The organism is Agromyces litoreus (assembly GCF_040496015.1).
In the GTDB taxonomy this organism is placed as follows: Bacteria; Actinomycetota; Actinomycetes; order Actinomycetales; family Microbacteriaceae; genus Agromyces; species Agromyces litoreus.
This window is the reverse complement of the sequence record NZ_JBEPKA010000010.1, coordinates 1-112353: the sequence shown is the minus strand read 5'-3', so window position 1 is coordinate 112353 and position 112353 is coordinate 1. Positions and strand designations below refer to the sequence as shown.

General features: G+C 72.2%; 108 protein-coding genes and 1 pseudogene (1 of these 109 only partly in view). 54 read left to right on the top strand and 55 right to left on the bottom strand.

Annotation, left to right across the window (positions count from 1 at the left end; translation table 11 throughout):
• Positions 1–512 carry the 5' end (the start) of a hypothetical protein gene (locus tag ABME01_RS09535; RefSeq protein WP_353828163.1) on the bottom strand. The gene continues 2362 nt to the left of window position 1, outside the view, so the window shows 512 of its 2874 coding nt (coding positions 1–512); the start codon lies at positions 510–512; its stop codon lies beyond the left edge, outside the window.
• Positions 513–842: 330 nt separating this feature from the next.
• Here ABME01_RS09535 and ABME01_RS09530 point away from each other — a divergent pair, with 330 nt between their 5' ends.
• Together ABME01_RS09530 and ABME01_RS09525 are read left to right on the top strand one after the other, a co-directional pair.
• Entirely contained in the window at positions 843–1442 is a 600-nt protein-coding gene (locus ABME01_RS09530) for a TetR/AcrR family transcriptional regulator (RefSeq protein WP_353828162.1), read from the top strand.
• Entirely contained in the window at positions 1442–3559 is a 2118-nt protein-coding gene (locus tag ABME01_RS09525) for an alpha/beta hydrolase (protein ID WP_353828161.1), read from the top strand. The genes ABME01_RS09530 and ABME01_RS09525 overlap by 1 nt, the downstream gene beginning before the upstream one ends.
• A gap of 7 nt (positions 3560–3566) precedes the next feature.
• Here the strand turns inward: ABME01_RS09525 and ABME01_RS09520 are convergent, their stop codons facing one another.
• Positions 3567–5528 carry an acyl-CoA dehydrogenase family protein gene (locus tag ABME01_RS09520; RefSeq protein ID WP_353828160.1) on the bottom strand — a complete coding sequence of 654 codons (1962 nt, stop codon included), beginning with the start codon at positions 5526–5528 and terminating at the stop codon, positions 3567–3569.
• 285 nt (positions 5529–5813) lie between these two features.
• On the opposite strand from ABME01_RS09520, the pseudogene ABME01_RS09515 reads away from it, so the two are divergent.
• The 3 genes and pseudogenes from ABME01_RS09515 to ABME01_RS09505 form a co-directional block, all read left to right on the top strand.
• Positions 5814–6164: pseudogene (locus ABME01_RS09515) on the top strand (carboxymuconolactone decarboxylase family protein); the annotation flags it as partial.
• 10 nt (positions 6165–6174) lie between these two features.
• Positions 6175–6933 (top strand): sigma-70 family RNA polymerase sigma factor, encoded by a 759-nt coding sequence (locus tag ABME01_RS09510; protein ID WP_353828159.1) that lies wholly within the window; start codon positions 6175–6177, stop codon positions 6931–6933.
• On the top strand, positions 6930–7559 hold the full coding sequence (locus ABME01_RS09505) for a GyrI-like domain-containing protein (protein ID WP_353828158.1): 630 nt from the start codon (positions 6930–6932) through the stop codon (positions 7557–7559). Before ABME01_RS09510 ends, ABME01_RS09505 begins: the two co-directional genes overlap by 4 nt.
• Here the strand turns inward: ABME01_RS09505 and ABME01_RS09500 are convergent.
• Complete coding sequence (locus ABME01_RS09500) at positions 7546–8310, bottom strand: TetR/AcrR family transcriptional regulator (protein WP_353828157.1); 765 nt, start codon at positions 8308–8310, stop codon at positions 7546–7548. The genes ABME01_RS09505 and ABME01_RS09500 overlap by 14 nt on opposite strands.
• Before the next feature lie 100 nt (positions 8311–8410).
• Between ABME01_RS09500 and ABME01_RS09495 the strand changes: the two genes are divergently transcribed.
• A complete protein-coding gene (locus tag ABME01_RS09495) occupies positions 8411–9418 on the top strand; it encodes an NAD(P)-dependent alcohol dehydrogenase (RefSeq protein WP_353828156.1) in 1008 nt (335 codons plus the stop codon).
• Between the two features lie 89 nt (positions 9419–9507).
• On the opposite strand, the gene ABME01_RS09490 is transcribed toward ABME01_RS09495, so the two are convergent.
• The 3 genes from ABME01_RS09490 to ABME01_RS09480 form a co-directional block, all read right to left on the bottom strand.
• Positions 9508–11115, bottom strand: coding sequence for a M28 family peptidase (locus ABME01_RS09490; RefSeq protein WP_353828155.1), 1608 nt, complete (start codon positions 11113–11115; stop codon positions 9508–9510).
• A 95-nt stretch (positions 11116–11210) separates the two neighbouring features.
• Positions 11211–12236 carry a CNNM domain-containing protein gene (locus ABME01_RS09485; protein ID WP_353828154.1) on the bottom strand — a complete coding sequence of 342 codons (1026 nt, stop codon included), beginning with the start codon at positions 12234–12236 and terminating at the stop codon, positions 11211–11213.
• The gene (locus ABME01_RS09480; protein ID WP_353828153.1) at positions 12233–13594 is read right to left on the bottom strand and encodes a hemolysin family protein; all 1362 of its coding nucleotides are present in this window, start codon (positions 13592–13594) and stop codon (positions 12233–12235) included. Before ABME01_RS09480 ends, ABME01_RS09485 begins: the two co-directional genes overlap by 4 nt.
• 155 nt (positions 13595–13749) lie before the next feature.
• Between ABME01_RS09480 and ABME01_RS09475 the strand changes: the two genes are divergently transcribed.
• A complete protein-coding gene (locus ABME01_RS09475) occupies positions 13750–14178 on the top strand; it encodes a hypothetical protein (protein ID WP_353828152.1) in 429 nt (142 codons plus the stop codon).
• Between the two features lie 39 nt (positions 14179–14217).
• On the opposite strand, the gene ABME01_RS09470 is transcribed toward ABME01_RS09475, so the two are convergent.
• Positions 14218–15240, bottom strand: coding sequence for an NADPH:quinone reductase (locus ABME01_RS09470; RefSeq protein ID WP_353828151.1), 1023 nt, complete (start codon positions 15238–15240; stop codon positions 14218–14220).
• A 61-nt stretch (positions 15241–15301) separates the two neighbouring features.
• Positions 15302–15730: an SRPBCC family protein gene (locus ABME01_RS09465; protein ID WP_353828150.1), complete on the bottom strand. Its 429-nt coding sequence runs from the start codon at positions 15728–15730 to the stop codon at positions 15302–15304.
• Positions 15731–15842: 112 nt separating this feature from the next.
• Here ABME01_RS09465 and budA point away from each other — a divergent pair, with 112 nt between their 5' ends.
• Positions 15843–16577: an acetolactate decarboxylase gene (budA, locus tag ABME01_RS09460; RefSeq protein WP_353828149.1), complete on the top strand. Its 735-nt coding sequence runs from the start codon at positions 15843–15845 to the stop codon at positions 16575–16577.
• A 22-nt stretch (positions 16578–16599) separates the two neighbouring features.
• Positions 16600–16950, top strand: a complete 351-nt coding sequence (locus ABME01_RS09455; RefSeq protein WP_353828148.1) for a metallopeptidase family protein — start codon at positions 16600–16602, stop codon at positions 16948–16950.
• Between the two features lie 33 nt (positions 16951–16983).
• Here the strand turns inward: ABME01_RS09455 and ABME01_RS09450 are convergent, their stop codons facing one another.
• The 3 genes from ABME01_RS09450 to ABME01_RS09440 are packed head-to-tail and all read right to left on the bottom strand — an operon-like array spanning position 16984 to position 18417.
• Positions 16984–17337, bottom strand: a complete 354-nt coding sequence (locus ABME01_RS09450; protein ID WP_353828147.1) for a Fe-S protein — start codon at positions 17335–17337, stop codon at positions 16984–16986.
• 4 nt (positions 17338–17341) lie between these two features.
• Complete coding sequence (locus ABME01_RS09445) at positions 17342–17824, bottom strand: VOC family protein (protein ID WP_353828146.1); 483 nt, start codon at positions 17822–17824, stop codon at positions 17342–17344.
• Positions 17825–17865: 41 nt separating this feature from the next.
• A complete protein-coding gene (locus tag ABME01_RS09440; RefSeq protein ID WP_353828145.1) occupies positions 17866–18417 on the bottom strand; it encodes a TetR/AcrR family transcriptional regulator in 552 nt (183 codons plus the stop codon).
• 77 nt (positions 18418–18494) lie between these two features.
• Here ABME01_RS09440 and ABME01_RS09435 point away from each other — a divergent pair, with 77 nt between their 5' ends.
• From ABME01_RS09435 to ABME01_RS09425, 3 genes are all read left to right on the top strand, one after another.
• Positions 18495–18839, top strand: coding sequence for an alpha/beta fold hydrolase (locus ABME01_RS09435; RefSeq protein WP_353828144.1), 345 nt, complete (start codon positions 18495–18497; stop codon positions 18837–18839).
• Between the two features lie 157 nt (positions 18840–18996).
• Positions 18997–19365 (top strand): nuclear transport factor 2 family protein, encoded by a 369-nt coding sequence (locus ABME01_RS09430; RefSeq protein WP_353828142.1) that lies wholly within the window; start codon positions 18997–18999, stop codon positions 19363–19365.
• 82 nt (positions 19366–19447) lie between these two features.
• On the top strand, positions 19448–20347 hold the full coding sequence (locus ABME01_RS09425) for an aminoglycoside phosphotransferase family protein (protein WP_353828141.1): 900 nt from the start codon (positions 19448–19450) through the stop codon (positions 20345–20347).
• A 27-nt stretch (positions 20348–20374) separates the two neighbouring features.
• Here the strand turns inward: ABME01_RS09425 and ABME01_RS09420 are convergent, their stop codons facing one another.
• The 6 genes from ABME01_RS09420 to ABME01_RS09395 form a co-directional block, all read right to left on the bottom strand.
• On the bottom strand, positions 20375–22699 hold the full coding sequence (locus ABME01_RS09420; RefSeq protein WP_353828140.1) for an exo-beta-d-1,3/1,6-glucosidase: 2325 nt from the start codon (positions 22697–22699) through the stop codon (positions 20375–20377).
• Positions 22696–23784, bottom strand: a complete 1089-nt coding sequence (locus ABME01_RS09415) for an ABC transporter permease (protein ID WP_353828139.1) — start codon at positions 23782–23784, stop codon at positions 22696–22698. The genes ABME01_RS09420 and ABME01_RS09415 overlap by 4 nt, the downstream gene beginning before the upstream one ends.
• 3 nt (positions 23785–23787) lie before the next feature.
• Positions 23788–24774, bottom strand: a complete 987-nt coding sequence (locus tag ABME01_RS09410; protein ID WP_353828188.1) for an ABC transporter permease — start codon at positions 24772–24774, stop codon at positions 23788–23790.
• Between the two features lie 143 nt (positions 24775–24917).
• Complete coding sequence (locus ABME01_RS09405; protein WP_353828138.1) at positions 24918–25727, bottom strand: ABC transporter ATP-binding protein; 810 nt, start codon at positions 25725–25727, stop codon at positions 24918–24920.
• The gene (locus ABME01_RS09400; protein ID WP_353828137.1) at positions 25724–26548 is read right to left on the bottom strand and encodes an ABC transporter ATP-binding protein; all 825 of its coding nucleotides are present in this window, start codon (positions 26546–26548) and stop codon (positions 25724–25726) included. Before ABME01_RS09400 ends, ABME01_RS09405 begins: the two co-directional genes overlap by 4 nt.
• Before the next feature lie 80 nt (positions 26549–26628).
• Complete coding sequence (locus ABME01_RS09395) at positions 26629–28287, bottom strand: ABC transporter substrate-binding protein (RefSeq protein ID WP_353828136.1); 1659 nt, start codon at positions 28285–28287, stop codon at positions 26629–26631.
• A 217-nt stretch (positions 28288–28504) separates the two neighbouring features.
• On the opposite strand from ABME01_RS09395, the gene ABME01_RS09390 reads away from it, so the two are divergent.
• Together ABME01_RS09390 and ABME01_RS09385 are read left to right on the top strand one after the other, a co-directional pair.
• Positions 28505–29146 carry a TetR/AcrR family transcriptional regulator gene (locus ABME01_RS09390; RefSeq protein WP_353828135.1) on the top strand — a complete coding sequence of 214 codons (642 nt, stop codon included), beginning with the start codon at positions 28505–28507 and terminating at the stop codon, positions 29144–29146.
• A 64-nt stretch (positions 29147–29210) separates the two neighbouring features.
• The gene (locus tag ABME01_RS09385; RefSeq protein ID WP_353828134.1) at positions 29211–29483 is read left to right on the top strand and encodes a DUF1905 domain-containing protein; all 273 of its coding nucleotides are present in this window, start codon (positions 29211–29213) and stop codon (positions 29481–29483) included.
• Between the two features lie 28 nt (positions 29484–29511).
• Here ABME01_RS09385 and ABME01_RS09380 read toward each other — a convergent pair whose 3' ends face one another.
• The 7 genes from ABME01_RS09380 to ABME01_RS09350 all read right to left on the bottom strand — a co-directional run bounded on the left by ABME01_RS09380 (position 29512) and on the right by ABME01_RS09350 (position 38761).
• Positions 29512–31236 carry an HNH endonuclease signature motif containing protein gene (locus ABME01_RS09380; RefSeq protein WP_353828133.1) on the bottom strand — a complete coding sequence of 575 codons (1725 nt, stop codon included), beginning with the start codon at positions 31234–31236 and terminating at the stop codon, positions 29512–29514.
• A gap of 109 nt (positions 31237–31345) precedes the next feature.
• Positions 31346–31711, bottom strand: a complete 366-nt coding sequence (locus tag ABME01_RS09375) for a cupin domain-containing protein (protein ID WP_353828132.1) — start codon at positions 31709–31711, stop codon at positions 31346–31348.
• Positions 31712–31996: 285 nt separating this feature from the next.
• The gene (locus ABME01_RS09370; RefSeq protein ID WP_353828131.1) at positions 31997–33787 is read right to left on the bottom strand and encodes an ABC1 kinase family protein; all 1791 of its coding nucleotides are present in this window, start codon (positions 33785–33787) and stop codon (positions 31997–31999) included.
• Positions 33788–33824: 37 nt separating this feature from the next.
• A complete protein-coding gene (locus tag ABME01_RS09365; RefSeq protein WP_436407424.1) occupies positions 33825–34424 on the bottom strand; it encodes a PadR family transcriptional regulator in 600 nt (199 codons plus the stop codon).
• Between the two features lie 135 nt (positions 34425–34559).
• On the bottom strand, positions 34560–35234 hold the full coding sequence (locus ABME01_RS09360) for a hypothetical protein (RefSeq protein WP_353828130.1): 675 nt from the start codon (positions 35232–35234) through the stop codon (positions 34560–34562).
• A gap of 112 nt (positions 35235–35346) precedes the next feature.
• Positions 35347–35820: an SRPBCC family protein gene (locus ABME01_RS09355; protein ID WP_353828129.1), complete on the bottom strand. Its 474-nt coding sequence runs from the start codon at positions 35818–35820 to the stop codon at positions 35347–35349.
• A 7-nt stretch (positions 35821–35827) separates the two neighbouring features.
• Complete coding sequence (locus tag ABME01_RS09350) at positions 35828–38761, bottom strand: alpha/beta fold hydrolase (RefSeq protein WP_353828128.1); 2934 nt, start codon at positions 38759–38761, stop codon at positions 35828–35830.
• A 218-nt stretch (positions 38762–38979) separates the two neighbouring features.
• Here ABME01_RS09350 and ABME01_RS09345 point away from each other — a divergent pair, with 218 nt between their 5' ends.
• Complete coding sequence (locus ABME01_RS09345) at positions 38980–39333, top strand: SpoIIAA family protein (RefSeq protein ID WP_353828127.1); 354 nt, start codon at positions 38980–38982, stop codon at positions 39331–39333.
• A gap of 52 nt (positions 39334–39385) precedes the next feature.
• On the opposite strand, the gene ABME01_RS09340 is transcribed toward ABME01_RS09345, so the two are convergent.
• Together ABME01_RS09340 and ABME01_RS09335 are read right to left on the bottom strand one after the other, a co-directional pair.
• Positions 39386–40807, bottom strand: coding sequence for an HNH endonuclease signature motif containing protein (locus tag ABME01_RS09340; protein ID WP_353828126.1), 1422 nt, complete (start codon positions 40805–40807; stop codon positions 39386–39388).
• A gap of 149 nt (positions 40808–40956) precedes the next feature.
• Positions 40957–41328 (bottom strand): hypothetical protein, encoded by a 372-nt coding sequence (locus ABME01_RS09335; RefSeq protein WP_353828125.1) that lies wholly within the window; start codon positions 41326–41328, stop codon positions 40957–40959.
• Positions 41329–41555: 227 nt separating this feature from the next.
• On the opposite strand from ABME01_RS09335, the gene ABME01_RS09330 reads away from it, so the two are divergent.
• Positions 41556–43187, top strand: a complete 1632-nt coding sequence (locus ABME01_RS09330; protein ID WP_353828124.1) for a hypothetical protein — start codon at positions 41556–41558, stop codon at positions 43185–43187.
• 13 nt (positions 43188–43200) lie between these two features.
• Positions 43201–44499 carry a hypothetical protein gene (locus ABME01_RS09325; protein ID WP_353828123.1) on the top strand — a complete coding sequence of 433 codons (1299 nt, stop codon included), beginning with the start codon at positions 43201–43203 and terminating at the stop codon, positions 44497–44499.
• A gap of 100 nt (positions 44500–44599) precedes the next feature.
• Here ABME01_RS09325 and ABME01_RS09320 read toward each other — a convergent pair whose 3' ends face one another.
• Together ABME01_RS09320 and ABME01_RS09315 are read right to left on the bottom strand one after the other, a co-directional pair.
• Positions 44600–45172, bottom strand: coding sequence for a DUF6036 family nucleotidyltransferase (locus ABME01_RS09320; RefSeq protein WP_353828122.1), 573 nt, complete (start codon positions 45170–45172; stop codon positions 44600–44602).
• Positions 45169–45744: a helix-turn-helix domain-containing protein gene (locus ABME01_RS09315; RefSeq protein ID WP_353828121.1), complete on the bottom strand. Its 576-nt coding sequence runs from the start codon at positions 45742–45744 to the stop codon at positions 45169–45171. The genes ABME01_RS09320 and ABME01_RS09315 overlap by 4 nt, the downstream gene beginning before the upstream one ends.
• A 1-nt stretch (position 45745) precedes the next feature.
• Here ABME01_RS09315 and ABME01_RS09310 point away from each other — a divergent pair, with 1 nt between their 5' ends.
• The gene (locus ABME01_RS09310; RefSeq protein ID WP_436407423.1) at positions 45746–46807 is read left to right on the top strand and encodes a LacI family DNA-binding transcriptional regulator; all 1062 of its coding nucleotides are present in this window, start codon (positions 45746–45748) and stop codon (positions 46805–46807) included.
• Positions 46808–47250: 443 nt separating this feature from the next.
• Here the strand turns inward: ABME01_RS09310 and ABME01_RS09305 are convergent, their stop codons facing one another.
• Positions 47251–48255, bottom strand: coding sequence for a pentapeptide repeat-containing protein (locus ABME01_RS09305; RefSeq protein WP_353828120.1), 1005 nt, complete (start codon positions 48253–48255; stop codon positions 47251–47253).
• 426 nt (positions 48256–48681) lie between these two features.
• Between ABME01_RS09305 and ABME01_RS09300 the strand changes: the two genes are divergently transcribed.
• On the top strand, positions 48682–49485 hold the full coding sequence (locus ABME01_RS09300; protein WP_353828119.1) for a hypothetical protein: 804 nt from the start codon (positions 48682–48684) through the stop codon (positions 49483–49485).
• Positions 49482–50348, top strand: coding sequence for a DNA-processing protein DprA (locus tag ABME01_RS09295; RefSeq protein ID WP_353828118.1), 867 nt, complete (start codon positions 49482–49484; stop codon positions 50346–50348). The genes ABME01_RS09300 and ABME01_RS09295 overlap by 4 nt, the downstream gene beginning before the upstream one ends.
• Before the next feature lie 128 nt (positions 50349–50476).
• On the opposite strand, the gene ABME01_RS09290 is transcribed toward ABME01_RS09295, so the two are convergent.
• On the bottom strand, positions 50477–51220 hold the full coding sequence (locus ABME01_RS09290; RefSeq protein ID WP_353828117.1) for a hypothetical protein: 744 nt from the start codon (positions 51218–51220) through the stop codon (positions 50477–50479).
• The gene (locus tag ABME01_RS09285; RefSeq protein ID WP_353828116.1) at positions 51201–52886 is read right to left on the bottom strand and encodes an N-6 DNA methylase; all 1686 of its coding nucleotides are present in this window, start codon (positions 52884–52886) and stop codon (positions 51201–51203) included. Before ABME01_RS09285 ends, ABME01_RS09290 begins: the two co-directional genes overlap by 20 nt.
• 235 nt (positions 52887–53121) lie before the next feature.
• Between ABME01_RS09285 and ABME01_RS09280 the strand changes: the two genes are divergently transcribed.
• From ABME01_RS09280 to ABME01_RS09270, 3 genes are all read left to right on the top strand, one after another.
• The gene (locus ABME01_RS09280; RefSeq protein ID WP_353828115.1) at positions 53122–55743 is read left to right on the top strand and encodes an ATP-dependent Clp protease ATP-binding subunit; all 2622 of its coding nucleotides are present in this window, start codon (positions 53122–53124) and stop codon (positions 55741–55743) included.
• Positions 55744–55988: 245 nt separating this feature from the next.
• Positions 55989–56621 (top strand): VOC family protein, encoded by a 633-nt coding sequence (locus ABME01_RS09275; RefSeq protein ID WP_353828114.1) that lies wholly within the window; start codon positions 55989–55991, stop codon positions 56619–56621.
• A gap of 279 nt (positions 56622–56900) precedes the next feature.
• Entirely contained in the window at positions 56901–57866 is a 966-nt protein-coding gene (locus ABME01_RS09270; RefSeq protein WP_353828113.1) for a hypothetical protein, read from the top strand.
• A 157-nt stretch (positions 57867–58023) separates the two neighbouring features.
• On the opposite strand, the gene ABME01_RS09265 is transcribed toward ABME01_RS09270, so the two are convergent.
• Together ABME01_RS09265 and ABME01_RS09260 are read right to left on the bottom strand one after the other, a co-directional pair.
• Entirely contained in the window at positions 58024–58734 is a 711-nt protein-coding gene (locus ABME01_RS09265) for a class I SAM-dependent methyltransferase (RefSeq protein WP_353828112.1), read from the bottom strand.
• 155 nt (positions 58735–58889) lie between these two features.
• The gene (locus tag ABME01_RS09260) at positions 58890–59144 is read right to left on the bottom strand and encodes a DUF4190 domain-containing protein (RefSeq protein WP_353828111.1); all 255 of its coding nucleotides are present in this window, start codon (positions 59142–59144) and stop codon (positions 58890–58892) included.
• Positions 59145–59358: 214 nt separating this feature from the next.
• Between ABME01_RS09260 and ABME01_RS09255 the strand changes: the two genes are divergently transcribed.
• From ABME01_RS09255 to ABME01_RS09240, 4 genes are all read left to right on the top strand, one after another.
• Positions 59359–60087: a hypothetical protein gene (locus ABME01_RS09255; protein ID WP_353828110.1), complete on the top strand. Its 729-nt coding sequence runs from the start codon at positions 59359–59361 to the stop codon at positions 60085–60087.
• Between the two features lie 220 nt (positions 60088–60307).
• A complete protein-coding gene (locus ABME01_RS09250; protein WP_353828109.1) occupies positions 60308–61219 on the top strand; it encodes a DNA-formamidopyrimidine glycosylase family protein in 912 nt (303 codons plus the stop codon).
• 81 nt (positions 61220–61300) lie between these two features.
• Positions 61301–61708, top strand: coding sequence for a hypothetical protein (locus ABME01_RS09245; RefSeq protein ID WP_353828108.1), 408 nt, complete (start codon positions 61301–61303; stop codon positions 61706–61708).
• Positions 61709–61792: 84 nt separating this feature from the next.
• Positions 61793–63133 carry a serine hydrolase domain-containing protein gene (locus ABME01_RS09240; RefSeq protein WP_353828107.1) on the top strand — a complete coding sequence of 447 codons (1341 nt, stop codon included), beginning with the start codon at positions 61793–61795 and terminating at the stop codon, positions 63131–63133.
• 9 nt (positions 63134–63142) lie between these two features.
• On the opposite strand, the gene ABME01_RS09235 is transcribed toward ABME01_RS09240, so the two are convergent.
• From ABME01_RS09235 to ABME01_RS09220, 4 genes are read right to left on the bottom strand one after another with little or no spacing between them, the layout of a single operon-like run.
• Complete coding sequence (locus tag ABME01_RS09235) at positions 63143–63538, bottom strand: nuclear transport factor 2 family protein (RefSeq protein WP_353828106.1); 396 nt, start codon at positions 63536–63538, stop codon at positions 63143–63145.
• A 56-nt stretch (positions 63539–63594) separates the two neighbouring features.
• On the bottom strand, positions 63595–64257 hold the full coding sequence (locus ABME01_RS09230; protein ID WP_353828105.1) for a response regulator: 663 nt from the start codon (positions 64255–64257) through the stop codon (positions 63595–63597).
• On the bottom strand, positions 64254–65384 hold the full coding sequence (locus ABME01_RS09225; protein WP_353828104.1) for a histidine kinase: 1131 nt from the start codon (positions 65382–65384) through the stop codon (positions 64254–64256). The genes ABME01_RS09230 and ABME01_RS09225 overlap by 4 nt, the downstream gene beginning before the upstream one ends.
• A 5-nt stretch (positions 65385–65389) precedes the next feature.
• On the bottom strand, positions 65390–66091 hold the full coding sequence (locus ABME01_RS09220) for a DUF2306 domain-containing protein (protein ID WP_353828103.1): 702 nt from the start codon (positions 66089–66091) through the stop codon (positions 65390–65392).
• A gap of 230 nt (positions 66092–66321) precedes the next feature.
• Here ABME01_RS09220 and ABME01_RS09215 point away from each other — a divergent pair, with 230 nt between their 5' ends.
• The 3 genes from ABME01_RS09215 to ABME01_RS09205 all read left to right on the top strand — a co-directional run bounded on the left by ABME01_RS09215 (position 66322) and on the right by ABME01_RS09205 (position 70107).
• Positions 66322–68601 (top strand): hypothetical protein, encoded by a 2280-nt coding sequence (locus tag ABME01_RS09215; RefSeq protein ID WP_353828102.1) that lies wholly within the window; start codon positions 66322–66324, stop codon positions 68599–68601.
• 110 nt (positions 68602–68711) lie between these two features.
• Entirely contained in the window at positions 68712–69203 is a 492-nt protein-coding gene (locus ABME01_RS09210; RefSeq protein ID WP_353828185.1) for a GNAT family N-acetyltransferase, read from the top strand.
• 109 nt (positions 69204–69312) lie between these two features.
• Complete coding sequence (locus ABME01_RS09205; RefSeq protein WP_353828101.1) at positions 69313–70107, top strand: bestrophin-like domain; 795 nt, start codon at positions 69313–69315, stop codon at positions 70105–70107.
• On the opposite strand, the gene ABME01_RS09200 is transcribed toward ABME01_RS09205, so the two are convergent.
• From ABME01_RS09200 to ABME01_RS09170, 7 genes are all read right to left on the bottom strand, one after another.
• On the bottom strand, positions 70104–70907 hold the full coding sequence (locus ABME01_RS09200) for a DUF2306 domain-containing protein (RefSeq protein ID WP_353828100.1): 804 nt from the start codon (positions 70905–70907) through the stop codon (positions 70104–70106). The two genes, ABME01_RS09205 and ABME01_RS09200, sit on opposite strands and share 4 nt — an antisense overlap.
• A gap of 64 nt (positions 70908–70971) precedes the next feature.
• Positions 70972–71922, bottom strand: coding sequence for an NAD(P)/FAD-dependent oxidoreductase (locus ABME01_RS09195; RefSeq protein ID WP_353828098.1), 951 nt, complete (start codon positions 71920–71922; stop codon positions 70972–70974).
• A 6-nt stretch (positions 71923–71928) separates the two neighbouring features.
• A complete protein-coding gene (locus ABME01_RS09190; RefSeq protein WP_353828096.1) occupies positions 71929–72711 on the bottom strand; it encodes a VOC family protein in 783 nt (260 codons plus the stop codon).
• Positions 72712–72807: 96 nt separating this feature from the next.
• Entirely contained in the window at positions 72808–73728 is a 921-nt protein-coding gene (locus ABME01_RS09185) for a 3-methyladenine DNA glycosylase (protein WP_353828095.1), read from the bottom strand.
• Between the two features lie 83 nt (positions 73729–73811).
• Positions 73812–74129, bottom strand: a complete 318-nt coding sequence (locus ABME01_RS09180; protein WP_353828094.1) for a hypothetical protein — start codon at positions 74127–74129, stop codon at positions 73812–73814.
• Between the two features lie 45 nt (positions 74130–74174).
• Complete coding sequence (locus tag ABME01_RS09175; protein ID WP_353828093.1) at positions 74175–74612, bottom strand: GNAT family N-acetyltransferase; 438 nt, start codon at positions 74610–74612, stop codon at positions 74175–74177.
• Between the two features lie 144 nt (positions 74613–74756).
• Positions 74757–75239: a DUF3806 domain-containing protein gene (locus tag ABME01_RS09170; protein WP_353828092.1), complete on the bottom strand. Its 483-nt coding sequence runs from the start codon at positions 75237–75239 to the stop codon at positions 74757–74759.
• A gap of 196 nt (positions 75240–75435) precedes the next feature.
• Here ABME01_RS09170 and ABME01_RS09165 point away from each other — a divergent pair, with 196 nt between their 5' ends.
• Genes ABME01_RS09165 through ABME01_RS09155 form a run of 3 tightly spaced genes read left to right on the top strand, consistent with a single transcriptional unit; the run spans position 75436 to position 78374 of the window.
• Positions 75436–76356: an intradiol ring-cleavage dioxygenase gene (locus ABME01_RS09165; RefSeq protein ID WP_353828091.1), complete on the top strand. Its 921-nt coding sequence runs from the start codon at positions 75436–75438 to the stop codon at positions 76354–76356.
• A 33-nt stretch (positions 76357–76389) separates the two neighbouring features.
• Positions 76390–77934 (top strand): ATP-dependent DNA ligase, encoded by a 1545-nt coding sequence (locus tag ABME01_RS09160; protein ID WP_353828090.1) that lies wholly within the window; start codon positions 76390–76392, stop codon positions 77932–77934.
• Complete coding sequence (locus ABME01_RS09155; protein WP_353828088.1) at positions 77931–78374, top strand: VOC family protein; 444 nt, start codon at positions 77931–77933, stop codon at positions 78372–78374. Before ABME01_RS09160 ends, ABME01_RS09155 begins: the two co-directional genes overlap by 4 nt.
• Before the next feature lie 42 nt (positions 78375–78416).
• Here the strand turns inward: ABME01_RS09155 and ABME01_RS09150 are convergent, their stop codons facing one another.
• On the bottom strand, positions 78417–79052 hold the full coding sequence (locus ABME01_RS09150) for a dihydrofolate reductase family protein (RefSeq protein ID WP_353828087.1): 636 nt from the start codon (positions 79050–79052) through the stop codon (positions 78417–78419).
• A 161-nt stretch (positions 79053–79213) separates the two neighbouring features.
• On the opposite strand from ABME01_RS09150, the gene ABME01_RS09145 reads away from it, so the two are divergent.
• The 3 genes from ABME01_RS09145 to ABME01_RS09135 all read left to right on the top strand — a co-directional run bounded on the left by ABME01_RS09145 (position 79214) and on the right by ABME01_RS09135 (position 81540).
• Positions 79214–79831 (top strand): histidine phosphatase family protein, encoded by a 618-nt coding sequence (locus ABME01_RS09145; RefSeq protein ID WP_353828086.1) that lies wholly within the window; start codon positions 79214–79216, stop codon positions 79829–79831.
• Positions 79832–79948: 117 nt separating this feature from the next.
• Positions 79949–80500, top strand: coding sequence for a hypothetical protein (locus tag ABME01_RS09140; RefSeq protein ID WP_353828085.1), 552 nt, complete (start codon positions 79949–79951; stop codon positions 80498–80500).
• 41 nt (positions 80501–80541) lie between these two features.
• Complete coding sequence (locus tag ABME01_RS09135; protein ID WP_353828084.1) at positions 80542–81540, top strand: phosphotransferase family protein; 999 nt, start codon at positions 80542–80544, stop codon at positions 81538–81540.
• A gap of 77 nt (positions 81541–81617) precedes the next feature.
• Here the strand turns inward: ABME01_RS09135 and ABME01_RS09130 are convergent, their stop codons facing one another.
• Positions 81618–82910: an endonuclease/exonuclease/phosphatase family protein gene (locus tag ABME01_RS09130; protein WP_353828083.1), complete on the bottom strand. Its 1293-nt coding sequence runs from the start codon at positions 82908–82910 to the stop codon at positions 81618–81620.
• Positions 82911–83012: 102 nt separating this feature from the next.
• Positions 83013–83768, bottom strand: coding sequence for a maleylpyruvate isomerase N-terminal domain-containing protein (locus ABME01_RS09125; RefSeq protein WP_353828082.1), 756 nt, complete (start codon positions 83766–83768; stop codon positions 83013–83015).
• Positions 83769–83834: 66 nt separating this feature from the next.
• Between ABME01_RS09125 and ABME01_RS09120 the strand changes: the two genes are divergently transcribed.
• A complete protein-coding gene (locus tag ABME01_RS09120; protein WP_353828081.1) occupies positions 83835–84440 on the top strand; it encodes a class I SAM-dependent methyltransferase in 606 nt (201 codons plus the stop codon).
• Positions 84437–85138: an NAD-dependent deacylase gene (locus tag ABME01_RS09115; protein WP_353828080.1), complete on the top strand. Its 702-nt coding sequence runs from the start codon at positions 84437–84439 to the stop codon at positions 85136–85138. The genes ABME01_RS09120 and ABME01_RS09115 overlap by 4 nt, the downstream gene beginning before the upstream one ends.
• A gap of 111 nt (positions 85139–85249) precedes the next feature.
• On the opposite strand, the gene ABME01_RS09110 is transcribed toward ABME01_RS09115, so the two are convergent.
• Positions 85250–86020 carry an EI24 domain-containing protein gene (locus ABME01_RS09110; RefSeq protein ID WP_353828184.1) on the bottom strand — a complete coding sequence of 257 codons (771 nt, stop codon included), beginning with the start codon at positions 86018–86020 and terminating at the stop codon, positions 85250–85252.
• 190 nt (positions 86021–86210) lie between these two features.
• Here ABME01_RS09110 and ABME01_RS09105 point away from each other — a divergent pair, with 190 nt between their 5' ends.
• The 4 genes from ABME01_RS09105 to ABME01_RS09090 are packed head-to-tail and all read left to right on the top strand — an operon-like array spanning position 86211 to position 88717.
• Complete coding sequence (locus ABME01_RS09105) at positions 86211–87152, top strand: cytochrome b/b6 domain-containing protein (RefSeq protein WP_353828079.1); 942 nt, start codon at positions 86211–86213, stop codon at positions 87150–87152.
• A gap of 32 nt (positions 87153–87184) precedes the next feature.
• Positions 87185–87601, top strand: coding sequence for a DoxX family protein (locus ABME01_RS09100; protein ID WP_353828078.1), 417 nt, complete (start codon positions 87185–87187; stop codon positions 87599–87601).
• Positions 87602–87641: 40 nt separating this feature from the next.
• On the top strand, positions 87642–87836 hold the full coding sequence (locus ABME01_RS09095) for a hypothetical protein (protein ID WP_353828077.1): 195 nt from the start codon (positions 87642–87644) through the stop codon (positions 87834–87836).
• Between the two features lie 56 nt (positions 87837–87892).
• Complete coding sequence (locus ABME01_RS09090; RefSeq protein WP_353828076.1) at positions 87893–88717, top strand: alpha/beta fold hydrolase; 825 nt, start codon at positions 87893–87895, stop codon at positions 88715–88717.
• Here the strand turns inward: ABME01_RS09090 and ABME01_RS09085 are convergent.
• Positions 88714–89769 (bottom strand): PHP domain-containing protein, encoded by a 1056-nt coding sequence (locus ABME01_RS09085; RefSeq protein ID WP_353828075.1) that lies wholly within the window; start codon positions 89767–89769, stop codon positions 88714–88716. The two genes, ABME01_RS09090 and ABME01_RS09085, sit on opposite strands and share 4 nt — an antisense overlap.
• Before the next feature lie 158 nt (positions 89770–89927).
• Here ABME01_RS09085 and ABME01_RS09080 point away from each other — a divergent pair, with 158 nt between their 5' ends.
• The gene (locus tag ABME01_RS09080; RefSeq protein ID WP_353828074.1) at positions 89928–91475 is read left to right on the top strand and encodes an adenylate/guanylate cyclase domain-containing protein; all 1548 of its coding nucleotides are present in this window, start codon (positions 89928–89930) and stop codon (positions 91473–91475) included.
• Positions 91476–91502: 27 nt separating this feature from the next.
• On the opposite strand, the gene ABME01_RS09075 is transcribed toward ABME01_RS09080, so the two are convergent.
• Entirely contained in the window at positions 91503–92180 is a 678-nt protein-coding gene (locus ABME01_RS09075; RefSeq protein ID WP_353828073.1) for a cyclase family protein, read from the bottom strand.
• Between the two features lie 143 nt (positions 92181–92323).
• Between ABME01_RS09075 and ABME01_RS09070 the strand changes: the two genes are divergently transcribed.
• Positions 92324–93553 (top strand): AI-2E family transporter, encoded by a 1230-nt coding sequence (locus tag ABME01_RS09070; RefSeq protein WP_353828072.1) that lies wholly within the window; start codon positions 92324–92326, stop codon positions 93551–93553.
• Between the two features lie 51 nt (positions 93554–93604).
• Here the strand turns inward: ABME01_RS09070 and ABME01_RS09065 are convergent, their stop codons facing one another.
• Positions 93605–94093, bottom strand: a complete 489-nt coding sequence (locus tag ABME01_RS09065; RefSeq protein WP_353828071.1) for an NUDIX hydrolase — start codon at positions 94091–94093, stop codon at positions 93605–93607.
• A 284-nt stretch (positions 94094–94377) separates the two neighbouring features.
• On the opposite strand from ABME01_RS09065, the gene ABME01_RS09060 reads away from it, so the two are divergent.
• On the top strand, positions 94378–95022 hold the full coding sequence (locus ABME01_RS09060) for an SDR family oxidoreductase (RefSeq protein ID WP_353828070.1): 645 nt from the start codon (positions 94378–94380) through the stop codon (positions 95020–95022).
• Between the two features lie 85 nt (positions 95023–95107).
• On the opposite strand, the gene ABME01_RS09055 is transcribed toward ABME01_RS09060, so the two are convergent.
• Entirely contained in the window at positions 95108–96130 is a 1023-nt protein-coding gene (locus tag ABME01_RS09055) for a LacI family DNA-binding transcriptional regulator (protein WP_353828069.1), read from the bottom strand.
• Between the two features lie 139 nt (positions 96131–96269).
• Here ABME01_RS09055 and ABME01_RS09050 point away from each other — a divergent pair, with 139 nt between their 5' ends.
• From ABME01_RS09050 to ABME01_RS09020, 7 genes are all read left to right on the top strand, one after another.
• The gene (locus ABME01_RS09050; protein WP_436407422.1) at positions 96270–98345 is read left to right on the top strand and encodes a beta-galactosidase; all 2076 of its coding nucleotides are present in this window, start codon (positions 96270–96272) and stop codon (positions 98343–98345) included.
• The gene (locus ABME01_RS09045) at positions 98342–99289 is read left to right on the top strand and encodes a carbohydrate ABC transporter permease (RefSeq protein WP_353828068.1); all 948 of its coding nucleotides are present in this window, start codon (positions 98342–98344) and stop codon (positions 99287–99289) included. The genes ABME01_RS09050 and ABME01_RS09045 overlap by 4 nt, the downstream gene beginning before the upstream one ends.
• Positions 99286–100224: a carbohydrate ABC transporter permease gene (locus tag ABME01_RS09040; protein ID WP_353828067.1), complete on the top strand. Its 939-nt coding sequence runs from the start codon at positions 99286–99288 to the stop codon at positions 100222–100224. The genes ABME01_RS09045 and ABME01_RS09040 overlap by 4 nt, the downstream gene beginning before the upstream one ends.
• Before the next feature lie 49 nt (positions 100225–100273).
• A complete protein-coding gene (locus ABME01_RS09035) occupies positions 100274–101611 on the top strand; it encodes an ABC transporter substrate-binding protein (RefSeq protein WP_353828066.1) in 1338 nt (445 codons plus the stop codon).
• Between the two features lie 10 nt (positions 101612–101621).
• Positions 101622–103763 carry an alpha-galactosidase gene (locus tag ABME01_RS09030; RefSeq protein WP_353828065.1) on the top strand — a complete coding sequence of 714 codons (2142 nt, stop codon included), beginning with the start codon at positions 101622–101624 and terminating at the stop codon, positions 103761–103763.
• A gap of 47 nt (positions 103764–103810) precedes the next feature.
• Positions 103811–104860, top strand: a complete 1050-nt coding sequence (locus ABME01_RS09025) for a GNAT family N-acetyltransferase (RefSeq protein WP_353828064.1) — start codon at positions 103811–103813, stop codon at positions 104858–104860.
• A 92-nt stretch (positions 104861–104952) separates the two neighbouring features.
• Positions 104953–105357, top strand: coding sequence for a helix-turn-helix domain-containing protein (locus tag ABME01_RS09020; RefSeq protein WP_353828063.1), 405 nt, complete (start codon positions 104953–104955; stop codon positions 105355–105357).
• Positions 105358–105382: 25 nt separating this feature from the next.
• On the opposite strand, the gene ABME01_RS09015 is transcribed toward ABME01_RS09020, so the two are convergent.
• Positions 105383–105991, bottom strand: coding sequence for a ClpP family protease (locus ABME01_RS09015; protein ID WP_353828062.1), 609 nt, complete (start codon positions 105989–105991; stop codon positions 105383–105385).
• Positions 105988–106611 (bottom strand): ClpP family protease, encoded by a 624-nt coding sequence (locus ABME01_RS09010; RefSeq protein ID WP_353828061.1) that lies wholly within the window; start codon positions 106609–106611, stop codon positions 105988–105990. Before ABME01_RS09010 ends, ABME01_RS09015 begins: the two co-directional genes overlap by 4 nt.
• Positions 106612–106764: 153 nt before the next feature.
• On the opposite strand from ABME01_RS09010, the gene ABME01_RS09005 reads away from it, so the two are divergent.
• Positions 106765–107523 (top strand): hypothetical protein, encoded by a 759-nt coding sequence (locus ABME01_RS09005; protein ID WP_353828060.1) that lies wholly within the window; start codon positions 106765–106767, stop codon positions 107521–107523.
• 148 nt (positions 107524–107671) lie between these two features.
• A complete protein-coding gene (locus ABME01_RS09000) occupies positions 107672–111496 on the top strand; it encodes an AAA family ATPase (RefSeq protein WP_353828059.1) in 3825 nt (1274 codons plus the stop codon).
• A gap of 22 nt (positions 111497–111518) precedes the next feature.
• Here the strand turns inward: ABME01_RS09000 and ABME01_RS08995 are convergent.
• The coding region (locus ABME01_RS08995; RefSeq protein WP_353828058.1) for a hypothetical protein at positions 111519–112353 on the bottom strand (835 nt) is incomplete at its 5' end.

Below are 112353 nucleotides of genomic sequence, written 5' to 3'. Positions count from 1 at the left end.
TCGTACCGGTAGACGACCTGGCGCTCGATTCGGGCGTCGGCGAGGTTCGGCAGGTCGAACCCGAGGTGCTTGCGCAGCGCGGGCTTGGTCACCTTGCGCGTCTCGCCCGCGGGCTGGAGCGCCTCGGGATTCTCGATCTCGACCGAGCCGTGGGCCGAGGACTGCGTGGACTCGAGCTCCATCGTGCGACCGTCGATCTGGAATCCGACGGTCGCGCCGAAGACCTCGAGGCCCATGGCGGTCTGGCGGTACACCACGACCGGATTCCCGGCGATCTCGCGTTCGGTCGCGAACTCGAGCGCCGGGGCGCGGCCCGCGGTGCCGCGCGGCGCCTCGTCGGTGTCGACGAGGCGCGCGTCGGCGAGCCCGATCTCCTCCGGCATCGTGCGGAGGTAGTAGTCGGCGACCTGCTGCGCCGTGGCGTTCGGTACGAGGGCTCGAGCCCCCGGTGCGCTCGGTCGCTGGACGAACACCACTTCGCCGTACTCGTTGCGGACGACTGAGTCTGCCATCTTCCCTGTCCTCTCCTGCGAGGTCGTTGTATCGGTGAGGTCGGAGCCAGGGGCGGCGCATCGGTGGATCAGGGTCCGCCGACGGTTCCGTCGATGCTCCGGTCGGCGCGCGGCCCGTGCCCGGCGCCGGTGCGGGCGTCGGGTGGAATCGCGGTTCGGCGCCCACCGTCCTCCGGTCGGCGTGCGGCGTCATCAGGGCCGGCCCGGGTCCGGTGTCCGGGCCACCACCTCCGGGGGATCCCGGCCGGATGCTTGACGGGGCGCCGTCCGCGGAGTACCTTCGATCGTGAAATCGGTCGATCGACCGAACGAAACAAGGGAGAGGCAATCGTGCCGACCACCACCACCGTCGCCAGCATCCTCGACGCCACGCGCCGCCTGGTCGTCGAGCACGGGTACGCCGCCCTGTCCACGCGCAAGGTCGCCGACCTCGCGGGCGTGCCGCTCTCGCAGATCCACTACCACTTCGGGTCGAAGGAGCTGCTCGTGCTGAGCATGCTCGACGCCGAGAACGCGCAGCTGCTCGAGCGGCAGGGCGCGATGTACGCGGAGGACGAGCCGCTGTCGCAGCAGTGGGCCACCGCGTGCGACTACCTCGACGACGACCTCGCGTCCGGATACGTCCGCGTGCTGCTCGAGATGATGGCCGCCGGCCTGTCGAACGAGCTCATCGGCGAGCGCGTCCACGACATCATCCACGGCTGGTCCGAGGTGCTCACGACCGCCGCACGCCGGCACGCCGACCAGGGCTTCTCGTTCGGACCGCTCAGCATCGACCAGGTGGTGGCCCTGACGTCGGCCGCCTTCATCGGCGCCGAGCTCCTGATCCTCTCGGGCCACGAGGACGAACTCCCGCTGCGCGAGTCGCTGCGCGCGATCGGCACCCTCATCGAGGCCGGCGAGCGGGCGATGGAGAAGGCGGTCGCCTGATGGAGGCCGCGGTCCCCACGGCGGAGGGCGACCTCGAGCGCGCCGGTGCGACCATCCACTACGCGGCCTACGGCGAGGCCGGGCCGACGATCCTCCTCCTCCCGACCTGGGAGCTCGTGCACGAGCGCGCGTGGAAGATGCAGCTGCCCTACCTCGCTCGCCACTTCCGCGTGCTGAGCTACGACGCCGTCGGGGCGGGGCGATCCTCCCGCCCGCTCGATCCTGCGCGGTACAGCTTCGGCCACCGTGTCGCCGATGCCATCGCCGTGCTCGATGCGACCGGGACGGAGTCGGCCGTCATCGTCGGCTTCTCGATGGGCGGCGAGATCGCGATCAACGTCGCGGCGATGCATCCCGACCGGGTCCGCGGCATGGTCTCGATCGCGGGCCACCACCCCTGGATCGTGCCGCTGCCGGAACGGGACCCCGCTGCGCGGTACCACCCCGAGACGAACCCGGTGCCCGAGGGCTGGGCGAAGTTCGACTTCGACTACTGGCAGCGCGACTGGCCCGACTTCGTCGAGTTCTTCATGTCACGCGTCGCCTCCGACCCGCACTCCACGAAGGCGTGGGACGACCTCGTGGAGTGGGGCCTCGACCAGCAGCCCGACGTCCTGGCCTGGTCGATCACCGACGACTACGACGCGCTCACGGTCGACGAGCTCCGGCAACGGCTCGAGACGCTCGAGATCCCGATGCTGCTCATCCACGGCACGGAGGATCGGATCACCTCGTTCGGGTCGTCGCAGGTGATGCAGCAGATCGTCCCCGGCGCCGAGCTGCTCGCGATCGAGCACGCCGGCCACGCGCCGCAGGTCCGCTACCCGGTGCGCGTGAACCACGCGATCCGCGCCTTCGCCGATCGCATCTTCGGCACGAGGCGACCCGAGGAGACGTGGTGGGTCGGGCCGGGCCGCGAGAAGAAGGTGCTCTACCTCTCGTCGCCGATCGGGCTGGGCCACGCCCGGCGCGACCTCGCGATCGCGCAGGAGCTGCGCGCGCTGCACCCCGAGGCCCGCATCGACTGGCTCGCGCAGGACCCGGTGACCCGGGTGCTGGACGTCGCGGGCGAGCGCCTGCACCCGGCATCCGCCGCGCTCGCGAGCGAGTCGTCGCACATCGAGCACGAGAGCGGCGACCACCACCTCGCGGTGTTCCAGTCGATCCGCAACATGGACGAGATCCTGCTCCACAACTTCATGGTGTTCGACGAGGTCGCCGCCTCGGGCGAGTACGACCTCGTCATCGCCGACGAGGCGTGGGACGTCGATCACTTCCTGTTCGAGAACCCGAACCTCAAGCGCGGCGCGCTCGCCTGGATGACCGACTTCGTCGGCTACCTCCCGATCGAGTCCCGGGGTCCGCGCGAGGCCGAGGTCGCCGCCGACTACAACCGCGAGATGATCGAGCACGTCGAGCGCTACGGCCGGATCCGCGACGCGGCGGTGTTCGTCGGATCGGCCGACGACATCGTGCCGCACACGTTCGGGCCCGGGCTCCCGAGGATCCGCGACTGGACTGAGGCGCACTTCGACTTCTCGGGCTACATCACCGGATTCGACCCCGCCGCGCTCGGCGAGCGGGCCGAGCTGCGCGAGCGCCTCGGGTACCGGCCCGACGAGCGCGTGGTCATCGCCGCGGTCGGCGGGTCCGGGGTCGGGGTCTCGCTGCTGCGTCGCATCGTCGAGGCCGCCGAGGCGGCGCACCGGGCCATCCCGGGCATGCGGATGATCGTCGTCACCGGGCCGCGCATCGATCCCGCGAGCCTGCCGCAGGTGCCCGGGGTGGAGTACCGGGCCTACGTGCCGAACCTGCACGAGCACCTCACGGCGTGCGACCTCGCGATCGTGCAGGGCGGGCTCACGACCACGATGGAGCTCACCGCCGCGAAGGTGCCGTTCATCTACGTGCCCCTGCAGGAGCACTTCGAGCAGCGCTTCCACGTGCGCGCCCGCCTCGACCGCTACGGCGCCGGACGGTTCATGGAGTACGCCGACCTGTCGCCCGAGGCGCTCGCCGCGGCCATGGCCGAGGAGATCGACCGTCCGGTGTCGTACCGCGACGTCGAGACGGATGGCGCGGCGCGCGCCGCGGCGATGATCGCGCGGTTGCTCTGAGGTCGGGCTAGCCCTCCTTCGTCGACGGGATGACGCTGCGGTGCACGTCCTCCGTCGCGTCCGACGGGATGCCCTCGGCGATCCACGGGCCGGTGCCCTCGCTGGGGTCGAGGATGCCCTCCTCGAGCCAGGCGTAGTCGCCGTCGAGGACGTGGGCGGCGAGGCGCTCGTCCGCGGCATCCGTGTTGTGCCACAGCTCGTCGAGCATCCGCTCGGTGCGGTGGCGGGACTGCTCGGCGAACGTGTCCGCGAGCTGGTACGCGGACTTGCCGTGCTCCGGGGTGTCGGCCTCGATCATGGCAGCCCGGACGCAGGCGGCCGACACGGCGAACAGCTCGGCGCCGATGTCGACGACGCGGGCGAGGAAGCCCTGCTTGCGCTCGAGGCCGCCCTGCCAGCGGGCCATCCCGTAGAAGGTCGCCCGCGCGAGCTTGCGACTCGTGCGCTCGACGTACCGCAGGTGCGTCGCGAGGGCGCCGAACTCGTCGTACGAGGTCGGGAAGTCGCCGGCGCCGGCCACGAGCTGCGGCAGCCACTTGGCGTAGAAGCCGCCGGCCGACGCGGCGGCCTTGAGCCGCTGGGCGAGGTCGAGGTGGGGCTCGATCAGGTCGCCCGCCGCGGTGAGGTGCGCATCGACGGCCTCGCGTGCGATGAGGAGGTGCATGATCTCGGTGGAGCCCTCGAAGATGCGGTTGATGCGCAGGTCGCGCAGCAGCTGCTCGGCGCCGACGGCGCGCTCGCCGCGGGCGCGGAGGGATGCGGCGGACTCGAATCCGCGACCGCCGCGGATCTGCACGAGCTCGTCGGCGATGCGCCATCCCATCTCGGAGGCCCACAGCTTCGCGAGCGCGGCCTCGATGCGGATGTCCTTGCGGTCCTCGTCGGCGAGCATGCCCGACAGGTCGACGACGGCCTCGAGCGCGAACGTCGTCGCCGCGATGAACGCGACCTTGTGCGCGACGGCCGCGTGCTCGCCGACCGGGTGGCCCCACTGCACGCGCGCCTTCGACCACTCGCGCGCGATCTTCAGGCTCCACTTGCCGGCACCGGCGCAGATCGCGGGGATGGCGAGCCGCCCGGCGTTCAGCGTCGTGAGCGCGATCTTCAGGCCCTCGCCCTCGCGGCCGACCAGGTTCTCGGCCGGGACGCGCACGCCCGAGAGGGACGTCAGCCCGTTCTCGATGCCGTGCAACCCCATGAAGGCGTTCCGCCGGTGCACCGTGATGCCCGGCGCGTCGGCCTCGACGATGAACGCGCTGATGCCGCCGCGGTGCCCGTCCGACTTCGGGACGCGCGCCATGACGACGAGCAGTTCGGCGACGACGCCGTTCGTGGTCCAGAGCTTCGTGCCGTCGAGCACGTACTCGCTGCCGTCCTCGGACGGCACGGCGGTGGCCTGCAGCCGCGCCGGGTCGGAGCCCACCTCGGGCTCGGTGAGCAGGAAGGCGCTGATCGCGCCGGCCGCGCAGCGCGGCAGCCACCGGCGCTTCTGCTCCTCGGTGCCCGCGAGCATGAGCGGTTCGGGCACGCCGACCGACTGGTGCGCGGAGAGCAGGGCCCCGATGCTCGCGTTGACGGAGCCGATCATCGTCAGGGCGTGGTTGTAGTAGATCTGGCCGAGGCCGAGTCCGCCGTATTCGACGGGGATCTTCATGCCGAACGCGCCGAGGGCGGCGAGTCCCTGGAAGACGTCGTCGGGGATGCGCGACTCGCGTTCGATGCGCGCCACGTCGACCGTGGCGAGGAACGCCTCGAGGTCGGCGAGGAACGCCTCGCCGCGCTCGCGCCGCTCGGCGTCGGGTCTCGGGTGCGGATGGATGAGGGACAGGTCGAACTGTCCGAGGTAGAGGCCCTTGGCGAAGCTGGGCCTGCGCCACTCCTGCTCGCGGGCGGCCTCGGCGACGGCGCGGGATTCCTGCTCGTCGACCTGTGAGACGGGGGATACGGCGGACTCTCGGGTGGTGCTCACGCGAACCTCCTCGTTCTGCCTCCAACGTACGCTCGGGCGTCGGGCCGGGCCAGCCCTTGACCGGCCCGTCGGGTGGCGGACCGGCCCGTCGGGTGGCGGACCGGCCCGTCGGGTGGCGCGGCGGCGGAGGTCGTGGATGTCACGCCCCGGCAGCGGTCGGTGTCTCCATGTCAGGACCCGTTCCGAGACCTGGAGGAGAGATGACCACCACCACCACCACGACCCGAGTGCCCGCCGCCGAGCTCACCGGCCCGGCCGGCCTCGTCGTCAGGACGGCGGCGAAGCTTCTGCCTCGACTTCCACTGCTTCCTGGCCCACGACCGCGGACTCGACGAGGCGACGGCGCGCGAGGTGCCGCGCTGGCGCGACTCATCCGCCTTCACGCCGCTCGAACGGCGCGTGATGGAGTACGCCGAGGCGATGTGCGCGACGCCCGTCGCCGTGACCGACGAGCTGTCGGACGCCCTGCTCGCCGAACTCGGACCGGCCGCGATGGTCGAGCTGAGCGCGAAGGTCGGGCTGATGAACGCGACCGCGCGCGGCAACATCGCACTCGGCATCCGGTCGGAGCACTTCGCGGATGCCTGCGGGCTCGCGCCGCTCGCCGAGCGGGCCGCCGTCGCGGGTGCCGCGTAGGGTGGCGCGCATGGGCACGCAGGAGGGCGCCGTCGCCGACCCGTTCGTCGCGCACCGGGGCCTGCTGTTCACCGTCGCCTACGAGCTGCTCGGGTCGGCGGCCGACGCCGAGGACGTGCTCCAGGAGTCGTGGCTCCGGTGGTCCGATGTCGAGTGCGCCGAGGTGCGGGACCCGCGCGCGTACCTCGTCCGGATCGTGACCCGCCAGTCGCTGAACCACCTGCGCACCCTGTCGCGTCGGCGCGAGGACTACGTGGGCGAGTGGCTGCCCGAGCCGCTGCTCACGAGCCGGGACGTGGCGGATGACGTCGAGCTCGCCGAGTCGCTGTCGATCGCGACGCTCACGGTGCTGGAGACGCTCGGCCCGGCCGAGCGCGCGGTGTTCGTGCTCCGGGAGGTGTTCGACCTGCCGTACGACGAGATCGCGGACGCCGCGGACAAGACCCCGGCGCTCATGGACGTGCTCGCGCCCGATGTCGTCGCGATCGCCGACGGCGGCGGCAAGGTGCGCGGCGCGGCCCGTCGCCCGGTCGTCGGCGCGGAGAAGATCGCGGCCTACCTGGCGGGCGGGCTCCGGAGGTACGACCTCCGGCCCGTCGCCGCGCGCACGCTCGTCAACGGGGCGCCCGCCATGCGCATCGAGGTCGCCGGTGCGCTCGCCGCGGTGGTGAGCCTCACCATCGAGGACGGCCGCGTCACCCGGATCTACTCGGTGGCGAACCCCGACAAGCTCGAGCGGCTCGACGCCGAGGCGGAGCTGGCACGATGACCGGGCCGGTCGCGAAGTACGACGTCAAGCGCGCCCACCCCGAGCTGTACGCGCCGTCGGCGACGGAGTTCGTGCTGGTGGACGTGCCCCCGATGCGGTTCCTCGCCATCGACGGCGAGGGGGACCCGAACACCGCCCCCGCCTACCGTGAGGCGGTGGAGGCGCTGTTCGGGGTCGCCTACGCGGCGAAGTTCGCGAGCAAGCGCGTGCTGGGGCGGGATTTCGTCGTCGCGCCCCTGGAGGGCCTCTGGTGGGCCGACGACCCCTCGGCCTTCACGACCGGCGATCGCGGGGCGTGGCGGTGGACGCTGCTGATCCACCAGCCCGACTGGATCGACCGTGCGGCGATCGACGCGGCGGTCTCGGCCGCCCGCGCGAAGGGCGGCGGACCGGCGCTCGAGCGCCTCCGCCTCGACGTCGTCGACGAAGGGCGGTCGGCGCAGATCCTGCACGTGGGGCCCTACGCCGCCGAGGCGCCGACCCTCGCGCGACTGCACCACGAGTGGATGCCCGAGCACGGGCTGACGTTCGACGGGCCGCACCACGAGGTGTACCTGAGCGACGCCCGGCGCACGGCGCCGGAGAAGCTCCGCACGGTGCTCCGACAGCCCGTCAGGTCCGCGTAGTCGCGCCGGGGGCGCGCCGGCCTGGTCGGGGCGGGCCCGCGGCGGCCTCCGCGGCGCGCCGTCGTTCGATGCCCTCGAGCAGCAGGTCGAGGCCGAATTCGAACTCGGTCTGGTCGTCGCACCAGCCGAGCGTGGAATCCGGGTCGACGTGCGCGACCTCCGCGAGCATGTCGGCGAGGTGGGGCGCGAACGACCGCATCTGGTCGAGCTGGCCGGGCGGCGGCGCCTCGCCGTCGTCGGAGAGTTCCTGCACGTACCCGTAGATGCGGTTGCCGATGGCGTGCAGCGAGTGGTGGATGAGGTCGTGCGACATCCCCGCGTCGCGCATGACGCCGACGATGCCGTCGACGTGGCGCACCATCGCGGGGGAGAACGACTTCCGCCGGTCGATGATCACGGGTGCCCACGGATGCCGCAGCAGCACCCGGCGCGCACCGAGGATGCGTTCGCGCACGGATGCGGCCCAGCCCGCGGCATCCGTTCCCCCCGACCCGGTGGAGGCGGCGTCGGCCGTCTCGGCTCCCACCTCGGTGAAGGTCAGTTCGACGACGCCGTCGAGGATCGCGTCCTTGTTGGGCAGGTGGTAGTAGATCGACATCGCCTCGACGCCGAGGTCGTCGGCGAGGGCGCGCATCGTGAGCCCGTCGAGACCCTCGCGGTCGGCCAGGTCGGACGCCGCTTCGAGCACGCGATCGCGGGTGAGCGGCGTACGCGGCGTGGTGGTCCGCGGTTCGGCCGGCGTCGTCCCCATCTGGTCACCTTACAACGCGAGATTTCACCCCGGAGGTCTGGACGCGGGCGCGTCCGAGGCGTATCTTACGCCGTAAGACTTACAAGGTAAGGGAGTCAACATGACCACCACGCAGACCCGCACCATGCGAGCCGCCGTCGTCGACCGGTTCGGGGGGCCCGAGGTCGTCCGCGTGGGCGATCGGCCCCGGCCCGAGCCCGCCGCCGGCGAGCTGCTCGTCCGCGTGCACGCCTCGACCGTGAGCATCGCCGACCACCGCCTGCGCACGCGCGAGGTGCCACGCGGGCTCGGGCTGCTGGTCGGCCCAGCGATCGGGTTCCGTCGACCGAGGCACCAGGTGCTCGGCATGGAGGGCGCCGGCGTGGTCGAGGCCGTCGGGGCGGACGTCACGCGCTACGCGCCCGGCGACGAGGTGATCGTGATGCGCGGGGCGCGGTTCGGATGCCACGCCGAGTTCGTGACCGTCCGCGAGCGTGACGAGGTCGCACGCAAGCCCGCGGCCCTGTCGTTCGACGAGGCGGCGGCGCTCGTCTTCGGTGGCGTCACCGCGCTGCGCTACCTCGACCTCGTCGAGGTGGGCCCCGGCAGCGACGTGCTCGTCAACGGGGCATCCGGCGCCGTCGGCACCGCCGCCGTGCAGCTCGCCGCGAGCCGCGGCGCGCGGGTCACCGCGGTGACGAGCGGACGCAACGCCGAGCTGGTGCGCTCGCTCGGCGCCGCGGAGGTCGTCGACCACACCCGCGAGGACTTCGCGGCGCCGGCGCCGGGCGACGCGCCGCGGTACGACGTCATCGTCGAGTGCGTCGGCAACGCGCCGTTCCGCCGCGTCGGCCGACTGATCCGCCCCGGCGGCGCACTCCTGCTCGTGATCGCCGACCTCGCCGGCATGGTCGGCGCCGCGCTGCGGCCCCGCCGTCGCGGCATCCTCGTCAGCCAGGCCGGCGGGCCGATGGGCGCCGATGGGCTCGCGCGCCTCGCGGAGCTCGCCGAGGCGGGCGCCGTTCGACCGGTGATCGATCGCACCTACGACCTCGACGACGTCGCCGAGGCGCACCGCTACGTCGACGCGGGCCGCAAGCGCGGGAGTGTGGTGCTCCGCATCCGCTGATCCGCACATCGCGCCCGGGTTCCCCGGCGCGCCGGACACGACGTCGCGGCGGGCCCCCGGTCTCGGGAACCCGCCGCGACGTCGTCAGGTCAGCCCGGGAACCGGTCTGCGAACGCGTCGGCGCTCTTGCCCGCGCCGTGCGACTTGCCCGGCACGCGAAGGTCGTTGACCGACGAGGTGTCGAACGCGAAGGTCACGATCGCGGTCGCCACCGCATCCACGTTGACCTCGAGCGCATCGACGTTGACGTTGCCGACGAGCTCGTAGTCGGCGCGGAGGGCGTCGTACAGCGCCACGTCCTGGCCGTCGCCGCGCAGGTTGTCGCACGGGTCGTGGTAGCACGGGTCGTACGACTCGCCCGGGACGCCGCCGTAGAGGATCGCCTCGTCGGCGGTCTTCACGCCCTCGGCGCCGGTGAACAGGCCGCCGGCCGGGATGCCGATCGCGATGAACGGACCGTAGTCGCTGCGGCCCGAGAACTCGGTGTCCTGGTACGGCAGGCCGCGGCTGTCGTAGAACGCCTCGAAGACGTCCTCGATCTCGGCGGAGCCGTCGGGGATGAACCCGTCCGGTGCCGTGCCGCTCGAGTTGTCGCCGTCGTAGATGCCGAAGAAGTAGTTCGGCGAGGCGATCATGTCGAAGTTGAGGTAGAGCGCGATGTCCGCGGCCTCCTCCTCGGTGAGCTGCTCGACGTAGTACTCCGACCCGAGCAGGCCCTCCTCCTCCGCGCCCCACCAGGCGAAGCGGACCGCGCTGTTCGGCTTCACCTTCTGCATCTGGATGGCGGTCTCGAGCAGCGCTGCGCTGCCGGAGCCGTTGTCGTGGATGCCGGCGCCGTCCTGCACGCTGTCGAGGTGGGCGCCCGCCATGACGACGTTCGAGGTGTCGCCGCTGGAGGTCTGCGCGATGACGTTGTACGCGCTGCGCACCTCGGACTCGTAGTCGACCGTCACGGTCACGATCGTGCCGGGCGACGTCGAGTACAGGTCCTCGCCGGTCGCCGACGTCGCGAAGATGGCCGGGATGGTGAGGCCCGTCGCGTCGCCGATCATCCTGATCAGCCCGGTGCGGCCGTCCTGGCCCTCGTTCATGATGATGACCGCCGACGCGCCGGCGGCCTGCGCGTTGAGCGCCTTGAGGGCGAAGCTGCAGCTGCCGCGCTGCAGGAGGGCGATGGCCCCGACCGGGAACGCGGCGAAGTCGCCGGGCTCGCAGCCGCTCGTGTTGCTGTTCGGCGGCAGCGCCCCGGCCGGGATGTTCACGTCGACGGGGACGAGCGTGCCGGTCGCGGTGCCCTTCGGCGACCCGGAATCGAACCCGTTCCGCAGGAAGTCACGGCCCTCGACGTACGACGTGGGCAGCGGGCTGATCCTGATGAGCTCGCTGTTCTCCTCGCTGTAGTCGAACTCGAACTCCTGGACCTCGGGCGAGTACCCGGCCGCCTCGAGTTCGCCGACCACGTACTCCACCGATGCGAGGTAGCCGGGTCGGCCCGCGGCACGGTCGCCGCCGTTGGCGTCCGCGATGTCCTGCAGCGCCTGCAGGTGCTCGAGTGTCCCGGCGGCGTTGACGGCCTTCGTGATCTTCTTCACCGAGTTCGGATTCGGTGCGGCGTACGCCGGTGCGGCGGCCACTCCCGCCGCAGCGAGTGCGGCGATGGCGGCGACCCCCACGAAGCGCCTGATTGTCTTCGACATTGCAGCCTTCCCGCCGGTTCCCCCTCGAACCGGCTTCCGTAGCGGATCGTTGCACACGGGGGCGGCGCGGTAAAGCCCCTTCCCTCGATCCGCCTTCAGCCGTTCGCGGGCAGCTCGTCGGCGATCGGGAGGATGCGCTGCACCACGTCGGTGAGCGTGACGATGCCGAGCAGGTCCTCGCCGCGCTCGACCACGGCCAGCTGCACGCGCTCGTCGCGCATGCGGCGCAGCAGTTCGTAGGCGGCGGTGTCGCCGTCGACGCGGAACGCCGGGCGGGCGAACGCCTCGGCCGGTTCGTCGCCGTCGGCGAGCAGCGTGTCGCGCACGTGCACCACCCGCGCCATCCGTCCCCGTTCGTCGGCGAGGAGGATCCGCAGGTGGCCCGACTCCAGCGCCGCGGCCTGCACGTCGGCCACCGTGGCCGCCGCGTCGGCCGACGTCGGCGTCGCATCCGGCGTCGTGATCGCCTCGACCGTGAGCTCCTGCAGCGCGATGACCTCGGAGATCTGCGACTGCAGCTCGGGTTCCAGCGCGCCGACCTGGGTCGAGTACTCGACGAGGTTCCGGATGGTGTCGGCGTCACGCCCGCCGACGGCGGCGCGGTCGACCGGCTCGACGCCGGTGCGGGCGACGAGGGCGTTCGCGATCCGGTTCACCCACAGCAGGAACGGCCGGAACAGGTGGATGAAGCCGCGCGAGGGCAGTCCGATGAGCTTCGCCGCGAGCTCGGGGTGCGCGATCGCCCACGACTTCGGCGCCATCTCGCCGATCACGAGGTGCAGGAACGTGACGATGAGCAGCGCGAGCGCGAACGCCGCGCCGCCGGCCAGCCACTCCGGGAGACCCCACGCGCGGAACACCGGACCGAGCCACTCGTCGACCGCGGGCTTGGTGACCGCGCCGAGCGCGAAGGTCGACGCCGTGATGCCGAGCTGCGCACCGGCGAGCATGACCGTCAGCTCGTTCATGCCGCGCAGCGCCGCCCTGGCGGAGGCGCTGCCCGCGGCATCCTGCTCGAGTCGATGGCGGCGCGCGCCGATGAGCGCGAACTCGACGATCACGAAGAACGCACTGAGCACGATCAGCCCGATCGTGACGGGGATGACGACCCACGGATTCATCGCTCACCCTCCGCATCGACGATCGACACCCTGACCACGGATGGCACGTGCCGCTCGATCTCGACCACCTCGACGCGGATCCACGGCGCGACCGGTTCGTCCTCGGCGAGGTCGGCCCCGCTCACCGGCAGCTCGACCTCGACGATCTCGCCGAGCTCCGGCAGCCCGCGGCCCTCGGCGATGATGAGCCCGGCGATGGTCTCGTAGTCGCCGCGCGGCAGGTCGTGGTCGATCATGCGCGACACCTCGTCGAGGTGCACGTCGCCGTCCATCACCCACGTGCCGTCGCCCTCGGGTTCGGCCCCCGCGACCGGCGCGTCGTCGTGCTCGTCGCCGATCTCGCCCACCAGCTCCTCGGCCAGGTCCTCGATCGTGACGACGCCTGAGAAGCCGCCGTACTCGTCGATGACGCACGCGAGCTCGTTGCGGGTGCTGGTCAGTTCCTCGAGGGCATCCGGCAACGGCATCAGCGTCGGGATGACGAGCGGCTCGCGCATGATCTCCCGCACGGGCCGGCGGTCGCCGGGGTCGGCGCGCATCACGTCGGCGAGGTGCACCACGCCGATCGGCTCATCGCCGTCGCCGAGGACCGGGTAGCGCGTGTGGCCGCTGGCCATGACCCGCCGAAGGTCGCCGATCGCGGCGTCCGACGCGACGACGTCGACCCGCACGCGGGGCACCATCGCGTGCTCGACGTCGTGCCTGGGGAAATCGAGGATGCGATCGAGCAGGACGGACAGCTCCTCAGGCAGGTCGCCGCTCGCCCGGGAGTCGTCGATGATGTGCTCGAGGTCCTCGGCCGTGGCGCTCGAGTCGACGTCGTGCACGGGCTCGACCCGGATGAGCCGGAGGACGGCGTTGGATGCCGCGTCGAAGAACGAGATGAGCCATCCGAACACGGCGAGGTACACCTGCGTCGACCGGGCCAGCGCGCGGGCGAGCGGGTCGGGGTTCGCGATCGCGAGGTTCTTCGGGAAGAGCTCGCCGAAGATCATCTGGGCGACCGTCGCCAGCGCCAGGGCGAACACCGTGCCGATCGCGATGCCGACCGCCGCCGGCACGCCCGCGAGGCCGAGCAGCGTGCCGAGCGACTCGCCGATGAACGGTTCGGCCACGTAGCCCGCGAGGAGCCCCGTCACCGTGATGCCGAGCTGTGCGCCCGAGAGCATGAACGACGTGCGGCGCGTGACGGCGAGTGCGCGCTCGGCGGTCGCGTCGCCCTGCTCCGCCGCGGCGCGCAGGCGCGCCCGGTCGACCGACATGTACGCGAACTCCTGCGCCACGAAGTAGCCGTTCGCGGCGATGATCGCCGCGGTCAGCACGAGGCCGGCGAGCAGGAGGAGCAGCGCGGCGATCACGGGCGTTCCGGATCGTGGCGCGTGGCGGTCGGGTTCGGACGATCGGGGTTGGGCACGGTGTGCTCGACGCCTCCAGCAGGTCGGGTGATCCCGACGAGCGTATCGGGAACCACTGCGAACGCGATGGATGGACCGGCCGGCCGTACCCTGACCTGATGGATGCCTGCGCCGCGCTCGCCGACTCGATCGACCGCCTCGCCGGGCTCGGCTACCCGGATCGCCGGTTCCTCAAGGAGCTCGGTCGGGTCGCGGGCGTGCGGCGCGGACCGCTCTGGCTGACGGATGCCGCGACCGGCGGCCGCAACCGCATCCGCGGCCGCGGCTTCCACCCGGCCGTCGACGACGACACCGACGGCCAGGCGCGCCACTTCGCGGGCACGGTCGCGGTCGCCGCGCGCGTCGGCGGACCCGTCACGCGCTGGCTCACCGTGCACGTGCTGCGCGACGGACCCGAGTCCGCCGACGGGCGCCTCAGCGAGGAGGCGATCGAGTTCGCGCGCCTCGTGCGATCGGGGGGACTGGCCCAGGCGGATGCCGCCGAGTGGGTGCGGCAGCGGATCTGCCATCCTGACCCGGCCGCGTAGGCCGCCGCATCCGCTGCGCCGAGGTCGCGTGGCCGCCCCTCAGGCCACGTCGATCAGCACCTTCCCGACGGTGCCCGCCTCGACCGCGTCGTGCGCCTCGGCCGTGCGCTCGAGCGGGAACCGCGTGAGCGGCAGCCCGGCGTCCTCGCCGACGGGGAGCGCGCCGTCCTCGAGCGCGCGGGTGACGTCCTCCGCGGCGGCGGCGAGCGCGACGTCGCCGACCGTGTAGAGCAGCAGGAACTGGTAGCGGGCGTTGAGCGAGAAGTGGTGGCGCACGTCGAGCGTCAGCTCGGCGCCGCCGTCCGTGGCGTACACCGAGATGGAGCCGTGGTTGGCGATGACCGCGGCGTTCAGCGCGGCGTTGCGCGCGGGGGAGACCTCCACGACCTGGTCGACGCCGTCGGGGGCGACGGCGCGGATCGCGGCCGCCGCGTCCTCGGCGCGGTAGTCCACGACGTGGTGGGCGCCGGCCGCGGTCGCGAGGGCGGCCTTCTCGGGCGAGCTGATCGTCGTGATGACGCGCGCTCCGGCCCAGCGGGCGAGCTGGATGGCGGCGTGGCCGACGGCTCCGGCCCCGCCGGCGACGAGCACGGTCCGGCCCTCGAGCGACCCCGGCTGCAGGCGCGACGGACCGCCCTCGTGCACGGTGAGGGCCCGGTGGGCGGTCATCGCGGGCACGCCGAGGGAGGCGCCGATGTCGAAGCCCACCCCGTCCGGCAGGCGTACGACCCGGCTCGCGGGCAGGACGGCGAACTCCTGCGCGGTGCCCGTCGGCCGTTCGTGTGCGGCCAGGAACACCCAGACCCGGTCGCCGACCTCGACCCCGGCCACGTCGTCGCCGATCGCGTCCACCACGCCCGCGCCGTCCTGGTTCGGCACGACCTCGGGGAACGGCGTCGGCCGACCCGCGGCGGCGCCCGCGCGCGCCTTCCAGTCGGTGGGGTTCACGCCCGAGACGACGACGCGCACGCGCACCTCGCCCGGCCCGGGGCCCGGGACGTCGCGCTCGACGAGCTGCAGCACGGACGACGGACCGGTGGTGGAGTACGCGATGGCTCTCATGATGGGCGCAACGCGATCGAGGCCGTGGTTCTTCCGCCGGAGCCCGGACGCCGTGCCATGGTCAGGCGCGCTCGAGCAGGTCCTTGAGGACGCCGAGGTTCTCCGCGACGGCGGCGCGCACCCGCGGCGCGGCGAGGGAGACCATGAACCCCATGGCGCCGGATGCCGCCAGCTCGGCGGCGTTCGTCAGCGTCGTGGTGTCGCCCTCGCCGTCGAGCACGTACGTCGCGCGACCGCGGAAGCCGGCGATGACGCCCTCGACCGCGATGCGGCGGTCGGGGTCGAACTCCGTGACCTCGAACTCCTCCTCGCTGACCGACGGGAGGGTGCGCACCTGGCGGAACCGGCTGCCGACGCGCACGGGCAGCTCGGTGAGCAGGTGGGTCTCGCGGATCGCGTGGTTCCAGCGCGGGATGTTCCCGAAGTCGGCGAGGTAGGCGAAGACGTCCGGCCGCGGGCGGCGGATGGTGACGAGGTTCTCGAACTGCATCGGGTGCCTTCCGCGATCGTGGGGCGGGACCAGCTCAGCGTAGGGCGAACCGCCGTCGTGCGGCGTGCGGGCGGACGGCTCGGCACGGCGGAGCCCGGAGTACGCTCCAGACGTGGCCTCGAAGCCGGTCCCCGGTGCCGCCGTGACGCAGTTCGCGGTGCTCGACGCCCTGCTCGCCGGGGCGTACGAGTCGGGCCTGCGCGTCGGCGACGCCTGCGAGGTCGGCGACTTCGGCCTCGGCTGCCTCGAGGCGCTCGGCGGGGAGGTCGTCATCTTCGACGCGCAGGCGATCGAGTGCACCCTCGACGGCCCGCCCGCCGTGATGCGCCGCGACGAGACGCTGCCGTTCGCCATCCTGTGCCGGTTCCCCGACGTCCCCGGCACCGAGGTGGCGGGGCTCGACCTGGCCGGGTTCGCGGCGTCCGTCGACGAGGCGCTCGCGAGCCGCAACCTGTTCCACGCGGTGCGGTTCGACGGCGTGCTGTCCGAGGTGCGCGTGCGCGTGACGCCGCGGCAGCGACCTCCGCTCCCACCGCTCGAGGAGGTGACGGACCACCAGGTGGAGACCGTCGCGACGCAGGTGCGCGGCACGCTCGTCGGGTTCTGGACGCCGGCGATCTACCAGGGCATCGCCGTCGCCGGGCTGCACCTCCACTTCCTCAGCGACGACCGCGCACTCGGCGGGCACGTGCTCGACCTCGCCGTCGATGCGGGCGAACTGCGCGTCGCGGCCTTCGCGCGCTTCGACCTCCACCTGCCGACCGACGACCGGTTCCTGCGCACCGAGCTCACGCACGCCGAGGACCACCGGATCGTCGCGGTCGAGCGCGGCGGCGCCACGGGCTGATCCGGCGGAGCGGAGCGGACGGATGGTCGAGATCTCGGACGACGACTTCGACCGCATGCTCGGCGAGGTGTTCGAGGCGCTCCCCGACGACATGGTGCGCGGGCTCGAGAACGTGTCGATCTCGTTCGAGGACCAGCCGGCCGGGCAGCGACCCCGGCTCTACGGGCAGTACCGCGGGCACCCGCTGACCACGCGCGGCGTCTACGGGCTCGGCGAACTGCCCGACCGGATCACGCTCTACAAGAACACGCTGCAGCAGCACAGCGCCGACCTCGACGAGCTGCGGGCGAGGGTCCGGCTCACGCTCGTGCACGAGATCGGGCACTACTTCGGCCTCGACGACGCCCGGTTGCGGGAACTCGGCTGGGCGTAGGGCGCGGCCGTGCGCGCGGCCCGGCTCAGCGCATCAGCGCCAGAGCACCGCGATCGCCGCGTTGGCGAGCGTCAGGAGGCCGATGAGCCAGAAGATCGCCGCCGGCACCGCGCCGGTCTTCCGCTGGCGCCCGGCGCCGATGCCGAGCAGCGCGCCGATGACGACCAGGATCACGAGCTTCGTCCCGATCTTGGCGTAGTTCAGGTCGTACTCGATGCCCCACGGCGCCGCGAGCGCGAGGCCGGCCACGCCCGCGATGAGGAGGCCCCAGTTCATCAGGCGGGTGATGCCGCGCTTGCCGTTGAACAGTTCGACGACCCACGCGCCGAAGAGCACCGCGAAGCCGATGAGGTGGATGAGGACGACGAGGTGGCGGAGGAATTCCATGGCGTCACGCTATCGCGGGGTCGGCCGGTTGCGCTGGCGGGTGCGCCGAGCCGACCTGCTCCGCCAGGGCGACGATGATGCCGGCGGGGCCGCGGAGGTAGCAGAGCCGGTACTCGTCCTGGTAGTTCACGACCTCGCGCAGCGGCTCGGCCCCGAACGGCCGGAGCCGTGCGAGCGTCGCGTCGAGGTCGTCGACGGCGAACATCACGCGGTGCAGCCCGAGCGTGTTCGGCGGCGGCACCGCCGGCGACGGCGCGGATGCCTCTGGCCGGTCGTACCTCGTGAGCTCGAGGCGTCCGTGGCCGTCGGGCGTGCGCATCATCGCGATCTCGCTCCGCACGCCGTCGAGGCCCACGGTCTGGTCGGCGAATGCGCCCTCGATCCGCTGCCGGCCCTCGAGCTCGAGACCGAGTTCGCCGAAGAACGCGACGGCCGCATCCAGGTCGTCGACCACGATCGCGACGTTGTCCATGCGCAGGATGCCCATGGCGCCGAGCCTAGGCACGGCCGCCGACACGGGGCTCGAACTCAGGCGGTCGCGGCGAGTGAGCGCACGGCGCGCTCGATCGCCGGGCGCACGGCGAGGTCGGGGTCGATCGTGAGGCGGTGCAGCAGGAGCCCGTCGCCGAGGGCCATGAGCGTCCGGGCGGCGGGGACCGGGTCGGGGATCCCGGCGTCGGCGACGAGCCGATCGGTCCACCGCTCGAACTCCAGGCGCTGGTGATGCAGCGGCGCGAACAGCTCCTCGTCGTCGGCGACTTCGAGGAAGAGCGCGTACCGCGCCCGGGTGCGGGCGGCCATCGGGCCGGACTGGAACTCGATCAGCGCGCAGAGCCCCTCGACGATCGTCGCGGGCGTCGGCTCCGCGAGCACGTCCGGCGCGAAGTCGGCGCGCTCGTGCTCGGCCATCCAGTCGATGATCCCGGCGAGCAGGGCTCGCCTGGTGCGGAACCAGTTCGACGTCGAGCCGGCGGGCAGCCCCGCTCGATCGTCGACGCGCGCATGCGTGAGCGCCCGGACCCCCTCGGTGCCGAGCAGGTCGACCGCGGCGTCGAGCGCGCGCTCCTTCGTGGTGGGCATGGACACCCCCTCCCGTCGGGCCGACTATGAACATAGTTCAGCTATGAACGTGGTAATCCGTTGCGAGGGGGCGTGTCATGGTCGCGTACGCCGACCACGAGGTCACCGCCGACTCCTCGACGTGGACGCCGACGCTGCCCGACGCCGCGGGCTTCGACCACCTCGTCGTCGAGACACCGGGCCTGGCACGCGGCACGTACTCGCGGCGGCGGCTGCAGCCGCCGACCCTCGCCGTGTTCGGCCGGCTCGACCACCCGTGGGACGAGCCGCTGATCCGTCGTCTCTGCGGCGACCTCACGACGCACGCCGATCGCGTCGAGTTCGCGTTCGTCGAGGATGCGGCGCACTTCCTCACCGACGATGCGCCGAACGAGGTCGTCGAACTCGTGCTCGACTGGTTCGAGCGGGTCGGCAGCGCGTGAACCCCCGGTCACCGACCCGACTTCGAACGGCACACCACGTCTTCGGGCTCGCCCGCGCCATCCGACCGACGTGCTCTTGACGAACGGGCGCGACGGGGTGAGGGTGATCACGTCAACCGCAATGGCGCGGGATGCCGCGCACGGGGGAGCGAGCCGCATGCAGACCATGACCGACCTGACCACCGAGCAGATCGCCCGAGCGTTCTCGGGCCATCGATTCGAAGTCGCCGTGCCGCATCTCGCGGACGACGTGATCTGGACCTCCGTCGGCGGCGGACCACTGGTCGGCCGGAAGGCGGTGACCAAGGCGATCGAGCGCACCGCCCAGGAGCTCGCCGACGTCACGACCGAGTTCCAGCGGTTCCGGTCGGTCGTCGGGGAGGACAGCGTGGTCGTCGACGCCCTCGCCCGCTACACCGACGCCGACGGCGACGTGTCGATCGTGGCCTCGTGCGACGTGTTCGACTTCGCGGCCGACGGCCGGATCACCGAGATCGTGTCGTACATGATCGAGCTGCCGGCCTGACGGACCGGGCGGGTCGCGCGGCTCGGGCCGCGCATCCGCTCACGACCGGTGCAGGCTGGTCCCGGGCTGCCACACTGGCCCGATGCTCCTGCACCCCGACGAGCTGCCCATCGACGCCGACCTCGCGGCCGCGCTGGTGCGCCGCGAGCGCCCCGACTGGGCGGAACTGCCGCTGACGCCCGTGGGCGGGGGCACCGACAACCTGATGTTCCGCCTCGGCGACGACCTGCTCGTGCGGATGCCGCGACGGCCCGGCGGCGTCCGCTCGCTGCGGAAGGAGCGCGAGTGGATGCCGCGGCTCGCGCCCGCACTGCCGCTGCGCATCCCCGAGCCCGTGCACGTGGGGTCGCCGACGGAGGCGTACCCCGTCGAGTGGTCGGTGTACCGGTGGATCGAGGGCGCGCCGCCCACGGGCGGCACGGTCGACGACCAGGCACGCTTCGGCGCCGACCTGGCGGCGTTCGTCGGTGAACTGCACGGCACCGACCTCATGGGCGCGGAGCGTGCGGCGGAACTCGGCTGGTACCGCGGCGGCAGCCTGCACGAGCCCGTGGAGTGGGTGGAGCCATCGTTCGCGGCATCCCGGCCGCTGGTCGGCGAGGTGCTCGACCTCGACCGCCTCGAGCGCTGGTGGAGGGAGGCGCTGGCGCTGCCCGACTCGTCGGCGCCGCACGTGTGGCTGCACGGCGACCTCCGCCCGGGCAACCTGCTCGTCCGCGACGGCCGACTGCACGCCGTGATCGACTTCGGCGCGCTCTCGGTCGGTGCGCCCGACGCGGAGCACGCGCCCGTCTGGGACCTCCCGGCGGCCGCCCGCCGCGCCTACTGGGAGGCGATGCCGGTCGACGAACCGACCCGGCTGCGCGCCCGGGCGTGGGCGATCGCGGTCGCGATCAGCGGCATCCCGTACTACTGGGAGACGTTCCCGGAGTTCGTGGCGGAGTGCACGGCACGGCTCGCAGCGATCCTCGAGGACGGGTGAGCGCCGCGCCCACCCGTCCCCGAGGGGTCACCCCTGCAAGGCTTCGGTCGGCGCCGCCGGCGCCACGGTGAAGGATGCCGCGAGCAGCACCTCGTCGCGCGAGGACGGCCCGACGAGCAGTTCGAACGTGCCCGGCTCGACCACGCGCGCACTGCGCGCGTCGACGATCGTGCAGTCCGCGACGGCCACCTCGACCGACACGACGCGTGATTCGCCGGGCTCGAGGTCGACCACGCGGTACGCCTTGAGCTCCTTGTCGGCCCAGCTCACCGACGTCACCTCGTCGCGCACGTAGGCCTGCACCACCTCGCGCGCCGGGCGCTGGCCGGTGTTCGTGACGCGGACCTCCGCGCGCACGGTGTCGTCGGGGCCGTGCACGTCGCCCTCGATCCGGAGGCCGTCGTACTCCACGGTCGTGTAGGTGAGGCCCTCGCCGAAGGCGTGGGCCGGGCTCTGCGTGAGGTCGGCGTACCGGGTTCCGTGCTGGCCGCGGATCTGGTTGTAGTACGTCGGCTGCTGGCCGGCGTGGCGGGCGAACGAGATCGGCAGGCGTCCGCTCGGCTCGGTGAGTCCGAGCAGCAGCTCGGCGATCGCCCGGCCGCCCTCCATGCCGGGGCTGGCCGCCCAGACGAGGGCCGACGCGCGCTCCGCCGACGGCGGGAGCACGAGCGGCTTCGAGGCGAGCAGCACGACCACGAAGGGCGTGCCCGACGCCGCGACCGCGTCGAGGAGCGCGACCTGGTCGCCGACCAGCTTGAGGGTCGCGGTGGAGCGGCCCTCGCCGACGAGCTCGATGCGGTCGCCGACGACCACGACCGCGAGGTCGCTGCGTCGGGCGGCGTCGGATGCCTCGGCGATGAGCTCCGCGTCGGGGGCGCAGGGCACGACGACCTGCGGTCGGGGCTGGCCGTCGGGGAAGAACGCGCCCTCAGGGTCCTGCTCGAGGGTGAGGATGCGCGAGCCCTCGGCGTGCTCGACCGTCCAGTCGGCGGGGGCCGTTCGGCGGAGCCCGTCGAGGACGGTGGTGATCATCTCGCGCGGGTGGCCGTCGGGCAGCCAGTCCGCCTGGCCCGACGAGCCGGCCCAGTCGCCGAGCTGGGTCTGGGCGTCGTCGGCGAGCGGGCCGATCACGGCCACGCGGCGCGGCGTGCCGTCGGAGATCGCGCGGCCCGCGTCATCCGCGTCCCGGCCGGGCAGGAGCGGCAGCGCCCCGTCGTTGCGCAGGAGCACCAGCGATCGGCGGGCCGCCTCGAGGTTGAGCGTCGCGTGCGCGGCGGCGCCGACGACGTCGGCGATGCGGGCGAGGTCGGGCTTCCGGGGGTTCTCGAAGAGGCCGAACTCGAACTTCAGCAGCAGGATCCGCGAGACCGCGCGGTCGAGGTCGGACTCGGCGAGCAGCCCGCGCTCGATCGCCTCGAGGGCGCCGCGGAAGAACCCGGGGGTCGTCATGACCATGTCGTTGCCGGCCTTGACCGCGGCCGCGGCGGCGTGGGCGTAGTCGGGCTGGACCTTCTGCTCCCACACCATGCGGCCGACGTTGTCCCAGTCGGTGATGAGCGTGCCCGTGTAGCCCCACTCGCCGCGCAGGACGTCGTTCAGGAGCCAGTCGTTGACCGTGATCGGCACGCCGTCGGTGGTCTGGTAGCCGAGCATGAAGGTGCGGCACCCCTCCTTCGCGACGCGCTCGAAGGGCGGGAGGAACCAGGAGCGGAGCTTGCGCGGCGAGAGGTCGGCCTCGCTCGCGTCGCGGCCGCCCTGCGTCTCGGAGTACCCGGCGAAGTGCTTCGCGGTGGCGAGGACGGCGGTGTCGTCGTCCAGCCCGCCGCCCTGGTAGCCGCGCACCATCGCGGAGGCGAGCTCGCCGATGAGGAACGGGTCCTCGCCGAACGTCTCGTCGACGCGACCCCAGCGGAGGTCGCGCGCGATGCAGAGCACGGGGGAGAAGGTCCAGTGCACGCCCGTGGCGGCGACCTCGACGGCGGTCGCGCGGGCGACGCGCTCGAGCAGGTCGGCATCCCACGAGGCGGCCATGCCGAGCTGGGTGGGGTAGATCGTCGCGCCCTCGAAGAACGAGTGCCCGTGAATGCAGTCCTCCCCGACGAGGAGGGGGATCCGCAGCCGCGTCTGCTCGACGAGGTCGTGGGCGCGCGCGATGCGCTCGGGCGAGGCGTGCAGGATCGACCCGACGTGCTGGCGGAGGACCTGGTCCTCGAGGTCCTCTCGGGCGTCGAGCTGCATCATCTGCCCGACCTTCTCCTCGACGCTCATGCGGGAGAGGAGGTCGGCGATGCGGTCGGCGACGGGGCTCGTCGAATCGAGGTACATGGGAGTGACGATATCGGCGGTGGTCATGAGTTCTCCTCCGGCGCGGACGAGCGGGTGGGCGCGGCGGCGGCCGCGGGTGCGGGGCGGACGACGGTGACGGTGTCGTTGACGTTCATGCCCTTCTTCTTCATCGCGCGGGCGCGCTCGCCGGCGGACCGCAGGCGCGGGTTGACGTACTCGTCGATGCCGAAGTTGATGAGCGACAGGGCGACGCCGATGGCCGCGATGCAGAGCCCCGGCGGCAGGTACCACCACCACTGGTTCTGGCGGAACGCGCCCTGCGCGCTCGCCCAGTTCAGGATGGTGCCCCAGTTGTAGGTCGTGACCGGGATCACGCCGATGTACGACAGCGTCGTGAGCGCGAGGATCGCAGCGGTCACCGTGCCGACGAAGCTCGCGGCGATCAGCGCCATCAGGTTCGGCAGCATCTCGACCGTGATGATGCGGCGCAGCGGCTCGCCGTTGGCGCGTGCGGCCTGGATGAAGTCGCGATTGCGCAGCGACATCGTCTGGGCGCGCAGCACGCGCGCGCCCCACGCCCAGCCGATGAGGCCGAGCACGGCGGCGACGACCCACAGCGGCGGGTCCTCGAACATCGACGCGACGATGATGATGAGCGGCAGGCCCGGGATCACCAGGAACACGTTCGTCATGGCCGACAGGCTCTCGCTGCGCCATCCGCGCAGGTAGCCCGACATCACGCCGACCACGATGGCGATGAGCGTCGCGATGATCGCCGCGAGGAAGCCGACCACGATCACGCCGCGCGTGCCGTGGATGACCTGGCTGAGCACGTCCTCGCCGATGTGGGTCGTGCCGAGCCAGTGCTCGGCCGACGGCGGCTGGAAGCGTGCCGTGTTGTCGACCCCGGTCGGCGAGTACGGCGCCAGGACGTCGGCGAAGATCGCGACGAGCACGAAGAACCCGAGGATCGAGAGCCCCGCGATCGACTTGCGGTTGCGGAACATCGCGAAGGCCGAGCCCAGCTTCGAGCGGAACGTCGGTCGCGTGCGGGTCGGGCCGTCGCCCGGCTGACCGGCGGTGCGGATCGTCGCCGTGGCGGGCGCGCCCGCCGGGCGGTCCGTGGTGCGGTCGTTCAGGATGGCGTTCATGGCTCAGGCCTCCGTCTGGCGGGTGCGCGGGTCGAGGAATGCGTAGGCGACGTCGGCCAGGAGGTTCGCCAGCAGCACCGAGAGCGTGATCACGAGGAAGACGCCCTGCATGAGCGCGTAGTCCTTGGCGTTGGTGGCATCCAGCAGCAGCTTGCCAACGCCGGGGTAGCTGAAGACCATCTCCATCACGATCGTGCCGCCCACGATGAACCCGATCGAGAGCGCGAAGCTCTGGATCTGGGGGAGCACGGCGTTGCGTGCCGCGTAGCGCCACAGCACGCGCTCGCGGGGCATGCCCTTCGCCTCGGCGACCATCACGTAGTCCTCGTCGAGGACGGTGAGCATCATGTTGCGCATGCCGAGCATCCAGCCGCCGAGCGAGGCGATGATGATCGTGGCCGCGGGCAGCGTGCCGTGGTGGATGACCTGCCCGATGAACTCGGGCGACCACTCCGGCGTGATGCCGACGCCGTAGGCCTTGCCGATCGGGAACCAGCCGAGGTTCACCGAGAACAGGGCGATCGCGAGCAGTCCGAGCCAGAAGTACGGGATGGTGCTGAGGAACGTCGTGATCGGGATCATCGCGTCGAGCCGGCTCCCGCGCCGCCATCCGACGATCGCGCCGCCGATGGTGCCGATCGCGAACGAGACGATCGTCGCGAAGCCGACCAGCCCGATGGTCCAGGGCAGCGACTGGCTGATGACCTCGGTCACCGGCCGCAGGCCGTGCAGCAGCGAGACGCCGAGGTCGCCGCGCAGCAGGAGCGCCCAGTAGTCGAGGTACTGCTGCCAGAGGCTCTTGTCGGTGTCGAGGCCGAGGAGCGAGCGCAGCGCGTCGGCCGCTTCAGGGCTGACGTTGCGATTGCGCGCGAGGTACTGCGTGACGGCGTCGCCCTTCATCATGCGGGGCAGGAAGAAGTTGATCGTGATCGCGGCCCACAGGGTGAACAGGTAGAACAGGGCGCGGCCGCCGAGGAAGCGCCACGGGATGCGCGAGCGGCCGGCGGTGACGCGGGTCGCGGTCGTGCCCGCCTCGACGGCGTCGGGCAGGCCGGTGCCGGCGGTGCCGTCAGCGGTCGCCGCGCCGGGCGCGGTGCCCGTCTCGTCGGTGGGGGCGTGGGGCTGGGTCGCGGTCACAGTGCACCTCCGAGGATGCCGGATGCGGATGCGAAGTGCTCCTCGGGATCGGGGGATGCCGCTCGGAGCGCCTGCGTGTACGGGTTCTGGGGGCGGAGGATGACGTCGTCCGCGGGTCCGCGTTCGACGACGCGGCCCTGGTTGAGCACGAGGATCTCGTCGCTGAAGTGCCGCGCGGTCGCGAGGTCGTGCGTGATGTACAGCACGCCGAGGCCCTCCTCGCGCTGCAGCTCGGCGAGCAGGTTCAGCACGCCCAGGCGGATCGAGACGTCGAGCATCGAGACCGGCTCGTCGGCGACGAGGAGCTTCGGCCGGGAGGCGAGGGCGCGGGCGATGGCGACGCGCTGGCGCTGGCCGCCGGAGAGCTCGTGGGGGCGCCGGTCGATCACGGCGTCGGGGTCGAGGTGCACCCGGTCGAGCAGGCGTCGCACCTCGTCGTCGACCTCGTGCTTCGGCACGACGCGGTCGAGGTGCAGGGGGCGCTGGAGGTGGTACCGGATGGAGTGGTAGGGGTTCAGCGACGCGAACGGGTCCTGGAAGACCATCCGCAGCTGCCCGCGGTAGGCCCGCAGCGCGGCGCCGCGGCGCGGGATCGGCGTACCGTCGAGTCGGACCTCGCCGCTCGTGGGCGTCTCGAGCTGGGTCAGGATCTTCGCGATCGTCGACTTGCCGCTGCCGGACTGGCCGACGAGGCCGATCGTCTGGCCGGACTCGAGCGTGAAGCTCACGTCGTCGAGCGCGGTGATGTGGCCGGCGCCGCGGACCGCGTACACCTTGGTGACGGCGTCGAACTCGAGGATGCTCATCGCAGCACCATCCCCTTCTCTCCGGTGAGGCGTGGGAAGGACGAGAGCAGCTTCTTCGTGTAGTCGTCCTGCGGGTCGGTCCAGATGCGCTCGGCGGTGTCGAGCTCGACGATCTCGCCGTCGCGCATGATCGCGATGCGGTCGCTGATCTCGAGGAGCAGCGGGAGGTCGTGGGTGATGAAGACGACCGAGAAGCCGAACTCGTGCCGGAGCGCCGAGATCTGCTTGAGGATCTCGCGCTGCACGAGCACGTCGAGCGCGGTGGTCGGCTCGTCCATGACCATCAGCTGGGGGCGGAGCGCGAGGGCCATGGCGATCATCACGCGCTGGCGCATGCCGCCCGAGAGTTCGTGCGGGTACGAGCGGGCGCGCTGGGCGCCGACCTTGACGATCTCGAGGAGCTCCACGACCGCCTCGCGCCGCTGGCGGCGCGTCATGGACGGGCGGTGGACCTCGAAGACGTCCTCCAGCTGCGATCCGATCGTCGCGACCGGGTTCAGGGAGTTCATCGCGCCCTGGAACACCATCGAGATCTTGTCCCAGCGGAAGCGGCGCATCTCGTCGGCGTCGAGCGCGTTGACGTCGATCGCCTCGCCCGACGCGTCGTGGAAGACGACCGAGCCGTTGGTGATCACGGCGGGCGCCTTGAGCAGTCGCTGCACGCCGTAGGCGAGCGTGGTCTTGCCGCATCCGCTCTCGCCGGCGAGGCCGAGGATCTCACCGCGACGGAGGTCGAGGCTGACGTTCCGGACCGCTGCCACGGGCGGCTCGACGTCGTACACGACCGAGAAGTCGTGGACGGAGAGCAGGGTGTCGCTCATCGGGGGTGTTCCCTTCCGTGTGCCTTGGGGACGGGCGGGGGGGGGGGGCCCGGGGGCCCCCCCCCCCCACTCGATTCGGGTCAGCCGGCCGGCTGCAGCTTCGTCAGGATCTGGACGATCCCGGGCTGGGTCGGGTCGGCCGACGCGTACTGGTCGTCCTCGGTCGGGAAGCCGACGTAGTTGCGCGTGTTGTACTCGCCGAGCAGCGGGTGCGAGCCGAGCGGGATCGCGGGCACGTTCTCGACGAACGCCTCCTGCATGACGGCGAGTGCGGCCTCACGGTCGGCGTCGGACGACGCGTTCGCGTAGGTGTTCAGCGCCTCGGTGACGGCGGGGTCGTCGAAGCGGCCGAAGTTGAACTGCGCGCGGTCGTCGGCGATCCACTTCTGGTCCATCGTCGAGGTGTAGAGGCCGTAGGCGTTGCCGGTGTCCTCGAGCCAGTGGATGATCGCCTGGAAGGTGCCCTCCTGGCGAGCGGCGTCCCAGCCGCCCCAGTCCGGCTGATCGACCTTGACCTCGATGCCGAGCGCGGAGTCGAGCTCCTCGGCGATGAGCGCCTGCTCGGTGTTCCAGTCGCTCCATCCGGCCGGGACCGAGATGGAGAACGAGACGGCCTCGCCGTCCGGGTCGACCAGCTTGTCGTCCTTCCAGGTGTAGCCGGCGTCCTCGAGGATGCCCTTGGCCTTGTCGACGTCGACCTCGTACACGTCGTCCTCGTACTCGGGCAGGATCTCGTCGGACAGCAGGTCGCCGAGGCCGGTCGCGCTCCAGATCGCCGAGCTCGCACCCTCACGGGCGATGTCGACGTAGGCGTCGCGGTCGATCGTCCACGCCAGCGCCTCGCGCAGGGCGGGGTCGTCGAACGGCTTCGTCTGCAGGTTCATGAAGAGCGTGCCGGCGCCGGCCGTGGGGGAGGCGAGGAAGTGGTTGTCCTCGTCGGCGGCCAGGTAGCTGTCCTCGACCTGCGGGATGAACGCCTGCGCCCAGTCGGCCTCGCCCGAGACGAGCGCGGTGGTGAGGGCGGCGTTGTCGCCGTAGGAGACGTAGTTCAGCGTGGGAACGGCGAGCTCGCCGCCCCAGTAGTCCTCGTTCGCGGCGAGGGTGACCGACTCGGTCGACCAGGTGTCGAGCACGTAGGGGCCGGTGCCGACGGCGAGGCCCTCGTCGGTGAGCGGGTCGGTGTTCGGGTCCGCGATGTTCTCCCAGATGTGCTTGGGCACGATCGGGGTGTGCAGCACGCGCGACTGCGCGATGTACTTCGAGTCGGCGAACTTCAGGGTGATCGCGTCGCCGTCGACCGTGGCGCCCTCGTACTTCAGGCCCGAGGTGTCGGCGAGCGTGCCGTTGAGGTACATGTCGAAGGTGAAGACGATGTCGTCACCGGTGAACTCGGTGCCGTCGCTCCACTTCACGCCGCTGCGGGGGACGACGGTGAGCTCGGTGTAGTCCTCGTTCCACTCGACCGACTCGGCGAGCCACGGGGTGGTGCCCAGGTCGCCCGTCGGGTTCACGAGCGCGAGCGGCTCGAAGATGACCTTGGCGTAGCCGTACTTCGAGGCCGACGAGTCGCCGAGGTAGGGGTTGTGCGACTCGGTCGTGATCGCGCCGTCGGGCTTGGCGATCGTGAGCGCCGCGCCGCTGCCTGCCGGGGTGCTGTCTTCGGTGTTCGCGCCGGCGCAACCGGTGAGCGCGAGTGCGGCGACGACGCCGATCGCGCCGAGGGACGTGCTGAGCCTCATTGCTTCTCCTTCGTATGGGGGCACGACACCGTGCCTGCCCGAAGGATGACGACGGCGTCGAGTGATTGCGGGGTTAACTTACTATCGAGTAAGTAAGTTTCGCAACGCGGCGACTCCGGAGCGCGCCGCGGCCGTCATCGGCGGCGTCGCGGCGTGCGTCGGCGGCATCGCGGCGTGCGTAGACTCGGAGCCGGACAGCGAAGAAGGGGGCCGGTTGATGACCGGAGTGACGACGGGTCGTCGGCAGCCGCGATCGCGGCCCGAGACGCTCGCGCGTCGTCGCGACATCCTCGACGCCGCGGTGGAGACCTTCGGCAACAAGGGCTTCGCGGGCGGCACCCTGCAGGAGATCGCCGATCAGGTGGGCATGACCCACGCGGGGATCCTGCACCACTTCGGGTCGAAGGACGCGCTCCTGCTCGAGGTGCTCCGGCACCGCGACGAGACGGATGTCGCCGACCTCGAGGAGCAGCACATCCCGGGCGGGATGGCGCTGTTCCGTCACCTGGTGCGCACGGCGTTCGTGAACGCGCATCGTGCCGGCATCGTCCAGGCGTACGTGGTGCTGTCGGCGGAGTCGGTGACCGACGGTCACCCGGGGCGCGAGTTCTTCCAGAAGCGCTACGACACGCTGCGGGGCGAGGTCGAGCAGGCCTTCCGCGTGGTGTGCGCCGAGCGTGGCGTCGACGCGCCCGAGACGGTCGATCTCGCTGCGGCGAGCATTCTCGCGGTCATGGACGGCCTGCAGGTGCAATGGCTGCTCGACCCCGACGTGGTGAACCTCGCCCACGCATCCGAGTTCGCGATCGAGGCGATCGTCGACTCGGTGATCTCGCCGTCGCCGTCGCCGCTGGTCTGACTGCCGGACGCCGGCCCGACCGACCGGCGAATGCCCGTCGGTGCCGCGCCCTAGCATGAGGTCCATGTCTGCAGACGAGTTGAGCTTCCGGACGACGATCGGCGTCGAGGTCAAGGGCGAGACGTGGAGCTGCGTCGAGATTCCCGGCTCCGCCGAGTTCTTCGGGACCGGCCGGTCGGTGCGGGTCGACGCGAGCATCGATGCCGTGCGTCTCGAGAACGTCGGCGCGATGGTGACCGGCACGGGAGGCCACATGGTGTCGCTGAACGCGAAGGTTCGCAAGGCCCTCGGAAAGGACGTGGGCGACTCGGTCGACGTCACCGTCACCAAGCGATAGCGCAGACGCGGTCGCTCGAGGGGCGGCATCACGCCGCGAGCGCATCGCGCACCTCGAATCGCGCCCGCCCGCCGACCCGCGGAACCTGCTCCGGGTCGAGGTGGGGTGGCGGGATGAACCTGACCTCGCTCGGGCCTGCGTGGATGCGCCATCCGTCGCGGTGGATCACGTGATGGCAGAAGCTGCAGAGCAGAACGCCGTTCGAGAGGTCGGTCGGGCCGGCGTCGCGTTCCCACCAGTCGATGTGGTGCGCCTCGACGTAGCCGATGTCCTGCCCGCATGACGCGCAGCCGCCGTCGCGCTCGCCGAGTGCGAGCCGCTGCGCCTTGGTGAAGAGTCGCGCGGATCGCCCGAGATCGAGCGGGAGGCTCTGGCCGCCGAGCACGGCCGGAATGAGTTCGGCATCGGCCGCCATGCGGCGGGCGGTGCCGGCGGAGATCGGCTGGTCGAGGCCGTCGATGCGGGCGTGGCCGAGCCCCGTCACGAGTGTCTCGAGGTCGACGCGGACCACGACGGTCGCCTTGGCGAGCGGTGCGGCGGCCTCGGGGCACCCGAGGCTGTGGCGCGCCAGCGCGGCGAGCGCGTCGGCCTGGATCTGCGGGATCGAGCGCTCGTCGGCGACCACGGGAGACGGAGTCTGCGCAGCGTGCGCGGGCTCGCGTCGGCGCAGCGCGTCGCTCGCGAGCGCTTCGAGTGCCGCCTTCACCGGTGCCGCGCTCTCGGGGTCGAGGCGGGCGTGCAGGTGGACCATGCCGCGGGCGTCCTGGCGCATCGTCAACGAGCGCTCGGCCCGCAGGGCGTCTTCGCGCGGTTCGACGCCGCCCGGATCGAGCTGCGCCTCCGCCTCGCGCACGCCGCGCATGAGCGTCTCGAGCGGCACGCGCGCCGCCAGCTCGACGAGGGCTGATTCGACCCGGTCGACTCGCGCGTCGTCCGCGCGCGCCGATGCCCGGTCGAGCGTCGACGTGATCGCGGACGCCGCCTCGACACTGATCGACGCGGCCGCCAGCGCGGCGCCGACGTGCGGATGTCGCGATGGCGCCCGCTCGCCGCGAAACGTCGACCGTTCGGCGGTGGCGGAGCCGACGGCGATCAGCCTCGCCGCGTCGGCACGTGACGTGCCGGTCGACGCCGCGATGAGTCGCGTCGGGTTGTGGAACCCGTGCGCCCTCGCGAGCCCGTCCTGTCCGAGTTCCGGCTCGGATCGCTTCGCGACCTCGGCGGCGACCCGGGCGAGCGCCGCGTCGACATCGCGTCGCAGCTTCGCGAGCGCGTCCGTGACGCGTACGAGGCCCGCGTCGCTCATCCGCTCCACGTCGTCCTGCAGCGCGCTGCAATGCGTCGTCGTCGGCGGCGCCGCCACTCGTTCGCGACCACCGGGATCCGGCACCGCCCGCTCGCGAACACCGGGCGCCGGCATCGAGCGCTCGCGACCACCACGATCCGGCATCGAGCGCTCGTGACCCTCACGATCCGGCACCAAGCGCTCGTGACCACGACGATCCGACACCGAGCGCTCGCGAGGCGGCACGGCCTGCGGCGTCCGCTCGTCATCGACACGCACCGCGGACGCCGGGCCGCCGACGTGTTCCGTGCGCACCGCCGCGTGGTCGTCGACACCCCGCACCGGCATCGCACGCACCGGCATCGCACCCGCCCATGTCGCTCGGAGCGCGGCGAGCTCGCGCTCGAGCGCGGCCAGCGCCGGCGGCGCCGCGTGCGCCGCGTGCGCCGTGCGCGTCGGTGATTCCATGGCTCCATCCTGCAGGCACCCACCGACATCCGATCGCTCCGAAAACAGCCCCCGACCAGCCATTTAACCTGCGGAGAGGCAGGCGGAACCGCGGCCTGTGGAGGACGACTCAGTCGAGCTCGCGGAGCGCGGTGGTCCGCGCGCTCGGGGTGTCGCCGGTGTTGACGACGCCCTGCGGCTCGATCAGGATCGCCGAGACCTCGCCATCCGCCTTCGGGCAGTGCTCGACGCCGCGCGGCACGACGAAGACGTCGCCCGGGCCGAGGTCCACGTCGCCGTCGCGCAGCTGGATCACCAGGTTGCCCGAGATCACCATGAACAACTCGTCGGTGTCGGGGTGGGAGTGCCAGGTGAACTCGCCGAGGAGCTTGACGACCTTGACCTCGTAGTCGTTGACGCTCGCGAGCCGGCGCGGTTGCCAGGGCTCGGTGAACGAGTCGAGGGCGGCGTGGATGTTGCGTACGCGGGCGTCCATCGTCAGATCCTCGCGCCCGAGGAGGTGGCCGGCAAGTCGTTCGCGTGGCACCGTCCCGGATCCGCCGGGGAGGACCGCGCGTCGGGCCATGATGGCGCGGGCTGGAGCGACTCGACGGCCCGCTCCACCGCACCGTGGCCGGACGTGGGTCGCGCGCGACACCCGCGGAGCCGGCCCAGGGGCCTCCCCGGCCCCGCTACTCACCCGGCCCGGCGACTCACCCGGCCCGGCGACTCACCCGGCCCGGCGACTCACCCGGCCCGGCGACTCACCCGGCCCGGCGACTCACCCCGGCCCGCGCCGCGCGAACGCGCCCGCGAACACCGCGTGCAGCAGCGGGATGACCGACACCCCGAGCAGGATGCCGCCCCAGACCGGCTCGTCTAGCCGGAGCAGGATGCCGCCGAGGAACAGTCCGACGAAGATCACGGCCGAGACGATGCGGCCGGCGGTGCGTTCGAGCCGCGTCATCCGCTGCTCGATCTGGGGCGACCTCGCGACGAGGCGGCCCTGCTCGATGCGGTCGACGACCTTGTCGAGGCGCTGCGGCAGACGCCAGGCGGTGCCGACCACCGAGACCGCCTCGCGGCCGAGCGCCTGCACGAGGTTGCCGCGCTCGTCGCGCAGGAGCTGGGCGGCGTAGGGCTCGACGGCGTCCCAGATGTTGAACTCGGGGTCGAGCGAGCTGCACATGCCCGACGTCAGCGACATGGCGCGAATGATGAGCAGGAAGTTCTCGGGCAGCTGGAACGGCAGCGTCCGCATCACCTCGCCGAACTCGATCGCGAACCGGCGCAGCTCGCGCTCGTCGACCTGCGCGAGCTCGGCGAAGCCCATGCCGCCGAAGCGCGCGAACAGCTCGGTCATCGCCCGCTCGAGTTCCGCGGTCTCGGCGGTCGGCAGCAGGAACCCGACGCTGCGGAAGGCCTCGACGAGGCGCTTGCCGTCGCGCGCGGCAACCGCGATCATCAGCTGCTGCAGCGCCTGCCGCAGCCCGTCGGGCACCTGGCCCATCATCCCGAAGTCGATGAAGGTGAGCTTCCAGGCGGGAGCGGCGGGTGAGCCGGGCGAGCCGGGCGAGCCGGGTGAGTCGGGTGCAGCAGCGGATGCCGCGTGCGGCGCGGGCCCCGCGCCATCCGCGCCATCCGCCCCACCCGCCAGCACGCCGACCGGAGTGACGAAGATGTTCCCCGGGTGCGGGTCGGCGTGGAAGTACCCGTCGCGGAACAGCTGGTCGAACATGACGGTCGCGAACTGCGTCGCGACGGCCTTCGGGTCGATGCCGGCGGCGATGAGCGCGGCGCGGTCGTTGATCTTGATGGCGGTGACGTCGGCGAGGGTGAGCACGCGACGGGTGGTGCGCTCCCAGACGACCTCGGGTGCCGCGACGCGCGGGTCGCCGGCGAAGCTCGCGGCGAACCGCTCGGCGTTCTGCGCCTCGTTGACGTAGTCGATCTCCTCGAGGCTCGTGGTGGCGAACTCCTCGACGAGGCCGGGCAGGTCGACGCGGTTCGAGACGAACCGCACGCGGCTGAGCCAGTCGGCGACGCGGCGCAGCGCCTTGAGGTCGACGTCGACGATCACCTCGATGCCGGGCCGCTGCACCTTCACGACGGCGTCGTCGTAGCCCATGTCGGCGGCGTCGACGGGGGAGAGGCGGGCGCGGTGCGCCTGGCCGAGGGATGCCGCGGCGACCGGGGTCGGGTCGAACGACGCGTAGGCGCGCTCGAGCGGCATCCCCAGTTCGGCCTCGGCGAGGCGGCGGATGTCGTCGAACGGCACGGGCGGCACCTCGTCCTGCAGCCCGGCGAGCTCGCGCGTGATCTCGGGTGGCAGCACGTCGAGGCGCGACGAGAGGTACTGGCCGACCTTGATCATGAGTCCGCCGAGGTCGACGGCGAGCACGTGGAAGCGTTCGGCGATGCGCGTCAGCCGAGCCGCGCGCCCGCGCGCCGCGAACCGGGCGAGCCCGAACCGCGGCAGCACGATCTCGAACCACCAGGTCTGGAAGATGTACCTGGCGGCGAACCGGAGGATCCGCCGGTAGCGGGCGCGCGTGTTCCCCACATCGGGCATCCTGCCTGCCGGATGCCGACGTGTCGAGGGCACTCGGTCAGCCCTGGGCGAGGATCGAGTAGAGCTTGCGGCGCGCGTCCTCGAGGACCTCGACCGCCTCCTTCACCTGCTCGGGCGTGCCCGAACGGCCGACCTGCGCCGCCGCCTGGGCGAGTTCCATGCCGGCCTTCGGAAGCGCGCCGGCGTTGCCCCAGTCACGGCGACCGCCGCCGCTGCCGCTGCCGCCACCCGACGGGGTCGGCCACGGGGTGCGGTCGGCGGATGACTCGGCCTCGGCCTTGCCCGCCTCGGTGAGCGTGTACGTCTTGCGCCCGTTCGCCTCTTCGGCGGTGATCAGCCCCTCGTCGGCGAGCAGCTGCAGCGTCGGATACACCGAGCCCGCGCTCGGCTTCCATGCCCCGCCGCTGCGCTCGGCGATCTCGTTGATGATCTGGTAGCCGTGCATCGGCTGCTCGGCGAGGAGCGCCAGCACCGCCGCGCGCACGTCGCCCTTGCCCATGCGCGGGGCGACCTTCTGCTCGAACATCCCGCGCAGTTCCTGCATGGCCTCCCAGATGCCCTGGCCGGGGTTGCCCCGGCCCCAGTTGCCCGAGCCGCTGCCGAAGCCGCCGCCCATGTACGAACCTGAATCGCTCATGATCTGCCTCCCTGAACCGGGGCCCTCAACGGGTCTCGACGATATGTCAACGATATATCGCTCGGATGGGCGGCTGGTCGTGAGTTGGCTGTGAAGAAGCGGCCGGTGCCGCCGAGGAGTCGACGGTCCGGCGCCTCAGCCCGCGAACTCGAACTCGAGCTCGACCTCCGGGTCGATGCTCATGATGATGCTCGAGTAGAACGTGCGCGCCTGATCTTCGAGCACCGGACGGAAGCCGTCGATGTGCTCGGCCACCGCCTCGTCGGTGAGCACCTGCTCCACGACCTCGAACTTGTCGATCTCGGGGGTCGTCCAGCTCAGGATGCCGTTCTCCTCCTTGGCCACCTCGAGGTCGGGGTTGTCGTAGCCGAGGAACTCGAACTCGGGAATGGAGATGCGGTAGGCATTGCCGCCGGTCCTGGTGATGTCGACGTCCTGGCCGTCGATGCCGAACTTCGCGTCGAACTCGTAGCGGACGAGGAGGTTGCGCTCGGTCAGCGGCAGGTCGAAGAGGCCGAAGATGTTGAGCGGGTCGCCCTGTTCCTCGGCGATCTCGGTGATGCCCGCGCTGACGAGGATCACCTGCTCCTGCTGGGTGACGGAACGGACCACCTGCACGTCACGCGTCTCTCCTGCGCCGAGCAGCTTGCCGACGGCGAGCCCCGCGATCGTCGCTCCGGCGATGAGCAGGAGCACGACGAAGACCAGCAGGAGCTTCGCCCACAGCGGCGTCTTCCTCGCCGGCGCGGGTTCGCGCGCAGCGGGCGGGGCGTCGGACGTGGTCGGTGGCGGCGTGGCCGGAGTGGTCATGCGGTGATCCCCTGGGTGAGTGCGACGGCGCAGTACTGGCAATCTAGGGGGTCGGCAGCGCACTGCGCGAGGGTGTTGCGAATCGCCGCGAGACCTCGTAGTCCCGACCGATTCAGCCGACCTCTGCGGTTCCGGTCAGCCGCTCGCCCAGGATCGTCGCTCGCGACAGCTGCACGCTGCGCGCCTGGCCTGCCGCGAAGCGCAGGAGTCCGAACGGTGCCCGCAGGTCGAGCTCGTCGACGACTCGTGAACCGGCGCCATCGGCCGTGATGTCGTAGCGGTAGCGCATGCGCACCCAGCCGGGGCTGCGCACGTCACCGCCGACGGTCACCGTGTCGGGGTCGCCGTCGGCGCCGTCGTCGCGCCGCAGGGTCACGCGGATCGGGTTGTCGAGGTGGCGCCCGAACGGCATCGGGAAGCGCTCGACCGCGGTGTAGTGCGTCGTGCCGTCGACATCGGCGATGTCGCGCACTTCGACGACGAGCGGCGACAGCCCGAGGTAGTTGCGGGGCTCGGCGAGGTGGCCGGCGATGACCTCGGGCGGGGCGGCGAGGTCGAACTCGTGGCGGATGATTCGGCGGGGCATTCGGGTCCTATCGGGCGCGGCGACGGGCGGTGACGAGCACGAGTCGCAGGGCGCCGATCGCGAGTGCCGTGACCACGCCGATCGCGACGGCCGCCAAGCCAGGCGTGGTGGTGGGCGCGAACCCCGTCGGGTCGGTCTCGACCGCTGCCTCGGCTGAGGTCACGGCGTCGTCGGTCACCGACGTCGCGGCGCTCCCGGAGGCGGACCCGGCCCAGGTGCCACCGCCGAGTCCGGCGATCGGCGCGGTCGTCGCCGAGAACGACTGGGTGGGCGACGCGTCCGTCGATGTGATCGTGGGTGGCGCGATCGTGGGCGGCGGCGTCACGGGGCGACCGGGCCGGGCGGTGGGCGGACCGGTCGTGGGCGCAGGCTGGGTCGGCGGCGGATTCGTGGGTCGCGGGTTCGTGGGCGGGCCGGCCGTCGGCGCGGGATGCGTGGGCGGCGGGTTCGTGGGTCGCGGGCTCGGCGACGGCTCCTCGCCGTCGCCCGCGACCAGGCGGATGCCGCCGAGACTGAGCTGTGCGGCGCGGTCGCCCGAATCGGAACGCGCGATCACCAGGAGCAGTCGCCGTTCGGCGTCCGGCGCGACGAGCGCGGCCGAGTAGCGTCCGTCGCCGGCCGCGGCATCCGCCCCTGTTCCGTCGTCGGTGAACGCGATGGAGGATCGGGTTCCGTCGTCACCCAGGAGCAGTCCCTCGACCGAGTCCGGTGCCGACGAGCCTCCGGTCAGCTCCGCGATGGCGGTGACCGCACCGGTCTCCGGGTCGGTCTCGGTGCCGACCGCGAGGGCGAGCGAGCTGCCCCGGAAGGTCACGCCGAAGCCGACGGTCGTGGGTTCGGTGCCCGGCGAGGTGACGCGCAGCTGCCAGGAGCCGGGTGTCGGGCCGTCGACGACCGCGGTCGTGCGGAACGGCGCCCCGGCCGAGGCGGGGTCGTCGGCCGTGCTCGTGCGCACGGCGCCATCCGGGCCGATGAGCTCGCCCACGACGCCGGGTGCCGCGAGGATCGTCGCGCTGATCGCCTGCTCGTCGCCCACCCCGAACTCGATGACGCGTTCGCCCGACGCCTCCAGTTCGAGGTCGCCGGCGGTGACGAGGCCGGAGTCGTCGCCGAAGGACATCGCCGTCGACGAGTCGGTGATGAGCGGGGATCCGGGTGTGCCGGACTCCGATGCGGACTCGGCGGCCCGCAGCTGCGCGTTCGCCGTCGCCGTCGCCGTCGCTGTCGCCGTCGCCGCCGACTCGATGAGCCGTGGGGCCACGAACGACGTGAAGTCGGCCGCCGACTCGGTCATCGACGTGTGCAGGGTGCCGACGCGCTGCCGGTCGGTGATGTAGGGCAGGCCGAACGCGCTCGCGACCTCGACGACGCCGTCGCCCTCGCCGCCGAGGCCGCACGTCGTCGGCCACGGGTCGCCGGCCATGATCGCGAGCTTCACGCCCCGGGTCTCGCGGGTCACGAGGTTGAAGTCGACGAGGACGCCGGGCTGGAGCTCGATCGCGGAGAGGCTCGGGATGATGTCGGAGCAGGGCGAGCCGAGGTTCGGCGTGCCGAGCTGAAGCAGGTGCTCCACCGCCGGCAGGTCGTCCGTCATGGTGATGTCCGCGGCGAGGTACCGGCGCGAGATGAGCCCGCCCATCGAGTGGGCGACGAGATCGACCTGCTGCGCCTCGAGGTCGTCGCGCACGGCCTCGACGTAGGTCGCGAGCTCGCGGGAGTTGCCCACGAGGGTCTTGCCGCGCCGCATCGGGTCGATGATCGATCCGGTGTCCATGACGCCGGGGTACTGCCCGTCGCCGACGGCGAAGGCCTTCCAGTCCGGATGCCTCGCGGTGAAGTTGTCGGCGTAACCGGCCCATCCCGCTGCGCTGCTGTTCCAGCCGTGCACCAGCACGACGGGCTTCGGCACGACCGGGAACGTCATGGTCGCCTCGTCGACCAGGCCCGCGCCGGTGCGCAGCGTGAGTCGCAGCATGGGGTCGGTGGCCGGCGTGCCGTCATCCGCCCAGGCCCGGTCCTCGGTGTCCCAGCCGAACTCGTACTCGTTGGGGCCGGGCTCGGCCGTGCGCACGGTGGGCGGCACGATGACGGTGCCATCCGTCTCATCCCGGATCTCGATGGTCACCTCGTCGGCGTCGCCCGGGTTGTCGACGAGCGCGGTGAGGCGGAGCACGTTGCCGTCGATCACGCCGTTGGAGTCGACCTCGATCCATTCGGTCGTGGACGGGACGTCGAGCTGCTCGACCCTGAGGTCGGCCGTCGGCATCGGTGCGTTCATCGGCCCGATCGTGATGGATGCATCGACCGTCACACCCTGGAAGGCGCCGCTGACCGAGACGCCGTTCTCCTCGATCGTCTCCTCGGAGACCCCCGGGATCCCGACGCCGGCACCGTGGAAGTCGGCGATCGCCGTGCCATCGGGGTTGAGGATGCCGGTCGCCCGGAGGAACAGGCCGCCGCGGCCCGGGATGCCGGGGGTGCTGCCGAACTGGTCGGTGAAGGTGCCGAGCGTGTCGAACATGGCCGAGTGGGTGAGCGTGTAACGGCACTCGGCGCCCGATCCATCGAGCTCGAGCGCGAACGACGGCGTGATCGACGACGAGGTCGTCTTCCAGTCGGTCTCGACCTCGTCGCCCCAGTACTCGGTGATGTGCTCGGAGAAGGTACCGCCGGCGGTCGTGATGCCGTACGGATCGCTGTCGGCGTAGGCCGGTGCACCGATCGACTGGTCGTCGAACCCGACGTTGCCGGTGACATTGGACTCCGTCTGCATGTGCTGGGTCGTGCTCGCCTGCGGCACGGCAGGCGGGCTCCACGTGACCTCACCGCTCGCCGCGGTGGTCGCGCCGACCGTGTAGTCGGCGGGCAGCGCCGCGCAGGAGCCGCCCCACCCGGGGCCCGCCGCCAGGGCGGGAGCGCCGGCCACCGCGCCAGCACTCACCACACCGAGGATCACCGCCGCGGCCAGGGGCCGCCGAAGAAGATGCCGTCGCACGGCCTGAGGGTAGCGGCGTGCGGATGCGGAAGGTCATCCCCGCTTCGGGGGGTTTCCGTGCGCGTTCGCGCACGCTGCGCAGGACGCCGGGACCAACGCCCCGCCGACGAGCGTGGTGCCCCCCGCAGGCTGGTTGCGCAACGAGAAGAGAGCGGAGCACTCCGATGACGATCACGCAGTCCGACCGCAGTAGCGGCGACATCCTCGGATTCGTCGTGTCCGGCGACGTGACGAAGGCCGACTACGACGTGATGACGCCGGCGGTCGAGGCTGCGGTCGAGGAGCACGGCACGGTGAAGGTGATGCTCGACCTCACCGACTTCCGGTGGGAGACGGTCGGCGCGTGGGGTTCCGACCTGCACTTCGGTCGCGAGTTCCACGAGAAGATCGCGCGCATGGCGATCGTCGGCCATGAGAAGTGGGAGGAGCGGCTCGCCCACCTCGCCACCCCGTTCTACGCGCAGGAGGCGGCGTACTTCGAAGACCCGGATGCCGCCTGGGCCTGGCTCCGGAGCTGACGTCGACCAGCGCACAGTCACCCCAGCGCGCGACGAAGACACCTGACGGACCTCATGCCGCCCGATCCGCGCGCAGCTCGAACCTCGCCCGGCCGCCGAGTCGTGGCACCTGGGCCGGGTCGATGTGCGGTGGTGGAATGAACCAGACCTCGGTCGGGCCGGGCCGAATCTGCCATCCGTCGCGGTGGATCATGTGGTGGCAGAAGCTGCAGAGCATCACCCCGTTCGAGAGGTCGGTCGGGCCGGCGTCGCGTTCCCACCAGTCGATGTGGTGCGCTTCGACGTAGCCGATGTTCTGGCCGCAGGAGGCACAGCCGCCGTCGCGTTCGCCGAGCGCGAGGCGCTGCGCTCTGCTGAAGAGTCGGGCGGCCCGGCCGAGATCGAGGGGGAGGCTGTCGCTGCCGAGGACGGCGGGGATGAGCTCGGCGTCGGCGGCCATGCGCCGTGCCGTGCCGGCGGAGACGGGCTGCTCGAGCCCGTCGATGCGCGCGTGACCGATGCCGTCGATGAGGGTGTCGAGGTCGACGCGCACGACGACGGTGGCCTTGGCGAGCGGCGCCGCGGTCTGCGCGCAGCCGAGGGCGTGGCGGGCGAGGGCGGCGAGCGCGTCGGCCTGGATCTGCGGGATCGACCGCCGGTCGTCGACGGCGGGCGCGAGATCACCGGGTTCGCGTCGGCGCAGTGTGTCGCCGACGAGTGCCTCGATCGCGGCCTTGACCGGGGCTGCGCTCTCGGGGTCGAGGCGACCCTGCAGGTGCACCACACCACGGCGGTCTTCTCGCATCGTCAGCGAACGCTCCATCCGGAGTTCGTCTTCGCGAGGCTCCACGCCGTCGGGATCGAGCCGCGTCTCCGCCTCGCGCACCCCTCGCATCAGCGTCTCGAGAGGGACCTTCGCGGCCAGATCGACCAGTGCTGCCTCGACGACGTCGACGCGGCTCGCCTGCGCCCGGGTCGCCGACCGGTCGAGCATCGACGTGATCGCGGACGCCGCCTCGATACTGATCGTCGCGGTGGCGACCGCGGCGGCGACGCGCGGATGCCGCGCCGGCATCCGCTCACCGCTGAGCGCCTGCCGCTCGGCCGTCGCCGCACCGACGGCGATCAGCCGGTGCGCATCGGCCCGCGAGCCGCCCGTCGCGGCCGCGATCAGGCGCACCGGATTGTGGAAGCCATGTGCCTTCGCGAGCCCGTCGACACCGAACTCCGGCCCGGACCGTTTCGCCGCTTCGGCAGCGACCCTGGCGAACACGGCGTCGATCTCGCGCCGGGTCTGGGCGAGCGCATCGACGACCTGCACCAGCCCGGCGTCGCCCATCTGTTCCACATCGACCTGCACCGACCCAGTCGCCGGACCCCACGCCGGCATCGCCCCCGCCCACGCCTCGCGCAGCGCCACCACACCGCGCTCGAGCGCGACCAGCGCGCGCAGCGACGGGTGCGACTGCTGCGCGGGTGCCGGGGCCGGTTCCATGCTTCGATCCTGCACCCACCCACCGACATCCGCTCGCGCCGGAAAGCACCGCTGACCGGGGATTCTGCGTGTGGAAGAATCGCCGCGAACGTGCCCTGTGGAGGAGGGGTCACGCCGCCCCGTACGCGGCCGGCCGCGTCATCCGCCGCTCAGCCCAGCGCGACCAGCAGGCTCAGCAGTGCCAGCAGGGCGACGACCGGCGTCATCGTGTATCGCTCGGGCGTGCTCCGCGAGATGGCATTCATCACGATGCCGATCACGAAGTAGCCGAACACGACCCACATGCCGACCGCGGAAACGCTGTCGGGTACGACGTCGATCAGGTCGACGCGGTCGAGTGCGAGCACGGCGATGACGGCGTAGATGACGATCGACAGGAGGCTGCCGACGCGCAGCCGTGCCGGAAGCACACGGTGCGCACCGCCCCACGCGAACCTGCCGAATGGTGCGCCGAGCGCGAGTGCGAGCTGGAACACCGCGAGCAGGGCGAGGATGACGGTCAGGGCGATCGCGGCGGCCATGGGCCGAGGGTATCGGCTGACGGCAGCGACGTGCGCGTGCCGGGGCGGCATCCGCTCGCCACTGAACGCCTGCCGCTCGGCGGTGGCGGGACCGCATCCGCTCGCCGCGCGGGGAGACAGCGAAAGCCCCCGTCCGGGGGTCGCCTCACCGCCACGTGCGGAGTAGGCCGGTCGCGTACGACGTCGCGCCGGTGATCGGGCACCGGCCCAGTGCTTGGGGGAGCACCATGGATGGTTTTCGCGCGCTCATCGCTCCGATCGCCGTGGTCGTATTGGCCGCTCCGGTCCTCGCCGTCACGTCGGCGGCGCCCGCATATGCGGCCCCGGATGTCCAAGTGGCGGTCACGATCGAGCGGATCCGGTTGCTCAACGGCGACGACGGATGCGGCGACCCGGACTGGTACGTCAAGCTGAACATCGCCGGTCAGGCCTACAACAACGAGGACACGCCGTCGCAGGACGACCTCGAGGGCAACGCGGACATCTCGCCCGACTGGGAGTTTTCGCGAACGGTCGACGCCGCCACGCTCTCTCCCGCCGGACAGATCCCGATCAGCGTCGAGGTCTGGGAGGAGGACGGAGTCGCCTGCTTCGGTGACGACCTGTTCGACGCCTCCCAGTCCGCCGGCGCGGCGGTCGCGGGTTTCGCTACGATCGCCCCGTGCCAGGCGCAGCTCGACGGCCAGACCATCGCGTGCGGCGCGAGCGGCGTGTTCGCCGGCACCGACGACGATCGCGTCGAACTCACGATGCGGGTCGAGGTGCAGCCGCCGCCGAGCGCGCCCGGTCTCCGGATCCGCTGCACGCACGCGCCGGCCTGGCCGCAGGCGGGCGACACGGTGACGATCACCGCGGAGGCACTCGACGGCGCGCTCGCCCCCCTCTTCGCCGACGACCTCGAGATCTGGGTGCAGCAGGACACGACCGATGCGGCGACGCGCACCCGCGTCGTCGATACCGCGAGCGTGACGACCGCGACGACGACGTTCGTCGCGACGGGAGACGCATCCGACGACAACCGGTTCGGCTACGGGTGCGGCCTCACCAAGGACGGCACGCAGATCTTCAGCGGATGGCGACTCGCCACCGAGGGCGACCCGGGCACCGTCGACTTCCCGGTGGTCTACACCGGGCCGAGCTCGAGTCGCCTCGACATCATGTTCGTCGCCGACGTCGACACCTACCCGTTCTCGGGCACGGCACCCGAGAACGCCGCGTTCATCGCAGACGTCGCCGCGGTGATCGCGACGTCGTACTACGGCTTCGATCCGTTCCTGGAGAACCAGGACGGCTTCAACTTCTGGATCGTCCTCAACCAGGCGAAGGCGGATGACGCGAACGACGGCGACTGCGACCACTCGCTCCCGGCGCGCTGGGACGAGAGCTTCGGCTGGGTCGATTCGGGCGCCATCCTGCATCGCAAGTCGCAGCGCGACTGCGCGCTGCGCGGCGACCGCATCTTCTCGAGCACGCTCGACACGTCCTTCCGCGGCGACGCGTTCCAGGTCGTGACCCACGAGACCGGTCACCAACCGTTCGGCCTCGCCGACGAGTACTGCAACCTGCGACCGGGTTCGTCGAGCACGACGTGCGACGGCGGCTACTTCGAGCAGGACGTCGCCCCGAACGTGTACGAGGAACCCGTCGACTGCTTCGACGACATCGGCGCCTTCACCGACGGACGGACGTTCAGCGACTGCCAGGAGTTCACCGAGGACGGCTTCTGGTTCTTCGACACCGACTGGACGATCTCCGACCCCGTGTCGAACGACGTCATGGTCGACAACGCGGCGGCCCAGGGCGCCGACCTCCGACGATTCGACTACATCTTCGGCCAGTGCCGAGCGGCCGGCTGCTGAGGAGGCGATGACGATGCGACCCATCACGATCACCCTGACCGGTCTCGCCGCGAGCTCGCTGGTCCTCGCCGCCGTGGCGATCCCGTACGCCGCGCAGTCCGAGCCGGGGGACGATCCGGCGACCGCGCCGCTGCCCACCTTCGTCGACGGCGTGGCCGACCCGGCCAAGTCCGTCGTCGTCCGCGCCGACTTCGCGTCGCGGACGGACGCGTCGGTGACGGATGCCGCGGTGTCGATCGAGCGTGCGCACTCGCACGTCGGCGACCCGCCGATCATGCACCTCGTCCTGGAGGACGGCGACGGCGGTGTCATCGACACCCTGAACGCGTGGAGCCCGCTCTGGGTCTTCACGTGGGGTGATTCCGAGCGGCTCGAGGTCCAGGACAGCGGATCGGGCAGCTTCATCGTGCCGTTCACCGCGGAGCTCGCGGGCATGCGGGTCGTGGACGTGGCCCTCGACCAGGAGGTGCTCGACGTCGACCTGACGGGGCCGATCCGCGACTTCTGCGTGGCGAACCCCGACGATCCGGACTGCCTCGAGGCCGACCTCGCCGTGACCTCGGTCGACCCGTCGGGTCCGCTCTTCACCGTGGTCGGAGACACCGCGGTCGTCTCGGTCGCGAGCACGGTCGAGAACCTCGGCCCTGACAGCCCGGTCGACGCAGAGGTCACGCGGTCGGTCGCGGCCGACGCCGGCCTCGCCGTCGCTCCGTCCGACCCGCAGCAGACGGATGTCTCGGCGCTCGCGGTCGGGACGCCGCAGCGCCTCGACGACGAGTACGAGGTCGAGTGCACGGAACCGGGCGTGCATGAGGTGACGTTCCGCACCGAGATCGCACCCGAGCTCGCGACGGTGGTCGACGCCCAGGCTGACAACGACGCCCTCGAGGAGACCTTCGCCGTCGACTGCGCGATCCCCGTGAAGATCGACGTGCAGCCGGGTTCGACCCGGAACCCGGTCCGCCTCAATGGCGGCGACGTTCCGGTGGGTGTGCTCACGACGTCGGCGGGCGAGTACGGGCTCCCGTACGCGTTCGACGCGACGACGATCGACATCTCGACCGTGCTGTTCGGTTCCGAGACCTCGCTCCTCTCCGGAGCCGGCGTGGGCGAGTCGCATGGGCAGCTCCATTCGTCGGACGTCGCCGAGCCCAAGAAGGGCGACGGCGACCTCGATGCGGTCCTGCACTTCGCGCCGCGGCGTGATGCGCTCCTGCCGACCGACAGCGAGGCGTGTGTGTTCGGCCGGTTCGCAGACGGCTCGGGGGGCACGATCTCGTTCGTCGGATGCGACCTGATCGACGTGCGCTGACGCGAGGGCGCGCTGGGACGGACAGGGGCGGAGGGTGCGGCCCCGCAGGTGGCTGTTGCAGCTCGAAGTGCGGGGCTTCATCGAGCCCCACCCACAGCGTTCAGCCGATCTCGGGCTTCGGCGGCCTCGCCGGCCGCGGCGGCAGGCCGACCTCGATGATCCGCGTCACCATGCGAACTGCCCGATCCGGCAGCATCTCGCCGGAGTAGAAGTCCTCGTACAGTTCCTCGGCGGCGTCGACGGTCCGGATGTCGCAGATGACCATGAGGTTGGCGATGTCGCTGTCGTCGCGGCCTGGCCGGTTGGCTCGGAGCTTCATCGCGAGCAACGCCTCGGCGGAGGCGACCTGGATGACGACGACACCGTCGTCATAGAGCGTCTCCCATTCGGTGGCGCGGCGGCCGTAGCTCGGGATGAAGCCCGCGGCCTGGTCGTTCAGCCAGTCGTCGGGCCATCCGTTGGCTTCGGCGATGGCGCGACCGGCCTCGAGGACCACCTCGTGATCGCCGATGAGGTGTGCGTCGATGTCGACGGTGGACTCGCGATCGAAGTAGCGGAGTGCGAGCGCCGCGCCGCCCACGATCCCGACGCCTCTGCGTTCGCCGCGCTCGGTGAGCGCGCTGACGAGGTGGCGGAGCCCGATGACGAGGTCGTCGCGTTCGAAGCGGGTCATGCGCTGACCAGCGTGTCGGCGTCGACGAGCACCCGGCGCCGAGCGAACTCCGGAGGCACTCGATCCGGCGAGGGCGTCAGCGTGTACGGGCCCTCGCCGAGGGTCCATGGGCGTCGAAGCGTGCGCTCGGGGCTGACGGCCCAGTCGGGCACGGGCAGATGCTCGGCGACGAGGTGGTGCGCCACGAGCGCCGCGAGCGCGGCATCCCATTGGCGACTGCCGGTCGGCTCGGGCGGTGAGATGGTCAGGGCGAAGCGCGCCGCGCCGTGCTCGGCAGTGAGGTTGTCGTTGAGCTGGATGAATCGGCGCAGTGCCGCGCCCTCGCGGCCGTCCGCAACGGCGAAGCGGATGTCTGCGGCGATCGCCGCCGCGTCGTCTCGGACGGTCGGCACCGAGATGAGCCGGTGCCCGGCGGCGCGCAGGGCGCGCTCGACCGCCTCGAACGAGGGGTTCTGGTGCCCGCGCTCGATCAGGGAGAGGTGCGGCTGCGACAGCCGGGCGCGCCGGCCGAGCGCCTGCTGGGTGAGCTTGCGGCTCCTCCGCGCGGCGCGGATCAGGGTTCCTGCGCTCACGATGGCCTCCAAATATTCGATCTACCTCATACTAGCGCCTCTTCTTGCCAGGAATCGGGCTGGATGTCTCGCGCCTCTCCGCGCGCTCCCGGCGCAGGCATCCGGTGTGAGCATCTCGACGGTCAGCCGCATCCTCGACGACCGCACGCCGGCCTCCCGCAGCGAGACGGCGCAGCGCGTGCGCCGGGTCGCGGAGGAGCTCGGCTACCGCCGCAACATGTTCGCCGCGAACCTCCGGCGCGGTGCCACGGGCACGATCGGCGTGCTCGTCCCGCGCCTGACCGACACCGTGATGGCGCTCGTGTTCCAGGCGATCGAGGAGGCCGCCGGTCGACGCGGCTACTTCGCCGTGGTGGCGACCTGCGGCGACGAACCCGACCACGAGCGCCGCGCCACCGAGACCCTCCTCGATCGCAACGTCGACGGCGTGATCCTCGCGACCGCCCGCCTCGACGACGAGCTCCCGGCGTCACTGCGCGCTCGCGACATCCCGCACGTCCTCGTGCTCCGCACCGACCGCATCAGCCCCTCGTCGCTCGGCGACGACGAGACCGGGGGATACCTCGCGACCCGCCACCTGATCGACCTCGGGCACCGCGACATCGGGATGGTGACCGGCCCGTGGTTCACCTCGAGCGCCCGCGACCGCCGCGCCGGCGCGGAGCGCGCCCTCCGCGAGGCCGGGCTCCCGATCGACGACGCCCGCATGCTCTCGGTCGGGTACGGCGTCGACGACGGCATCGAGGCGGGCACGCGCCTGCTCGACCGCCCCGACCGCCCGACGGCCGTCTTCGCAGCGAACGACAACCTCGCGATGGGCGTGCTCACCGTGGCGAGCGGCCTCGGACTCCGCATCGGAGCCGACCTCTCGATCGTCGGCTACAACGACATCCCCCTCGTCTCACGCCTGCCGGTGGCCCTCTCGTCGGTGCGGACGCCCTTCGAGCAGATCGCCGCGACGGCGCTCGAGTTGCTGCTGTCGCCCGAGGAGAGGGATCGGGGGATCCGGATGGCGTTGCCGACGCTCATTCCGCGGGCGTCGACGGTGCCACCGGGGCGCTGACGGCCTGGCCGCGGTCGAGGAGCGCAGCTGGTTGAAGCTGACGCTCGATCTCACATATTTCCGATGGCAGGTTCACCACCTTCCCTTCGAAGTCCCCTCGGCGCGGCTCGCCCCACCCACCCCGGCTCCGCCACTAACCAACGAACATCATCGACAAGCCGCGCCGTGTGGAACCCGTCGGCGGAGGGGGTGGTGCACCTGCACCGCGAGCGGCATGAGCGTGCGCCCGCGTAGCGTTCGACGTACCGGCCGATGGTGACGATAGGCAGCCGGTGCCAGGTTGCCGTCGTCGATCTGCAGGGGCTTCGTGGCGTGTTCGGCTTCGACTGTTGCACACAGACTCATGTAGCAGGCCATCAATGCGAGAGTGAGCTCGATGTCCAGTCGAGGCGTTACCTCGGCGCACGGCCATGCTTGCATAGGTGGTCGGGTAGAGACTTAGATCAGCGCCGATGAGTTCGACCTAGGTTCGCGTTCTCTGCCTTTTCGAGATTCGTGGCTTGGTTGAGGTTCTTGGCATCCGCGAGGTTTACCAGTGTTAGGTCAGCACCATCGAAGTCGGCACTCGCGATATTCGCTGCCGTCACGTCACTCTGGAGAAGCCTCGCACCGCGTAGTGAAGTTCGCGCGAGATTGGCATTCGCAAAGTTCGCGCGTAACAGTCTTGATTGTGTGAGCACAGCTTCAGCCAGATTTGCACCGGTGAAATTTGCATCCGCTAGGTCTGCACCGATGAGGTCGCATTTCCGAAGCATCGCATCAGAGAAGTTCGCGCCCGAGGCCTCGACTCCTGCAAGGGAGGACCCACTTAGGTCGACTCCTTCGAGATTGCAGCCCGTTAGGCGAGCGTCTCGTAGGAAGGAGCCGGCGAGGCGAGCACCGCGAAGATCTGCGTTCGATAGATCCAATCCGGCGACGCGAGCACGCTGGAGCACTGATAGTGCGGCGGCAACATCGGTGGGAAACTCGGTTCGACTTCGTTTGCGGCGCGAGTGAACGCGAATGAACGCGCAAAGCACCTCCCAGACGATCTCACCATCAGGTTCAGAGTCGCGGGCGAGTCGCTCCAGCGCGTAGATGCCGCCGAGCCGAACATCGAGGCTGGTGTCCCCTATTTGCGCCACAGCCGCTGTGTAGCGATTCGTTCGATTTTCATCGCGAAGGAGTGCATGCTCGGTTTCGCTAAGTCTCTGCCGACGATGCGTGTAGATAACGCCGATGACGGCGATGATGCCTCCGAGCATCCAAAGCACGGACCGCCGCTCGTCTGATACACGAACGGCCCATTCGTCGCCGGACGGGACTTCCTTGCTGCCGGCGAATGCGCCCGCGGCAAGCCAAGTCGGAAGGACAGCCACCGCCAAGGCCACTGCAAGGACAGCTGCGATGCCGACTAGGACCCACGTCGCCCACTTGTGTGGCGATTCATTGCGAACGTCGTACGCCATGATGGGACCGTATACTCCGAGGCTCAACTCGAGATCGAGATCTGGCCGTGTGGGCCCAATCGAAGTGGATCTGAGGTCCGCGTCGGCGCGTTCGTGACCGCGGTGCGAGGCCCGCTGGTCGATGTGCTGCCGCCGCTGCGGGCGGAGCTGCGGATGCCGATGCGCGGGAGTGTTGGGCGGACTGCTGCGGCAAGGTTGCGAGCTCGCTTGCCGGCCTCGCATCAACCGGGCGGCATCTCGCGCCTAGCCAGCGCAGATGGTCTGAGTGAAACCCTGATCCGGGACTCGACGATATGTCGACGACACATCGTCAGGTTGCCCAGAGGCAGGGTTCGGTACGTCTGCTCACTACCGGTACGCAATCGGACCTTTGTTGGGCATCAGGTTGTCTGTGGCCCGCGATATGGTTCGAGTGAGGGGGTGCCGATGCCGATTATCAGCTTTAGCTTGCCGATGTGGGACGGTCGAGGCGACAGGCTTGCCAACTACGAGATCTCGACGTTCCGGAATCGGCCGGCTCTGTTCGTAAGTTGCCCACCCTGGATCGCATCGCAGATCGACGCAATGTTGGGGGCGGATTGTGAGCGATGCGAGTTACCACGATCGTTCGCCGATGAATTCACCGACGGCTGGCTGTTCGATGTTGAGATCCCCGACGGTCTTGAGGACGCACTGGAGATGCTCTCTACGGTGCTGAGCATTCCTGCTCCGGATCACGTCGATGTCGCCATCACCCTCGACCTGTACAACAGGCCCGACGATGACGGAGACCTTCAGCGGACCACGCCGGGATATTGGATCTGGACGACGAAACACGCAACCGAACCGACGTGGAGCAACTCCCGCAACTCGCGGCGTCTCATGATCGCAGCGCTGGTCAGGGTCATCATCGAGCACCCTCTGTTGGCGAACGCCACGGCAATCGTCACCGCCCCCGGGCACGAAGCGGATGGGAACAGCTTTGCCGAAGTTCTCGCGAGGGAGGTGGCTTCGAGGGTCGGGATCCCGTTCGTCGAGACTACCTCGCCTGGCCCCAGGCCCCCGCAGAAGGAGTCTCCTCAGGACCTCACGAACGAGTTTACTGTTCAGGGCGAGTTGTCGGGGGATGTCATTGTCTTGGACGACGTGTACCACACTGGAGGCAGCGCGTCAGGCGCAGCGGCGGCGGCAAGGCGGGCGGGCGCCGAGCGTGTGTTTTCTCTAACTGTGGCAAGGACGATCAGGTGGTGACGTTGCAAGCACTTGACGGGCTCGAGCGTGCGCTTGGCGCTTTCGCGTCGCTTCGGACGCCAAGCCGGATCACCTCGGCCCTGCGAGCGGGTGAACCCGCTGCCCTCGACGAGGCATTCGCCTCACTGTCGGACTCAACCCGCTACGAGGTAGAGCGCAAGGCCCAAGAGTTACGTCAACAAGGCATCGGCGTCGTCATCTTCGGTGACCCCGATTTCCCGGAGAGCCTTGTGAGCCAAGGTCGCCCACTTATGCCGATCGTGTTCTTCAAGGGCAACAAGTCTCTGCTCTACGCGGACGGCGTGGGTATTTGCGGTTCCAGGAACGTCAGCGCACGAGGCCTCGAAGCCGCAGACAAGTGCGGAGTCACCGTGAGCAGAAAGGGCCTTACGGTCGTGTCCGGCTACGCGAAGGGAGTGGACACCGCCACGCACCTTGCTGCGCTTCGCAATGGCGGAAATACCGTCATCGTGCTCGCGGAAGGCTTTGATCACTTCCGCGTGAAGCGAGCGTTCGCCGCGGATTTTGACTCCGAACGTACTTTGGTGCTATCGCAGTTCGCGCCAAGTCAAACCTGGCAAGCCCACGCAGCGATGGCTCGGAATGCAATCATCTATGGACTTTCGAAGGCCCTGCTAGTAATTGAGGCCGGTGAGCGAGGCGGGACACTTGCTGCTGGTCAGGGCGCTCTGAAGCTTGGTCGCACCGTGCTGGTGGTCGACTTTGGCGAACTAACGCCGGTAGGCAACAAGCTCCTGCTGAGCGAAGGCGCAGTCCCTATTGGGACCACCGGCAGCCTAATCGATGCTCTTGACTCGACACCGCGGAATCCGCAATCGATCGAGCCGCCCGCACTCTTCTAACCGCTTCGACGCCCAGTTCTCTCCGCGCACTTGCAGAGATGTAGAGCGCTCCTTGGGTGGTTGACGGGTCCCACCGCGCGATTGTCGACCGCCAGTGGCCGGGCTCCCCTGTGCCACCGAGAACGCGCCTATAGCTTCTTGATTCGCCCGTTCGCAGCGTCGTAGAGATCGAAGTTACGGTCGCCGACAATCGAGATCGCTTCGGCAAGCGCAACATCGAGATCAACTTCAACATTCGCGTCATTAACCTCGTACGCACGAAAAGTCGGCGGGCTGGCATTTACGTCGAGCAAGATCATTAGAAAACGTTCGAATTGTTCTTCTCGGCCGGTGGGCTCGGTTCTGCGCGTAAACAGACGAAGCCGAGGAAATGCGTTCTCAAACGTGCTATTTCGACGCGCTGTTCCGTCGCTCTCGGCACCGATGTCGAGAATGAAGAACGCTACGAGTACGGCATACGGGAATCGCCGATGGAGCGTTACCGCTTCTACTAGCATGTCACCACGCCGGTTAGTAAGATTCTTCTGAAAGTTTCCCGACTTGCCATCCTTGAACATGATCGATTTGACGGAGACCGCAAATAGCAGTCCGCTCTCCGGCGTGGCCCATGTCACATCGACCTTCTTAGCGCCGATTCCCCCAGCAATCCGCCGTTCCGAGCCGGACTTGCGTGAACCACCCGGTGTGGAAACTTGAGGGAACGTGTCGGACATTCCTAGATCGCGAAGCTCGGCCGCGAGTGCAAGCGCAACCTCGTCGGAGAGCTGCTGATTGTAGTTCTTCTTCTTCGGCGCACTTGCACTGTCTGGGGGCTTGGGCCCTGCGGCGGCGACAGCGGCCTCAAGCCGCCTCTTAAGCCTGGACGCGGGCACTGGCGCTCCTTGCGTTTCGTCGTGTGGCGAGTCGTACGTACTCGGTCTGTAGCATGCGCACCTGTTCACGCCTGACGCCGATGGCATCCTCGAGGAGCACGCGATCGACTAGGTGGACCGCCTCGAGGAGTCGTCCGGCACGCAGATTGGCCGCTACGCGCGAACGAATCGCCTGCAGTGCCGGTGCTGCAGACACAACCGCTTCGGGCGAAGGGACCGGCAACACGTCGGCTTCGCGAGGCTCAAGCTTGAGGATACCGCCTCCGTATGCCCGTCCGACTGCCTCGGCGCCGACCATTGTCATCGAGTTCAAGGATGCGATCGGGAGCAACCTCTGTCCAAGATCGACCAGTCCGGGCCGGAGATACACGCCGTGAACGCTATTCAAGTGATGCGCATTGGCGCTATTGGTAGTGATACGAGGCGTATCTGCATTCATGTAGGTCAGGATAAGGTGCGCGGGTCGCACAAGAGGCACGCGCCACCATGGTGAGCGAACTCGACACTTATAGGCTTCATGCACGCCAGTCGCCTCGCCGAGTTCGATGTAATGTTGCGCGGCCTTGCTTACGTCTCCCGTGGGGCGGAAGAGTCTAGTGGCTAGGCCGCTATTCCCGAGCTCTCGAAGCGCATGATCAGAGAGAGACAGTCCGCGAAGGTGTGATGAGCCTGGTGGGCTTAGCCTGATGAGTTCTCGATGCGTAAGCCCAAGTTCTTTCGCGCGGCTGGGGGACATGGCGAAGAATCGGTTTGCTCCAGTTACCATTCCGAGGGTCGTGTCGCCCCACTCTTGAAGCTGGTTGAAACGGTGATCGCTGAGAAGGGCGTCGTATACCGAGAGTGCGTCGGGCAAGAGCAGGGACGGCGTCCACTTGTCCTCTGCACGTTTCGGTGACCATTTTGTAGCCGTGGCGAGGTTACTCAAGTCCGCGGCGTTGTGGACTTGATGAATCACCGCGTGATCAGTCGGGCCGTCTTCGTATCCTTCTGCGAGCACGAGCACGACTTCTTCTTGAGCATCCAGAAACACTCGTTCGGTGAACATGACAAGCGTCACCGTCTCGAAACGGTCGAAGAGGAATCTTCTCACTTCGGCCGCATAGTTGACACTCAGAAGCTCGGCAGGGACGACCAGTCCCAAGCGGCCACCTCGCTTGAGGAATAGCGCTGAATGAATGGTGAAGGCAGCCCAACTGCTCGCCAATCCGCTCATTGGGACGCCTGCGCGGAGCGCAGCCTCCTGCGAACGCAAGCGTGCGAGTCCGCTGAAGTCTTGGTAGCGGATGTATGGCGGATTTCCCACGACGGCTGAGTAGCGCGGTTCAGGCGGCAATGTGAAGAAGTCTGCGACAGTGATCGATGGATCGCCCCCATTCTCGCGAACCACGCGTTCGGCCTTGCGAGCGCTTTCGGCGTGTATCTCAACGCCGTCGACCTTCGGCGGGCGAAGGTCATTGGTGGAACCCTGCGCAGCCAGCGAAGCGAGGCGGCGGACTGCGTGTTCGAGGAAAGCGGCTTCGCCACAGGAGGGCTCAAGCACCGCGTCATCGTCGCCTCGGACCGCCCAGTCGACGATGAACTGGGCGACGGATGAGGGCGTGAAGAACGCACCGCGCGCTTTGCGTGCCTCGGTCGTGTCGGTCGCAACGGTCAGATTGGGAGGCACGAGTCCAGTGTGCCAGTGACGACCGACGCGCCACGACGGCGGGCCGGTTCTGCGTCGCATAGCTCAGCAGTATTCGTTTGAATCTGTAGTTGAGCCCGCCCTGAGGGTCACCGATGCAAACGAGCCGGTCGACAACCGATGGCCGAGCCACATCGTCGTGATGGCACGGGAATAGGTGCTGTTCGCATGCGTTGAACTTGAGCGTACCCAACTCAAGTTCCCCAGGAGGACCTAGGTGCCAGACGACTTCAACGAGGCCGGCTCGAGCTCGTTCGACGAGTTCCTGAGCCGCTACCTCGCGGGTGAGCAGGCCAGGCAGGCGCGGTCGATCGACCTCAGCCGGTTCCTGACCTCGCGCACCCAGAGCATCCTGCAGCGTGCCGGACGCTTCGCGCTCGAGCGCGGACAGACCGAGCTCGACGCGCTGCACATCCTGCGCGTCATCGTCGAGGACGAGTCCGTCGCGCAGGCGATCACCCGCGTCGGCGCGTCGCCGGAGCGCATCATCACGGCGACCGAGGCGCGGCTGCCCGCGGCATCCGTCACCGCCGACGCGAACGCGGCGACCATCACCCCGTCGGCCAGCCGCGCGCTGTTCCACGCGTACCAGGTCGCACGCTCGAGCGGGTCGACGTACATCGACCCCGAGCACCTCTTCTTCGCGCTCGTGCTCGGGCAGGACGCCCCCGCCGGGCAGGTGCTCGCGCGCGCCGGCGTGACCGCCGAGGCGCTCGCGGCCGGGCTGGGGGAGCACGTGGCATCCGACCCGACAGCCGGCCCCGAGATGGGCGGCATGCGCGAGCAGTCGGATGCCGCGGCATCCGCCACGCCCATGCTCGACAAGTTCGGCCTCGACCTCACCGAGCGCGCCGCGAACGGCGAGCTCGACCCCGTGATCGGGCGCACCGACGAGATCGAGCAGACCATCGAGATCCTCAGCCGCCGCACGAAGAACAACCCCGTGCTGATCGGCGAGGCCGGCGTCGGCAAGACCGCGATCGTCGAGGGCCTCGCCCGCGCGATCGTCGAGGAGAACGTGCCCGAGGCGCTGCTCGGCAAGCGCGTCGTCGCGCTCGACCTGCCCGCCATGCTCGCCGGCACCCGCTACCGCGGCGACTTCGAGGAGCGCCTCACCAAGACGATGGAGGAGATCGCCGAGCACAAGGGCGAGCTCATCGTCTTCGTCGACGAGGTGCACTCGGTCGTCGGCGCCGGCGGCGCCGGTGAGGGCATGGACGCGGGCAACATCCTGAAGCCACGCCTCGCCCGCGGCGAGCTGCACCTCGTGGGCGCGACCACGCTCAAGGAGTACCGCACCATCGAGAAGGACCCCGCGCTCGAGCGCCGGTTCCAGCCGGTGAAGGTCGGCGAGCCCTCGATCGAGGACGCCGTGCTCATCATGCAGGGCCTCCGCCCCGCGTACGAGGAGCACCACGGCGTCACCTACACCGACGACGCGCTGCGCGCCGCCGTCGAGCTCTCCGCGCGGTACCTCACCGACCGCGTGCTGCCCGACAAGGCCATCGACCTCATCGACCAGGCCGGTGCGCGCCTGCGCCTGAAGCTGGGCGTGAAGGTGGATGTCTCGGGGCTCATCGCCCGCCTCGCCGACCTGGAGGCCGACAAGAACGCGGCCGTCCGCGCCGAGCACTACGAGGAGGCGTCGCGCATCCGCGACGAGATCGAGAAGGTGCAGGAGCGGCTCGACGAGGCGACGGAGAAGGCGGCCGCGCAGGGTCGTGCCGTGGCATCCGCTGCGTCTTCGGCGGATGGCGCGGCCGCGACCTCGACCGTCATCGACGAGGCGCAGATCGCCGCCGTGATCTCGCGCGCCACCGGCATCCCGGTCAATCGGGTCACCGAGGGCGAGCGCGAGCGCCTCGCGAACCTCGAGGGCGAGCTGCACGCCCGGGTCATCGGGCAGGACGACGCGGTCACCGCTGTCGCCCGCTCGGTGCGGCGCAACCGCACCGGCATGGGCGACGCGAAGCGGCCGGTGGGCTCGTTCCTGTTCCTCGGGCCGACCGGCGTCGGCAAGACCGAGCTGGCGCGTGCGCTGGCGTCGTCGCTGTTCGACGACGAGGGCGCGATCATCCGCTTCGACATGAGCGAGTTCGGCGAGCGGCACACGGTGTCGCGGCTGGTCGGCGCCCCTCCCGGCTATGTCGGCTACGACGAGGCCGGGCAGCTCACGGAGCGCGTACGGCGCAACCCGTACTCGATCGTGCTGTTCGACGAGATCGAGAAGGCGCACCCCGACGTGTTCAACCTGCTGCTGCAGGTGCTCGACGACGGACGCCTGACCGACGGCCAGGGTCGCACGGTCGACTTCCGCAACACGGTGGTCATCATGACCTCGAACCTCGGTTCGGAGTTCCTCGCGTCGCGGTCGGGTGCGCTCGGCTTCGTGGCGTCGGCGGATGCTGCGGCCAACGGCTTCTCGTCGATGGATGACGTGCGCCAGCGCGTGATGGGCAAGGTGCGCGAGGCCATGCGGCCCGAGTTCCTGAACCGCATCGACGAGATCGTGCTGTTCCAGAAGCTCTCGTCGGCGGAGATCGCTGAGATCGTGCGCCTGATGCTGGGTGCGACGTCGTCGCGGCTGGCTCCGCGCGAGATCGGCTTCGAGGTGACGGATGCCGCGGTGGCGCTCCTCGCGGAGCGCGGCTACGAGCCCGAGTACGGTGCTCGCCCGCTGCGTCGCCTGATCCAGCGCGAGATCGACGACCGCATCGCCGACCTCTTCGTCACCGGCGCCCTCGGCGACGGCGAGGCGGTGCGGGTGGATGCCGCCGACGGCGAGTTCGTCGTGGCATCCGTGCCGAACGCGACGGTCGATCTGGCCCCCGCGGCCTGAGCCGGCGACCGGCTCCCGTCTGGACGGTTGTTGCGGGTGCGGCGTCGCCGACACCCGCGACAACCGTCGTCACACGCGGGCGGGCCGCTGTTCGGACGGAACTGGTCGTGCGGCATCCGATCGCGGCGACGAAACGCGTCCGATCGGCCGCGCGCGGACCCGGCATCCCATGTGGGTGCCGGGCCGGCGCGCATCGGTCAGGAATCGAGAAGCCGCCGACGGCCGCCGTGCGTAGCGTCGACGGCATGGACACCGAGACGAAGACCATCACCACCATCGACGCGATCACGCTCGAGGGCGCCGACCCCGAAGGTGCCGCGCGGTTCATCCGTGAGGCGTTCGACCTCGACGGGCGGGTGCGCACCGCAGGCACGGATGCCTCGAGCGACGGATTCCGCGGGTACACCCTGTCGCTCGTCGCACCGCAGCCCGGCAATGTCACCGCGCTCTTCGACGCGGCGGTCGCCGCTGGCGCCGACATCCTGAAGCCGCTCACGAAGTCACTCTGGGGTTTCGGCGGGACCGTCCAGGCGCCGGATGGCGCGATCTGGAACCTCGCCACGTCGAACAAGAAGGACTCGGCGCCCGCGAGCCGCGCGTTCGACCACCTCGTGCTCCTGCTCGGGGTCGACGACGTCTCGGCCAGCAAGCGGTTCTACGTCGAGCGCGGCCTGACGGTGGGCAAGAGCGTCGGGGGCTATGTCGACTTCGAGATCCCGGGCAGCCCGATCGGACTCGGCCTGTACAAGCGGCGTGCGCTGGCGAAGTCGGCCGGGGTCTCCGCCGACGGCACCGGGTCGCACCGGATCCGGGTCGCCGGCGACGCCGGCTCGTTCGTCGATCCGGACGGCTTCGAATGGGAGACCGCGTCGGCCTGACCGCGGATCGCGTGACCGCCTGACCGCGCGACCGCTTGACCGCTTGATCGCCTGATCGCCTGATCGCCTGACCGCGTGACCGCCTGACCGCCTGACGGCCTGAGCGGCGGCGGGTGGTCGCCGAGCAGCGCGCGGCCGGTCCCCTGCGCCGCCGGACGCACTGCGGCGGAGCCGTGGAGCAGTCCGGAGAATCGATTCCGTTCCGTGATCCCGCCGGGCGATCCGCGTCACTACGGTGGGGGAGCGGCGACCCCCGATATGCCGCGGATGGAGCCCTGCATGCGCCTCGACGCCGCCCGATCCTGGCTGTGGCGCCGGCCGCTCGCCATCGCGGCCCTGCTGGCGGTTTCCGTCGTGTCCGCCGCGGGCGCGATCGGCGTGCGGGCCGCCGGCCTCGAGGCCGAGGCTCGGGCCGAGGTCGGCATCGAGCGCGAGCGGCTCCTGGTCGAGATCGATGCCGCGAACGCTCGAGTCGAGACCGATCGCGTGATGGCCGTCGATGCCGACCGATGCGCCCGCGACGGCGCGAGCTCGCTGCAGCCCGCGGTCGCCGAGCCCGGTCGGTTCGCGGCGTCGACGGTCACGATGGGGACGGCCGCCATCGTGCGAGCGGGATCGGCAGCGGAGCCCGCGCAGTCGGTCGTCGAGATCGTCGAGATGGTGCAGTACTCGGACGCTCCCGGGCCCACGCTGCCCGAGCTCGTCGACGAGCTCCACCTGCTCGGCGAACTCCGCGCGTCGGCCGTCGCGGACTCGTCGCGGATGCGCCTCACCGCGATCGAGCGGCACGCGGCGTGCGACTCGGCGACGCGCGCCGCCGCGGCCGTGGTGGCCGACGTCGATGCGCGGACCGAGCGCGTTCTCGCGGCCGCGACGAAGGCGTCATCCGATGCCCTCTCGGAGCTCCGTTCGGCACGCGCGGCGGTGCTCGGCGAGGCGGACGAGGATGCCGGTCTCGCCGCGCTTCCGCGCTGGCTGCTCGCGGCATCCGGAGCCGAGGCGTCGCACGCGGAGGCGGTCGCGGCCGAGAAGGCGGCCGAGGAGGCGGCGAGGAAGGCAGCCGAAGCGGCCGCGGCGCGGCCCCCCGCTGCACCGGGGGTGCTCTCGCGGGAGATACCGATCCCCGAGGGCTGCACGCTCATCTCGGTGGATCCGGTCACGGGCGCGAAGCTGATGAACTGCCCGCCCATCGACCGCGACACGCTGCAGTACGAACCGACCTCGCCGGACTGGGTGCACCCGTAGCGCGCCGCGCCGCGCCGGCGTGCGTGATGCGGCCGAAGTACCGAAGTACCGAAGTACCGAAGTACCGAAGTACCGAAGTACCGAAGTACCGGCGCATCGGCGCGGAGATGGCATCCGCGCGCGCGAAGGAACGTCGCGGTATCGAGCAGCGCGGCGCTCAGCGCGCGCGACGCGCCAGCAGCGTGGAGTCGTGCACCTCCATCGGCTCGCCGTCGCGGACCATCGTGCGGGGGCGCTGCTCGACGACGATCACCTCGAAGCCGGGCGGCAGGCCGGGCAGCAGGTCGGCGGCGAGGAACATCGCGTCGCGGTGGCTCTCGGAGAGCCGAGTAAACGCGGCGGAGGGCGCGTGACCGACGATGAGCAGGTGCCCGCCCGGGGCGACGGCGCCGGCGAGGCGGCCCACAACGTCGACCATGCCATGGTCCGGCGGATGCAGGAAGTGCGTGGTCACGAGGTCGAAGAACCGGCCGCCGTCGGCGAAGGTGCGGGCGTCCACCTGCCACCAGTCGGTGCGGTCGGCGACGCCCGCCGCCTCGGCGTGCGCGGCGGCGCGGGCGAGGCCGTTGGCGGAGAAGTCGGCGCCCGTGACGCGCCATCCGCGCTGCGCCAGCCAGATCACGTCGCCGCCCTCGCCGCAGCCGACGTCGAGTGCCGTGCCCGGCTCGAGGGCGGATGCCTCGGCGACGAGCTGCGCGTTCGCGTTCCCGCTCCACCGGGACTCCTCGCCCGAGTACGCCTCGTCCCACGCGGACGGCTCGAACATCTCGGCGGCGTCCGATTCGCTGTGCGCGTGCGCGTGCGAGTGGGAATGCGAGTGGGAATGCGCGTGCTCCGGCGCGTGATCCCGGTCGTCCCGTCCGGTCATGCGGCATCCCCTCGGTCCCCACCAGCGTAGGTCCGGGGCCGCTTCGCCGGGGTCCGCGTAGCGCATCGGCGATCGCGACGGCGAGGGCCGGGAACGCGATCGGACCGAGGCACGAACGCGGGCGCGGCAACCTCGCGCCGGCGCTGCCGCCGAGGTCAGCTGTTGGAGATCGCGAGGCCGCCGAAGATCAGCAGCAGCGCCATGATGAGGCCGCCGATCGCCACGCCGATCCAGCCCAGGATGACGGCGGCGAGGGCGAGCCCCCGGCCCTGCTCGCCGGTCTTCTTGATCTGCGCGAGCGCGATGTAGCCGAAGATCAGGCCGAGGATGACGGTGAACCAGACGGTGACGAAGGCGACGATCGCCCAGACGTTCCAGCGGTCGGTCTGCGGCGTTGCGGGAGCGGTCATGGCGCGAGGCTAGCGTCGAAGCCCGGTCGACGGCACGGGCCCAACGGCCTGTCGTGCGAGCGCAGGCGGCTCGAGCCCACGGATCCGAGGATTCGTCGGATCTGTATTCGATGGCGTAACGTACCCCCGTCTGGTAGGCAAGGGCGTGTATCGCGCCCGCATTCCGGGCACGGTGTCATGGAAGACATCGCGACCGAGTAGTGAGGAGCACTCCATGCGAGCACGTGCACGATCCGCAGCCCTGGCTGCGCTGGCCGCCTCCGCGGGCCTGACGCTGGCCCTGACGACGGCGGTGGCCCCGGCATCCGCGGCCAAGCCCGTCCGGGGCGGGGGGACGACGACCGTCGCAGCATCCGGCTGCGCCTCCCTCGACGGCACCAAGGTCACCGCGAAGACCGTGAGCAAGACCATCTCGCTCGCGGCGGGCGACAAGATCGGCGTCACCGTCTCGCCGGCGCGCTCGGGCGACCTCATCATCCTCAGCGGTTCGGCGGGCACGTCCATCTTCTTCGAGGAGGCCTCGGCGACGACGGGGATGACGTTCACCGCGCCGTACTCGACCACCTACGGCCTCGGCTGGTCGCTCGACACCTCGGGCACCGTGCCGAGCGACCTGACCTGGTCGTTCACCTGCACCGGCTCCGGCGGCTCCGGTGGCAGCGCCACGACCTCCGATGCCGACCGTGACGGCGTCGCCGACAGCGCCGACGCGTGCGCGTCGACGAGCCTGCCCGACAGCGTCTCGCGCCCGGCCGCCGGCAAGTACTACGCGAACTCGAGCGGCCGCTTCGTCGACGGCGCCGGGACGTCGTCGGGCTACACCGTCGTGGACACCGCGGGCTGCTCGGCGACCCAGATCGCGAAGGCCCTGCGCCTGAGCAAAAAGGACTCGCGCTCGGGCATCAGCCTCTCGACGCTCACCAACTGGGTCAACACGCACTGACCTCGCTCGAACGGCCCGGCGACGTGCGTCGCCGGGCCGTTCGCATGCCCGGGCACGCCGGCCCCCGCCGGCCCCACGCGCGGCGCATCGGACGGAATGCGTCGGCCGTGATCGCCGCCGGGCGACGCATCTCGTCCGCACGGACGCAGGGCGGCGGAGGAGGGCGCAGGCCGTCCACCGGATCGGGCCGGCGACGCCCGGTCTGTGCGAGGCTGGCCGCATGCCGGAATCGCCGGAGGTGCAGGCCCTCGTCGAGGACCTCGACGCGCGGCTCACGGGGCGCGCGATCGCGGAGGTCGACGTGCTCGAGTTCCGCGTGACCAAGACCCGAACGCGCCCGCTCAGCACGCTCGTCGGCGAACGCGTCACCGGCGTCGCGCGGCACGGCAAGCTCGTCGACGTCGAGTTCGACGGCTCCGAGCACCTCGTCGTGTCGCTCGGCCGTCACGGCTGGGCGCGCTGGCGCGACGCCGAGGCGAGCGGTGGTGACGCGGATGGCGCGACCCGCGCCACGACGGCCGAGGCGGAGGCGGAGGCGGGCGCCGAGGCGGAGGCCGAGCCGCCGCCGCCCGCGCTCGCGGTGCTCGAGTTCGATGCGGGCCCGGCGCTCGAGCTGACCGACGCGGGCGGCTGGGTCTCGCTCGCCTGCTGGGTCGTCGACGAGGCCGACGAGGTGCCCGCGATCGCGAAGCTCGCGAGCGATCCGGCCGACCCGGGCTTCGCCCGCGCCGACTTCGAGGGCGTGGTGCGCGGCCGCCGCAAGCAGGTCAAGGCGATCCTGCAGGACCAGGAGTCGTTCGCCGGCATCGGCAACGCGTACTCCGACGAGATCCTGCACGCGGCGAAGGTCTCGCCGGTCGTGCACGGCGCCGGGCTCGGCGACGACGACCTCGAGCGACTGTACGAGGCGACGCTCGGCGTCATCCGCGACGCGATCGACGCGCGTCGCGGCATCCCGATCGACGAGCTCAAGGCCGCGAAGGTCGCGGCGATGCGGGTGCACGGACGAGCCGGCGAGGCGTGCCCGCGATGCGGCGACACCGTCCTCGACTTCTCCTTCGCGAGCACGACCGCGCAGTACTGCCCCACCTGCCAGACCGGCGGCGAGGTGCTCCCGATCAAGGAGGCCTGACCGCGCGATCGGAGCGCGGCGTCGAGGGACCGCCGCTCCGCCCGCCCGCCCGCCCGCCCGCCCGCGTGGGAGGATCGCCCCATGCCGCCTGCACCGCCCGTCGTCGTCGTCGTGGACGTCGCGAACGTCATGGGCTCGCGCCCCGACGGCTGGTGGCGCGACCGGGCCGGGGCGGCGACGCGACTGCTCGCGCTCATGCCGGACCTGGTCGGACGCGCCGTGCACGATGCCGACGGCGGCGAGTCCACGATCGAGCGGCTCGTCGCCGTGCTCGAGGGCCAGGCGAAGGCCGCGTCGGCGCCGGGTGGGATCGAGGTCGTGCGCGCCCCCGCCGACGGCGACGCCGCCATCGTCGAGACGGCGGCCGCGCTCGCCTCGGCGGGCGAGCGGGTCCTCGTCGTCACCGCGGACCGGGGACTGCGCGCCCGCCTCCCGGACGGCGTCGCGACGACCGGCCAGCGCTGGTTCAACGAGCTGGTCGGTCGCTGACCCCGCGGCGCGTCGTCCGCCCGGCCGTGCGTCCCGCAGGCCCGGTTCCGGACAGGACACTCCGGACTGTTACGATCCTTGCTCGTGCGTCTCCTCCGCCGGGCGATCAGCGTCGTCGCCGTCCTCGCCGTCATGCTCATCGCGGCCTTCGCCGGTGCCTACCGGTGGCAGCAGCCCATCCTCTACACCGGCACCGGGTACGCGGCGCACAACGCGTGCGCGGTCACCGAGGTCACCGGGCGCGACGACCCCGCGAGCGACCTCCCCTCGAACCCCCTCGTGCCCTACCTGCAGGTCTCCGGCTCGGGCGATCCGACGACGGCCACCCTCGTCGGCGGGCTCGCGCGCCAGCGCGCCTGGTACACCGACGGGTTCGGCTGCGCGCTCGCCGAGGAGCGCCCCGAGCTCGGCGAGGCGACGCCGATCGACGCCGACGGCAACCCGTTCACCGACGCGCCCGCGCCGGTCGCCGATCCGGCCATCGACGCGGCGATCGCCCGGGCGTTCGGCGACGAGCTGCCGGAGGCCGACCGCGACGCCCTCGGCACGCGCGCCGTCGTCGTCGTCAAGCACGGCGAGCTCGTCGGGGAGCGCTACGCCGACGGCTTCGACGCCACGACCCCGCAGCTCGGATGGTCGATGACCAAGAGCGTCGCCAACCTCATCACGGGCGTGCTCGTGAAGGCCGACGTCGTCTCGCTCGACGACGACCACCTCGTGCCCGAGTGGACCGACGAGCGGGCCGACATCACCGTCGAGCAGCTGCTGCGCCAGACCAGCGGGCTCGAATGGGACGAGACCTACGACCTCGGCACGCCCATCACGCGCATGCTCTACCTCGAGCCCGACATGGGGGAGTACGTCGCGAGCCTCCCGCTCGCGCACGAGCCGGGCACCGTCGAGCAGTACTCCAGCGGCAACACGACGCTGCTGTGCGACGTGCTCGCCGAGCGCACGACCCTGGGCGCCGACCTGCCGCGGCGCGTGCTGCTCGGGCCGCTCGGCATGTCCTCCGCGGTCATGGAAGCGGATGCCGCCGGCACGCCGGTCTGCTCGTCGTACCTGTGGGCGACGCCCCGCGATTGGGCCGTGATCGGCCAGTTCGCCCTGCAGGGCGGCGAGTGGCGCGGCGTGCGGCTGCTGCCGGACGACTGGATGGCGCAGAGCCTCGCGCCGACCGGGGTCACCGAGACCGACGACCCCGGCAACGGCATGAGCTGGCGCTCGAACGTCATGCCCGACGGGTCGCTGCGCTGGCCCGAACTGCCCGAGGACACGTTCTACGCGAGCGGGCACGACGGGCAGAAGGTCATCGTCGTGCCGTCGGAGCAGCTCGTCGTCGTGCGCATGGGCTTCACCCCCGAGGCCGATCACACGCCGTCCGAGGTGCGGCTCGTCGACGAGGTGATCGACGCGCTCGGCTGACGCGGCGCGCTAGGAGAGCGCGTCCGCGTGGCGGTGGACGACCCGCCACGCGCCCTCCTCGCGGCGATACACCTGCGTCGAGCGCAGCGTGAACGTGCGCGGCGTGCCGTCGACGGAGGCCGAGATGCGCTCGTAGCCGACCGTGTAGGCCATCGAGCCGACGACGTCGAACGAGATGAGGTCGAGCGCGTACGCGGTGCAGTCCGAGAAGGTGCCCGCGAGCACCTCGAACGCCTCGACCAGCTCCATCCGGTTCGTCGCGTTGCGGAACGCGCCCAGCACGCTGAGGGGTTCGTCGTGCGCCCAGATCGCCTTTCGCGGCCGGTCGTCGCCGTCGAACTGCGCTCGCTCCGCCGGCACGAGCTCGGTGTGCACCCAGTCCAGGAATTCCTCACGTCCGCTCATGGGTTCAGGATGCTCCGGTCAGGCGTCGACCACAATCGTCCGGGCCGCGCCGCGGCTCAGCGGCGCCGTCCGGGCCGCCCGCCGCGCTCGTGCGCCCAGATCGCCAGCTCAACCCGGTTCCGTGCCCCGATCTTCATGAGCAGGCTCGCGACGTGCGTCTTCACGGTGCTCAGCGAGACGAACAGCTCGCGGGCGATCTCGTCGTTGCCGAGCCCCCGGGCGACGAGCGCGAGCACCTCCTCCTCGCGCTCGGTGAGCGGAGTCGACGGGGGCACGGGCGGCTCGGGCGCCGTCCCCGCGAACGCCTCGATCAGCCGCACGGTCACGTTCGGGTCGATGAGCGCGTCGCCGCGCGCCGCGGCGTGCACGGCCTCCGCGAGCAGGGCGGGCCCGGCGTTCTTCAGCAGGAACCCGCGGGCCCCGGCCCGCAGCGCCCCGTACACGTACTCGTCGAGGTCGAACGTCGTGATCACGACGACCGGGATCGGGTCGGCCACGTCGGGCCCGGCGAGCCGGCGGGTCGCCTCGAGGCCGTCGGTGCCCGGCATCCGGATGTCGACCAGGCACACGTCGGGCCGGAGCTCGCGCGCCGTCCGGATGGCCTCGGCGCCGTCCACGGCCTCGCCGATCACCTCGATGTCCGGCTGCGCGTCGAGGATCATCCGGAGCCCCGCCCGTACGAGGTCCTGGTCGTCGGCGATCAGCACGCGCACGCTCACGGCGACCATCCGGCCCTCGGGAGCGTCGCGCTCACGGCCCACCCGCCCTCGCTCGCCGGCCCCGCCTCGCACGTGCCGCCGAAGTTCGCCGCGCGTTCGCGCATGCCGGTCAGCCCGTAGCCCGGCGACGGCGAGCCGGCCGGCTCGCCGTCGTCGCGCACGTCGATGCGGACCCCGGCTGCGTCCACCCGCAGGAGCACGTCGATCGCGGTCGCACCCCGTGCGTGCCGACGGGCGTTCGTCACGCCCTCCTGCGCGATGCGGTACGCCGCCGACGCCACCGCGGGAGGCAGCTCCCCGGCCTCGCCGTCGATCCGCACCTCGACGGGAACCCCCGACGCGTCCGCGCGACCGAGGCGCCGGAGGTCGGCGACGCCCGGCGTCGGCGAGAGCTCCGCCTCATCGTCGCGCCGCAGCACCCGCACGATCGCCCGCATCTCGTCGAGCGTGCGCGATGCCTCGCCCTCGATCACCCGCAGCGCCGCGATCGCGGCCGCCGGGTCGGTCGGCGCGATCGCGGTGCCGGCCTGCGCCTGCACCGCGATCGCGGAGACGTGGTGCGCGACCGTGTCGTGCAGGTCGCGGGCGAGGTGCTCGCGCTCGAGCAGCCGGATCCGCTCCAGCTCGCGCGCCCGTTCGCCCGCCCGCCACCGGAACGCGAGTCCCAGGCTGAGGGTCGTGCCCACGACCGCGAGCGCGCCGATCACGTCGCCCACGGGCGGCGACTCCAGGAACCCGGGCACGAGCCCGCCGACGATCACCAGTGCCGCACCGCCGAGCATCGCCCGCCCGGTACCCCATCGCATGACCGCGTAGACGAGGATCAGGTTGTACGCCGTCGCGACGAAGTCCGCCTCGCCGCCGAACGCGAGGCTGCCCGCCCAGCCGACCCCGAACGCGATCGCGAGCATCGTGAACGGCCGGGTGCGCCGCCACAGCAGCGTCGGCACCAGGGCGACGAGCACCGCCGCCCACGCCCAGCGCCATGGGAGGTCGGTCCGGAGCAGCGCCTCGAGGACGATGAGCGGCGGGAGCGCCGCGACCAGCACCCAGTCGCGCCAGACCCGCAGCGGAGGCGGCGGGACGGCGGCGGGCGCATCCCAGAGCGCCCGGACCGGGCTCGACATGCCACTCATGATAGGAGTGCGCCGCGCGCGGCGGAGCGCGCGGTCGACCGCATGCGCCGCGGCATCCGTCGGGCCCGGCGCCGGATCACGACCTCGGCGACGGCGAGGTTGATCGCCCACCCCGCGCCCATGAGGATCGCGTTCACCGTCGGGCCGGGCTCGCCGAAGGCGAGCGCCCAGAGGCCCAGCGTGAAGACCTGCGTGCCCGCCCCGAGCCCGAGCGCGTACGCCCGCGTCATCCAGGCGCTGTGCGTGACGACGTCGCCGCGTCGGATGGACAGGAACGCGAGCACGATCCCGCCCGCCATCGCGGTGCCGACGACGAGCCGCAGCACGAGGAGCGCCGGGCCGTTGCTGTCGGGGAGGTCGTAGAAGACCGCCATCCACATGCCGGACAGTGCCGACGCGAGGCCGGCCGGCACGAGCACGCGGCCGGCGAACCGATGCCAGCGCCGACGTCGGAGCGACGGTGCGAACTGCAGCGCGCCCAGCACCAGGAACACCACCGACGAGACGATGTGCACGACCACCGGGACGGGGGAGTCGAAGAACCGCTCGTTGGCGGGCGTCACCTCGGCCCCCGTCGACAGCTCCGTGAGGCGGAAGGCGCCCGCGGTCATGGGCACGAGGGTCAGCAGGATGAGCCCGGTGGGGACGACCCACTCCGGGAGGCGGCGACGCGGCGGGACGATGGCGGTCTCGGTCATGTCCCGATGCTCGGCGGGCGGGCGGATGGACGCCTCGGTCGGACGGCCGGATCTCCTCGTCCGATCGGACGAGGGCGACGAAGGCGGAGGCGTGTCGAACCGCCGTGCTGCGGCGCAGTTCCCGGCGGCCCTGTCCCCGGAGGGCCGCCGCTCAGTAGACTCGCGCCAGGCAGGCGCGGATCATGCGGGGGAGCAGGGCACGGCCAGGATCGACGCGAGCACCGGGGGCAGTGCTCGCGGTCGGAGCTGCGCTCCCGCTCACGGGCTGCGCGAGCAGCATCGGGGACACCTCCTCGCTGAGCGCCTGGACGACCTCCGTCGGCGCGCGGTGGGACGCCTTCGTCGACGGGGTGCTCGTTCCGCTCGGCGACACGCTCCTCGCCATGCTCATCGCGTGGCTCGTCCTCGCCGTCGGGGCCCGGCTCGTCGCACTCCTGCCGGGGATCCGGAACCTGCGGGCCACCCGCCGCACGGGGTCCGTCCTGCGCGTCGCGGGCTGGACGCTCGTGCTCCTCGTGCCGGTCGCGATCGTCGTCGCGACCGCCTACGCCGACGACGGGTTCGCGGCCTGGCTGATCGTCGCCCTCCCGCTCGCCCTGCTCACCGTCGGCATCCTCGGTCCGGGCCTCGCGACCCGGTCGAGGCTGGACGCGAAGGTCATCGGTCCCGACGGCTCGGTCAACACGGCGTGGTCGATCGACGCGCTCATGCAGGTGCGCAACGCCAACCTCGACGATCCGCGCGAGCGCGTCGAGCGCCCGAGCTCACCCGACTTGGGCGAGTTCATCGCGATCGCCGACCGCAGCGGCAGCGGCGTCGCCTCCGCGATCGCCTGGCTGTTCCAGGTGCTGTTCAACTCCGCCCCCTGGATGCTGCAGGTGACCGTGCTCGACTCCCGGTCGGGCATCGCCACGCTCCGGCGCAACGGGCGGCCGCTCGACGAGGTCGAGCTCGCCCTCGAGTGGGACTCGATCGAACTCGACCAGCACCGCAAGCTGCTCGCGCTCGCCGCGGGCTTCACCGCGATGACGATGGCCGACCGGTACCCCGACGTCCGCGGCTTCTACCGTGCGACCAGCTGGAAGTCGGTCGGCTTCCTCGGCCTCGCCCGGATGACGCGGGGCGACGAGCGCCGCCACTACCTGAGTCGCGCGATCGAGGAGGATCCGACGAGCATCCTCGCCGAGTACGACCGCGTGTTCGACCGGTACCGGCAGGTCGAGGACCGGATGGGCCTCGAGGCGTTCCTCGACCGGCTCGAGCCGCTCGTCAACCAGGCCGCGTGGCTGTGCGGCGAGGATCCGGTGTTCCCCGACGTGCAGCAGAAGGTGTGGCACGACTACGTCCGCGTCTCCGCGGAGCTCGGGCCGACGCCGCTCGACCCGGCCGACGTGCGGCCCGTGCTCCGACCCATCCAGGCCCGCATCGACGAGCGGCGGCGCGCCCGCCCGATCGCGCCCGAGCCGTGCGCGATGCTCCTGCGCACGCTCATGCTCTACCTCACCGCCGCCCGCAACTGGGCGGCGTACGTCGACCTCGACGGCGAGGGGATCGACGAGGTCGACGTGGCCCGTCGCCGCGAGCGCATCCGCGCGGCGGTCGAGCGCGACATCGCGCTGCTCGAACGTGAGAGCGCCGCCCCGCGGCACGACCCGAGCCGCGTGCTCTCGCGCATGCGCGCCCGGGCGGCGCTCGGCTACATGATCTTCAACCCGGATGTCGCCGACCGGTGGGGCGAGCCCGTGGCTGCGCCGGGCGCCGGCGGCGGGACCGATCCGGGACGCAGGTCGGCCGCGGCGGGCCGATGGCTGCAGGAGGCCGGAAGCTCGCTCGAGACCGAGATCCGCTACTCGTACGCCTGCTTCACCGCTCGGCGGGCGCGCGAGATGGCCGAGCACGCCGAGCGCGAGCTGCTGATCGAGGAGGCGATCCGCGGCGTGCGGTACGCCCGCTACGTCGACTACTACGTCCGCGAGGCGGCGCGCGATCCCGAGCTCATGCTGCTCGGGCACGAGCCGCGGATGCGCGGGCTCGTGCTCTCGCCGATCGCGACCGCCTGGCAGGTCGCTCGGTTCGCGTCGCTCCGACCGCGCCTGGAGCGTCACGGCATCCTCGACCCGCGCCGGATCTCCGCGGACCCGTCGCTCGCGAGCCTGCGCGAGGAGCTCGACCTCGACCCCGAGGACTTCGCTCTGCTCATCGACGCCTCGGCGATCCTGCGCGCCGGGCTCGAGACCGACGAGGGGGGCCTCAGCGAGGAGGACCGGCTGCGCGCGGTGCGTCACCTCATCGACGACGCGGGGTACTCGGTCGCCGCCTTGACCGGGACGTTCGCCGAGCAGTTCGACGCCCTCGCCAGGTCGGTCGCCGGTGCGGTGCACTGGGTGCCCACGGCGGAGGAGCTCGAGGACGTCGCACGGTTCCTCGTCGGCCTCATCGCCCACCTCGAGGCCGAGACCGGCGAACCCGAACCGCCCGCGCCGGAGTCGCCGATCCGCCTCGTCGGCTGACGCACCGCCCGCGCCCGGCTCCGCCGGACCGGTCGACTCCGACGGCGGCCCGGGCCGGCTCGCGACACCAGCCCGAAACACGCACCGGCGACAATGGGGGAGTGAGCCCCATCCCCGCCCAGCCGCTCGACATCCGTGCCGGCGACCTGGCCGACCCCCGGGTCCTGCGCCTCCTCGAGGACCACCTCGCCGACATGCACGCGACCTCACCGGCTGAGAGCGTGCACGCGCTCGACGTCACCGGGCTGTCGGCGCCGGAGGTGTCGTTCTGGACCATCGGCGCGGGTGACGAGCTGCTCGGGTGCGTGGCGCTGAGGGAACTCGACGCGAGCCACGGCGAGCTGAAGTCGATGCGCACGGATGCCGCGGCGCGCGGACGCGGCCTCGGCGCCCGCCTGCTCGAGCACGTGCTCGCCGAGGCGACCCGCCGCGGCTTCCGGCGGCTGAGCCTCGAGACCGGCGCCGAGGACTTCTTCCTCCCCGCGCGCACGCTGTACGCGAGGTACGGCTTCGTGGAGTGCCCGCCGTTCGCCGACTACCGGCCCGACCCGAACAGCGTGTTCATGACCCTCGAACTGCGACCGGCCGATTCGCGCACCTGAGGGGGCGCGGCCCGCGGGGCCCCGTGCGCGACCCTCCGGGCGAGCTGCGCCGGCGGGCGCCCGCGCGTTCGTAGGCTGAGCGACGTCGGCGGTCCATGGGGAGGACGGCGTGAACTGGTTCTACGACACCACCGTCTGGGTCACCCTGCCCGTCTTCGTCGGCGGATTCGTCGTCGTGTCGTGCCTGATCGTCTGGGGCATGCGTCCGGTCGTGCGACGACTGGTCACCGACACCGCCGAATGGGACCGCACGCTCGCGCACGTCATCGGCACGTTCGGGCTCTTCTTCGGCATCCTGCTCGCCCTCGTCGCCGTCTCGGTCTACGAGAACTACGCCGTCACGCGTGCCTTCACGGTCGTCGAGGCCCGCGAGACCGGGGCGCTCGTGCGTGCCACGACCGCGCTGCCCGAGGAGATCGGGGAGCCGATGCGAGAGGTGCTCGACGACTACCTCCTCACGGTGATCGAGTCGGACTTCCCCGATCAGCGGGTCGGGGTGCTGCCCGACGCGAGCGTCGAGCAGGTCGACGCGTTCGAGGACCTCCTGCACCGGGTCGAGGCGGAGACCATGACCGAGCAGGCCGAGTTCAAGCAGGTGCTCGAGGACTACGAGGCGTTCTACGACGCGCGGAGCGAGCGCATCGACGCCACCGCACTCGCCCTGCCGCCGCTGATCTGGCTCGTGATCTGGGTGGGCGCCGCGGTGAACGCCGTGCTCATCGCGTTCATCAGCGTGACGCGGCTGCGGATGCACCTGGTCATGTCCGGCCTGCTCGCCCTGTTCATCGGCCTCGTGATCTTCATGACCGCCGACATGGACCGGCCGTACGCGGGGCACGTCGCCGTGAATCCGGGCGCCTACGAACGGGTCTACGAGCAGGTGTTCGAGGGCGGCGTCGACTAGGTCGCGGTCGGCGTCGCAGCGGCCGGCCCGGTCGCCGGCGTGAGCCGGTACGCGGGGAGCCCGCGCCGCCGGATGAGCCACTCGGCCACGATCAGGTTCGGCATCCACGCCAGGAACGGCACCGCGGCGTACGCGCCGGCGAACGCGGCATCCGCATCGAAGCCCGCCGGCCCGGCGAACGGCACCTGCGCGAGGATCAGCAGCGGGATCCACAGCCGCAGCGTGACCGCCGCGTACGTGAGGGCGAACGCCCGCATCATCCACGACCGGTGCAGGTCGACGTCGCCGCGACGGATGGCGCGGTAGCCCCGCCATCCGAACAGCAGCCACAGCACGGCGAGGGTGCCGAACCCGAAGAACCCGACGATGCCGCCCGAGCCGAACACGGCGAGCACGAGCCCGGCCACGCCGCCGAGGCCGATCGCGGTGAGCGCGGTGCGACCCATCCACCGGTGCACGCGGGGTGCGCGATCGCGCAGGCCGGCCCAGAACTGGAACGGGCTGACGAGGAGCGCGATCCCGCCCGCGACGACGTGCACGTAGAACGCCGCCAGCACGAACGCGGGTTGCGCGGCGTAGTGCTCGGCGATGCCGCCGCCCGCCTCGGCGAGGGCCGGCATCGAGGTCGTGAGGTACGGCGCGACCGCGAAGGCGGCCAGCGCGAGCGAGGAGAGCAGCAGCCAGGTCCAGCCGATGCGCGTGGCGAGACGGCGCCTCGGCACGCCGCCCACGGCGGTCGCCGTGGCGGCCGAGGCGGCGGGTGCGGGGGTGGTGCCCGTGTCGGATCCGGTCGTGGTCATGCGGCGACGGTATCGACGACCGGCTCGCGCCGGCATCCGGGCAACCCCCGCATCCGCCGAGGGGTCACCGGCGTTCGACCGCGCGGCGGATGTCCTCCTCGACCAGGTCGGCGTTGATCGCCGTGCCCGCGAGGTTGCCGGTGGACATCGCCCAGGGCACCGACGAGCGGGGGCCGATCACGTTGCCGGCGGCGTAGAGGCCCCGCACGCTCGTGCGACCCTCGTCGTCGACGACGACGTGCCGCGTGCCGCCCTGGCGCATCGCCCGCGCGCCGAGCTGCTGCAGCACGGCGTCGTTCGGCACGGCGCGCGGCGCCACGAACACCACGTCGGCCTCCAGCTCGCCGCCGTCGTCGAAGCGGATGCCGCGCAGCGCGCCGTCGTCGCCCTCGAGCACCTCGGCCACCACGCGCTCGTCCACAGCGATGCCGCGCGCGTCGAGGCCCTCGCGCGTCGCGGGCGGGAGCGCCGCGCCCTGCGTGACGAACGTCACGTCGCTCGACAGCTCGCGCAGCAGCTGCGCCTGGTGGGCGTTCGCCGCCCCGGAGGCGATCACGACGATGCGCCGGTCGCGCACCTCCCAGCCGTCGCAGTAGGGGCAGAGCACGACGCCGCGGCCCCAGTGCCCGGCGAGGCCCGGGATGTCGGGCAGCTCGTCGACCGTCCCGGTCGCGACGAGGACGCGACGCGCCGCATGCCGTTCGCCCGAGTCGAGCACGAGCTCGAACGCGAGCCCCTCGTCATCGGCGTCGTGCGCGTCGAGCGTGCGCGCCTCGGCGACCTCGCCCGACTCGACGGCGACGTCGTAGCGCGTGAGCTCGGCGCGGCCGGCGGCGAGGAGGTCGAGCGGCGGCGTGTGGTCGCGGCCGAGCACCCCGTGCATGTGCGGGGCGGTGCGGCTGCGGGGCCGCCCGCCGTCGACCACGAGGACCCGGCGGCGCGAGCGGCCGAGCATGAGGGCGGCGCTCAGGCCCGCGCTGCCGCCGCCGACGACGATGACGTCCCAGCCCTGCACGCCGGCCTACTCCGCGGGCCGGTCGGTGGGCGAGGCCAGGACGAAGTACGCCCCGGTCGGGTCGATGAGGCCGGCGCGCCGGCCGTCCGGCACGTCCCACGGCGGCACGACGAGGGTCGCGCCCGCCGCGACCGCGCGCGCCACCGCGTCGTCGAGGTGCTCGACCTCGAATCCGACGTGCCAGCTCGGCGGCAGGTCGTCGCCGACGATGCCCGAAGCGTCGAGGATGCGCGCGAAGGTCCGGCCGCGGTGCCGGTACACCGCATAGCCCGGTTCGCCCTCGCCGTGCTCGATCTCCCAGTGGAAGGCGTGGGCGTAGAAGCGCTCGGCGGCCTCGAAGTCGTCGGCCGCGAGCTCGAACCGGGTGGGCGCGCCCGGCTCGTCGTACACGTCGAAGCCCGGAAGGCCGCCCGGCTGCCAGTAGCCGACGACCGCGCCGGTGGCGTCGATCGCGAGGCCCATGACCCCCATCTCCGGGATGTCCATGGGCTCGAAGAGCACGGTGCCCCCCGCCTCCCCGATGCGCTCGCTCGTGGCCGCCGCGTTCCAGGTGAGGAGGTAGACGGTCCAGTGCGGCGGAGCGGGGTCGTCGTCGCGACGCGGTGCCGCCCCCGCGACCCGCTTCCCGTCGAGCCGGAAGGTCGTGTAGCCGCCGTACCGCTCGTCGTCGCTGCGCTCGGCCGTCCAGCCGAAGACCTGCTCGTAGAAGGCGATCGTGGCGTCGAGGTCGGTCGTGGTCAGGTCGACCCACGCCGGAGCCCCGGCGACGAGATCTTCGGATCCGGGCATGCATGCCTCCTGTCGGAGCGTTGGGACGAACCCGGGCCGACCGGCCCGTGGGCGCTTCCGGATGCTAGCACCGCCCGCCGACCGCGCGACATGGGGTCAGGCGTCAGGGCCGGGCCGCCGCGCGTCCGCCGCGACGTCGGGGAGCGCGGCCAGGATGCGGCCGCGGAGCACGTTCGCCCGCTCGGCGAACCCGCGCTGCCGGCGCACGTACTCGGCCTTGCCGTCGGCGGTCTCGATGCGCACGGGCTCGCCGCCCCAGGGCTCCATGTCGTACGGCGAGGCCTGCATGTCGAGGTACCGGATGTCGCGCGCGAGCTCGAACGCGTCGAGCAGCAGTCCGCCGGGCACGAGCGGTCCGAGCTTGACCGCCCACTTGTAGACGTCCATGTTCGCGTGCAGACACCCGGGCTGCTCGAGCTCGGGCTGGGTCTCCCGGGTCGGCGCGAAGCGATTGCGGGGCGTCGCGTCGGGCGTGAAGAACCGGAACGCGTCGATGTGCGTGCACCGCAGGTCGTGCGCGTCGACGACGTCGTCGGTCGCGGCCTGGCCGAGCCGGAGGGGCACCGGATGGCGGTGCTCGCGCTGCCGGTAGACCATCGCCCACTCGTGCAGTCCGAAGCACCCGAACTGCGCGGGTCGTGCGGCGGTCAACCGCAGCATCCGTTGGACGGCGCGCAGCATCGGGCGCTTCTCGGCGCGCATCGCGGCGTCGTCGACGAGGAGGCCGCGCGGGCTGCGTCCCGGCGCGTACCAGCGCCAGTCGGCGCGAGGCGTGCCCGCGGCATCCGCGAGCTCGACGCCGGCGCCGGGGTGCCACCGCCCGAGCAGCGACGGCGAGTACGAGTAGTAGGTGAAGAGGAAGTCCTCGATCGGATGGCGCTCGCCTCGCGCCCGGCGCTCCCGGTGCGCCGCCGTGAGCGCGTCGGCCCGATCGGCGTGCGCTCGCTCGCGGTCGCGCCAGTCGGCCGCGTCGAGGACGCGGGCCGGGGCGGCGAGCACGGAGGCGGGAGTGGGCACCCGACGAGGATAGGAGACCGTCCTGAACGCCGGTCGAGGCGGCGCGGCGCCGAGTCGCGTGACCGCGTCGCACCGCGATCGGGTCAGCGGGCGAGCTCGTCGACGTACGCGAACGCATCGCCCGCGATCGACGACCATTCGCTCTCGCGCGCGCACGGCACGACCGCCCGCTCCCGCATCGGACGCCCGCGCATCACCATCGGCTGCAGCGCGAGCTCGGCGATGCGCGCTTCGGGCAGCTTCACCACGAGGTCGCCGCCGCGCTCGACGAACGCGAACAGCTTGCCCCGCACCGAATAGCCCTCGGACCCGAACATGCGCCCGACGGAGACGTCGGGTCGGTCGATCAGGTCGGCGGCCGCCGTGGCGAGACGCTCGCGGCCGCGCGCACGTGCGTCCATGTCGGGAACGGTAGCGCCGGCCGCCGACATCCGTGCGTGCCCGGCTCAGGGCGCGGGTTCGACCGCGTTGGCGCCGCGGACCATCCACTGGTCGGGGCGCGCGAGCGGCTCGAAGCCGAAGCGCGCGTAGAGATCGTGCGCGTCGCCCGTGGCGAGCGCGATCCGCTTGAGCCCGAGCGGTTCGAGGCGCTCGACGACGAAGCCGATGAGGCCCACGCCGACCCCGCCGCCCCGCGCCTCGGGTGCGACGATCACGTCGCACAGCCAGGCGAAGGTGACGCCGTCGGTCACGATGCGCGCGTACCCGAGCTGCTCGCCGGTCCCCGCGTCGAACGCGCCGTAGTTCCACGACCCGTCGATCGCGGCATCCTGCACCGCGCGAGGTCGGCCGAGGGCCCAGTACGCGTGTTCGGAGAGCCACTCGTGCACGCGGGCCCGATCGAGCTCGCCCGTGTCGTCCGAGTAGCGGATGCCGCCTGCCATCCGCTCATCCTCGCACCCGCCGCCCGATGGTCCGGCGAGATGACGCAGATCGCTGCAGGGAGGTGGGGGAACCGCGATTCGCGTCATCTCGCTGGAACGGCGGGCGCGGCGCGCGACGCGCCGCGGCCGTGGGCGGACGAGCGGTCAGCGGCGACGGCGGTCGGGCGTCTGCACGAGGCGACGCGCCTGGGTGAGCCGCTCCGCGTGCTCCACGAGGAACGCGCCGGTCGTCTGCTCCTCGCGCCACTGCTCGTCGACGACGCCGATCGGGTTCACGAGGACCTGGCCGCGCGACTGGTAGAGCGCCAGCTCGAGTCCGGTCGCGTGCTCGGCCAGGCGCCACGACAGGCCCGTCCGCCGGGCGACGTACTCCCCGAACGCGGTGCCGAGGGCGTTGACCATGATCGTCGGGTCGTCCCGCTCGGGCGGATTGATGCGCCGCCATCCTGCCGCCCAGCGCTCGTACACCGCGGCGACCTCCTCGATGGCGTCGGGGTCGGCACCGGCGTCGGCCACCAGCGCGACGTGCGCGTCGATCCACTCGCGCTCGGGTTCGCCGATCTCGACGAGGCGCGGCACGGGCAGCGCGTCGTCGACCGGGACCGTCCGGCGGGAGAAGAGGGGCACCCGACGATTCTCGCCGATCGGCGGAGGCCTCGCGTACCGTCCGGCGGTCGCGCGTCGCGTTCCGGAACAGGCGGCGCACCGGGAACGCATGGCCGGCGCATCGGGACCGCATGGCCGATCGACAGGATCGGGCCGCATCGTGGAGCGCACGCCGGCATCCCGACCCCCGGGCCGGCACGACGCGAGGAGATGACCCATGGCGCGAGCGCACGACGAGACCGGCACCGGCATCCCGCCCGCCGACCCGCGCTGGATCGACGAGAACGGGGCGGAGATCGACGAGGACCACCGCGGGCTCACCTACGACATCCGCACGCTCATCGACCGGCGACGTGCGCTCGGCATCTTCGGCGGGGTCGGGCTGACGTCGCTCCTCGCCGCGTGCGGCATCGCCGACGACCCGGCCTCGACCGCGGCGAGCCAGGCAGCGTCACCCGGATCGGCCGGCGCCTCGGCCTCGCCGAGTGCCACGGATGCCGCGGGCGGCGGCGCCGTCGACGAGGTCCCCGATGAGACCGCGGGGCCGTACCCCGGCGACGGGTCGAACGGCGTGAACGTGCTCGACGATTCGGGCATCGTGCGCAGCGACATCCGCTCGGCGTTCGGCACGTCGTCCGTCGTGGCGGAGGGCTTGCCGCTGACCATCCGGCTCACCGTGCGCGACGCCGCGACGGGCAGCGCGCTGGCGGGGGCCGGGGTCTACCTCTGGCACTGCGACCGCGACGGGAACTACTCGCTCTACAGCCCGGGACTCGAGGACGTGAACTACCTGCGCGGCGTGCAGGCGACCGACGACTCCGGCACGGTCACCTTCACGTCGATCTACCCGGCGTGCTACAGCGGCCGCTGGCCGCACATCCACTTCGAGGTCTACGCCGACGTCGAGAACGCCGTCGCCTCGGGGCCCATCGTGAAGACGTCGCAGATCGCGCTGCCCGAGGAGGCCAACGCGGCCGTCTACGCCACGGCCGGCTACGAGCAGAGCGTGCGCAACGTCGCGCGGGTGAGCCTGGCGAGCGACAACGTCTTCGGCGACGACGGCGGGATCCACCAGGTCGCCTCGATGTCCGGCTCGGCGTCGACCGGGTACACGGCGGCGCTGACGATCGGCGTGTGAGCCGCTGTCGGCGGCGGATGCGACGATGGTCGCGTGCTGCTCGATGAGCTCGTCTCGACGCTCGAACGGGTCGCGTCGACCCGCTCCCGGCTGGCGAAGGTCGACGCGCTCGCGGGGCTGCTCGGCGGGCTCGAGCCCGCCGAGATCCTGCCCGCGGTCGGCTTCCTCACCGCGACGCCCCGGCAGGGGCGCCTCGGCGTCGGCTGGCGCACGCTGCAGGGCGGGCTGGGGGAGCCGGCCGATGACGCCACGCTCACGATCCTCGACGTCGACGCGATGCTCGACCGGCTCGCGGCGGCCACCGGCAGCGGCTCCGGCGCCGAGCGCGCCGCCGTCCTGCACGACTTCGGGGCCCGGGCGACGGCCCGAGAGCAGGACCTCGTCTCGCGCGTCATCCTCGGCGAACTGCGCACCGGAGCCCTCGCGGGCGTGCTGACCGACGCGATCGCCCGCGCCGCAGACCGCCCTGGCGAGGCCGTCCGACGCGCGGCGATGCTCTCGGGCGACCTCGGCGAGACCGCCCGGATCGCCCTGACCGGCGCGCCGGGCGACCTCGACGCCGTGGGGCTCGTGGTCGGCCGTCCGGTGCTGCCCATGCTCGCCGGCACGGCGCCGAGTGCGACCGCGGCGCTCGAGCAGGTCGGCGAGGCCTCCGTCGAGGTCAAGCTCGACGGTGCCCGCATCCAGGTGCACCGGTCGGGCGACGACGTGCGCGTCTTCACGCGGAACCTCGCCGACATCACGCACCGGGTGCCCGAGGTGGTCGAGGTCGTGCGTGGCCTGCCGGCGACCCGGCTCATCCTCGACGGCGAGACCCTCGCGCTCGACGAGTCCGGCGCGCCGCGACCGTTCCAGGAGACGATGTCCCGCTTCGGCGCCGACGCGGCGCGCGAGGTGCAACTGCACCCGTGGTTCTTCGACGTGCTGCACGTCGACGGCCGCGACCTCATCGACGAACCGCTCGGCGTGCGGCGCAGCGAACTCGAGCGCGTGACCGGCGCGTACCGCATCCCCGGCGAGGTGACCGACGACGCCGACGTCGCCGAGCGCGTCGCGCGCGAGGCCCTCGCCGCGGGTCACGAGGGCGTCGTCGTGAAGGGCGTCGACGCGCCGTACGCGGCCGGCCGCCGCGGCGCGAGCTGGATCAAGGTCAAGCCCGTGCTCACCTACGAGCTCGTGGTGCTCGCCGCCGAATGGGGATCGGGGCGCCGCCAGGGGTGGCTCTCGAACCTGCACCTCGGCGCCCGCGACCCGGAGGGCGAGTTCGGGGCCCCCGGCGGCTTCGTGATGGTCGGCAAGACGTTCAAGGGCCTCACCGACGAGCTGCTGCGCTTCCAGACCGAGCACTTCCCCGAGATCGAGACGCGCCGCACCGCGAGCACGGTCTTCGTCGAGCCGGTGACGGTCGTCGAGATCGCGATCGACGGCGTCCAGCGCTCGCGCAGGTACCCCGGCGGCATCGCGCTGCGCTTCGCCCGGGTCAAGGGCTACCGCGACGACAAGGGCGCGGGCGAGGCCGACACGATCCAGGCGCTGCGGGGGCTGCTCCGGGGCGGAGACGAAGGAGGAGCGGGATGACGGACGGCACGCACGCGGACGCGGGCGAGGGGGCCGGAGCGGGGCGCGTGCGGCAGCTGCGACTCGTCGTGGAGGCCGAGGACTTCGAGGCGGCCCTGGCCTTCTTCCGCGACGCGCTCGGCATGCCGGAGCAGGAGGCCTACAGCGGCGACGACGGCGCCGAGGTCCGGATCCTCGACGCCGGCCGCGCGACGCTCGAGCTCTCGAACCCGGCGCAGGTGCGCTTCATCGACCGCGTCGAGACCGACGGCGGGCGCAGCGATCGGATCCGCGTCGCGCTCGAGGTCGACGACGCCCCCGCCGTCGCGGACGACCTGGTCGCGGCCGGCGCCGAGCTCGAGGCATCTGCGCGCGAGACGCCGTGGCGCTCGGTCAACGCGCGGCTCCGGGCGCCGGCCGGGCTCCAGCTCACGCTGTTCCAGGAGCTCGACCGCCCCTGAGCCGAGCGGTCGCGCTCCCGGCCGGCTCAGGGCCCTGCCGGCTCAGGCCCCGCCCGGCTCCGGCCGATCCGGGTCGATGTCGATGCCGGTTTCCGGCACGCCGGCCCGGTCGTAGACGAGCGCGACGGCCCCCTTGGGGAACGCGATCGGCGGCTGCGCCAGCGTGAACGCCGCCGGGAGCGTGCCGCCGCCGAACAGGCGCTTGCCGGTGCCGAACGCGATCGGGTAGACGTACAGGTTCAGCCGGTCGACGAGGTCGAGCTCGAGCAGGCTCCGCACGAGTTCGCCGCTGCCGATCACGTGGACCTCGTCGAACTCCCGCTTGATCGCGCCGACCTCCGTCGCGACATCCGTCAGCACCGTCGTGCCGGTCCACGTCGGGTCGGCGAGCGTGCGCGACGCGACGAACTTCGGGACGGCGTTGAGCTTCCTGCCGATCGGATCGTCGGGGTCGACGAAGGGCCAGTACCCCGCGAAGATGTCGTAGGTGCGGCGGCCGAGGAGCAGCGCGTCGAAGCGGTCGATGCCCTCGCCGATCACCCGCCCCGACACCTCGTCGGCGTAGGGCGCCTGCCAGCCGCCGAACCCGAAGCCGTTCGACGGGTCCTCGTCCGGCCCGCCCGGCGCCTGGTAGACGCCGTCGAGCGTGATGAACAGGTCTGCGGCGAGCATGCCCATGGTGCTCCTCTCCGGGCGTCACGGTACCGAGCCGGCGGGCCGGCCGTCGAGGGGTCGTGCGACGATGCCCGCACGACTCCGCGCCGCCCAGCGGGGCCGGCACGACCCGCCCGGCACGCCCCCCGGCATCCGTCCAGCAGTGCCCGCCTAGGCTGGTGGGCATGCAGCTCGCCCTCATCCGCCACGGCCAGACCGACTGGAACCTCGACGGGCTCATGCAGGGCCGCACCGACATCCCGCTGAACGGCACCGGTCGCGCGCAGGCCGCCGCCGCCGTCGCCGAGCTCGACGCGGCGGACTGGGACCTCGTCGTCAGCTCGACGCTCGGCCGGGCCCGGGAGACCGCCGCCATCCTCGCCGAGGGCCTCGGCCTACCCGTCGCCGGCGAGTACGTCGACCTCGTCGAGCAGGACTTCGGCGCGGCCGAGGGCACGTTCGTCGCCGAGATCGACGAGCGGTGGCCCGGTCGCGAGTTCCCCGGCAAGGAGCCCGAGCACGAGGTCGGGCCGCGCGGCGTGCGTGCGCTCGACCGGATCGCGGCGGATCACGCCGGCGCGCGCGTGCTCGCGGTCGCGCACGGCACGCTCATCCGCCACGTGCTCGGTGAGCTGAGCGGCCACGAGCCGCGCAGCTACCCGAAGCTCGACAACCTCTCGATCTCGCGCATCGACCGGATCGACGGCGGATGGGGCGTGCGGACCGTCGCGGGCACCCCGTTCGACGAGGTCCGCGCCGGGCTCGTCCCGTTCGCCGGGGCCGCGCTCGACCGCAGCGCCTGACGCCGCAGCGCGGGCGCGCACATCGGCGACACCCGCGTGTTGCGATCGCGGAACGATCGTGCGACGAGCCGATGACGGCCCTCCCCGCCCCCGCTCGGCCGGACGTATGATCCGGAAATGGAGGCACCGGGCAGCACCACACTGGTCGTCGTCGGCGAGGAGTCGACCGCTGCGATCGGGTCCCTCGCCGGCCTCGCGAACGTCGAGAGCGCGACGTTCGCCGAGATGACGGAGGCCACCGACGCCGAGGTCGCGACGTGGTCGACGACCTCGCGGGCCCCGTTCGTCGTGCACGACCGCGACCCGCTCGGGCACGTGGCATCCGCATGGGTCGAGTTCTACGACGAGCGGTCGACCCTCGGGGTGCTGCAGCTCGAGATCGAGCAGGTGATCGACCAGGTCGCGCGGCACGGCATCCGCGTGCCCGACTACTACGTGGTCCTGGAGCCCGAGTCGCTGCAGGGCACCTGGATGCACTGGTGGCTCGGCGTCGTCGCGGCCGCCTCGCCGAGCCGCGTGCTGCCGTGGGAGCCCGGCGACCAGCCGCTCGCGGGGCTCATCCGGCGCCTGCCGACCGCCCGGGCGTGGCCCGAGGTGCACGAGTGGCTCCCCGGCGTGATCAGGGCGGTGCCCGACCGGTTCGGTCCTGGCCTGCCCGGCGCGGCCTGAGCGCGTTCGACCCGGGCGGCCTGCGCGGATAGCGTGGCCGCGTGGAACCCGACCAGCCCGCCGCCACGCCGGAGATGCACGCCGTCGCGCGCCGGTTCGCGAACGGACGCGGTCGGGACGTCGCAGGGGTGGCGAGGCTCGGGGGCGGCATGGCCAACGAGGTCGCGATCGTGACGCTGGACGACGGCACCCGCGTCGTCGCGAAGCTCGCCCCGGCGGACGGCGGGGGACTGAGCCATGAGCGCGCGCTGCTGCCGACCGAGGCACTCGCGCTCGCGGCGCTCGCGACCCCCGAGGTGGCGCAGCCCGTCCCGCTGGAGCAGTTCGCGGTGCGCGGGCGCGACGCCCTGGTCATGACCGAGCTCCCCGGCGCCCCGAGGGTCGGGGGCGTCCCGCGCGACGGACTGGGGCGCGCGGTCGGCGCCATGCACCTCGCGGGAGCGCGGGTCGACGGCGTCCGGTTCGGGTACCCCCATCGCCCGGAGCTGCAGGCGAGGTCGGCGCGCGAGGGGTACCTCTGCCTCGTCGACGCGGCGCTCGCCGATGCACGACGGTTCGAGGTCGGCCTCGGCCGTCCGGTGGCGGAGGTCCGCGATCGGCTGGCCGCGGCGGCGTCGGCGTTCGACTCCGTGCACCGGCCCACCCTCGTGCACTTCGACCTGTGGGACGGCAATGTGCTGCTCGACGACGGCGACGGCGACCGCGCCGAGCGGATCAGCGGGTTCGTCGACCACGAGCGGGCGATGTGGGCCGACCCCACCGCGGACCTCGCGTCGCTCGCCCTCTTCACGCCCGTCCCCGAGGCGATCCTCGCGGATGCCGCGTTCTGCGACGGGTACCTGGCCGGCACCGGGCGCTCCCCGCTCGAGGGCGACGGCGCGGTCGAGCGCGCCAGGCTCTGGGCCGCGTACCTCGCCATCCTGATGATCGTCGAGGCGGTGCCCCGTCGCTACTCCGGCGACTGGTTCGTGGACCAGGACGCGCGCACGCGCGCCTGGTTCGACGCGACCCTCGATGCGATCGGCGGATCGGCGGGCTGACCGGCGCATCCGCGGGCACCGGGCGGCACGGCGACGGCCCGCCCCCTCGGGGACGGGCCACGCGCGTGTGGTCGGGGTCAGCCGTGCACGCGCAGGTCGACCCAGACCAGCCGGTGGTCGCTCGACGGGAAGGGGAACGTGCCCGTCAGCGCCGAGAGCGGGTCGGACGAGACCGGCCAGAAGACGCCCGCATCGACGACGCGGAGGTCCTTCGACGGCAGCACGTAGTCGGCGCGCAGGTTGCCCGGGGCCGGGTTGTCGTTGAAGTCGGCCGTGTCGGTCGCCGGGTCGCCCTCGTGCGCGAGGTTCGCGCCGCCCTGCAGCTCGGTCGCCTCGACGGCGCCCGCCGACATCGGCATCGGGTCGGTGATCCGCGGGTGTCCGAGCAGCTGGTGGATCGCGTCATCCGTCGAGTCGCCGTCGACCGGGTCGGCGTTCTGGTCGCCGAGGATCACGAACGACGAACCCGGCTTCAACCCGCCGGACGTGCCGTCGTCGTCGTACAGGTAACGCGAGGCCTTGCCCGGGCTGACGTAGTCGGCCCAGAAGCGGATCTCGTCGTGGTTGCGACGGCCGTTGCGGTCCTCCGCGCCGTCGAACGTCGGCGGCGTCGGGTGCGACGCGAGCACGTGGACGGTGCGGCCGCCGACCTCGACGGGTACGTCCCAGTGCGACTTGCTCGAGAGCGGCAGGATCGCGAGCTCCTCCGCCGAGTACCAATCGGCGGGCGCCTCGGTGGCCGGGTCGTCGGGCAGCAGCGCGCCCGGCATGTCCTTCCACAGGAAGTGCTGGAACGTGCGGACCGCGTCGTCGTCGATCGGGTACTTCGAGAGCACGGCCATGCCGTACTGACCCTCGAACTGGCCGAAGCCGAGCGCGTCGTCGCCGTAGCCGGGGGTGAGCGGCGTCGTCACCACCTCGCCGTTGTTGTTGAGGTCGTACCCGCTCGCGATCCCCGTGTTCGAGGGCGCGACGAACGCGTACGGGAACTCGATCGCCTCGGCACCGCCCTGCGGCACCTCGAGGTAGTTCTCGCGGAAGAGGTCGACCGCCACGCCGTCGGGCACGTAGTCGAACTCGTTGAGCAGGATCACGTCGGGGTTCGCGCGCTGGATGATCTCGGCCACGGTCTGCGCCTGCGCGTTCGCGCCCGTCGAGAGGTCGGCGACGAGCTGGCCCGGCGCGTTGCGGTTCAGCGACAGGTTGTAGGTCGCGACGCGCAGGGTGTCGGCCGCGCCGGGCGTCCCGCCGGGAGCGGCCTGCGCGGGCGCGGCGAAGGCCCCGGCGCCGAGCGCGATCGCCGCGGCCGAGGCGACGACGAGCGGGGCGCGATACGCGGGGCGGGAACGGTCGGGACGTCTCGTGGACATGCGAGCTCCTCTGCTGGCGATTCCGGATGCCGCCCACGGTAGGCCGGTCGGGTGTCCGCCGGAAGAACCCTGCGCGAACGAGCGGCAGCGGCCCGCGCCTGCTCAGAGGTGCACGGGCGTCGTGGCGAACGTCGTCGCGAGTGCGCGGTCGCCGTCGACGCGGAACCGGCCGTCCGGCGCCGAGAGGTCGGCGCGCTCCCAGAGCAGGAGCGCGAGGTCGCCGACCGAGGCCCGGATCGTGGCGGTCGCGGGGGCATCCGCCCCGGCGACGGCGTCGTGGCGGAACCGCTCGAGGCGCCAGTCGGGGCTCACGCGCCACGCGTCGTCGGCGTCGTCCGGGACCAGGGCGACCGGGCCGGCGAGCGCCTCGATCCCGCGCCGCCGCGCCTCCGCCATGAACACGTCGCCGAACTCGTCGATCACGTCGGCCGCGCCCGCGGGGCCGACCTCGACCGGGAACCGCGGATCGTCGTCGGTCGCCGTGCGGAGGTCCCACAGGTGCTTGGTCGCCTCGTGCGCCATGCGCCGTGGCCAGAACCGCGTCGGCCCGGCAGCGCCGTACAGGATCGGCACGATCCGCTCGGGGTCGGCGGCCCCGAGCACGCGGACGAGCTCGTCCGCGCCGTCTCGGAACCAGGCGACGGGCTCCGCCTCGGCCGGACGGCGGTACTCGCGTCGATCGAGTCGCTCGCCCGTTCGCACGACCTCGGTCACCCAGTGCTGGATGTTGCCGAGGTGGTCGACGATGCGCCCGGCCGTCGTCCAGATCTCCGAGCGCACCGCGGCGTCGGGATCGGTGGCGGCGGCGGCCCGGGCGAACGCCGCGGAGGCGGCGCGCACGTCGTCGAGGGAGGTCATGCGGACCATCCTGCCGCGTCGACGCCGCCGCTTGACGATCCCGCCGCCGCGTGGTCGCATGACGGCATGGCTCCCTCCCAGCCGCCGCTCATCAGCGACGACGACCTCGACGACCTCGAGCGCGCGGCCATCGGACACGTCCGCGGCCGCGTGCTCGAGCTCGGCGCCGGCGAGGGCGAGAACTTCGGGGCGTTCCACCACGAGGTCGAGTGGGTCGGGCTCGAACCCGACGCCGAGCGCCGCACTGAGCTCGCCACGCGCGCCCGCGAGTGGCAGCACCGGGCGGAGCCGCTCGACGCGGTCGCGGAGCGGATCCCGCTGCCCGACGCCTCACTCGACGCCGTCGTCGCGACCTACGTGCTCTGCTCGGTCACCGACCAGCGCGACGCGCTCGCCGAGGTGCGCCGTGTGCTCCGGCCGGGCGGGCAGGTCGTCTTCGTCGACCACGTCGCCGCCCCGACCGGGACGTTCAAGCGGGGGATCCAGCGCGCCGTGACCCCGTTCAGTGCGCGCTGGTGCCACGGCTGCCACTGGGATCGCAACACGGGCGAGGCCATCGACGCCGCCGGATTCGTCGTCGACGAGTCACGGCTGGTCCGCGTGCCGTCCTTCCCGTTCGGTCCGACGCGCGTGCTCGTCTACCGGGGCCACGCGCCGGAGGCGTCGACGTGAGCGGGCGCCCGCGCGTGGTGGTGCTCACCGGCGCCGGCATCTCCGCCGAGAGCGGCGTGGCGACGTTCCGCGACGCCGGCGGGCTCTGGGAGGGCCACCGCGTCGAGGACGTCGCGACGCCGGAGGCGTTCGAGGCCGACCCGGAGACCGTGCAGCGGTTCTACGACGCGCGTCGCCGCGCCGTGGCATCCGTCATGCCGAATCCCGCGCACGCGGGCCTCGCCGCGCTCGAGCGCGAGCTCGGCGACGAACTCCTCGTCGTCACGCAGAACGTCGACGACCTGCACGAGCGGGCCGGGTCGACGCGGGTGCTCCACATGCACGGCGAGCTGGGTCGCGCGCGGTGCCTCGCGTGCGAGGCGCGGCCGGACGCTCCGGGCGACCTGCTGCCGGGACCGCCGTGCCCCGTGTGCGGCTCCGCGGCGCTGCGGCCCGACGTCGTGTGGTTCGGCGAGATGCCGTACGGCCTCGACGAGATCGACGACGCGCTCGCCGGATGCGAGACGTTCGTCGCGATCGGCACCTCGGGCGCCGTGCATCCCGCGGCCGGCTTCGTGCTTACGGCGGCGGCCGTCGGCGCGGCGACGCTGGAGCTGAACCTCGCCGAGAGCGAGATCACGCCGTTCTTCGGCGAGACCCGCCTCGGCCCGGCGAGCCGGCTCGTGCCCGAGTGGGTCGACGAGGTGCTCGGCCGCTGAGCGGGGCGCACCGCCATGGGGAACGCGGATGCCGCGGGGGACCCGCCGGACCCCGCGGCATCCGCAGTCCATGCGACGGGCGGTTGCCCCGTCACCACCTACTTCGGGCGATCACCGCGGTTCGGATGCACCCGATGCGAGATCCGCCGGGATCGACTCGTCCGCGAGCATCCGCCGGGCGAGCAGGGTCGCCCCGGCGACCGCCGCCGGCATGGTCGCGATCGCGCCGAGCGGCACGAGGAAGCAGAGCTGCGTCGCGACGCCGAACCCGAGCAGGCGCCACCGATGACGGCGCAGGAGCGCGCGCCGCGCGGCCCGGTCGAGCCCGCGCGCGTCGAGCGGCCGCGCCGTGAGCTCGCGCGCGAGGATCCGGCCCGTCAGCACGACGCCGAGCGCGGCGGCCGCGGCGGTGCCCACCACGGGGAGCAGTCCCGTCAGCCCGACGATCGCCGCCGACGCGAGGCCTTGCAGGAGCAGCACGGCGGCGCCGCCCACGCCCGACCAGAAACCGGGCGCCTCGCCGGGCGCCTCGCCGCCCGCATCCGATTCGACGGCCGTCCAGATCCGCTCGTAGAAGGGGTCGCCGACCACGAGCGTGAGCGCCGTGAACGTGACGATCGCGAGCACCGCGGCGCCGGCGAACAGCACCACCGCGACGAGCGTGCGGAACGCGAGCCGCCAGAACTCGACCCAGGCGTCGGCGAAGGGCGTGGCGAGGTCGACGAGACCGGGGAGGGTCGCGCCGAGCGCGACGAGACCCCACACGAGGGCGGCGAACACGATCGCCGCCGGGACCAGGCCGAGGAGCATCACGCCGGGATCGCGGCGCCAGAACCCGAAGCCCCGACCGAGCGTCCGCGCCCCGTCCACCAGTTCGCGCATCACCGGGCCAGCATAGGCAGGCGCGCGGGCCGCACCCGGCGGCGCTCCGCGCGACGCGGTGTTTCGGGCTGCGGCACGCCCTCCCAGCGCGGGGCGCTATCGTCGATCCTGCCGTTCCGCGCCGCGCCCCGCCGTGGCGCCCCGCTGCCGGCCCCGCCGGCACCCCGTTCGAGAGGGATCCGACGCCGCCATGAGCACGAGCCCGACCACGTCCGCTCGCGTCGCCGAATGGTGGAAGGCGCAGCGGCGCCGTGTGCTGCAGGGCACCGCGATCGCCGTGGTCGTCGTCGCGCTCGTCGTGGTCGTGGCGCGCCTGCTCCGCGGCGTGGCCGCGGTCGAGGACTTCATCGCCGCGTACCCGGGTGTGGTCCCGCCGCCCGAGGGCACGCACGTCGGCATCCCCGCCTGGCTCGGATGGCAGCACTTCCTCAACGCGTTCTTCCTGGTGCTGCTCGTGAAGACCGGCCTCGAACTGCGGGGCCGGCGACGCCCGCCGGGGTTCTGGACCCGCGACAACACCCGGTGGCCGCGCACGAAGCGCCCGCCGCGCCGCATGGGCATCTGGCTCTGGTTCCACCTGTGGCTCGATGCGCTCTGGGTGCTCGTCGGCGTCAGCTACGTCGTGCTGCTGTTCGCGACCGGCCAGTGGCTGCGCATCGTGCCGACCGACTGGGCCGTCGTGCCCAACGCGATCTCCGCCGGGCTGCAGTACGCGTCGCTCGAGTGGCCGGTCGAGGACTCATGGGTGGTCTACAACGCGCTCCAGCAGCTGGCGTACTTCGCCGTCGTGTTCGTCGCGGCGCCGCTCGCCCTGCTCACCGGCCTCCGGCTGTCGTCGGCCTGGCCCGTCGAGGGTCGTCTCGCATCTCCGTCGACGGAGCGGATGGCCCGGGCCGTGCACTACCCGGTCATGCTCTTCTTCCTCGCGTTCACGTTCGTGCACGTGGTCCTCGTCTTCACGACCGGGGCCCTGCGCAAGCTCAACCAGATGTACACGGCGCGCGACGCCGACGACTGGCTCGGCTTCGTGGTGTTCGCGCTCTCGGTCGTCGTGATGGTCCTCGCGTGGATGGTCGCCCGGCCGCCGCTGCTGAAGCGCATCGCCGCCGCCTCGGGGCGCGTGCAGGGCTGACCCGAGCCGACCGGGGCGCGTAGGCTCGCGGGATGACCCGGACACCGCCCGTTCCCGCCTCCACGCCCGCGCGGACGCTCGCGCGATGGGCGCTCGCCGTCGGCCTCGTCGTCGCCGGCGTCGGCCACCTCACCTGGGCCCGGCGCGAGTTCCGCGCGCAGGTCCCGACGTGGGTGCCGATGGATGCGGACGCCGTGGTCGTCGGCTCCGGCGTCGCAGAGGTCGGACTGGGCGCCGCGCTCGTGGCACTGCCGCGCGAGCGCCAGCGGGTCGGCGCGATCGCGGCGGCGTTCTTCGCGGCCGTCTTCCCCGGGAACGTGGCGCAGTGGCGCGAGCACCGCGACGCCTTCGGGCTCACGACCGATCGCGCCCGGTTCGCGCGGCTCTGGTTCCAGCCGCTGCTCATCGCGTGGGCGCTCTGGTCGACCCGGGCGCCGCGCGAGCGGTGACCCGCAGGTCGGCGTCGGTCGGCGCGGTTAGGCTCGGAGGATGAGCCGAACCGTGTGGACCGTCCTCGGCGTGATCGCTGCCGTCGTGATCGCGTGGATCCTCGTCGACCTCGTCTTCAGCGTGCTGTGGTTCATCGTGAAGCTCGCGATCGTGGCGGTCGTCGCCGTCCTGGTGTTCCTCTGGCTGCGCTCGCTCGCGACGCGCGGCGGCGACCGCAAGGCGGTCGAGCGATAACCGGGGTCGCCCCGCAACCGGACGACGCCGACATCGACGGGGTCGCCACGCTCGACGTGCCGTCGCCGAACGGCGGCGTCGTGCGCGCGGTCGTCGTCGACCCGCCGGCCGAGGTCGGCGCCCCGGCGCCGACCGTGATCTGGCATGCCGGGTCACCGCACACGGGCGAGCCGCTCGAGCCGCTCGTCGCCGCCGCGCGGGCGCGCGGCGTCCGGCTCGTGACCTTCGCGCGCCCCGGCTACGGGGGCTCCACGGCCCGCCCGGGCCGCGACGTGGCGTCGGTCGCCGCGGACGTCGCCGCGATCGCCGACGCGCTCGGGATCGACCGCTTCGCCGCACTCGGGTACTCCGGCGGGGGACCGCACGCGCTCGCGTGCGCCGGTCTCCTGCCCGATCGCGTGACCGCGGTCGCGGTGCTCGCGAGCCCGGCGCCGTACGACGGCGGCGACGACTGGTTCGCCGGCATGCACGGCCCCGAGGCGCTGCGTTCCGCCGCGCGCTCCAGGGAGGACCGGATGCGCTTCGCGGAGACGGACGACTTCGACCCGGGGCAGTTCATCGAGGCCGACTTCGACGCGCTCCGGGGCGAGTGGGGCGCGGTCGGCCGCGACGCGGGGCGGGCCGAGCAGTTCGGCCCGGACGGCCTCGTCGACGACGACGTGTCGTTCACGCGCGACTGGGGCGTCGACCTCGGCGAGGTGCGCGCTCCCGCGCTCCTCGTCCACGGCGAGCGCGACCGCGTCATCCCGCGATCCCACGCCGTGCGACTCGTCGCCGCGCTGCCGGACGCGCGCCTGTGGATGCGACTCGACGACGGGCACGTCGCCGTCCTCCGCGTCGTGCCGGAGGCCGTCGACTGGCTGCTCGAGCGGGGCGCCTAGCGCTTCTTCGACCCGGCCCATCCGAGGAGCCGGTCGACGTCCCACGTCGTCACGATCCGCTCGGGAGGGATGCCGGCGGCCTCCGCGCGCTGCGCGCCGAGGGCGAGGAAGCCGAAGTGGCCCGGGGCGTGTCCGTCGCTGTCGATCGAGAACCGGCAGCCGGCGTCGAGCGCGATGCGGATGAGGTCGTCGGGCGGGTCCTGCCGCTCGGGCCGGGAGTTGATCTCGACGGCGACGTCGTGCTCGGCGCACGCCGCGAAGACCGCGTCGGCATCGAACGCCGACTGCGGCCGGGTCCCCCGCGAGCCCTGCACGAGCCGTCCCGTGCAGTGGCCGAGGACGTTCATGCGCGGGTCGCGGACGGCGCGCAGCATCCGCTCGGTCATGACGTCGCGCGGCGCACGCAGCTTCGAGTGCACGCTCGCGACGACGACGTCGAGTCGGTCGAGCAGCCCGGGCTCCTGGTCGAGCGAGCCGTCCTCCAGGATGTCGACTTCGATGCCGGTCAGGATCCGGACGCCCAGGTCGCCGCGGTCGCGCTCGTCGGCATCGTCGAGCCCCTCGCCGAGCCCGGCGTTCAGCGCGCCGACGATCTCGAGCTGCGACTCGAGCCGCTCCGGGGACAGGCCGTTCGCGACCCTCAGGCTCGGGGAGTGGTCGGTCAGGGCGAAGTACTCCAAGCCGGCGGATGCCGCGGCACGCGCCATCGTCGCGATGCTCGTCGTGCCGTCCGACCATTCGGAGTGCGCGTGCAGGTCGCCGCGCAGCAGCGCGCGCAGGCCGGTCGCGCGTTCGACCCCGGCCTTCTCTCGGAGGTCCGCGAGGTACGCGGGGACCGTCCCGTCGAGCGCCTCGACGATCACGCCGAGGCTCGAGTCGCCGATGCCGGGCGTGCGCTTGAGGCGGCCGTCGGCGGCACGGGCCCGCAGCTCGTCCTCCGACAGCGGGCCGATCACCCCGGCCGCCCGCCGGAACGCCTTCGCCTTGAACGGCGAGGCGAGCTGCACCTCGAGCAGGGTCGCGATCTCCTCGAGTGCCGTCACCGGGTCCATGGCCCCAGTCTTGCAGGAGCGGCGGACGCGGTCCCGGGGGGAGGCCGGGTCGCGTACTACGCTGACCCCGAACCGGCCCGATCGAGCCAGCCCGTCGACGACCCCGATCGGGCGGAGGGTCGACGGGTCGACGATCGAGACGAGGGGCGGTCGGTCCGATGAGCACGTCGCAGCCGTCGTCGGGCGAGATCTCGCGCCGGATCGCGGTGCTCATGTCGGGTGCGACCGTCTTCGGCGCCCTGATCGTGTTCCTGTACTTCTCGCTGATCGACCCGCTGCCGGTGGATGACGCGGCGGTCCGCTCGCTGGAACCCGGGGGCGTGGTGGCCTTCGCGGTCGTGGGCGCGATCGTCCTCGTCGGCGCGATCGCGATGGTCGTCTGGCTCGGGCGACCGATCCGGCACTGGCTGCGGGCGATCGAGGACGGCACGCCGGCCTCCGAGATGCCGCCGAACGTCGCCCGCCTGGTGCTGGTCTGGCCGCTGGTCGGTGCGTCGCTCGTCGCCGCCGGCACGCTCGTCGTGGCCGTGTTCTTCTCGATCGCCTACGACGACCCCGGCAACTTCGTGGGCATCGCCATCGGCGGCGCCGTGGGGACGATCATCGTCTACTTCGGCGCCGACCTGATCTGGCGGCAGCAGATCCCGGTCTTCTTCCCGGACGGCGACCTCAGCACCGTCCGCGCCTTCCGACTCCTGGTGCGACGGCGCCTGCTGCTCGCGTTCATCGTGATCGGCGGACTCACTCCGACGCTGCTCGTGGTCCTGTCGCAGCTGCGCACGCGGGCCGTGCTCGAGGCCGAGAACCCGCAGGCGGTCCTGGACAACCTCATCGTCATGCAGCTCTTCATCCTCGGCGTCGGGCTGGTCACCGGCGTGATCACGGCCGTGCTCGCGGCGAGGGCGATCGTGCAGCCGCTCGAGGCGCTGCAGTCGGCGATGGGTCGCGTGGAGCACGATCGGCTCGACACGAGGGTGGTGGTCACGACCAACGACGAGCTCGGCTACCTGGGCGAGCGCTTCAACGCGATGACGGACGGGTTGCGCCAGGGGGAGCGCCTGCGAGAGCTGTTCGGCCTCTACGTGAGCCCCGAGGTCGCCCGGGCGGCCGTGGAGACCGGCGCCGGTCTCGGCGGACGGCTCGTCGACTGCTCGGTGGTCTTCTCGGACATCCGCGACTTCACGACGCTCAGCGAGCAGACGCCGCCCGCGCGCCTGGTCGAGGTGATCAATCGCTACATGACCGCGATGGTGTCCGTCATCGTCGACCACGGCGGCGTGGTCACCCGCTTCGCCGGGGACTCCGTGCTGGCCGTCTTCGGCACGCCGCTGAACCCCATGGCCGATCACGCGGACCGGGCGGTGACGACGGCGTTCGAGATGCGCCGGGCGCTCGACGCCTTCAACGCGGCGGAGGCCGGCGAGGGCCTGCCGAGCCTCCGGACGGGGATCGGCATCGCGACCGGTCCCGTGATCGCGGGCAACATCGGCGGCAGGGAGCGGATCGAGTACACGGTGATGGGGGATGCCGTGAACCTCGCCGCCCGGCTGGAGGAGAAGACCAAGGACGTCGGCCTGCCGATCCTCGTCAGCGCCGAGACCCACCGGTCGCTCGACGGCAGCCGCGCGCTCGCCGTCACGACGGTGACGGACCTCGAGATCAAGGGGAAGCGGGATCGGGTGACCGCGTACGCCCTGTCCGAGTGACGAGGGGTGGCCGGCCCCGGCCCCGGCTCAGTCCAGGAGGGCGACCGCCCGGACCGGGGCGCCGTCGACGCCCAGCTGCAGCGGGAAGAACCCGATGCGCGCGCGCTCGGGAACCCCGTCGAGCCCGGCGACGTTCTCGACGATGAGGTGATCGGCGCCGAGCACGATGGCGTGCACGGGGAAGTCGCTCGTGCCGGCGGCATCCGTCGGGTCGGGGCTCAGCGTGTCGACCGCGAGCACGTGCATGCCCCGTGAGACGAGCTCGCGGGCGGCATCGGCGTCGAGCGCAGGATGCCGCACCGCGCGTTCGGTGCCGAACGACCGCCACCATCCCGTGTCGATGACGACGATGGGCGGCAGCTCCGCGGGCAGCTCGCCGGCGTCGAGCGCCGCCGCCAGGTCGGCGGAACCGTAGGTCGCCCCGTCGGCGAGGCCCTCGAGGTGGAACACGAGGGCCTCGCCGACGAGCTCGTCGAGCGAGACGTCGGCCATGGTCCGCCCGCCCGCCACGGTGTGCGACGGGGCGTCGACGTGCGTGCCGGTGTGCGACCCGAGCTCGAGCGCGGTGACGGCCGCGCCGTCGCGGTCGAGTTCGAGTGCGGGGGCGAGGTGCACCTCCGGGTCGCCCGGGTACACCGTCATGCCGTCGGTGATCGGATGGCTGAGGTCGCGCATCGCCGACCCCCGACCCCGCTCATCCGGCATGCCAGGCATCGTGCGACCTCCCCGCCGGTCGACCGGCCCCGCCGTCACGCTAGGACGTCGGTGCGGGAGGGTCAACCGTTCCCGAGCGGGGACGCGCGGCGCAAGCCCTGTGCAGCCGGACGCGACCCCCCTAGGGTCGAGCCATGGTCTTCCGACGCCGCAGCGCCCCGGATCCCGCCCGCAGCCGACCCGCCGCCGGGTCCCGAGCCGACGGGGCCGCCGAGCCGATCCCGCCCCGCCGGAGCGCGGGCGGACCGGTCTGGAACGACCGCCTCGGCCGCTGGTCGATCCGCAGCCTGCAGGTGCTCCTCGTCGTCACGCTCGGCGCGCTGGCCGTCTGGGCGCTCACCCAGGTCACGCTGATCGTGATCCCGGTGCTCGTCGCCCTCATCCTCGCGTCGGCGGCGAGTCCGCTCATCGGCTGGCTGCGCCGCGGGATGTCGGCGATGCTCGCGGCGTGGGTGACGCTGCTCGGCGGCATCCTCGTGCTCGGCGGCATCATCACGGGCATCGTCTTCGCCGTGCGGTCGCAGTGGGAGGAACTCGCGACCTCGGCGACGGAGGGCTTCGACGACCTGCTCGGCTGGGTGCGCACGCTCCCGATCCCGATCGACCAGGAGCAGCTCGACGCGTGGCGCGACGGCATCCTCGACTTCGTGACGAGTGCCGAGTTCGGCCAGAGCGCGCTCACCGGCGTCTCGCAGGCGACGGAGTTCCTCACGGGGCTCGTGCTGATGCTGGTGGTGCTGTTCTTCTTCCTCAAGGACGGCGACCGCATCTGGGCGTTCTTCATGCGACCCTTCCGCGGCGACCACCTCGAGCGCGGACGCCGCGTCGGCACGACGAGCGTCAAGGTGCTCGGCGGGTACGTGCGGGGGACCGCGATCGTGGCCCTCGTCGACGCGGTGGCGATCGGCATCGGCCTCGCGATCCTGCAGGTGCCGCTGGCGCTGCCGCTCGCCGTCATCGTGTTCCTCACGGCGTTCATCCCGCTGGTCGGCGCGACGGTCGCGGGCATCCTCGCCGCGCTCGTCGCCCTCGTGGCGAACGGGCCGCTCGTCGCGCTCATCGTCGTCGCGATCGTCATCGCGGTGAACCAGCTCGAGGGCGACCTGCTCCAGCCGGTCGTGATGGCGCAGTCCCTGAAGCTGCATCCGCTCGTCGTGCTCATCGCCCTGACGGCCGGCACCATCCTCGGCGGGATCGCCGGCGCGGTCCTCGCGGTGCCGCTGACCGCGGTGGGCTGGGCGATCGTCAAGGTGTGGGATGCCCCGGACCCGTCGATCGACGAGCGACGGGAGTTCCACCTGCGCCGGCGTCGCCCGGGCTCCGGGGGCGGCTCGCGGGAGACCGCCGACGCCTCCGTCGCCTGATCCGACTCGCACCGTCGACCGGCCGGCGGATGGCGCGGCACGTCGCCGCGCTCAGCCCCCGGTCTCGTCGCGCGAGCCCGCGAGGTGCCGTTCGAGCCGCTCGAGCGCGGCGACCTGGCCCTTCACGAGGAGCGTGCGCGCCTCGTCGACCGGGACCCAGCGCACCTCGTCGACCTCGGGGAACTCGGCCGTGCGGCCGGAGCGGGGCGGCCACTCGAGCTCGAACGTGCCGGGGCGGAACTCGGGCGCGAACCCCTCGGCCTCGGCGGCGAACACCCGCAGGACCTTGCTCGAGGAGGCGCGCACGGAGCCGAGGTCGACCGCATCGCCCGGCCCGAGCGGGGCGTCCGCGCCGACCTCCTCGGCGAACTCGCGGAACGCCGCGTCGCGCTCGTCCTCGCCGGGCTCCACGAGACCCTTCGGCATGGACCACGCGTGCTCGTGGCGGCCGGACCAGTACGGGCCGCCCATGTGGGCGAGGAAGACCTCGAGCCCGGGCGCACGGCGATAGAGCAGCAGGCCGGCGCTCGTCACCGGCATGGGTGCCCGAGGGATCGCGTCAGTCGCGCGGGCCGCGCGCGAACACCCACAGGGACGCGGCCAGGCCGACGCCCCCGATCGCCATGATCCCGAAGATCGCGCCCCACAGCAGCGTCTCGACCGACATGCCCACCTCCGCGTGTTCGTGGGCCCATTCTGCCCCCCGTGCGCGCGCCGCCGCCACTGCCGGCGCGTCGAGCGGCGGCCGCGCCGACGTCCGCGGCTGGTGCATGGGCGCGGTCGGTCGGTACCGTTGGGGGCAGCGACAGCGGGGGAGGCTGATCATGGCGAAGGTGCTGATCATCGGCGGGCACGGGCGGGTCGCCCTGCAGGTGGAGCGGATCCTGGCCGAGCGCGGCGACGAGGTCGACGCGGTCATCCGCGACGCCGACCAGGTCGGCGACCTCGTCGCGGCGGGGGCGAACCCGGTGATCGCCGACATCGAGTCGCTCGACGTCGATGCGCTCGCCGGCCTCATCTCCGGGCACGACGCGGTGGTGTGGTCCGCCGGTGCCGGCGGTGGCGATCCCGCGCGGACGCGCGCGGTCGACCATGACGCCGCCGTCCGGTCGATGGATGCCGCCGAGCGCGCCGGGGTGCGTCGCTACGTGATGGTCTCCTACTTCGGCTCGCGCCTGGATCACCGCGTGCCCGCCGACAGCGCCTTCCGCCACTACGCCGACGCGAAGGCCGCGGCCGACGAGCACCTGCGCGCGTCGGGGCTCGACTACACGATCCTGGGCCCGTCGACCCTGTCGGACGGGGAGGGCACCGGCCGCATCGACGTGACGGGCGAGGAGAGCACGGACGTCGACCGGGCGGACGTGGCCGCCACGGTCGCCGCGTCGCTGGTGGAGCCGGCGACGGTCGGGCGCACCATCCGCTTCAACCGCGGCGAGACCCCGATCGCCGAAGCGCTGGCCGGCTGATCGTCGGCGGGCCGCAGAGCGGGCGGGCCGCAGAGCGGGCGGGCCGCGGAGCGGGGTAGGCGCCCGCGGCCCGCCGTCCTCGGCGTCACGCCGACGTGCGCTCGACCGTCTCGCACTCGAGGCGCACCTCGCCCGGGACGTCGTCGGCCTGGAGCCGTTCGAGCACGAGGCGGGCGGCCTCCGAGCCGAGGCGACGCGCGGGCTGGCGAACGGTCGTGAGCTGGGGCGTCGTGCGGCGGGCCCAGGCGCTGTCGTCGAAGCCGACGACGCCGACGTCCTCCGGGACGCGGCGGCCGGCCAGGCGGAGCGCCTCGATGGCGCCGGCGGCGACCGCATCGGATGCGGCGAACACGCCGTCGAGGTCGGGCGCGCGCTCGAGGAGCGCCCGCATGCCGTCGCGGCCCTGCGAGTAGGAGTACAGCGGGATCGGCTCCACCAGGTCGTCGTCGTACGCGTCGCCGAGGGCCTCGCGGAACCCGGCGAGCCGCTCGGTCCCGGAATCGCGGTCGAGCGCGGCCGCGATCATGCCGATCCGCCGCCGGCCCGTGCGCGCGAGCAGTTCCGTGATCGCCCGGGCGGCGCCGCGGTTGTCGATCACGACGAACGAGGCCGACCCGGCGGCCCCCGGCGGATGGCCGACGTAGGCGGCGGGCAGCTGCAGGCGTTCGACGACGCGGGTGATCGGGTCGTCGGCGCGCGCCGACACGATGATCACGCCGTCGACGAGCCCGCCCGAGAGGTAGCGGGCGACACGGTCGGTGTCGCGCTCGCTGTCGACGATGAGCACGGCCATCTGGTGGTCGGCGTCGGAGAGCTCGGCGTTCGCGCCGAGCAGGATCTCGCCGATGTTCGGATCCTCGACGAAGAGCGAGTGGGGCTCGTGCACGATGAAGGCGACCGCCTGGGTGCGCTGCATGACGAGGTTGCGGGCCGCGGTGTTCGGCACGTAGCCGACCTTCGCGATCGCGCGTTCGATCGCCTCGCGCGCGGCGGCCGAGACGTAGCGCTCGCCGTTGACGTAGCGGCTGACGGTGCCGCGCGACACTCCGGCCTCGACCGCGACGTCGTGGACGGTCGCGCGCCTCGGCCGAGCGGGTCGCGTGCTCATGCGACTCACTGTATCGCCGCGGCGGGGTTGACAGTCGAGACGCGCGGTGCCATTCTGTGTACGTTCACAGAAACCCGGATGGGCTCGAGGTCGGCCGGGACTGTGCACGTTCACAGAATCAACGGGGATCGGGAGCACCGTGGACCACCAGGCGACGACGCTGGCGAGGAGCCGCACCACGCTCGCCGAGCCCGCACCGGTGGCCGCGCACCCGCGGTTCGCGCACCGGGGCATCGCGTTCGGCGGCGACTACAACCCCGAGCAGTGGAGCCCCGAGACCTGGCGCGAGGACGTCGCGCTCATGCGGCAGGCCGGCGTCGACCTCGTCGCGATCAACGTCTTCGGGTGGGCCGCGCTGCAGGGACCCGACGGCGCATTCGACTTCAGCGCGCTCGACGAGGTCATCGACCTGCTGCACGAGGGCGGGATCCGCGTCAACCTCGGCACCGGGACCTCCTCGCCGCCGCCGTGGCTGACCGCCCGGCACCCCGAGATCCTCCCCGTCGTCGAGGACGGCACGACGCGCTACCCGGGCGGGCGTCAGGCGTGGTGCCCGAGCTCCCCGGTCTTCCGGCGAGCCGCGCTCGAGCTCGTGGAGGCGGTCGCCGGCCGCTACGGCGACCACCCGGCCGTGGCGCTCTGGCACGTCTCCAATGAGCTCGGCTGCCACAACGCCCACTGCCACTGCGAGGCCTCCACGCGCGCGTTCCGCTCCTGGCTCGAGCGCCGCTACGGCACGGTCGCCGACCTGAACCGCGCCTGGGGCACCACGTTCTGGAGCCAGCGGTACACGAGCTTCGACGAGGTGCTCACGCCCCGCGCGAACCTGTCGACGCGCAATCCGGGCCAGGTCCTGGACTTCAACCGCTTCTCCTCTGACGAGCTGCTCTCGTACTACCGGGCCGAGCGCGACGTCATCCGCCGCCGCAGCGACCGGCCCGTGAGCACGAACTTCATGGTCACGGCCCACATCCGCGACCTGGACTACTGGACCTGGGCGCCCGAGATGGACGTCATCGCCAACGACCACTACCTCGACCACCGCCTCGGCGCACCGCGCACCGAGCTCGCCTTCGCGGCCGACCTCACGCGCGGCCTCGCCGGGGGCGAGCCGTGGCTGCTCATGGAGCACTCGACCGGCGCCGTGAACTGGCAGCCCGTCAACCTCGCCAAGGAGCCGGGGCAGATGCTGCGCAACTCGCTCGCGCACGTCGCTCGCGGCGCCGACGCGGTCTGCTTCTTCCAGTGGCGCGCCTCGCTCCAGGGCTCGGAGAAGTTCCACTCCGCCCTGGTCCCGCACGCCGGCACCGACACCGCGCACTGGCGCGAGGTCTGCGAGCTCGGCGCGACCGTCGGCCGCCTCGCCGAGGTGCAGGGCACGCGCGTGGCCTCCGACGTCGCACTGCTGTTCGGGTGGGAGTCGTGGTGGGCCAACGACGCCGAGAACCGGCCGACCCACGCGCTCGACTACCTCGACCACGTGCACGCCGTGTACGGCGCGCTGCACGACCTCGGCGTCGGCATCGACGTCGTGCGGCCCGGCAGCGACCTCAGCGGGTATCGCCTGGTCGTCGTGCCCGGCCTCCACCTCGTGCGCGACGTCGAGGCCGCGACCGTCGACGACGCCGTCGCCGCGGGCGCGCACGCGCTCGTCACGTTCGGCAGCGGCATCGTCGACGAGGACGACCGGGTGCGCCCCGGCGGGTACCCCGGAGCCTGGCGCGACCTGCTCGGCATCCGGGTCGAGGAGTTCGCCCCGGTGCTGCCCGGCACCCGGCTCACCCTCGGATCCGGCGCCGGCGCCGGCCTCTGGGCGGAGCGGATGACCGCGCCGCAGGCGACGGTCGTCGAGCGCTTCGCCGACGGCCCAGCCGCCGGGATGCCGGCGATCACCCGTCGCGCCGAGGCCGCGGGCCCCGGCAGCGGCGACGCCTGGTACCTCGGCACGCTCCTCGACCACGATGCGATGCGCGAGTTCACGGCACGGGTCGTCGAGGCCGCCGGCGCGCGCCGCGAGCCCGGCGCGTCCGCGGACGTCGAGATCACCCGCCGCGTGGGCGACGGGCGCAGCTACCGGTTCATCGTGAACCACGGGACCGAGGACGTCGCGATCGACGCCCGCGGCACCGAACTCGTGACCGGAACGGTCGTCGACGGGCGCCTCGAGGTGCCCGCCGGGGCCGTCCGGGTGATGAGAGAGGAGGGTGCGGAATGACCGCCCCCGGTACCACCGAGGTCGCGCGCGATGCGGCGCGCGGCACGAGATCCACGCCGTCCCCGAGCCGGCGACGTCGGGTGCAGCACCCCTGGGCGATCGTCGCGTTCGTGGCGCCGTTCGCCGTGCTGTTCATCCTCTTCTACCTGATCCCGATCGGCGTCGCCGTCTGGCAGTCCCTGCTCGTGGTCGAGCGCGAGGGCACGTTCGGCGAGGCCCGCGAGGTCTTCGGCGGGTTCCAGCAGTACCTGATCGTCTTCCAGAACGAGGCGTTCTGGTCGTCGGTGCTCCGCGTGCTGCTCTTCGGCATCGTGCAGGTGCCGGTGATGCTGGGCCTCGCGCTGCTCTTCGCGCTGCTGCTCGACTCGCCGCTGCTGCGCGGCAAGAAGTTCTTCCGCCTCGCCTTCTTCGCGCCGTACGCCGTCCCCGGCGTCATCGCCGCGATCATGTGGGGCTTCCTGTACTCGCCGAACCTCTCGCCGTTCGAGGCGCTCACGAGCCGGGTCGACCTGCTCTCGGCCGACTTCGTCCTGTGGGCGATCGCGAACGTCGTCACCTGGGTGTTCGTCGGCTACAACATGCTGATCATCTACTCGACGCTGCTCGCCATCCCGCAGGAGATCTACGAGGCGGCGCGCATCGACGGGGCGGGCCAGGCGCGCATCGCGTGGTCGATCAAGGTCCCGCTCGTCCGGCCGGCCCTCACGCTGACCGCCGTGCTGTCGATCATCGGCACGCTCCAGCTGCTCGCCGAGCCGCAGACCTTCCGCTCCTTCAGCTCGGCGGTCACGAGCACGTACACGCCGAACATGACGATCTACGCGACCAGCTCCATCCCGAACGTCTCGCTCGCCGCGGCCTTCTCGGTCGTGCTCGCGCTCGCCACGTTCATCCTCTCGTTCGCGTTCCTGAGGTTCACCCGTCGGAAGGGAGCGGACGCATGAGCGCCGCCATCGGACCCGACGCGACGTCCGCGTCGCAGGTCGTCAACCCGCGCGGCTTCGAGCGTGCCGGAGGGTCGCCGGGCGCCGGCCGCGGCCCCCGCGAGAGCCTGCTGTCCCGCACGGGCGCGATGCTCGTCATGGGCGTCTTCACCGTCTACTTCCTGGTTCCGATCTGGTGGCTGCTCGTCGCCTCGACCAAGAGCCGCGGGGAGCTGTTCAGCACGAACCCGCTCTGGTTCGCCGACTTCCGGCTCTTCGAGAACATCGGTGCGCTCTTCGACTACCGGGGCGGCGTGTACCTGCGGTGGATCCTCAACAGCCTGCTGTACGCCGGCCTCGGCGCCGTCGTCGCGACGATCCTCGCCGCGATGTGCGGCTACGCCCTCGCGAAGTACCGGTTCCCGGGCCGCGAGACGATCTTCAACATCGTGCTCGGCGGCGTGCTCGTGCCCGCGACGGCGCTCGCGCTCCCGCTGTTCCTGCTGTTCAGCCGGGTGCAGCTCACCGACACGTTCTGGGCGGTCTTCCTGCCGAGCGTGGTGAGCCCGTTCGGCGTGTACCTGTCGCGCGTGTTCGCCGAGGCGTCCGTCCCGGAGGAACTGCTCGAGGCGAGCCGGCTGGACGGCGCGGGCGAACTGCGCACGTTCTTCACCGTCTCCATCCGGCTGATGTTCCCCGCGCTCATCACCGTGTTCCTGTTCCAGTTCGTGACCATCTGGAACAACTTCTTCCTGCCGCTGATCATGCTGCGCAGCGAGGAGCTGTTCCCCGTCACGTTCGGCCTCTACGCCTGGAACTCCACCATCAACCAGTTCCCCGAGCTGCGCACCTTCGTGCTCGTCGGCTCGCTGCTCTCGATCATCCCGTTGATCATCACGTTCCTGCTGCTTCAGCGCTACTGGCGCACTGGCCTCGGCGCCGGATCCCTGAAGTAGTCGCCCTGCCCGGGGGCATCCGGGCACCAATCACCGAGAAGAGGAAACCATGCGTCACACGAAACGAGCGGTCACCGCAGCCCTGCTCACCTCCGCGGCTCTCGCCCTCACGGGCTGCGCCGCGGGCGACTCCGGCGGCGGAGGCGGCAGCGCCTCCGGCGGCTCGTGCGAGCCGGCGGGCGAGGACGTCACGCTCACCTTCACCAGCTGGATCCCCGGCATCGAGGACGCCGTCGCGATGTGGAACGACGAGAACCCCGACATCCAGGTCGAGGTCCAGACCGGTCCGAACGGCAACTCCGGCACGTACCAGAACTTCTTCAACCAGCTGCAGGCCGGGAACGCCCCCGACCTCGGCCAGATCGAGTACGACGCGCTGCCGAACTTCCGCGTGCAGGACGGCCTCGAGGACCTCGCCGCGTGCGAGGACGTCATCTCCGCCCAGGACGACTTCTTGGACTGGACGTGGGGCCAGGTCTCGCTCGGCACCGACGACCAGGTCTACGGCATCCCCCAGGACCAGGGCCCGATGGCGCTGTTCTTCCGCAGCGACAAGTTCGACGAGGCCGGCATCGACGTGCCGACCACGTGGGACGAGTACCGCGAGGCGGCCGTGAAGATTCGCGAGGAGGGTGGCTACATCACCAACTTCTCGCAGACCGACATCAACCAGTTCGCCGGGTTCGTGTGGCAGGCCGGCGGCCAGTGGTTCGCGAACGACGGCGACCAGTGGACCGTCGAGCTCACGAGCGACGAGTCGGAGCAGGTCGCCGACTACTGGCAGGACCTGATCGAGAACGACCTCGTCTCGACGTACCCGGCCTGGACCGACGAGTGGAACAACGCCTACAACTCGGGTGAGGTGTGGACGTGGAACTCGGCCGTCTGGGGCGCGAACTCCATCGCGTCGGGCGCACCCGACACCGCCGGCAACTGGTCGGTGGCGCTCGCGCCGCAGTGGAGCGCGGGCGACTCGGCCGCCGGCAACTGGGGCGGCTCGTCGATCGCGGTCTTCAAGGGCACCGACCACCTCTACGAGGCGGCCAAGTTCGCCCTCTGGCTCAACACCTCGGATGAGTCGCTCACGCTCCTGAACGAGAAGGCGGCGATCTACCCGGCCACCAAGGCGGGCCTCGAGCTGCCGAGCCTGACCGAGGGCGTGGAGTTCTACGGCGGACAGCCGATCTACGACGTGTTCGCGGAGGCGGCGGCGCAGGTCAGCCCGGACTTCGTCTGGGGCCCGACCATGACGCAGACCTACGCCGACGTGTCGGACGGCTTCAAGGCTGCGGCCTCGGGCAGCGGCACGCTGCCGGAGGCGCTCGAGAAGGGCCAGCAGTCGACCATCTCCACGATGGAGGCCCAGTCCATCCCGGTCGCGGGGTAGTCTCCGCCTCGTGATCCATCACCTCCGTGCCGCGGGTGTCAGCGTCGTCGTCGACGCCCGCGGCACGGGCGTGCCCGCCCTTCTGCACTGGGGGAGCGACCTCGGTGCACTCGGGCCGCACGCCCTGGACGCGCTCGCCGCGGCATCCGCGCCGGCGGTGCCGCCCTCGTCGATCGACGTGCCGCTCCGGCTGAGCCTCCTGCCCACCTTCGGCGACGGATGGTCCGGCCGGCCGGGTCTCCAGGCCTTCCGGGCGCCGGACGACGACGCGGAGGCCGCACGGGCGCTGCGCGCCCCGCGGTTCGTGCTGCAGCAGGGCTCCGGGCTCGTCGAGACCTCCTCCGCATCGCACGCACTCGGCGGCCGACTGGAGTTCGAGCTGGAGGATGCCGCCGCCGGCGCGACCGTGACCACGACGCTCGAGCTCACGCCCCAGGGCGTGCTGCGGGTGCGGCACCGCGTCGCCAATCGCGGCGGCTCGGCGCTCGGCGTCGGGCGGCTCGCCGCCGTGCTCCCGGTCCCCGCGCGGGCGCGCGAGCTCATGGACTTCAGCGGCCTGTGGGCCGACGAGCGTCGTCCCATCCGGCGCGGGTTCGAGCACGGCGTGCACGCCCGCGAGTCGCGGCACGGCCGCGGCGGGCACGACGACGCGTTCCTGCTCGTCGCTGGCACGCCCGGCTTCGGCTTCCGGCACGGCGAGGTCTGGGCGGCGCACGTGGCGTGGTCGGGCGACACCGACCTGTGGGCCGAGCGCACGGCGCTCGGGCCGGCGACGCTCGGCGCGGGCGAGCTGCTCGCGCCCGGCGAGGTCCGGCTCGCGCCGGGGGAGGCGTACGAGACCCCGTGGGTGGTCGCCGTCCACTCGGCCGGTGGGCTCGACGGCATCCCCGACCGGCTGCACCCGTGGGTGCGCTCGTGGTCGACGATCGCCGCCCGCCCGCGCCCGGTCGTGCTGAACACCTGGGAGGCGGTGTACTTCGACCAGTCGCTCGAGCGCCTCGAGCCGCTCATCGACGCGGCCGCACGGGTCGGCGTCGAGCGCTTCGTGCTCGACGACGGCTGGTTCCACGGCCGCCGCGACGAACGCCGCGCACTCGGCGACTGGATCGTCGACCGCGACGTCTGGCCCGACGGCCTCGCCCCGCTGGTCGACCGCGTGAACGCGGCCGGCATGGAGTTCGGGCTGTGGGTCGAGCCCGAGATGATCAGCGCCGACTCCGAGCTCGCGCGTGCGCACCCCGGATGGGTCCTCGGTCGCGACGGCGACCCCGAATGGCGCTGGCAGCGCGTGCTCGACCTCTCGGCGCCGGGCGCCGCCGACCACGTGTTCGACCGGCTCGACGCCCTGCTCGGCGACCTCGACATCCGGTACCTCAAGTGGGACCACAACCGCGACCTGCTCGGCGGCAGCGCGCACGCGCAGACCCGCGGGCTCTACGCGCTCATCGACCGCCTCCGCCGCGCCCATCCCGGCGTCGAGATCGAGTCGTGCGCGTCCGGCGGGGCGCGCATCGACCTCGGGATCCTCGAGCGCACGGACCGCGTCTGGACGAGCGACACCAACGACCCGCTCCGGCGCCAGCGCATCCACCCGCACACGAGCCTCGTGGTGCCGCCGGAGTACCTCGGCGCGCACCTCGGCGACGCTCGGGCGCACACGTCGGGGCGCACGTCCGAGCAGTCGTTCCGCTTCGCCACCGCGCTGTTCGGCAGCGCGGGCATCGAGTGGAACCTCGCGTCCGCGAGCGAGGAGGACCTCGACCGAATCGCCGGATGGATCGCGCAGTACCGGCGCCTGCGGCCGCTGCTGCACGGCGGCCGCTCGGTGCGCGCCGACAGCCCCGACGCCGCCCGGGTCGTGCACGGGGTCGTCGCCCACGACGCGCGGCACGCGGTCTTCTCGATCGCGATGCTCGACTCCGCGACCGAGGCGCTCCCGGCGCCCGTGCGCCTGCCGGGGCTCGACGACGACCTGGAGTACGTCGTCAGGCCGCTCGACCTCGGGCCCGTGCGCACCGTGCAGGATGCCGATCCGCCGTGGTTCCACGAGCGATCGGTGCGACTTCCCGGTCGCGTGCTCGCCGAGGTCGGGCTGCCGATGCCCCTCATGGCACCCGAGAACGCGGTGGTGCTCGAGGTCCTGGCCGCCTGAACCGGACCGGCGCGCGGGACCGGCCGGGTCCGTGCGACGATCGTGGCATGCCGGCCACCGACGCCTCGTCCGAGACCCTCGCCGAGCGGCTCGGACCGATCGACCCGCCCGTCGTCCCCTCGCACCCGGACGTCGCACGCTGGCGCGCACCGGTCCCCGCCGACCTCGACGCCCTGATGGAGTTCTTCGCCGCCGTCGCCGCAGGCGACCACCCGCACTGGGTCGAGCAGCGGGACGAGGTCGCCGAGGTGTTCTCGCTGCCGCACGTCGATCCGGCGCGCGACGCCATGGTCGCCTTCGGGCCGGACGGGCGGGTGATGGCCTACGGGTCCGCGGTCTGCCCGCCCGGGCGCGAGACCGTGGTGCGCGCGATCATCGTGGGCGCGGTCCGACCCGACGCGCGCGGCCGGGGGATCGGGCGGCGCCTCCTGGCATGGCAGTCGGCGCGAGCCCGTGAGCAGCTCGCCGCGAGCGACGCCCGGCTGCCCGGATGGATCATGTCGTTCGCGACCGACGGCGTGGCGGATGCCGCGGCACTCCTCGAGCACGCGGGGCTCCGGCGCGTCCGGCACTTCTCGAGCCTGGAGCGCGACCTCCGCGCACCCGTCCCCGACGCGCAGGTCGCCGAGGGGATCCGGGTGGTGCCGTGGTCCGACCACTGGGCGGAGTCGGCCCGACTCGCCCGCAACGAGGCCTTCGCCGACCACTGGGGCAGCCAGTCGACGAGTCCGGAGAGCTGGGCGGCGATGCACGAGGCCGGGTCGTTCGCGCCCGACCTGTCGTTCCTCGCCCTGGCGGCCGACGGCCCCGACGAGCGGGTCGTCTCGTTCGTGATCGCCCTGCGGGAACCGCCGACTCCCGCCGCTCCGGACGGGCCCTCGGCGTACGTCCGCCTCGTGGGAACGCTGCGCGCCCACCGTGGCCGCGGACTCGCCCGGGTCCTGCTCGTCCGGCATCTCGACGCGGCGGAGCGCGCCGGGATCGGACGTTCGACGCTGGACGTGGACGCGGCGAACCCGACCGGCGCGGTCGGGCTCTACACCGCGCTCGGCTACGAGGTCACGAGCGGGCACTCCGGGTACGTGCTCGAGGTCTGATCGCGACGCACGCCCGGCCCTACCCCGCGCCGTCGTTCTGCTGTGAGCGGAGCGCCCTGTCGTCCTTCGGCCGCCGTGCGTAGCCTCGGCGCATGGGTCAGGCGATCGGGTTCACGGGCGGCCGAGTCGAGGCGATGCGGCGATCGAGGCCGCTCTGGCGGGACGTGCTCGGCGACGTGCTGCGCGACGAACGCCGGGGGCAGGAGCGCATCCTGACCGAGGTGGCTCGGACCGCGGGGGTGTCGCCGCAGTACCTCTCCGAGGTGGAGCGCGGGCGCAAGGAGGCGTCGTCGGAGGTGCTCGGCGCGGTCGCCGACGCGCTCGGGCTCGAGCTCGCCGACGTCGTGGGCCGCGTGGCGGGCAGGCTGGCGCCACCGGCGCCGGACCGGGCCGAGCCCGGCCGACGGGCGCCGGTCGCCCGGGTGCGTCCGATGCCGGCCGCGCCGCTCGCGCCCGTCGCGCCGGCCCCGTCCGACGCCCTCCTCCTCGCGGCCTGACCGGCGGCGGCCGGGCGACGCCGGGTCAACGGACGAGCGGGACCTCGACGCGCGCCGCCAGCACGTGGTCGGCGAGTCCGTAGGCGACGGCGGCGGCCGCGGGCAGGATGAGGTCGCGGTCCGTGTCGGCCCGCAGCTGCTCGGGGCTCCGGCCCGTGTCGGCCGCGAGGGCCGCCTCGAGGTCGGCGCGCACGCGGAGCACCTCGTCGGCGTGCAGGATCAGGTCGGGCACGGTGCCCCGACCCTGCGTCGACGGCTGGTGGAGGGTCACCGTGCTGTGCGGCAGCATCGAGCGCTGCCCGGGCGCCCCGCCCGCGAGGAGCACCGCGGCGGGACCGCCGGCACGCCCGACGCAGGTGGTCGCCACCTCCGGGTGGATGTGCCGCATCGTGTCGTACACCGCGAGCGCCGCGCTCGGCGAGCCCCCGGGCGAGTTCACGTACAGGCTGATCGGGGTGTCGTTCGACTCGGACGCGAGGTGCAGGAACTGCGCGACGAGCACGTTCGCGACGCCGTCGTCGATCTCGGTGCCGAGGTACACGATGCGCTCGGAGAGCAGGCGGCTGTAGACGTCGAGCGAGCGGTCGACGCCGCCGCGACGCTCGACCACGTACGGGATGGCGTAGGAGCTCATGCGGGCACCCCCAGTCCGGCGACGGCCCGCGGTTCGAGCGGGAACAACTCGTCGAACCGCTCGGTCACGTGGTCGATGAAGCCGTACTCGACCGCCGCCGCGGCGGTGTACCAGCGGTCGCGCAGGGAGTCCTCCCGGATGCGCTCGATCGGCCGGCCCGTGTAGCCCGCGATGAGCCCGAGGACCGTGTCGCGCGTGTGGCGGAGGTCGTCGGCCTGCAGCTCGATGTCGACGGCGGTGCCGCCGATGCCCGCCGAACCCTGGTGGAGCAGGATGCGGGAATGCGGGAGGGCGGCGCGCTTGCCCGGCGCGCCCGCGGTGAGCAGGAACTGCCCGGCGCTCGCCGCCATCCCGACGGCGATCGTCGCCACGTCGTTCGGGATCGCCCGGATCACGTCATGGATCGCGAGCATCGCGGGCACCGACCCGCCGGGGGAGTTGATCCAGAAGCGGATGTCGCGGCGCGCGTCGTCGGCGGCGAGCGCCACGAGCTGCGCGCAGATGCGGTTGCCGCCGGCCTGGTCGAGCTCGTCCCCGAGCACGATGATGCGCTCGTGGAAGAGCCGCCGCGTGAGCTCGGCGTCGATGGGCTGGACGGGTGGGAGGTCTCGATCGCTCATGGTGCCAGCGTGACCCCGGGGCGAGCCGCCGTGGCCGGATGCCGCCGAGGGCGGAGCGGCCCACGGCAGTGCTGCCCTCGGCGGTGCCGCCGACGGTCGCGCGTGCCGCCGACGCCGCTGGACACCGCGGGTCGGCTCGGGCGAGGATCGGGCATGGCCTTCCCCATCGGTCCGCCCGTCGAGTCCTCCGGCCCGGGCGGCGAGACGTACGCGGCGGTGCTCGTCCGGGCGGACGGCGGCGAGGCCGAGGTGACCCGCGCACTCCGCGACCTGCGCGCGACCGGCTGGGTCGCACCGCCCGATGCGGGATGGATCGCCTTCGTCGCCGCGCCCGGCGACGGCGTGGTGGCCGCCGGCCGGCGCGACGTGCTCGCGCTCGCCGGGGAACTCGCGGCACGGCTCGACGTTGCGGTCCTCTCCGTCCGGGTCCGTCACGATCGTCAACTGGTCCTCGCGGCGTGGCGCGGCGAGGACGAGCTCGGGCGGTACTCGAGCGATCCGTCGCGGGAGCCCGGGGCGGACGAGGAGGTGCTCGCGGAACCCGTCGGCGTCGAACACGCCGCCGCCGTCGCATCGCTCGCGGGCCACCCGGGTGCCGAGGAGGTCCTCGCGAGGATCCTCGGCGAGGAGCTGGAGAGCGAGAGCGTCTTCGAGTCGGAGCGCCTGCGCGAGGTCCTCGAGCTGCTCACGTTGCCGTCGTGGCTGGTTGCGGTCGCCGCCCTGCCCGACGACGTGCCGACCGGCCCCCGCGCGAGGTCGTTCACGCGACTCGGTGCCGGGCGAGCGGGCGCGGCCGGGGTGGTGGCGGGGCGGCTCGCGCGGGTCGCGCGCCGACGGATGTCGGTGCAGCCCGCCGTGGCCGACCCGCCGCGCGCCGACGACCTCGGCGAAATCGATCCCTGGCTGCTCTGAGGCTGCCTCCGGCCCGCACGGCGGCGCGCTCAGGCCCGGTCTTCCCGCCGGGTGGCATCCGACGAGCGGGGCCGCGCTGCCGGGGGACGGCGGGCTCCGGGGATAGATTGGCTGGTACCTGCCCGATTCCCCGATGAGAGGGAGGAGCATGCCCGCGACCCGCGGTACGGAGGGCGGCACCGAGGCGATCGAGGTGCTGCAGCCCTACGTGCCGCGCGTGGTCCGCTACTGGGACGAGGAGACGCCGGGCCGCCTGCATCGTGCGGTCGAGGGCAGCATGGCCCTCGTCGACGTCTCGGGCTTCACGCGGATGTCGGAGCGACTCGCGCGCCACGGCGACGTCGGAGCGGAGGAGGTCACCGAGGTCATCGACGGCACGTTCGCGCGGCTGCTCCCGCCCGCGTACGCACTGGGGGCCAACCTCCTCAAGTTCGGCGGCGACGCCCAGCTGCTGCTGTTCGTCGGCGACGACCACCACCTGCGCGCCGCCGCCGCCGCGCATGCGATGCGCGCCGAGCTCCGCGGGCTCGACGGCTTCACCACGAGCGCCGGGACCGTGCGCCTGCGGATGTCGGTCGGCGTGCACAGCGGCACGTTCGACTTCTTCCTCGTGGGCCGATCGCATCGCGAGTTCATCGTCGCGGGCCCCGCCGCGACCCGCACGGTGGAGATGGAGGGGGCGGCATCCGCCGGGCAGATCCTGGTCAGCCCGGAGACCGCGGCCCTGCTGCCGCACGCGTCCGTCGGCCCCGCCCGCGGCCCGGGCCGGCTGCTGGCGCGCGCGCCCCACGTGGAGCCGACGGGCTTCGTCGCGGCCCAGACCCCGCCGGGGGACCTCGGTCGGTTCGTGCCGGTCGGGCTGCGGAGGATCCTCCTGAGCGGCGCCGTCGACCCCGAGCATCGGCCCGCGGCAGTCGCCTTCCTGCAGTACCTCGGCTTCGACCGGCTCGTCGAGGACGACCCGGACGCGGCCGCACGCGTCCTCGACGAACTGGTCGCCGTGGTCCAGGAGGAGGCCGACGCGCGCGGCGTGACCTTCCTCGCCACCGACATCGCCGCGAACGGCGGGAAGATCATCCTCACCGCAGGGGTCCCCGACACGGCCGGCAACAACGAGGAGCAGATGCTGCTCGCGACGGGTGCGATCCGGAGGCGCGCGCCGCGCGACCTGGCCGTCCGGACGGGGATCACCTGGGGGCACGTGTTCGCCGGCGCGGTCGGCCCCCCGTACCGCCGCACGTACACCGTCATGGGCGACGTCGTGAACCTGGCGGCCCGCCTCATGGCGCAGGCGCCGAGGGGCGACGTGTTCGCGACCCGCGACGTCCTCGACGGGTCGAGGACCACCTTCGAGGTCGCCGCGTGCGAGCCGTTCACCGTCAAGGGCAAGCGTGCGCCGGTGCGCGCGTTCTCGGTCGGCGACCCCCAGGGCAGTCGCGCGGCCGCCGGCTCGGCCGCCACGCCGCTGATCGGCCGCGACGCGGAGCTCGCCGTCCTGCAGCGCGCGTGGGCTGCGGCCGAGGCCGGCCACGGCGGAATGGTCGACGTCACCGCGGACGTCGGGATGGGCAAGTCGCGGCTCCTGCGGGAACTTGTGGAGACCACCCGGCCGGCGCACGTCGTCACCGCCGAGTGCCGGCTGTACCAGACGGCCACCCCGTACTTCCCGTTCCGGGCCCTGCTGCGCGCGGCCTGGGAGCTCGACGATCCGGACCCGGAGGCGACCGGCGCGGCCCTCGCCGAACTGGTGCGGGCGCACGCGCCGGAGCTCGAGCCGTGGCTCGCACTCATCGGCACGCCGCTCGGACTGGCGCTGCCCGAATCGCCCGAGGTCGCCCAGCTCGCCGACCGGTTCCGCCCCCAGCGCACGCGGTCCGCGGTGTCCGAGCTGCTCCGCGCCACGATCGACCGGCCGACGCTGTTCCTCATCGAGGAGGGGCAGTGGATGGACGACGCGTCGCGCGACCTGCTGACGGCGCTCATCACCGACATCGAGTCGATGCCGTGGCTGGTGGTCGTGGGCCGTCAGCCCGGAGACCACGGCTTCGTGGCCCCGGAGGCGCCGTCGGTCACGCACGTCGCGCTCGAGCCGCTCGATGCCGAGCAGGCCAGGGACCTCATCGAGCGCGCCACCGCCAGCGCACCGCTGCTCTCGAGCCAGGTCGAGGAGCTCGCCGCCCGCGCCGAGGGCAGCCCGCTGTTCCTGCTGGAGCTGCTGCACGTGCTGCGGGCGGAGGGCGGCGTCGACCACCTCCCGCCATCCGTCGAGGGACTCATCGCCGCCCGGATCGATCGTCTCCCGCCGGCCGACCGCAACCTGCTCCGGCGGCTCGCGGTGCTCGGCACCGGGTTCCGCCAGGAGCACATCGCGGCGGTGCTGGGCGAGTCCGCCGCCGACACCCGGTGGACGGTGCGGATGCTGCACCGGCTCGCCGCATTCCTCACCGTGGACGACGTGGGCTGGGTGCGGTTCCAGCACAGCCTGATCCGCGACGTCGCCTACGGCGGCCTGCCGTTCAAGACGCGGCGCGAGCTGCACGCGCGCGTCGGCGACGCGATCCTCGCCGCGTCCGCGGATCAGCCCTCGGGACAGGTCGAGCTCCTCTCGATCCACTACGCGGAGGCGCATCGCTGGCCGGAGGCGTGGGGGTACTCGCGCGACGCGGGGGAGCGGGCGAAGGAGATCTACGCCAACCTCGAAGCCGCGACCTTCTACCGGCGCGCCCTGGACGCGTCGCGCCACGTGCCCGACCTGATGGCCGGGCAGGTCGCCGACGTCTCCGAGGCGCTCGGCGACGTGCTCGAGCTCGCCGGGCTGTTCACCGACTCCGTCGAGGCGTACCGGCAGGCCGGGCGGCTCGTCCGCGACGATCCCATCCGCTCCGCCGATGTCCTTCGCAAGCGGGCGCGCGCACGCGCTCGCACGGGCGCCTACGGCACCGCGTACCGGGACCTCACCATCGGCCGACGCCTGGTCGCCGACCTCGGGAGTGACGAGGCACTCCGCGCGACGGCTCGGCTGAACGCCCTGAACGCGCAGATCCGGCAGCTGCAGGAGCACATGCCCGCAGCGGTGCGTCTGGCCGAGCAGGCGATGGTCGAGGCGGAGGCGTCGGGCGAGCGAGAGGCGCTGGCGCGCTCCTATCAGGTGCTCGACGCCGCCTACGTGATGCTGGGTCAGTCCGCGAAGGCCGTCTACGGCGAGCGGGCGCTCGAGATCTACGACGAGCTCGGAAACCTCACCGGCACCGCGGTCGTGACGAACAATCTCGGCGGGCAGGCCTACTGGGAGGGGAAGTGGGAGGAGGCCGTGGGGTTCTACACCCGCGCCCAGGACGCGTTCCTTCGTGCCGGGAACGAATCGGAGGCGGCGACCTGCGGAGCGAACATCGGCGAGGTGCTGGTGAGTCAGGCGCGATTCGACGAGGCCGAGGAGGTCCTCGTGCCCGCGGTCCGGGTGCTCAGGGCGCACGGTCTCGTGGATGCCGCGATCTTCGCCGAGATCCAGCTGGCGCGGCTGCACCTGCTTCGCGATGGAGATGAGGCGATGGGGCGACTCCTCGAACTCCGAGAGGAGGCGGTCCGCGCCGGCCAGGTGCAGTCGGCCATCGAGGCGGGGATCCTGGTGGCGCAGGGGCTCGTGCTGGCGGGGCGGCCGGGAGATGCGCTCGGCACGCTTGCCGAGACCGAGCGCGGGGCCGGGGAGGAGGCCGAACTCTACGGCAGTACGATCGCGCGGATCAGGGCCTCGGCGTTCATGCCGCTCGATCGCCTCCCCGAGGCCCGCGACGCCGTCGCCGCCGGGCTGGCGCTGGCCCGTGAGCAGGGGCTCACCTTCGAGATCGCGCAGCTCCGGCTCATCGAGGCGGAACTGACCGACGACACCTCCGCGGCGCAGGCGATCCGCTCGGAGGCGGAGGAGACACTGCGAGGGCTCGGCGTGGTCAGCACCACACCGAGCCCTCGCGGATAGCGGACGGTCGAACCCCCGCCGATCAGCGCATCTTCGGGTCCCCGATCCCCACGACGTCCCACGCGGTGCGCGTCTGGGTCGCCGAGTAGATCGTGGTGCCCTCCGAGACGATGCACCAGGTGTGCCCGGCCGGGATCACCGAGGTGTCGATCGAGCCGGGGGAGTCCGGAGTCGCGAACGGATCGCCGGCGCACCAGGGCATGTACTCCCAGCCCATCGGTCCGTCATCGTCCTGGTCGTACTCGAGGTGACTCGTGAACGGGTTGGCGGAGTTCTGCGGCGCGAACTTCACGGTGCCCTGGTAGGCCGCCGGCTGCGGCGGATCGACGTCGACGGGCACGAAGCTGAGCTCGCCGGCGGTCGTGTCGGCCGAGAGCGTGTACGGCTTCAGCACGCAGTCCGATCCATCGGTGTTCGACAGCCGCGTGAAGGTGCCGTAGACGGTGCCCTGGTCGATGGTGGCGGTGCTGTTCTCGGCGGTGCAGCCGAGCTCGCCGTCGTAGCCCGACCCGAGGACGAAGATCGTGTCGAACGCCGGGTCGTCGCCGAAGTCCCGGCTTCCCTCGAGCGACATCTCCCCCATCAGCGGGGTGAACTCGATGGCGTCGAAGGCCACCGAGGGGATGACCGTCAGGTAGCAGTTGTCGTTCGGTCCGGCGTCGGGACCGGAGTCGGAGGCGTTCCGGCAGTTCGCGATCGGCTGCGCGGTCGTCACCGTCGCCGTGTAGGGCACGGTCGCGGTGCCGTCGACGCCCTGGCCGGCCACGATCCCGCTGCCGGCGCGCACCTGGAACGTCTCCACCACCGCACCGCCGTTCCACACGGCGATATCGACCCGGACGCCGCCCTTGAACTCG

What these genes read in the sequence shown, in the direction of transcription:
- ABME01_RS09435 (WP_353828144.1), top strand. Translation starts at nt 18,495, where the DNA reads ATGGTCGCGTACGCCGACCACGAGGTCACCGCCGACTCCTCGACGTGG.
- ABME01_RS09265 (WP_353828112.1), bottom strand. Translation starts at nt 58,734, where the DNA reads ATGACCGGACGGGACGACCGGGATCACGCGCCGGAGCACGCGCATTCC.
- ABME01_RS09470 (WP_353828151.1), bottom strand. Translation starts at nt 15,240, where the DNA reads ATGAGAGCCATCGCGTACTCCACCACCGGTCCGTCGTCCGTGCTGCAG.
- ABME01_RS09045 (WP_353828068.1), top strand. Translation starts at nt 98,342, where the DNA reads ATGACCGCCCCCGGTACCACCGAGGTCGCGCGCGATGCGGCGCGCGGC.
- ABME01_RS09330 (WP_353828124.1), top strand. Translation starts at nt 41,556, where the DNA reads ATGGATGGTTTTCGCGCGCTCATCGCTCCGATCGCCGTGGTCGTATTG.
- ABME01_RS09475 (WP_353828152.1), top strand. Translation starts at nt 13,750, where the DNA reads ATGGATGCCTGCGCCGCGCTCGCCGACTCGATCGACCGCCTCGCCGGG.
- ABME01_RS09275 (WP_353828114.1), top strand. Translation starts at nt 55,989, where the DNA reads ATGGACACCGAGACGAAGACCATCACCACCATCGACGCGATCACGCTC.
- ABME01_RS09000 (WP_353828059.1), top strand. Translation starts at nt 107,672, where the DNA reads ATGCCCGCGACCCGCGGTACGGAGGGCGGCACCGAGGCGATCGAGGTG.
- ABME01_RS09095 (WP_353828077.1), top strand. Translation starts at nt 87,642, where the DNA reads ATGAGCCGAACCGTGTGGACCGTCCTCGGCGTGATCGCTGCCGTCGTG.
- ABME01_RS09250 (WP_353828109.1), top strand. Translation starts at nt 60,308, where the DNA reads ATGCCGGAATCGCCGGAGGTGCAGGCCCTCGTCGAGGACCTCGACGCG.
- ABME01_RS09005 (WP_353828060.1), top strand. Translation starts at nt 106,765, where the DNA reads ATGGCCTTCCCCATCGGTCCGCCCGTCGAGTCCTCCGGCCCGGGCGGC.
- ABME01_RS09145 (WP_353828086.1), top strand. Translation starts at nt 79,214, where the DNA reads ATGCAGCTCGCCCTCATCCGCCACGGCCAGACCGACTGGAACCTCGAC.
- ABME01_RS09525 (WP_353828161.1), top strand. Translation starts at nt 1,442, where the DNA reads ATGGAGGCCGCGGTCCCCACGGCGGAGGGCGACCTCGAGCGCGCCGGT.
- ABME01_RS09395 (WP_353828136.1), bottom strand. Translation starts at nt 28,287, where the DNA reads ATGAGGCTCAGCACGTCCCTCGGCGCGATCGGCGTCGTCGCCGCACTC.
- ABME01_RS09155 (WP_353828088.1), top strand. Translation starts at nt 77,931, where the DNA reads ATGACGGACGGCACGCACGCGGACGCGGGCGAGGGGGCCGGAGCGGGG.
- ABME01_RS09020 (WP_353828063.1), top strand. Translation starts at nt 104,953, where the DNA reads ATGGGTCAGGCGATCGGGTTCACGGGCGGCCGAGTCGAGGCGATGCGG.
- ABME01_RS09220 (WP_353828103.1), bottom strand. Translation starts at nt 66,091, where the DNA reads ATGACCGAGACCGCCATCGTCCCGCCGCGTCGCCGCCTCCCGGAGTGG.
- ABME01_RS09025 (WP_353828064.1), top strand. Translation starts at nt 103,811, where the DNA reads ATGCCGGCCACCGACGCCTCGTCCGAGACCCTCGCCGAGCGGCTCGGA.
- ABME01_RS09305 (WP_353828120.1), bottom strand. Translation starts at nt 48,255, where the DNA reads ATGGCGTACGACGTTCGCAATGAATCGCCACACAAGTGGGCGACGTGG.
- ABME01_RS09345 (WP_353828127.1), top strand. Translation starts at nt 38,980, where the DNA reads ATGACGATCACGCAGTCCGACCGCAGTAGCGGCGACATCCTCGGATTC.
- ABME01_RS09500 (WP_353828157.1), bottom strand. Translation starts at nt 8,310, where the DNA reads ATGGGGACGACGCCGGCCGAACCGCGGACCACCACGCCGCGTACGCCG.
- ABME01_RS09365 (WP_436407424.1), bottom strand. Translation starts at nt 34,424, where the DNA reads ATGAGCGATTCAGGTTCGTACATGGGCGGCGGCTTCGGCAGCGGCTCG.
- ABME01_RS09385 (WP_353828134.1), top strand. Translation starts at nt 29,211, where the DNA reads ATGTCTGCAGACGAGTTGAGCTTCCGGACGACGATCGGCGTCGAGGTC.
- ABME01_RS09420 (WP_353828140.1), bottom strand. Translation starts at nt 22,699, where the DNA reads ATGACCACCGCCGATATCGTCACTCCCATGTACCTCGATTCGACGAGC.
- ABME01_RS09415 (WP_353828139.1), bottom strand. Translation starts at nt 23,784, where the DNA reads ATGAACGCCATCCTGAACGACCGCACCACGGACCGCCCGGCGGGCGCG.
- ABME01_RS09200 (WP_353828100.1), bottom strand. Translation starts at nt 70,907, where the DNA reads ATGACCACGACCGGATCCGACACGGGCACCACCCCCGCACCCGCCGCC.
- ABME01_RS09405 (WP_353828138.1), bottom strand. Translation starts at nt 25,727, where the DNA reads ATGAGCATCCTCGAGTTCGACGCCGTCACCAAGGTGTACGCGGTCCGC.
- ABME01_RS09015 (WP_353828062.1), bottom strand. Translation starts at nt 105,991, where the DNA reads ATGAGCTCCTACGCCATCCCGTACGTGGTCGAGCGTCGCGGCGGCGTC.
- ABME01_RS09375 (WP_353828132.1), bottom strand. Translation starts at nt 31,711, where the DNA reads ATGGACGCCCGCGTACGCAACATCCACGCCGCCCTCGACTCGTTCACC.
- ABME01_RS09270 (WP_353828113.1), top strand. Translation starts at nt 56,901, where the DNA reads ATGCGCCTCGACGCCGCCCGATCCTGGCTGTGGCGCCGGCCGCTCGCC.
- ABME01_RS09425 (WP_353828141.1), top strand. Translation starts at nt 19,448, where the DNA reads ATGCTCCTGCACCCCGACGAGCTGCCCATCGACGCCGACCTCGCGGCC.
- ABME01_RS09075 (WP_353828073.1), bottom strand. Translation starts at nt 92,180, where the DNA reads ATGCCGGATGAGCGGGGTCGGGGGTCGGCGATGCGCGACCTCAGCCAT.
- ABME01_RS09060 (WP_353828070.1), top strand. Translation starts at nt 94,378, where the DNA reads ATGGCGAAGGTGCTGATCATCGGCGGGCACGGGCGGGTCGCCCTGCAG.
- ABME01_RS09490 (WP_353828155.1), bottom strand. Translation starts at nt 11,115, where the DNA reads ATGTCGAAGACAATCAGGCGCTTCGTGGGGGTCGCCGCCATCGCCGCA.
- ABME01_RS09235 (WP_353828106.1), bottom strand. Translation starts at nt 63,538, where the DNA reads ATGAGCGGACGTGAGGAATTCCTGGACTGGGTGCACACCGAGCTCGTG.
- ABME01_RS09065 (WP_353828071.1), bottom strand. Translation starts at nt 94,093, where the DNA reads ATGCCGGTGACGAGCGCCGGCCTGCTGCTCTATCGCCGTGCGCCCGGG.
- ABME01_RS09105 (WP_353828079.1), top strand. Translation starts at nt 86,211, where the DNA reads ATGAGCACGAGCCCGACCACGTCCGCTCGCGTCGCCGAATGGTGGAAG.
- ABME01_RS09355 (WP_353828129.1), bottom strand. Translation starts at nt 35,820, where the DNA reads ATGCCCCGCCGAATCATCCGCCACGAGTTCGACCTCGCCGCCCCGCCC.
- ABME01_RS09190 (WP_353828096.1), bottom strand. Translation starts at nt 72,711, where the DNA reads ATGCCCGGATCCGAAGATCTCGTCGCCGGGGCTCCGGCGTGGGTCGAC.
- ABME01_RS09335 (WP_353828125.1), bottom strand. Translation starts at nt 41,328, where the DNA reads ATGGCCGCCGCGATCGCCCTGACCGTCATCCTCGCCCTGCTCGCGGTG.
- ABME01_RS09010 (WP_353828061.1), bottom strand. Translation starts at nt 106,611, where the DNA reads ATGAGCGATCGAGACCTCCCACCCGTCCAGCCCATCGACGCCGAGCTC.
- ABME01_RS09320 (WP_353828122.1), bottom strand. Translation starts at nt 45,172, where the DNA reads ATGACCCGCTTCGAACGCGACGACCTCGTCATCGGGCTCCGCCACCTC.
- ABME01_RS09150 (WP_353828087.1), bottom strand. Translation starts at nt 79,052, where the DNA reads ATGGGCATGCTCGCCGCAGACCTGTTCATCACGCTCGACGGCGTCTAC.
- ABME01_RS09455 (WP_353828148.1), top strand. Translation starts at nt 16,600, where the DNA reads ATGGTCGAGATCTCGGACGACGACTTCGACCGCATGCTCGGCGAGGTG.
- ABME01_RS09080 (WP_353828074.1), top strand. Translation starts at nt 89,928, where the DNA reads ATGAGCACGTCGCAGCCGTCGTCGGGCGAGATCTCGCGCCGGATCGCG.
- ABME01_RS09055 (WP_353828069.1), bottom strand. Translation starts at nt 96,130, where the DNA reads ATGAGCACGCGACCCGCTCGGCCGAGGCGCGCGACCGTCCACGACGTC.
- ABME01_RS09440 (WP_353828145.1), bottom strand. Translation starts at nt 18,417, where the DNA reads ATGCCCACCACGAAGGAGCGCGCGCTCGACGCCGCGGTCGACCTGCTC.
- ABME01_RS09180 (WP_353828094.1), bottom strand. Translation starts at nt 74,129, where the DNA reads ATGGACGCACGTGCGCGCGGCCGCGAGCGTCTCGCCACGGCGGCCGCC.
- ABME01_RS09380 (WP_353828133.1), bottom strand. Translation starts at nt 31,236, where the DNA reads ATGGAATCACCGACGCGCACGGCGCACGCGGCGCACGCGGCGCCGCCG.
- ABME01_RS09260 (WP_353828111.1), bottom strand. Translation starts at nt 59,144, where the DNA reads ATGACCGCTCCCGCAACGCCGCAGACCGACCGCTGGAACGTCTGGGCG.
- ABME01_RS09130 (WP_353828083.1), bottom strand. Translation starts at nt 82,910, where the DNA reads ATGTCCACGAGACGTCCCGACCGTTCCCGCCCCGCGTATCGCGCCCCG.
- ABME01_RS09400 (WP_353828137.1), bottom strand. Translation starts at nt 26,548, where the DNA reads ATGAGCGACACCCTGCTCTCCGTCCACGACTTCTCGGTCGTGTACGAC.
- ABME01_RS09245 (WP_353828108.1), top strand. Translation starts at nt 61,301, where the DNA reads ATGCCGCCTGCACCGCCCGTCGTCGTCGTCGTGGACGTCGCGAACGTC.
- ABME01_RS09505 (WP_353828158.1), top strand. Translation starts at nt 6,930, where the DNA reads ATGACCGGGCCGGTCGCGAAGTACGACGTCAAGCGCGCCCACCCCGAG.
- ABME01_RS09085 (WP_353828075.1), bottom strand. Translation starts at nt 89,769, where the DNA reads ATGGACCCGGTGACGGCACTCGAGGAGATCGCGACCCTGCTCGAGGTG.
- ABME01_RS09140 (WP_353828085.1), top strand. Translation starts at nt 79,949, where the DNA reads ATGGAGGCACCGGGCAGCACCACACTGGTCGTCGTCGGCGAGGAGTCG.
- ABME01_RS09125 (WP_353828082.1), bottom strand. Translation starts at nt 83,768, where the DNA reads ATGACCTCCCTCGACGACGTGCGCGCCGCCTCCGCGGCGTTCGCCCGG.
- ABME01_RS09300 (WP_353828119.1), top strand. Translation starts at nt 48,682, where the DNA reads ATGCCGATTATCAGCTTTAGCTTGCCGATGTGGGACGGTCGAGGCGAC.
- ABME01_RS09255 (WP_353828110.1), top strand. Translation starts at nt 59,359, where the DNA reads ATGCGAGCACGTGCACGATCCGCAGCCCTGGCTGCGCTGGCCGCCTCC.
- ABME01_RS09070 (WP_353828072.1), top strand. Translation starts at nt 92,324, where the DNA reads ATGGTCTTCCGACGCCGCAGCGCCCCGGATCCCGCCCGCAGCCGACCC.
- ABME01_RS09465 (WP_353828150.1), bottom strand. Translation starts at nt 15,730, where the DNA reads ATGCAGTTCGAGAACCTCGTCACCATCCGCCGCCCGCGGCCGGACGTC.
- ABME01_RS09430 (WP_353828142.1), top strand. Translation starts at nt 18,997, where the DNA reads ATGCAGACCATGACCGACCTGACCACCGAGCAGATCGCCCGAGCGTTC.
- ABME01_RS09360 (WP_353828130.1), bottom strand. Translation starts at nt 35,234, where the DNA reads ATGACCACTCCGGCCACGCCGCCACCGACCACGTCCGACGCCCCGCCC.
- ABME01_RS09225 (WP_353828104.1), bottom strand. Translation starts at nt 65,384, where the DNA reads ATGTCGAGCCCGGTCCGGGCGCTCTGGGATGCGCCCGCCGCCGTCCCG.
- ABME01_RS09120 (WP_353828081.1), top strand. Translation starts at nt 83,835, where the DNA reads ATGGCTCCCTCCCAGCCGCCGCTCATCAGCGACGACGACCTCGACGAC.
- ABME01_RS09325 (WP_353828123.1), top strand. Translation starts at nt 43,201, where the DNA reads ATGCGACCCATCACGATCACCCTGACCGGTCTCGCCGCGAGCTCGCTG.
- ABME01_RS09450 (WP_353828147.1), bottom strand. Translation starts at nt 17,337, where the DNA reads ATGGAATTCCTCCGCCACCTCGTCGTCCTCATCCACCTCATCGGCTTC.
- ABME01_RS09165 (WP_353828091.1), top strand. Translation starts at nt 75,436, where the DNA reads ATGGCGCGAGCGCACGACGAGACCGGCACCGGCATCCCGCCCGCCGAC.
- ABME01_RS09035 (WP_353828066.1), top strand. Translation starts at nt 100,274, where the DNA reads ATGCGTCACACGAAACGAGCGGTCACCGCAGCCCTGCTCACCTCCGCG.
- ABME01_RS09370 (WP_353828131.1), bottom strand. Translation starts at nt 33,787, where the DNA reads ATGCCCGATGTGGGGAACACGCGCGCCCGCTACCGGCGGATCCTCCGG.
- ABME01_RS09485 (WP_353828154.1), bottom strand. Translation starts at nt 12,236, where the DNA reads ATGAATCCGTGGGTCGTCATCCCCGTCACGATCGGGCTGATCGTGCTC.
- ABME01_RS09040 (WP_353828067.1), top strand. Translation starts at nt 99,286, where the DNA reads ATGAGCGCCGCCATCGGACCCGACGCGACGTCCGCGTCGCAGGTCGTC.
- ABME01_RS09445 (WP_353828146.1), bottom strand. Translation starts at nt 17,824, where the DNA reads ATGGGCATCCTGCGCATGGACAACGTCGCGATCGTGGTCGACGACCTG.
- ABME01_RS09100 (WP_353828078.1), top strand. Translation starts at nt 87,185, where the DNA reads ATGACCCGGACACCGCCCGTTCCCGCCTCCACGCCCGCGCGGACGCTC.
- ABME01_RS09175 (WP_353828093.1), bottom strand. Translation starts at nt 74,612, where the DNA reads ATGGCAGGCGGCATCCGCTACTCGGACGACACGGGCGAGCTCGATCGG.
- ABME01_RS09310 (WP_436407423.1), top strand. Translation starts at nt 45,746, where the DNA reads ATGGCCTCCAAATATTCGATCTACCTCATACTAGCGCCTCTTCTTGCC.
- ABME01_RS09510 (WP_353828159.1), top strand. Translation starts at nt 6,175, where the DNA reads ATGGGCACGCAGGAGGGCGCCGTCGCCGACCCGTTCGTCGCGCACCGG.
- ABME01_RS09110 (WP_353828184.1), bottom strand. Translation starts at nt 86,020, where the DNA reads ATGCGCGAACTGGTGGACGGGGCGCGGACGCTCGGTCGGGGCTTCGGG.
- ABME01_RS09495 (WP_353828156.1), top strand. Translation starts at nt 8,411, where the DNA reads ATGACCACCACGCAGACCCGCACCATGCGAGCCGCCGTCGTCGACCGG.
- ABME01_RS09390 (WP_353828135.1), top strand. Translation starts at nt 28,505, where the DNA reads ATGACCGGAGTGACGACGGGTCGTCGGCAGCCGCGATCGCGGCCCGAG.
- ABME01_RS09340 (WP_353828126.1), bottom strand. Translation starts at nt 40,807, where the DNA reads ATGGAACCGGCCCCGGCACCCGCGCAGCAGTCGCACCCGTCGCTGCGC.